The following is a 98,228-nucleotide window of genomic DNA, read 5'->3' on the forward strand; positions in this document are numbered from 1 at the left end:
CGAAACCGCTGAAGACCGCGCGCCAGTCCACCCGGCGCCCGCCCACATGCAGGCGTCCGAGGACCTCCGCCAGGGCGCGGGCCTCCGGCCTCCCCTCCTCGACGGCCGAGGGGGCGTCCCGCGCGGCCAGCCTGGCGCCGCGGGGCCCGAGTTCGAGTACCTCCCCGGGCGCCGCAGGGTCGGCTGCCTCGTCCTCACGTCCCAACCAGTGCTCAGGGCAGGCCAGTTCCGCCGACTCGACGACCCTGCCCGAAGCGGAGACGAGCGGGATACGTGGCGCCCGGTACTCGAGGCCCGCCAGCACCCGGAGCAGCTCGTCCCGGCCGCCCCCTGCCGCCGCGCGCCCGCACGCCGCCACGAGCGCGACGGCCCCGTCCAGGTCGAGCGCTCCTGCCGCGTGCGCCGCGGCCACGGCGGACGAAACCGAGTCGGAGATCCGATCGGGGTGCAGCCCCCATGCCTCCAGCAGCCGGAACATCGCCGTCTGGACGGCGAAGAGGGCGGGCCGTCCGAACTCGGGCCGCGCGAGCAGCGCGGGCTCCTCCCAGACGACCTCGCGGAGCGGGCGGGCGAGATGGGCGTCGAGCCGCTCCACGATCCCGTCGAGTGCCTCGGCGTACACCCGGTGGGCCCGGTACACACCGCGACCGACGAGGGGCGGACCGCCTTCCGCCGTGAAGCGGAAGCCGAGGGGGCCGCCGGAGCCCCTCCCCTCGGCCGAGCCGGGTGCCTCTTCGCCGCGCGCCAACGCGGCCAGCCCGTCGAGCAGTTCCTCCCGCGTACCGACCGGGAAGGCGGCGCGGTGGGCAAAGGCCGTACGCGTGGTGGCGAGGGCGCCGACGAGGTCGGCCCACTCCTCGGCGGCGGCCTCGGCATGGTGGCGCAGCCTGCGTGCCTGCTCCCGCAGCCCCTGCGGGGAGGTCGCCGAAAGCACGCAGGGCAAGGGAGGCGGCACCGGGCGCGGCACGGGCGGCGGCGTACCGTCGCCGTCCTCGTCCCGCGGCGCTTGTTCGACGATGACGTGGGCATGGGTGCCGCCTGCGCCGAGCGCCGAGACGCCGATCCGCCGCGGGGCGCCCGTGCTCGGCCAGGGCGCCGCCTCGGTGAGGGGACGCACCGTGTCGGGCAAGTCGCCTTCCCACGACGCCGCTTGGCGGTCACCGCCCGAGCGGGGCAGTACGCGATGCCGCAGCGCGAGCACCGCCTTGATCACTCCCGCCACCCCGGCCGCCGCCGAGGTGTGCCCGATGCTCGTCCCGACCGTGCCGATCCGCAGCGGCCGTTCCGAGGAGCGGCCCGCGCCGTACACCTCTCCCAGCGCGTGCGGCTCCTCCCGGCCGCCGTACGTGTCGACCGCGTCGACCTCGGGGCCCGCGAGCCGGGCCTGCTCCAACGCACGGGCGAGGACGCGTTGTTGGGCCTCGCCCCTGCCGACGGCGCTGCCCAGGAGGACGCCGAGCACGGGGCGTCCGGCGCGTACGGCGTCCGGCAGCCGCTCCAGCAGCAGCACGCCGGCTCCCTCGGCCGAGGGCTCCTGCCCGACGCCCGTGCCGTCGAAGAGCGTGATGCCGGCCGCGAGCGCCAACGAGCATTCGCCCTGCCGCAGCGACTGCGCCGCCGTGTGCAGCGCCACGAGTGAGGAGGAGTCGCCCGTGTCCAACGTGGCGGCCGGGCCGGCGAATCCGAAGGCGGCGGCCAGTCCGCCGGCCGGCTCCGTGCTCCCGGCGCCGCCGCGCTCGTGCGTCCGGCCGACGAAGACGCCGGTGGGCGCGTCGAGTTGGGCGGCGGGGAGGACTCCGCCGTCCTCCAACGCCTCCCAGGCGAGCTGCCGAAGGACGAGCAGGTGCCGGTCGGCGGCTTCGGCCTCCTGCGGTGGGAGGCCGAGGAGGTCCGGGTCGCAGGAGTCGTCGACGAGGCGGGCCGCGCCGTCTCCCCCGCCGGCAGTCGCACGGGCGCCGGCGTCCGCGCCGGAGGCCAGGAGGTCCCACAGCTCGTCGGGGCTGCGCACCCCGCCCGGAAGACGGCAGGCCATCCCCACGAGGGCGATCCGGTGGTCCGCGTCCGCCGGCCCGGGTGCGGGTGCGGGTGCGGCCAGCGGTGCCCGTTCCGGCTCGGGGAGCAGGGCCGCGAGGGAGCGGCTCACCTCGGTCGGTGTCCGTTGGTCGAAGACGAAGGCAGCCGGCAGGCGCAGGCCCGTCCCGGCCGTCAACCGGTTGCGGAGCTCCGTGGAGTTGAGCGAGCCGAGCCCCAGTTCCTGGAAGGTGCGGTCCGCGTCCACCGCCTCCGCCGAGTCGTGGCCCAGCACCTCGGCGGCCGCGGCACGCACCGTGCCGAGCAGCACTCCTTCCCGCTCGGCCGCGCCCAGGGCAGCGAGGCGCTCGGCGAGGGGCTGTTCGACGGTGGCGGAGGGCGCCGGCCGTGCGGGAGGCGGAGCCAGGTCGCGCAGGAGGTGCGGCAGCCCGCCGGCAGCCGCCTGGGCGCGCAGTGCACCGAGGTCGAGGCGTACGGGCAGCGGGGCGGGTTCGTCCGACCCCGCGGACGCATCGAAGAGGCTGAGCCCTTCGCGTTCGGTGAGCGGGGGAAACCCCGCCTGCGCCATCCTGTCCCGCGTGTCCGCTGCGAGCTCGCCCGCCATGCCGCCGACCGGCTCCCACGGGCCCCAGGCGAGGGAGACGGCGGGCAGTCCTTCGGCCCTGCGCTGCCGGGCGAGCGCGTCGAGGAAGGCGTTGGCCGCGGCGTAGTTGGCCTGACCCATACCGCCGAGCACCCCGGAGACCGAGGAGAAGAGCACGAAGGCGGAGAGGTCGCGGTCCTTCGTCTCCTCGTGGAAGACCACGGCGGCGTCGGCCTTGGGCCGCAGTACGGTGTCCAGCCGCTTGGGGGTCATGGCGGTGAACGCACCGTCGTCGAGGACTCCGGCGGCGTGGACGACGGCGGTCAACGGGTGCGCGTCCGGGACGGCGTCGAGCACTTCCCGTACCGCGCGACGGTCGGCGACGTCGCAGGCGGCCCAGGTGACCTCGGCGCCGGACGCCTCCAGTTCGGCCTCCAACTCGGCCGCGCCCGGGGCCTGTCGGCCCCGGCGGCCGACGAGCACCAGGTGGCGCACGCCGCGGGCGGCCACCAAGTGGTGGGCGAGCAGGCGCCCCAGGCCGCCGGTCGCGCCGGAGACGAGGACCGTGCCCTCCGTCCCCGCGAGGCCGTCGGGGGCCGCGCCCGGGGAGGCGCGTACGAGGCGGGGTCGGAGCACGCTGCCGGCGCGGAGCGCCAACTCCGGTTCACCGGTGGCGAGGGCCGCGGGGAGCGCGGCGAGGGGGTTCGCCTCGGGGGCGCTCTCCACGTCGACGAGGCAGAACCGGCCCGGGTGCTCCGAGTGGGCCGAGCTGATCAGTCCCCGTACCGCCGCGTGCACGGGGTCGGGGGCCGTGCCGTCGGTGCCGGCGGCGCCGGTGGTGAGCAGAACGAGGCGTGCCTGCGCGAAGCGCTCGTCGGCGAGCCACCGCTGGGCGAGGTCGAGCGCCCAGCCCGTGGCGGAGCGCACCGCCTCGGCGGCGTCCGCGAGCGGCGCCGCGGAGGGCGGGCACGGCGCGACGACCACCTGCCGGTCCGCGCTGAGCGAGGCGAGCTCCGCCGCCGTCTCGACGTCCGCGCCGCACGCGCGGAGGGCGGCGGCCTCGGGGGAGGTGGCGGAGCCGAGCACGGCCCAGCGCTCCCTCGGTTCCTCGCCGAACGCCTCCGGGGACGGTGTCCACTCGACGCGGTAGAGCGGCGGCGCGCCCTCACCCGCTGCGGCGTCGGGAAGCGGGCGGAGCACGAGCGAGTCGATCCGGGCCACGGGGGAGCCCTCGGTGTCCTGCGCTTCCACGCGCACGCCGCCGCCGTCTGCCGTCAACCGCACGCGCAGCACGGTCCGCCGGGGGGTGTGCACCGTCACGCCGCGCCAGGAGAAGGGCACGCGGGGCGCGTTGGGCTCCTGGCCGTCGGCGAGCCCGGGCAACCCGAGCGCGAGCGGGTGGAGGGCCGCGTCGAGCAGCACCGGGTGTATCAGGAAGCCTTCCGCCGGCTGGTCCGACTCCACCTCGGCGAAGAGCGCGTCACCGTGCCGCCGCAGCTTCCGGATGCCTCGGAACGCGGGGCCGTACCGGAGTCCGGCCTGCGCCATCCGCTCGTGCACCTCGGCGGGGTCGAGATCCTCGCCCTCCGACGGCCAGGTCCACGGTGCGGACGGCTCGGCGGCGGAGGTGAGGACGCCGGTGGCGTGCCGCGTCCACGTCGTGCCCACGGGCCGCGGGTGCGCCGCTTCCGGCGGGCTCGGCGCGTCCTCCGGTGCCGAGTGGACGGAGAGCGTGCGGGTGCCGTGCTCGTCGAGCGGCCCGACGGTCACCTGGAGGCGCACGCCGCCGTGTTCGGGCAGGAGCAGCGGGGCTTCCAGAGTCAGCTCGTCGAGCGTCCCGCATCCCGCGGCTTCGCCGGCCCGCAGGGCGCACTCCACGAACGCGGTCCCCGGCAGGAGCACCTTCCCCGCCACCACGTGGTCGGCGAGCCACGGATGGGTGCGCAGCGAGAGGCGTCCGGTGTGCAGCAGGCCGCCCTCCGCGAGCGGGACCGCGGCGTCGAGCAGGTCGGCGTGCCGCTCGGGTCGGGGGGCCGGGGCTTCCTGCGTCGCCCAGAACGGCTCGCGTTGGAAGGCGTACGTGGGGAGTTCGCTCGTCCGCGCGCCGGTGTCGGCGAAGTACGCCCGCCAGTCGGGCGCGCAGCCGCGGACGTACGCCTCGGCGAGCGCGGTGGTGAAGGCGTGCGCGCTCTTCCCCGTGTTCGGCACGGTGCGGACGACGAGGCCGTCGGGGAGGTCGGGAGCGGCATCCAGACGCGCGGCGAGCCGGTCCCCCGGACCCAGCGCGAGCAGCGCGGTGACGTCCTGCTGGAGTAGGGGGAGCACGGTGCCGGGCGTCGCGTACCGGAGCCGGCCGCCCGCGGGCCGCTCCCCCGCCGCCGCCCGCAGCGCCTCCCCGCGCGGCAGTTCGCCCGTGACGCAGGCGGCGGCCGGCGCCGCGCGCTCGTCCTCGGCGAGGACGGCCGCGGGCCGCACACCGCATGCACGCCACAGCGCGGCGAGGGAGATGCCGAGGGCGCACAGCAACGGGCCGGCGACGTCGGCGCGTTCGGGCCGCGGGGCGGAGGGCCGCCCGCGCAGCACCTCGGTGAGGGACCAGTCGACGAGCCCGGCCAGTGCCTCGTCGCAGGCGTCGATCTCCGCCCGGAACACGGGGGCCGCATCGAGCAGCTCCCCGGCGGTGCGGGCGCAGAGCCGGGCGTCCTCGGTGGAGGCGAAGGAGCCGGGGAGTACGAAGGCCGCCCGGCCGCCGCCCGGGGTCGATCCGGTGACGGTGCCGGCCGCCGGGGTCTCCCCTGCCAACGCGGCGAGCTGCGCGAGCAGTTCGCCGCGGTCGGTGCCGACTGCCACGGCGCGGTGCGCGAAGGCGGTGCGCGTGGTCGCGAGCGAGTACGCGGTGTCCAGCGGATGGAGCTCCGGGTGCCGGGTCAGCCAGTCGTGGAGCCGGAGGGCCTGGGTGCGCAGAGCCTGTGCGGTGCGGCCGGAGACCACCCAGGGGAGGGCGCCGCCCGGCGGGCGCGTGCCGTCCGCAGCCGCGGCCGGGGCGCGGTCGGCGGCGTCGGGCTCTTCGAGGACGACGTGCGCGTTGGTGCCGCTCACCCCGAACGCGGAGACGGCGGCGCGGCGCGGCTCCTCGCCCGCCGTCCAGTCGGTGTTGCCCGTGAGCAGCCGCACCCCGCTCCCCTGCCAGTCCACGTGCGGGGTGGGCCGGTCCACGTGGAGGGTCGCGGGAAGCGTTTCGTGCCGCATCGCCATGACCATCTTGATGATGCCGGCGACTCCGGCCGCCGCCTGGCTGTGGCCGAAGTTCGACTTGATCGAGCCCAGTCGGAGCGGGTTCTCCGGCGTGCGGTGCGATCCGTAAGCCGCCAGGAGGGCCTGCGCCTCGACGGGGTCGCCGAGCCGGGTCCCGGTGCCGTGCGCCTCCACCGCGTCGACCTGCCGAGGGGTGAGGCCGGCGTCGCGGAGCGCCTCGCCGATGACGCGCTGCTGGGCCGGGCCGCTCGGTGCGGTGAGCCCGTTGCTCGCGCCGTCCTGGTTGACCGCGCTGCCCCGTACCACGGCGAGCACGCGGTGCCCGTTGCGCCGCGCGTCGCTGAGCCGCTCCACGACGAGGGCGCCGACGCCCTCGGCCCACCCGGTGCCGTCGGCCGCCTCGGCGAAGGACTTGCACCGGCCGTCGGGTGCCAGCCCCCGTTGGCGGCTGAACGCGACGAACGTCTCGGGCGTCGCCATGACCGTGGCACCGCCGGCGAGGGCGAGCGAGCACTCGCCCCTCCGCAGCGCGTGCACCGCCAGGTGCAACCCCACGAGCGAGGACGAGCACGCCGTGTCCACCGCGAGCGCGGGCCCCTCCAGGCCGAGTTGGTACGCGATCCGGCCGGCCACCACGCTTCCGGCTGCCGAACTGCCCGCGTAGTCGTGGTACATCATCCCGACGAAGACACCGGTACGGCTGCCGCGCAGCGCGCGCGGATCGATGCCGGCGCGCTCGACGGCCTCCCAGGCCGTCTCCAGGAAGAGCCGCTGCTGCGGGTCGGCGGCCACCGCCTCGCGCGGGGAGATCGACCAGAAGTCGGCGTCGAACCAGGCGGCCTCGTGGAGGAATCCGCCCTCCTCGGTGGTGGCGGTCCCCGGGTGGTCGGGGTCGGGGTGGTAGAGGTGCTCCAGGTCCCAGCCCCGGTCGAGGGGGAAGCCGGAGACGGCGTCGGTCCCCGTGGAGACCAGCTCCCACAGCTCCTCGGGCGAGGCGGCTCCGCCCGGGTAGCGGCATCCCATGCCGACGATGGCGATCGGCTCCCGCAACCGGTCCTCGGCGTGCGCGAGTGCGCCGCGGGTGCGCTGTAGTTCGGCGGTGACCCGCTTGAGGTAGTCGCGGAGCCTGTCCTCGGTGTGCATGGGTTCTCGTCGCTCCTCGGGCATCGTGGGGTCGGCTCCTTCGGTCCGGGCCGTACGGCGGGTCGGGGCCTGCCCTAGGCGTCGCCCAACTGACCGTCGAGGTAGGCGAAGAGTTCGTCGTCGCTCTTCGCGTCGAACCGGTCCAGCTCGGCCGCGGGCCCGCCGACGGACGGGGAGTCCGCGGGTGAGGCGAGCAACTCCGCGGCGTCCCGCAGCCGTTGGGCGGCCCTGGCCCGCTCCGCCGAGTCGCCCACGGTCCCGGCGAGTTCGGTGAGTCGGTCGACGAGGGCGAGGACGTCCGTGTCCGTGTCCTCGGCCAACTCGCCCAGGAGGTAGGTGGCGAGCTCTCCCGGAGTCGGGTGGTCGAAGGTGAGCGTGGAGGGCAGCCGCAGCCCGGTCGCGGTCGCCATGCGGTTGCGGAACTCGACGGCGCTCAGCGAGTCGAAGCCCAACTCGGCGAACGGGCGGTCCGGTTCGACGGCGCCCGGCCCCGGGTAGCCGAGCACGCCTGCGGCCTCGTCGCGCACCGCCAGCAGTACGGCGGCGTCCCGCTCGGCCGCCGGCAGCGACGCGAGTCGGTCCCGCAGCCCGTCCGCCGCCGGTTCGGCCGGGCGGCGCGGCCGGCGTACCAGGCTCCGCAGCGGGGGCGGTAGCGAAGCCGCGCCCGAGGAGGAGCGGGCGAGCGCGGCGGTGTCGAGGAGGAGCGGTATCGGATCGGGTACGGGCGCGCCGACTGCCAGGTCGAGCAGGCGCAAGCCGTGGTCGGGCGAGAGCGGCAGGATGCCCGCCCGCTCCATGCGGCTGCTGCCCGCCGCGTCCAGCTCGCCGCCCATCCCGACGGCCTCCTCTGTGCCTCGCCAACGGCCCCAGGCGAGCGAGGTCGCCGGCAGGCCGAGAGCCCTGCGGTGGTGTGCCAGGCCGTCCAAGAAGGCGTTGGCCGCCGCGTAGTTGGCCTGCCCCGGGCCGCCGAGCACGCCGGCGGCCGACGAGAAGAGCACGAAGGCGTCGAGCTGCGCGTGCCGGGTGAGTTCGTGCAGGTGGCGGGCTGCGTCGGCCTTCGGGCGGAGCACCGCGTCGAGGCGCTCGGGCGTCAGGTCGCCCACGAGTCCGTCGTCGAGCACCCCGGCCGCATGGACCACCGCGGCGAGCGGATGCGCGTCGGGCACCTGCGCGAGCAGGGCGGCGAGCGCCGCCCGGTCGGAGACATCGCAGGACGCGGTGGTGACCCGGGCGCCGAGCGCGGTCAGCTCCGCCTCCCACTCGGCGGCCCCCGGCGCCGACGGCCCGCGCCTGCTCGCCAACAGCAGGTGCCGGACGCCGTGTTCGGCGACGAGATGGCGGGCGACGAGCCGTCCCAGCGCCCCCGAGGCACCGGTGATCAATACGGTGCCGGTCGTCGGCCACCGGAAAGCGCGCGCCCCCGCGGGCAGTGCAGCGCGCGCCATCCGCGGCACCCGCACGCCGCCCCGCACGAGCGCGAGCTGCGGTTCGTCGGCGTGGGAGAACACTTCCGCGAGGGCCGGCAGGGACTCGGGCGCTCCGTCGACGTCGACGAGCACGAACCGGCCGGGGTGCTCGGCCTGCGCGGAGCGCACCAGGCCCCACACCGCGGCCTGATCCGGATCGACCCCACCCTCCCCGGCCTCGGCTGCGACGGCGCCGCGCGTGACGAACACCAGGCGGGCCGAGGCCGGCCGGCTCTCCGCCACCCACGCCCGCACCAGTGCCAGGGCCCGATGGACGGCCGAGCGCCCGTCGCCGGGGAGGAGTTGGGCGAGAACCGTCCCGCCGCCCGGCTGCGGAAGGTCGGCGTACGGGCCGTCCACCGCGCCGAGTTCGGTGGCGAGGCCGAGGACGTCGGGACCGAGCAGGGCAACCCGGCCGTCCGCCGCGGTGGGCGGCTCCGCGGCTGTCGGGCACTCGGTCCAGTCGAGCCGGTAGAGCCCGTCGGGCGCCGTCTCCCCTGCCGCGGGCGCCGGGCGCAGGGCGAGGGAGTCGACGGATGCGACGGGCGTGCCCGCACCGTCGGTGAGCCGCAGCGAGACGGTGTCCCGACCGACCGACCGCATACGGACCCGGACCGGGCCGCCGTCGAAGGCGCCGTCCCGGAGGCTGACGCCGCTCCAGGCGAAGGGGAGGTGGGCGCTGCCGGGCTCCGTGAGGAAGCCGCCGAGAGCCACCGGGTGCAACGCGGCGTCCAGCAGCGCCGGGTGGAGCCCGAAGCCGGGGGCCTCGGCGGCGCCCTCGGGCAGCTCGACCTCCGCACACAGCTCCGCACCGTCCCGCCACACGGCACGCACTCCGCGGAATGCGTGCCCGTACGCCATGCCGGCCTCCGCCAACCGCCCGTACAGCCCGTCCACTTCGACACGCTCCACCCCCTCGGGCGGCCACGGGGCGGTGGCGGCAGGCTCCTTGGCGACGTCCTCGGCGAGCTCCGCGGAGGCGTGGTGCGAGTAGGGCCCGCCCGCGGCCTCCTCGCCCCGCCGCGCGTGGACGGTGGCCGGGCGCCGGCCCGCGGCGTCCGGTGGTTCGACCGTGATGCTCAGCCGGACGTGCCCCTCCGCGGGGAGCGGCAGCGGGGCCGCGAGCGTCAGCTCGGCCACGCGGGGGCAGCCGAGCCGCGCGCCGGCCTGCGCGAGCAGTCCGGCGAAGGCGGTGCCCGGCAGCAGCACCGTGCCCGCGACCTCGTGCCCGGCTGCCCAACGGTGCTCGGCCATGTCGAGTACGGCGGTGAAGAGGCGCCCGCCGTCAGGGAGTTCGACGCCGGGCCCGAGCAACCCGTCCCGTGCGCCGGGCGCACCGCCGCGGGGACCCGGGTCGGGGGTGATCCAGCAGCGGGTGGGCTCGAAGGGGTAACCGGGGAGCGAGATCCGCCCCGGCCCCGGCCCCTCGTACAGCGGTCCGAAGTCGACGTCGGCGCCGACGACCCAGGCGCGGGCGAGCGCTTCCAGGTCGCGTCGTGCCACGGCGGCGCCGAGTTCGTCCGGCGCGGGGTGCGGGGCCGAGCGGTCCCGCCGCCCGTGGTGGACGCCGGGCGCCGGAGCGCCGTCGAGGTGGGCGCGGAGGCGCTCGGCGAGCTGGGCGGGGCCGGGGGCGAGCACGGCCAACCGCTGGTCCATGGCGTCGCGTCCCTGTTGGAGGGTGAACGCCAACGAGTCGGCGTCGAGGGCGGGTTCGTCCGGCCGGCCGCCGGGCTCGGAGAGGCGGCAGGCGAGCGAGGCGAGTGTCGTCTCGCCGTCGACGAGGTGGGGCGGCATCTCACGGCCCAGCTCCGCCTCCAGGCGCTGCCGGAACATGGCGAGTTCCGGGTAGCCGAGGCCGAGTTCGGCGAACGGTTCGTCCGGGGAGGCGGCCGCCACGCCGCCCGGCAGGTCCCGCAGGACGCGGGCGAGCAGCTCGCCCAACTCGCCCACGTGGGAGGGTGCCGCCTGCGGGCGGCGGTCGAGGAAGTCGGCCATGCGGCGCGCCAGGGTACGCAGGCGGTCCTCGTTCTTCGCGGAGAGGACGTACAGGCGCTCCCCGTCCGCCGGAGCGCGTCGCCGCTCCGGCGGTGCCGGCGGCTCCTCCAGGATGAGGAAGGCGTTGGCGCCGCCGGCGCCGAAGGAGCTGACGCCCGCCCGCAGCGGCGCACCCTCCTGCCAGGGGCGCCACTCGGCGCGCTCGCGCTGTACGCGGAAGGGCGAACCCTCCCAGTCAATCCCCGGGTTGAGCCGCTCGGCGTGGAGCGAGGGCACCAGCTCCCGGTGGCGGAGTTGGAGGACGACCTTGGTGACGGCGGCGATGCCGGCTGCGGACTCCAGATGGCCCACGTTGGACTTCACCGAGCCGACGGGTACGCGCCCCGCGCGCTCCCCCGAACCCAAGTGCGCGAACGCCTTTTCCAAGCCGGCGACTTCGATCGGGTCGCCGAGCGAGGTGCCCGTGCCGTGCGCCTCGATGTAGCCGAGCGTCGCCGGATCGGTGCCCGAGCGCCGGAAGGCGTCGACCATGAGCTTCGCCTGGGCCTGCGGGTCGGGCACCGAGAAACCGCCTGTCCGCCCGCCGTGGTTGAGGGAGCGGCCGCGGACGAGGCCGTACACCTGGTCGCCGTCGCACCGCGCGTCGCGCAGGCGCCGCAGCAGCACGGCGCCCACCCCCTCGCCCGGCACGTAGCCGTCGCCGCCGGCGCCGAAGCTGCGGCAGCGCCCGTCCGACGAGAGGAACGAAGACTGGCCCAGCAGCCGGTATTTGTCCGGGTGCACGGTGAGGTTGACGCCGCCTGCCACGGCGGCCTCGCACTCGTCCCGCAGGATGCTCTCGCACGCCTGGTGGATCGCGGTGAGCGAGGACGAGCACATGGTGTCCAGCGCGATGCTCGGTCCGTGGAGACCGAAGAAGTACGAGGCCCGGTTGGCGATGGCGGCGTGGAAGGACGAGGGAACGGGTCCCGGCGGCTCGTCCGGCCCGCGCACGCCGTAGAGCTGGTACTGGCTGTACATCACGCCCACGTAGACGCCGACGTGGCGTCCCTTCCACCGCTCGGGGGCGTGTCCCGAGTCCTCGAAGGTGTGCCAGACGGTCTGGAGGAACAGCCGCTCCTGCGGGTCGAGCAGCGCGGCCTCGTTGGGCGAGACGTGGAAGAGGAGCGGGTCGAACTCGTCGATGCCGTCGAGGAATCCGCCGCGCGCTTCCGGTGCTCCCTCGGCCCACCGTCCGGCGGGGACGGTGCCGACGCAGTCGCGTCCGTCGCGGAGGTTCTCCCAGAAGCGGTCGAGGTCCTCGGCCATCGGGTAGCGGCCGCTGATGCCGACGATGGCGATCGTGTCGTCGTCCCCGGGATCGCCGTCGTCCGCGCGACCGGGCTCCGGTGCGCGGTCGACGGCCTTCACCGCGGGCGGGCCCGGCTCGCGGTCGGGCGCCGCGTCCTCAACTTCCGCGTCCGGCAGCCCGATCGACGCCGTGATCTCCGCGCGCCGGCCGACGAGAGGCATGACGCGGCCCGCCGTTCCGGCGAGCGCGGTCAGCAGGATCTCCGCTGCCGTCGCGTCCTCCAGCGGCTCCATCCCGAGTGCGCGCAGGCCGTCGAGCGCGGACTCGTCCAGCCGCATCCCCGCGTTGCGCCAGGCGGGCCAGGCGATCGACACCGTGTGCCCGGAGCGCTCGGACGCGGCGACGCGTTCCGCGCGGTCGCACGCGAAGGCGTCGAGGAAGGCGTTGGCGCACGCGTAGTCGGTCTGGCCCGCGCTGCCCCAACTCGCCGCGGTCGAGGAGCAGACGACGAAGAAGTCCAACGGCTCACTGCGCGTCGCGGCGTCCAGGTGCGAAGTGCCTGCCACCTTGGCCGCGAAGACGGCCTCGGCGTCGGCCGCGGTCTTGCCGTCCACCATTCCGTCCCGCAGGACGCCCGCCGCGTGCACGACGCCGTCCACGCGGCCGAAGCGGCGCCGGGCGGCGGAGACCAGCGCGTCGACGTCCTCGGCCCGCGAGACGTCGGCGGGCCGGTAGAGCACCTCGGCGCCCGCGTCCGACAGTTCGTCGAGCAGGCGCTGCTGCACGTCGCCGAGCGGGGAGCGGCCGCAGAGCACGAGCCGTGCCGCGTACCGCTCGGCGAGGAACCTGGCGAGGATCGTGCCCGCGCCGCCGAGGCCGCCGGTGACGAGGTAGACGCCGCGCTCGCGGGGCGCAGCCGTCGGCACCCGCGGGCGCGCGGCGGCGGTCGGCAGGTGGCGCGGCACCAGCCGGCGACCCCCGTCGATCCGCACCTGGGTGTACTCGTCCTCGGCGCGCGCCTCGGCTTCGATCCACTCGGCCGAGCGCGCGACGGGCTCCGGCAGCGCGAGCAACTTCGCCCGGAAGCCGGGGTGTTCGCGTCGGAGGCTCTTGAACATCGCGGCCAGCGCCGCCAGCGGCGCGGTCTCGGTGCCGTCGGGAGCGTGCAGGCAGTAGACGAGGCGCACCTCGCGTCTGCCGGGCAGCCGCACCAGGGCCGCCGCGCAGTGCAGAAGCGCCGTGAACTCCGCCGGCAGCGCCCGGCGTTGCGCCTCACGCTCGACGGTCGCGGCGGCCGGGCACCAGACGATCTCGGTCGGCAGTGCCTCGTGTGCAGCGAGCCGCGCGAAGAGGCGCTGCCAGTGGGCAGGTGAGGAGGGATCGAGCCGGAACTCCGCGCCGTCCTCGGCGAATTCGGCGCCGAAAGCCACCCTGGCGGCCCCGCCGGACGGTGCGGCGAGGCCACCGTCCGGGTCGACGAGCAGCCGCCGGGCGGCCGGGGCCTCGCGCCGAGGCGGCGCCTCCTCCCAGACGTCGGCCACGTACACGACGTCCTGGTCCGGCTCGCGTCCGTCCGCGGTGCCGGGCGCCTGGGCGCCCTCCGGTGGGCGGTCCGGGAGCGGTGCGGACGGGGCCGCCCCGCGCTCGTCGAGGTGTGCGGCGAGGCCGGCGACGGTGTTGTACTCGAAGAGGAGCGTGGGGTACAGCTCCGTGCCGAGGACGGACTCCAGCTCCTTGACGAGCGCGAGCAATGCGGTCGATTCCAGGCCCAGTTCGTAGAAACCGCGCTCCTGGTCGACCGCGCCGGCGGCGACGCCGAGCCGCGGCGCGAGCAGGGAGGCGATCAGCTCGCGCAGCGCCTGGACGCCTCCTGCACGCGCCGGGGCGGCGTCCGGCTCGGGGGTGGTGAGGACGGGGGCCGTGGCCGGTTCGGCGGGGCTCGGCGCCTCCGCTTCCACGAGGCGGGTGAGGGAGTCGACCTGCCGTACCCGCTTGGACGTCAGGCCGTGCAGCCACATCACACGCGAGCCGTCGGGCGCGTAGAAGTCCAGGTCGCAGACGTTGAGATCGGCCTCGTGCCCTTCGTACCTGGGAGGCGTGGCACGGACCAGGTTGTCGTGGCCGAGGGGACCGCGAGCGCGGAAGGAAGCGATGTGCAGGGGGATGTAGGGCTTGCGTTCGCCGGCGGCGAGCTCGCCGAACCGGTCCGTGTACGCCTCGGCGAAGTGCGAGGGGAGCAGGGTGGCGGCGTCGAGGCAGGCCGGGTGGAGGTGGAAGTAGCCCAGGTAGGTGGCCGCCTCGGGGCTGGGACGCAGCTCGGCGAGCAACTCGCCCTCTGCGACACGGAGTTCTCCGCGCCCCCGCATGAAGTCGCCGTGCGCGATGCCGGCTTGGCGCACGGTCCGGTACAGCTCCGCCATGTCCACCGTGCGGTCGGCGCGGCGGCGGAGCGCTTCCAGGTCGAGGGTGTCCGAAGGGAACGGCTCCCCCAGGTGGAGTTCGCAGGCGAGGACATCGAACGGCGTACCGCGTCCGCCCTCGTGCGGCAGCGGGACGGCCCGGACGGCGATCCGGTGGTGGTCCTCCCGGGCGACGAACCGGAACTCCAGCTCGGTGTCGAACCGTGCACCGGCGGCGACCGCCTGCTGGAAGAGGATGTGCCGCAGTTCGGCCGTCTCGGTCTCCACACCGCTGGACAGCAGGATGCGGTAGACGAGGTCGAGGAAGGAGACACCGGGCAGGATGCTGGTGCCGTGCACCGTGTGGTCTCGCATCACCGGATCGGTGGCACGTACCACCACGGTGCACTTCAGACCGTCGAGCGGCTGTGGTGTGTGGCTCAAGTCTCGCCCCTAGAAGCGCAGTTCGAGGAATGGAGTGGGTTGCCCGCCGGGTGTTCCGGCCGCCGGGAACCAGTACCTGGAGCGCCGGTAGCGGGGCGGCTCCAGCGGGGCCCTGGGAGCGGGGCGGCCGGCGAGCAGCGCGGGGTCGGGCTCGCTCACGAGCAGGTGCGCATTGGTGCCGCCGAAGCCGAACGAGCTCACGCCGGCCCGGCGCGTACCGCCCCTCGCCCGCCACTCCGCGAGCCGGCGGACGGGGAAGAACGGCGATGTGTCGAACCGGAAGCGGGGGTTGGTCCGCTCGCAGTGCAGGGTGGGCGGAAGCTGACCGTGCCGGAGCGAGAGCACGACCTTGATCAGCCCGGCGATGCCGGACGCGCTCAGCAGGTGCCCCACGTTGGTCTTGACGCTGCCCACTCCGCAGAAGCCTGCCTCGTCGGTCGTCTCCCGGAAGACGTCGGTCAGCGCCCGCAGCTCCATGGGGTCGCCGATCATGGTCCCGGTGCCGTGCGCCTCGACGTACGAGACCTCCCGCGCACTCAACCCCGCGGCGCGCAGCGCGTCGGAGATCACCTCGCGCTGCGCCTCGGGGTTGGGCGTGGTGATGCCCATCGTGCGGCCGTCGTTGTTGACCGCGCTGCCGTCGATGACGGCCTGCACCGGGTCACCGTCGCGTACGGCGTCCTCCAGCCGCTTGAGCAGCAGCATCCCCGCGCCCTCGCCGAGCACGATGCCGTCGGCCCGCTCGTCGAACGTCCGGCAGCGACCGGTGGGCGACAGCGCGCGGCCCTCGCTCATGCCGACGAACGGGACCTGGTCGAGGAGGATTTCGACGCCGCCGGCGAGCGCCGTCTCGCACTCGCCCGCGCGCAGGCTCTGCGCCGCCAGGTGGACGCTCAGCAGCGAGGACGAGCACGCCGAGTCGACGACCATGGCGGGGCCGCGCACGTTGAGGAAGTGGGAGACCTGGGCGGCGATGAAGTTCTGCGCCATGCCGCTGATGCTTCCGCCCGAACCGGCATGGTGCGAGCCGAAGTTGGACGTCCGGGACCCGGCGAACACCCCGATCCGCCGGCCCGCCACCTTCTCGTGGTCGATACCGGCATCGTGCAGGCACTCCACCGCGACCTCCAGGAACTGCCGCACCAGCGGATCGACCAGCGGCGCCTCCTCCTCCGAGATGCGGAAGAAGGCCGGGTCGAACTCCTCGATGTCCGGGAGGAATCCGCCCCACTTGCTGATGCTGCGACCCGGCTCCTCGTGTTCCGCGTAGTAGCGGTCGACGTCCCAGCGCGAGCGGGGCACCTCGGTCACGGAGTCGGTGCCGGTAGCGAGGTTCCGCCAGAACGTCTCGTGGTCGGGCGCGCCGGGGAAGTGACAGGCGAGGCCGATCACGGCGATCTTTCCCGAACCGGGGGAGTGCGCCGGAGCATGCGGGGCGGTGTACGCGGCGGTGTGCGGGGCGGCGTGCGCGTCCGCGGTGGGGGTGTCGGAGGGACGTGCCGGTGCCCCCGGATCGGGCTGCTCGACCGTGACGCCCAAGTCCCGCAGGTGCGCGGCGAGTCGAGCCAGAGTGGGATGCTCCAGGAAGGCGGAGGGCTCCACGGTGACGCCCAACTCCCGCTCCACGCCCACCAGCAACTGGGCGATCATGATCGAGTCGACGCCGAGGTCGGCGAACTGCGTCTCGGCGCCCACCTGGCTCTCCGCCAACCGGAGCTGCGCGGCGAAGACACCGGCCAGCCGGGAGAGCAGCGCATCCTCCTCACCGGGAGCGCCGACGGGGCCGGCCGCCGGTCCTGTTGCGGCGAGCTGTGCCGGCGGCTGGGCGGCGGGTTGGGTACCGGCCGGGGGCGGCAGCTTCAACCACCCCTCGGGACCGCTCGCTTCGGAGCCGACCGCGCACGGCATCAGCACCGGGCGGTCAGGCACCGCGAGAGCCCGGCGCAGCAGGCCGAGCCCCGCCTCGGTGGAGAGTGTCTCCAGGCCCAGCTCCCGGTACGCGCCGGTCGTCACCTCGGGCATGCCCATCGAGCGCCAGCTCGGCCACTGCAAGGAGCGGTAGCAGCCGCGGCCGACCGCGGCCTGGTACTCGGCGAACCGGTCGAGGAAGGAGTTGGCGAGGGCGTAGTCGCTGATCCCCGCGCCCAGCACCGGAATCTCTCCGGAGACCGAGGAGCAGAGCACGAAGAAGCGCAGCGGGTCGTCGGCGAGCGCGGCGCTCAACTCCCTCACCCCGGCGACCTTGGGCGCGAGGACCGTCCGCATGTCGGCGACGCGCTTGCCGACGAACGCCGGATCGGCGTTGCGGCCGAGCCCCGCGCAGTGCACGACCCCGGCTATCGGACCGTACTCGGCCCGCACCGCCTCCAGCGCCGGGCGCAGCCACTCGCCGTCGTCCAACGGGCCGCTCAGCACCCGCACTTCGACGCCGGGACGCTCCAGCGCCAGCAGCCCGCGCACCCGCTCGACCAGCGAGGGGTCGGTGTCGGGCGCGGAGCAGAGCTCCTCCCAACGCTCCCGCTCCGGCAGCGCCCGCCGCCCCATGAGCACCAGCCGGTCGGCTCCGTGCGCGATCAACTCCGCGGCGACGGTGCGGCCCAGGGCCCCTGTCCCGCCCGTGATCACGACCGGCGCGCCGCCGAGTCCCTCTCGCCAGTCCGCGCCGGCCGGCCCGTCGGGCACCGGCTCCAGCACCGGCAGGTTGCGTACGCCCCGGCGTACGCAGACCTCGGCATCGACGGGGTCCGCCGCGAGTTCGCGGGCGAGGACCGCGCGCAGCCGCTCCGGGGTGAGCGCCGCACCGTCCACGTCCACGGTCCGTGCCCGCACTCCCCGGTACTCGGCGGGCACCGTGCGGACGAGCCCGGCGAACGCGGCGCCGCGCAGGGTGGGCCGCTCGGCTCCGTGGGTGACGAGGCCGCGGGTGAGGTGGAGGTAGCACAGGCCCGTCCGCCGGAAGCGGGCGAGGAGCTCCTGGAGGAGGACGATCCGGGCCCAGCTCTCCGGCGCCTCGTCGCTCGCCTCCTCGACGGTGTCGACGAGGTCGAAGACGGCGTCCACCGGCCTCCCGGCGAGGACACGCGCGGCGATGCGGCTGCCCGCCTCGGGGTCGGCGTCCTCCTCTTCGCTCAGCACGACGAGCGACGCCTCGGCACCGAACGCCTCGCGTGCCAGGCGCTCACCGGCGGGGTCCACGAGCACCAGGACCGACTCCGCGTCGCGGGCGTCGACCGGCTCCGCGCTCGCTTCCTCGGCGCGCCAGACCTTCGCCAACACCTGCTCCGAGGGCGCCGGTTCCACCGCCCGCGGCGGGTCGGCGGTGCCGGCGCCGCCGAGCCAGTACCGCTCGGGCGCGAACGGGTAGGTCGGCAGCGACACCGTCCGCGCGGGCGTCCCAGGTCCCTGGGACCAGTCGATCTCCACGCCGGAGACCCAGAGTTCGGCGAGGCGTTCGGCGCGCCGCTCCCGGAGCATCCGCCGCACGTACTCGATGCCCTCACGCTCGGCCGTCCACGTGTGCCCGGACGCCGAGCCCTCCACCGTGCCGAGACTCGCCCCCGCGACCTCGGCCACCGAGCCCGAGGCGGCGAACGCGCCCAGCGCGTCCCGCAGTTGGTTCGTGTCCTCCGCGACGACGGCGAGCCTCGCCGCCATCGGGGTCCGGCCGGTCCGGCTCGTACGGGCCAACGCCGCGAGGGGAGCCGTCGGTTCGCGGTCGAGGAAGGAGGCCGTCTCGGCGGCGTACGCGCGCAGCCGTTCGGTGTTCCTCGCGGAGAGCACGAAGAGGTGCGGCCCCTCCGACCCGTCCTCCTCCGACTCGGGCTGTGCGGGTGCCTCTTCGAGTACGACATGGGCGTTGACGCCGCCGAACCCGAAGGAGCTCACACCGGCGCGGCGCACCAGCGCGGCACCGTCGGCCGAGCGGGGCTGCCAGTCCCGAGCCGCCAGGACGGGGGCGAGGGTGGTGCCGTCGACCTGGACGAGCGGGTTGAGCTCCTCGACGTGCAGAGTGGCGGGCAGCCGCCTGTTGCGCATCGCGAGCAGTACCTTGACGACGCCGGCGACCCCGGCCGCCGGCTCCAGGTGCCCGATGTTGCTCTTGACGGTGCCGAGCCCTACCTCGGCCGCGTAGCCGGTTCCCCCGGCGTCCCCCGAGAGGCGCCGCCACGCCTGCCGGACGGCGTCCACCTCGATCGGGTCCCCCAACTCGGTCCCGGTGCCGTGCATTTCGACGTACGAGACGGTCTCGACGGGCACCGCGGCGTCCCGGTACGCGGCCACCAGCAGGTCGGCCTGCGCGTCCGGGTTGGGCGCGGTGAGGGAGGTGGCGTGGCCGCCGTGGTTGACCGCGCTCCCCCGGATCACACCGTGCACGCGGTCCCCGTCGGCGAGGGCGCGGGAGAGCGGTTTGAGGAGGAGGGCGGCGACGCCCTCGCCCTTGACGTAGCCGTCGGCACGGCTGTCCAGCGTCTTGCAGCGGCCGTCCGGCGCGAGGACGCCGAGCTGGTGCGCGCTCACGGTGGTCTCGGGGGAAAGGACGAGGCTCACTCCCCCGGCCAGGGCGAGTTCGCTCTCGCCGGAGCGGAGCGAGCGGACGGCCCGGTGCAGGGCGACCAGTGAGCTGGAGCAGGCGGTGTCGATCGACTCGCTCGGGCCGCGCAGGTCGAGCAGGTAGGAGAGCCGGTTGGCGAGCATGGTGCGGGCGAGCCCGGCCCCGGCGTAGGCGTTGGGCTCCCCGGAGCCGAGGACCATCGACTCGTAGTCGGTGAACTGCGTGCCGACGAAGACGCACACCGGGCGTCCGGCGAGCGAGTCGGGGCGGCAGCCGGCGTCCTCCAGTGCCTTCCAGGACTCCTCGAGGAAGAGCCGGTGCTGCGGGTCCATCACCTCGGCCTCAAGCGGGGAGATCTTGAAGAACAGCGGGTCGAAGCGGTCCACGTCCGAGAGGAAGCCGCCCCAGCGCGGGGTGCCGGGGAAGCGCTCGGCCAACTTCCGCCAGTCCCAACGGCCGGGCGGTACCTCCTCGATGAGGTCGCGGCCCTCGTCGAGGTGGGTCCAGAAGGCGTCGAGATCGGGCGAGCCGGGGAAGCGCCCGCTCATCCCGATCACTGCGATCGGCTCCTCGGCCGTGCTCCCGCGCTCGAACGGCGACGCTTCCGCGGAGCGGCGCGCGGGCGTGGCGGCGGCCCGTCCGGGCGCCGGCTCCTCGGCTGCCGGGGCGTGCACGGTGCGCAGTTCGTCCGCGTGGTCGGCCACGAGGCGGTCGCCGAGCTTGCCTATCGTGTTGGCGGCGAAGAGAGCGGTGGTCGGGAGATCGATGCCGTAGCGCTCGTCGAGCCGTTGCGACAGCGCCTTGATACCGAACGAGTCGAGTCCGTACTCACCGAAAGCCGCGTCGGTCTCCAGCGCCGCGGGCGGCACTTCGAGCAGTTCGGTGAGAACGCGCCGCAGTTCCTCGACGACCGCTGCCCGCAGCGCCGCACCGGCCGGCTCCGCGTCCACGGCGGCCGGCTCCGCGTCCGCACCGGCCGGCTCCGGCACCCGCTCGCCCGAGGACCCCGCGCGCCGGGTGCCGGCCTCGGAGGCACGCACATGTGCGCGTACGCGTTCCGGGGCGCCGGGGACCACGAGAAGGCGCCCGGTCTCGGCGCCGAGCGCCAACTCCAGTACACGCTCGGCCTCTTCGGTCTCCAGGAAGCGGAAGCCGGTCGAGGCGAAGTAGCGCTTCTCGTCGTCGGGGTCGACGTGCATCCCGCCGTCCCGCCACATCGGCCAGTCGACGGCCACCGTCCGTCCCAGGCGCAGCCCCGCCGCGCGGGACGCCTCGCGTGCCTCGGCGAAGCCGTCGAGGTAGCGCGCGCCGAAGGCGTAGTCGACGAGGCCGAAGTCGCCCAAGTGGCCCGAGGACGAGGAGTACAGGACGAAGACATCGAGCGGTTGGTCACCGGTTGCCTCGTCGAGCACGCGGGTGCCGTCGATCCTGGGCCGCAGTTGGGCGCGCAGCTCGGTGAGGTCCTTCTCGGGGAGCGGTCGCCCGCTGACGGTGCCCGCCAGGTGGAAGACGCCGTTGAGCGTTCCCCACTCGGAGACGACGGCCTCGACCACCTCCGCCATCCGCACGGCGTCGGCGACGTCCGCCTGGTAGTACGCGACCTCGGCACCGAGGTCGCGCAGTTCGTCGAGTCGGGCCCGGCCCGCGTCGTCGAGCGGGGAGCGTCCGAGCAGGGCCAGCCTCCCGCGCTGCCCGGCTGCGAGGGAACGCGCGAGAAGCTGCCCGAGACCGCCCATGCCGCCGGTGATCAGATAGACGCCGTGCTCCCTGAGCACCGGCCCGGCTCCCGTGCCCCACTCCGCCGCCCGCCGCTCGCGCTGGTGCTGGGTACGGCGGACGGTCCCCTCGTACCGGACGACGGCCGCATCCAGCCGGTCCGCGGTGAGTTCGGCCCGCAGCGCGCTCTCCTCGCAGGGGCCGGCGAAGCGGATCGCGGAGAACTCCGTGCCCGGGGCGATGGCGGCGAGCGAGCCGGCGAAGCCGGCCCACGCCTCGGCGAGCGCCGGGTCCTCGTGCGCGCCGGTGGCGACCTGGACCCGTTCGAGCGCCGCGGCGTCGACCGAGGTGACGGCCTTGAGCAGGAGGAAGAGCGGTTCGGGACCGTAGCGGGAGCGGTGCCCCGCGCCGTCGGGCGAGAACGCGCGGAGGTGGACGATGCGGCCGACCCTCCGCCCGCGCGCGCTCAGCGCCGCGACCAGACTGGCGTACCCCTCCGGGCGGTCGGGGTGGAGCTCGTACGTGTCCTCGCCGAGTTCGGCGAAGGCGGGGCCCGGACGCACCGCCACGGTGGTCCCCGGCAGATGGGGCACGGGGGCGCCGTCCTCCGAGAGAACGAGTGTGGTGCCGTCGAAGGGCGTGGCAGCGGGGGGCGGGCTCGGTGCCTGCCGCCACTCGGTCTCGAAGAGCAGAAGATCGTCGGGGACGGCCTCGGCGGCGGGAGGCGCGTCCCCGACCGCGGGCTCCCTCGCCGTGAACCAGTGGCGCTCCTCGGCGAACGGGTAGGTGGGCAGCGAGCGGCGGCCCGGCACCGTGCGGTAGAGCCCCGGCCAGTCGACGGTCGCGCCGCGCACCCATGCGGCGGCAACGGCGTGCAAGTCCGCCTCCCCGTCAGGGAGTTGCGGCGGCGTGCTCCCGCGTTCGACACGGCCCGCCAGCACCCCGTCGCCGCGGCCCGCCAGCCAGTCGCGCAGCCGGCTGCGGATCTCCTCGCCGTCGCGGGCGACCAGCGCGAGCCGCTCGGCGAGCGCGGGCCGTCCGACCTGGAGGGTGTAGGCGGTGCGCACCGGATCGCTCGCCCATGCGCCGGGGACGGACCGGCCGGCGGACGAGGCGGGCGCGGAGACGAAGGACTGCGCGTACGCGAGCAGGCGTTCGGGGTCCCTCGCCGAGAGAGCGAAGACCACCGACTCGGGCTCGGCCGCCGGTTCGGCGCCCGCGTACTCTTCCAGCACCACGTGGGCGTTCACTCCTCCGTAGCCGAACGAACTGATTCCGAGACGGCGGGGCAGCTCCCGCCCTTCCGCGTCCCGCCGGTCGGTCCACGGCCGGCTGTCGAAGGGCACGTGGAACGGCGAACCCTCCAGCCGCAGATAGCCGTTGAGCTCCCGTACGTTCGCGTTTCCCGGGACGCGCCGGTGGCGGATTGCCAGCAGGCCGCGCAGGAGCGCGGCGATCCCGGCGGCCGGCTCCAGGTGGCCGATCGCGTTCTTGAGCGCGGTGAGCGCGCAGTGCGGCTCCTGCGGCGCCGGGTGGCCCCAGTGCTCGTAGAGCCTGTCGAACGCCTGCCGCAGGCCGTTCACTTCGGCCGGGTCGCCGATGACGGTCCCGGTGCCGTGTGCCTCCACGTAGCCGATGGTGCGCGGGTCGACCGCGGCCTTCAGGTGCGCGTCGACGATGACGTCGGCCTGCGCCCCGGGGTTGGGCGCGGTGAGCGAGTTGGCCCGCCCTCCGTGGTTGACGGCGGTGCCCCGCACCACGGCGTGGATCGGGTTGCCCGCCGCCAGCGCGTCGCTGAGGCGCTTGAGCACCACGGCTCCCACACCCTCGCCGCGCACGTATCCGCTCGCCGCCCTGTCGAACGCACGGCCCACGCCGTCCTCGCTGAGCATCCCCGCCTGCTCCAGGGCTGCGAAGCCCGTCGGCGAGAGCATCAGGCTGACGCCGCCCGCGATCACCGTCCCGCAGTGCCCGCCCTCCAACGCCTCGACGGCGCGGTGGAGCGCCACCAGCGAGCTGGAGCACGCGGTGTCGACCGGTTCGCTGGGGCCGCGCAGATCGAGGTGGTAGGAGATGCGGTTGACGAGCATCGAGGGGGTGAGACCGGTCGAGGCGTAGGCGTCGACCGGCACGCCTGAACGCCGGATCAGATCCGCGTACTCGGCGGCGCCCGCGCCCACGAACAGGCCGGTGCGCGTGCCGGCCAGCTCCCCCGGGTCGATCCCCGCGTCCTCGATCGCACTCCACACGGTGCGCAGCAGCAGCCGCTGCCGGGGGTCCATCCACGCGGCCTCGCGGGGCGAGATGCCGAAGAAGAGCGGGTCGAAGCCGTCGACGTCCGGCATGAAGCCGCCGCGGTGGACGCGGCTGCGGTCGGGGGACTCGGACGGGTCGCCGTACGCGGCGCGCCAGTCCCAACGGTCGGCCGGGACTTCGGAGACGAGGTCGCCGCCGCTCTCCAGGTTGGACCAAAAAGCTTCCAGGTCGGGGGAGTCGGGCATGACGCCTGCCATGCCGACGACCACTACGGGGTCGGAGTCCGGCGAGGGCGCTCGGGCGGTCGGCGCGTCCCTCCCCGCCGGGTTGCGGTCGGGGGTCGGTTCGGAACCGGCCGGCAGTTGCGGCCCTGAGGCCGGCTCCTGGTCCCGGCCCGTCTCGTGCTCGGCCGCCCGGCGCAGTTCGTCCCCGTGCTCCCGGCACAGCAGGGCGGAGAGGGCGGCGGGGGTCGTCGCGTCGAGGAACGTGTCCGGGGTGAGCGACAGTCCGTAGGCGGCGTTCAGCCGGTCGGCGAGGCGGACGAGGCTGAGGGAGTCCAATCCGTGTGCGTGGAAGCTGAGTCGGGGGTCGAGTTCGGACGGCGGGTAGCCGGTCAGGTCGGAGAGCAGGCTCAGCACCCGCTCCTCGACACGGGACGGGTCCGCAGCGTCCGGTGCCTTCCGGTCGTCCGCCGCCTCGGCGGAGGCGCCCGCCGTGGGCGGGACGGGCGCGGCGACCGGAGGCACCTGCCCGGCATCGGCGTGCGCCCCCGGCAGCCAGCAGCTCTCGCGCGCGAAGGGGTAGGAGGGGAGCGAGATCGGCACCGGCCGGGAGGGGTAGAGCGCGTCCCAGTCGAACTCCGTGCCCGCCAACCAGCGCTGTGCGAGGGCTTCCAGGGCCGCGGCGTCGGCCGCCTCGCCGACCGGTTGGGGTTCCGAGGGCCGCAGCCGGCTCTGCGAGTCGGGGGTGCCGAGCAGCACGCCACCGTCGTCGCCCGCGGCGAAGCGTCCGAGCGCGGCGCTCAGTTGCGCCGCGTCGGAGGCGACCACCGCCAGCCGCTCCGCCATCGGCTCGCGGCCCGCCTGGAGCGTCCAGGCCACCCTGTCGAGGTCGAGCGCCTCGCCGGGCGGTGCCTCCGGCCGGGGTCCGCCGGCGAGCACCTCGGCGACCTGCCGCAGGGTGAGGAGTTCGTGCAGGTCGCCGGGGCCGAGCCGGTCCGGGTCGAGGCCGTGGCGCTCCGCGACGCGGCGCACCAGGTCCAGCACCGCGATCAGGTCGAGGCCGAGTTCGACGAGCGGTTCCTCCGGCCTGGCGCCGGCCCCGGCGAGGTCGGCGAGGTCGGCGGCGAGCCTCGCGGCGAGGCCGGGCGCCTCGGCGCCGCCCGTGCCGCGGTCCAGCAACCGGCGCAGGTCGGCGGCGACTTCACGCAACCTGTCCCGGGTGCGGGCCGACAGGACGAAGAGCCTCGGCCGTTCCTCGCTGCGTCGCGGAGCCGGCGCCGCGTACTCCTCCAGGACGAGGTGCGCGTTGGACCCCCCGGCGCCGAAGGCGCTGACCCCGGCCCGCAGCGGCGCCCCGTCCCGCCGCCAGGCGGCGCGCTCCCGCTGGACGCGGAACGGCACGCTCTCCCAGTCGATACGGGGGTTGAGCTGCTCGGCGTGGAGGGAGGGCGCCAGTTCCCCGTGCCGCATCTGGAGCAGCACCTTGGTGACGGCCGCGACGCCCGCAGCGGACTCCAGATGGCCGACGGACGACTTCAGCGAACCGAGCGCGACATCGGGGGCGTCTGTACCCCTTTCACCCAAACCCCGTACCAGGCCGGCCATTTCGGCGGGGTCGCCGAGCGCGGTGCCCGTACCGTGCGCCTCGACGTACGAGACCGTGTCCGGATCGATCCGCGCACGGTGCACCGCCTGCGAGATGAGTTCGCCCTGCGCCACCGGGTTGGGTACGGCGTAACCGCTCGTCCTGCCGCCGTGGTTGAGGGCGCTGCCGCGGATCACCGCGTGGATGCGGTCGCCGTCCCGCTCGGCGTGTGCCAGCGGCTTCAGCAGCAGGGCGCCCACCCCCTCGCCTGGGACCATGCCGTCGCCGCCCGCGCCGAAGCTGCGGCAGCGCCCGTCGCTCGAGGTGAACCCTCCGACGGCGAGCTGGTCGTACTTGCGCGGATGTACGGCGAGGTTGACGCCGCCCGCGAGCGCGTACTCGGCGTCCCCGAGCATCAACGCACCGCAGGCGAGGTGGATCGCGCTCAGCGAGGACGAGCACATGCTGTCCACGGCGAGGCTGGGACCCCGCAGGCCGAGGAGGTAGGAGACGCGGTTGGCTATCGAGGCGTAGCCCATGCCGCCGGCCACGCCCTCCTCGTTCTCGTAGAGCTGGTAGTGGCCGTACATCACGCCGACGTAGGTGGCGACCCTGGCGTCGTGCAGCCGGGCTCGCGGGTAGCCGGCGTCCTCCAGGGTGTGCCATGCCGTCTGGAGGAAGAGCCGCTCCTGCGGGTCGGTGACCTCAGCTTCCTTGCGGGACATCTGGAAGAAGCGCGGGTCGAACTCGTCGATGCCGTCGAGGAATCCGCCCCACCGGCTGACCGCGGCACCGCCCGCGGCGGTGTGCCGCCGCCAGTCCCAGCGCTCCGGCGGGACTTCGCGCACGCAGTCCAGGCCGGCGCTGAGGTTCTCCCAGAACGCGTCGAGGTTCCGGGCTCCCGGGTAGCGCCCGGCCATCCCGATGACGGCGATCGGCTGCCACGCGTCCTCCGGCACCTCCGCCGGCGCACCGCCGTACGCGGTCTCCGGTGCGCGCCGCGGCTCGGGGCTCGTCCCCGAGTTGCTCGCGGCGGGGCGCTCCTCGGCGGCTTCGGGTTCGGGCAGGAGCGCCGTGCGCAGCGCCTCCGCGTGGTGCTCGAGGAAGTAATCGACGAGTTGGCCGATCGTCGGGTACTCGAAGAGGAGCGTGGCCGGCAGCGAGGTACCGGTCTCGGGTGCCAGCTCGTCGGCGATCCGCGGAGTGGTCAGTGAGTCGACGCCGAAGTTCTCGAACGTCTCGTCGTGGAAGAGCCGTTCGTCGGCGATGTGGAGGATGTCCCTGAAGGGCCGCCGCACGTACTCCTCGACGGCCGCACGCAGCGCGCCGCCGCCTCCACCGACCGCGGCAGGCGCCGCCTCGGCCCGCGTCGCCCCGGCCGACGCAGCCGGGCTCGCGGCGGGCTCGGGGGCCGCCGGCAGCTTTCGCCGCGCCGCCTCGGCGACCACGACGCACTGGCTCTCCCCCTCGTCCGCAGGCAGTACCCGGCTGCCCGCGAACCCGGCGGCGGCGAGCGCTTCCTGCCAGCCGGTGCCCGACAGCAGCGGCGAGCCCGGGAGCCGCAGGTGTGCGTCCTTGTTCAGCCACCAGCCGTCGAGGAGCCCGAAGGTGAGGGTGGTGGTCAGGACGTTGCTGCTCGCCTCGTTGAGGACGAGCCAGCCGCCTGGCCGCAGCAGGGTGCCCACGTGCCCCAGGGTGGCGAGCAGGTCCTCGGTGGCGTGCAGCACGTTGGCCGCGACGACCACGTCGAAACCCGCCTCGGCGAGACCCTGCTCCCGCGGGTCGCGGCCGGCGTCCAGCGTCGCGAACTCCACGAAGGGGTACCGCTCGGCGAAGCGTTCCCTGCCGTGCTGGAGGAACGCCATGGACAGGTCCGTGTAGACGTAGCGCACCGGCGAGCCCGCCTCGGCAAGTACGGGCAGTACGGCGGCGGTTGTGCCACCGGTGCCCGCACCGACCTCCAGCACGGTGAGCGGCTCCCCCGTGTCCCCGGCCCGCTCGGCGAGGTACCGGCCGACGGCGGAGGCGACGAGCTCGTTGGCCCGGTCGACGACCGGGCTGCCCCGGTAGGCACCCTCCACGAGCGCGGTGGAACCGCCGGGGAAGAGCACGTCGGTGGCACGGACCTCGCCCCGCATGACGCGGAACAGGTGGTGCATGCAGGGCCCGAGCAGCCGCTCGAAGCCTTCCAACGCCTCGGTCCGCGAGCAGAGTTCGACCAGCTCCTGCTCCGGGTCGCCGGTGGCCGGGAGCGCGCCGGTCACCAGCAGGCCGCCCTCGTCCCGCAGCCGCCCGCGCTCGGTGAGCGCCCGCACCAGCTCGGCGAAGAGGCGCCTGCGCGCGGGGACGACACGGAGCCGCGCCGCCAACTCCGCCTCCGTCCACCGCTCTTCCGGGGCGCCGAAGACGCCTTCGTCGCGGAAGAGGAGCCGGAGCCAGTCGAGCATGATGCGGTCCAGCCGCTCGGCGACCTCCCCGGCGAGGAGCGGCGGGACGGGCGGCACGGCGGCGGCTCCGTCGAGGAGCGCGAGGCCGGTCCCGCCGGCCGTACCGGTGAAGTCGACCCCGGCGGCGGTGAGTACGTCCCTGCTGGCCTTGGTGACGAGCACCTGCCGGTGCTCCTGCGCGAGCACCTGATCGACCGCCGCGCTCCCTTCGGCGGGGTCGAGCGAGAAGATGCCGCTGCGCGCGAGCCGCTGCCGGTAGTGGTCCTGCGCCACGGCGCCGACCGTGCCCCAGAAGCCCCAGTTGATCACCCGGACCGCCGTGTCGAGGCGGTCCTGCAGAAAGTGCGCGAAAGCGTCCTCGAACGAGCTCCCCGCCGCGTAGTTGCCCTGTCCCGCGCTCCCCGACAGCGCGACCGCCGAGGAGAAGAAGAGCACGAAGTCGGGTCGGTGCGACCGGAGGGCGGCGAGCAGCGCCACGCTGACCCTGGTCTTCGCCTCCAGCGCCGCCCTGAAGGTCGCCTCGTCCATGTTCGCCGTGCTCCTGTCGCGCAGCACGATGGTGGAGTGGACGACGCCGTGCAGCGCACCGTGGTCACGAGTGATCTCCTCGACGACGCGCTCCAGTTCGGCCGCGTCGCCCGCGTCGGCCCTCGCGTACCGCACCCGGTCGCCGTCCGGGTCGATCCGCCGCAGCCGTGCCCTGCGCTCCTCGTCCAGGGCGCTCCGGCCGACGAGCACGACCTTCGCCTCGAACTCGCGCACCAGCCACTCGGTCATCTCCAGACCGATACCGCCGGCGCCGCCGAGGAGCAGGTAGACGCCGTGGCGTCGTATCCGACCCGGCGCCACGGGAGTTGCGGCCAGCGGTTCGAGCTTCCTGCCGTGGACGGCTCCGTCGCGCACGACGAGCGGCCCCTGTGCCCCGACCGCGGTCCCCGCGGCCACCAGGCGCTCCAGCATCGCCGCCCTCGCGCGGGGCTCCTCGGTTGCGGTGCAGTCGAGGAGCGACACCTGCCAGTTGGCGCACTCCTGGGCGAGGGACTGCGCAAGTCCGTGCAGGCTGCCCGCAAAGGGGTTGCGCGCGGGCCCGCCGGCCACGTCGCAGACGTCCTCCGTCACCACCACCAGCCGGAGGGGACGCGCCGATCCCCCGCTCGCCAGCAGCGACTTCGCCAGCCCGAACAGGGCCAGTACCCCGCGCTGCTGGCTCTCCTCGAGGTCGGCCGCGTCGTCGTGGCGCACACCCGCGCGAGCGGAGCCCGCCACGAAGTACACGGTCTCCGGAGGGGCTTGGCCGTCGAGCGAGGCGAGCCGCTCGACCGGGGTCAGCACGGGGCCGTCCGACCGCGCGGCCAACTCCTCGGCGAGCGGCAGCGTTCCGGCGTCGTGCACGATCCAGGCGCTCCCGCCCCTCGCGGTTCCCTGGGCGGGCACCCGGAGCGGCCTCCAGCGCGGGACGAAGAGCAGCCCGTCGAGCAGGTCGCTGCCGTCGTACCTGGCGGGTTCGGCGGGGGGCGCCGCCTCGGTGGCGTCGAAGGCAGGTCGCAGTGCGAGGGCATGCAGCCGCACGCAGGTCCTGCCTTCCTCGTCGAGCAGGGACACGTCGTAGCGGTCGGGGCCCGTGGCACGGATGTGGGCCCAGCCGTCGACGGCTGGGCGGTGGATCTCCACGGCCTCCACCGCGTACGGCACCATCGGCCGGCCCGACTCGCGGTCGCGGAGCACGGCGAAGGCGTGCAGGGCGCCGTCGAGCAGCGCCGGGTCGAGCACGTATCCGGCGTGCGCGTGCAGGGGGGCGGCGAGCCGGGCGAGGGCCTCGCCCTCCCCCGCCGCCGCCCATTCCACACCGCGCAGCGTCGGCCCGTAGACGAGTCCGGCCGCGGCGAACTCCTCGTAGAGTCGGTCGCCTTCGAACCGCCGGAGGCAGCGCCGCTCGATCTCCTCGATCGAGAGCGGCTCCTCCTCGGCGCCCGCGGGGAGCGGCTCGGCCGTTCCCTGCGCCAGCACCGCAGCGGCGTCGTCGGCGGCATCGGCGTCCCGCAGGGTGAAGGCGAGCGCTTCCCCCGACGTCCGCAGCGAGAGGTGCGCCGCGCGCTCGCGGCCCTGGACGGTCAGGGGCCTGAGCCAGCGGACCCCGCGCAGCACGAGGCGTTCGGGGAGTCCCGCCTCCCGCGCGGCAGCGCGCGCCAACTCCAGTACGGCGACGCCCGGCAGCAGCGGGACGCCGGCCACGCGGTGGTCGTCGATCACGGGGTGCGCCTCGGTGAACCGGGCGGCGAAGGTGACGGTGCCGTCCAGGCTCGCGGCGGCGTCGACTCCGTCCAGCCAGGGGTGCTCGGTGCCGTGCGGTGCGCCCGCGCCCGGGGTCGCCCCGTTCGGCGGGGGCGCGAGGGTGTCCCCCTCCGTGATCCAGCAGCGCAACTCCTCGAAGGGGTAGCCGGGGAGCGGCACCCGCCCGGGCGCCGTGCGATGCAGCCGCTCCCAGCGCGGCGCTCCGCCCCTGACCCACAGCGCGGCGAGGGCTTCCGCGTCGCGGCGCTCGACCGCCTGCTCCACCTCGTCCCGAGAGACCCGGGCGGCACGGTCCCGCGATCCGCTGCGCACGCTGTCCCGCCGGGCGCCGGACGGGAGCGGACGGTCCGCGGCGCAGGCCGTCAACGCGGCGAGCAGCTCCTCGGTCGACGAGGCGACGACGGCCAGACGCTCGTCGAGCGCCTCCCTGCCCACCTGGAGGGTGTAGGCGACGGCGGCGGGGTCGTGGTGGGCGTCCGTGTCGAGGAACTCGGCGAACCGGCGCGCGAGTTCGCGCAGCCGCTCCGGCGTCTTCGCCGAGAAGGGGAAGACCTGCGGCCCGCCAGGGGCTTCAGCGCCCGCGGGCGCGGCGGCCGACGGGTGCTCCTCGACGACCAGGTGCGCGTTGGACCCGCCGGCGCCGAAGGAGCTGATCCCGGCGCGGAGCGGGCTGCCCTCGGCGGGGAGCCACGGCGCGGACTCGCGCTGCACGTAGAACGGCGAACCCGCCCAGTCGATATTGGCGTTGAGGGTCTCGGAGTGGAGCGAGGGGACCAGGGTCCGGTGCTTCATCTGGAGCAGCACCTTGCAGAGGGCCGCCATGCCGGCCGCCGACTCCAGATGCCCGACGTTGGACTTCACCGAGCCGATCGGCACGCTTCCCGGCGCGAGTCCGGCCGTGTCGAAGGCGACGCCCAGCCCGCGGATCTCCACCGGGTCACCGAGCGCGGTGCCGGTGCCGTGCGCCTCCACGTAGGAGAGGGAGGACGGGTCGACGCCGGCGTCCTCGACCGCGCGGCCGATGAGCTCGCCCTGGGCCACCGGGTTGGGCACGGTGAAGCCGTTGGTACGGCCGCCGTGGTTGAGGGCGCTGCCGAGCACCGTGGCGTAGACGTGGTCGCCGTCGCGCAGCGCGCTGCTCAGCGGCTTGAGGAGGACGGCGCCGACGCCCTCGCCCGGTACGTAGCCGTCTCCTCCGTCGCCGAAGCTCCGGCACAGGCCGTCGCTCGACGTGAACCGGCCCTGCCCGAGGAAGCGGTACTTGTAGGGGTGCACATGGAGGTTGACGCCGCCGGCGAGGGCGACCTCCGCGTCCCCCGACCGCAGGTCGCGGAGGGCGAGGTGGATGGCGCTCAGCGCCGAGGAGCACATCGAGTCGAGAGTGAGGCTCGGTCCGCTGAAGCCCATCGTGTAGGAGACGCGGTTGGCGATCGACGCGTAGGACGAGGCGGCGATGCGTCCGTCGTCGCCCTCGTAGAGCTGGTACAGGCCGTACATCGCGCCGACGTAGACCCCGACGCGTGCGGAGCGCAGGGCGGCCCTCGCGTAGCCGGCGTCTTCGAGGGTGTGCCAGGCCGTCTGGAGGAAGAGCCGCTCCTGCGGGTCGATGATCTCGGCCTCGCTCGGGGAGATGCCGAAGAACAGCGGGTCGAACCGGTCGATGCCGTCGAGGAAGCTTCCCCATCTGCTCTGCCGGGCGGCCCGGTCGGCCTCGGTGGCGTTCTCGTACTCCCGCCAGTCCCAGCGCTCCGGGGGGATCTCGGTGATGAGGTTCCGTCCTGCGCTGAGGTTCTTCCAGAAGCCCGCCAGGTCGTCGGAGCCGGCGAAACGGGCGCTGACGCCGACGATCGCGATCGGCTCCGCCGCGCCCGTCGAGCGCCCGCGGGGTTCCTCCGGGACGGGCACGGGCGCGGGTTCGGTCTCGGGCAGCTCGGAACGGTGCGCGTCGGCCGGTTCGTCGGAGGCCAGCGCCGCCAAGCGCTCGCCGTGCCGCTGGGCGAAGTACCCGGCGAGCGAGCGCAGGTCCTGGTACTCGAAGAAGAGCGTCTTCGGCAGGGGGCCGAAGTCCTCCTCCAGCTTGCTGTTGAGGTCCATGATCAGGATCGAGTCGATGCCGTACGCCTCGAAAGCGGTCCCCGGCTCGATCTCGTCGGCCGGCATCTCGAAGACGTCGGCGAGGACCCTGCTCAAGTGGCTTTCGGCCAACTCCCCCGGCGTACGCCCCTGGCCGCCCGGTCCCCGCTGAGCTGCCTTCCGAGCGAGCCGGCGGTGGGACGCCGCTTCGAGGAGTTCGCCGATGCGCTCGCCGTGGCCCGCTGCGATGAGCACGCGGCTGCCCTCGGCGGGCGGATGGTCGAATGCGGCGTCGAAGGCGGCGAGCCCCTCGTCCGTTGCGATCGGCCGCAGCCCCTTCTCCGCCGTCACACGGTCCTGCGTGGAGCGGTCCACGCCCATGCTCATTCCGCCCTCTTCCCACAGCGACCACAGCAGGGAGAGCGACCGCCCGGAGCGCCGGCCGGCACGGCGCAACTCCTCGCGCCGGTCGGCGAAGAAGTCGAGGAAGCGGTTGGCGTAGGCGTAGTCGGCCTGGCCCGGGGAGCCGGCCGCACCGGAGACGGAGGAGAAAGCGACGAAGAAGTCGAGGGGGAGTTCGGCGGTGGCACGGTCCAGCGCGACGGTCCCCGACACCTTCGCCGCCACCACCTCCGCCATCTCCGCCGGGCTTTTGCGCACCAGGTAGCCGTCCCGGACGACGCCGGCGAGGTGCAGCACCCCGTGCAGCTCCCCGAACTCCGCGCCGATCCACTCGGCGAGCGCCTCGGCCGCACCGGGCTCGCCCAGGTCGGCCCGACGGTAGACGGCGTCGACGCCCTCCTCGCGCAGTCGGGCGAGGTGGTGCGCGGCATGCTCGTCGAGCGGCGAGCGGCCGGTGAGCACGAAGCGCACGCGGTGCCGGGCGGCCAGGTGGCGCACGAGGATGCGCCCGAGCCCACCGAGCCCGCCCGTGACGAGGTAGGTGCCGCCCTCGCGCAGCGCGGGGCCCGCTCCTTCGGAGGGGAAACCGTCGAGCCGCCGCCAGCGCGCGGTGCGGCGCTCGCCGTCACGGTGGGCGACGGCGAAGGCGTGGTGCGCCGCCGCGACCTCGGCGGCGACCAGGCGGGCCAACTCCTCGGTGGGGGCGGGCGGCACCGCGACCGTGGACATCAGGAAGCCGGGCTGTTCGTTGGCGATCGTCCTCGCCAGGCCGTCGAGCGCGGCGCTCCGCACGGCGTCGAGGCCGCCGGCCGCCTCGTACACGTAGAGCAGCCGCACCGGCTCCTCGAACCTCGCACGCGACCAGGCGCGGAAGACTCCGGCGAGGGTCAGCAGCGGCCGGTCGAGCGGTCCCTCGTCCCCGAAGGCGGCGGCGTCCCAGACGATCGTCGTCGGCGCGCGTCCTTGCTCCTTCAGCCTGCCGAAGAGCTCGGCCCAGTCCTCCTCCTCGTCCCACCGCAGGCGCCAGCCGCCGTCCTGCTCCGCCGTCAGCCCACTGCCGGGCCGTACGGCCTCGACGGTTCCGGGCACCAGCCGTGCGCCCAGCCCGGAGTCGGCGCCGACGACGAGCACGGCACCGTCCGCCTGCCGCGCCTCGCCCGGCGGCGAGGACTGCCACACCTCCTCGAAGGCGACCGTGCCGCTCGGCGCTTCCCGCTCGACGGGGCGCAGTGCGTGGACGCCGCCGACCTTGCGGGTGGCGAGGCCCCGCAGGCGCAGTGCGACCCGGCCGGTGTCGTCGGTGAGGGTGAGGTCGTGCCCTGCCGTCGCCGAGGAGCCGGCGGCGCGTACGGCGTGGACGTAGCCGCGTGTCGGCAGCGGGCGTACGAGCTCCAACGAAGCGAGCGAGAAGGGCAGTTGACGCTCGGTGGTGGCCTCGGGCGCGGGCGAGGACCACAGTGCGGCCTGCAGCATGCCGTCGAGGAGCGAGGGGTGCAGGGTGAACTGCTCGTGGGGAAGGCCGACGGCCTCCGGCACTTCGAGTCTCGCCAGCGCCTCGTTCTCGCCGCACACCAGGGAGCGCAACGGGCGGAAGCTCGGCCCGTACCCCCCGCCGAGCCGGTCGAAGAGCGCGTAGCACTCGTCGCCCGCGACCGTGCGCGAGCAGCGGGCGCGGACCTCGGCGAGGTCGAGCAGCTCCTCCCCGGCGAATACGCCCTCGCCGAACCCGATCCGGCCGAGGGAGCAGACCTCGCCCTCGTCACCGTGGCCCACCTCGTAGGAGACCCCGTCGGGCGAGGCGGTGAGGCGCAACCGGACGCGCACGGGCTCGTCGGTGACGGTGATGGGCCGCGCCCACAGCACGTCGGTGAGGGTCCGTACCGGGCCGCGCCCGGTGCGCGCCGCGGTCGCCGCCGCCAGCTCCAGCGCTGCGACCGCGGGCAGCAGGCGGACCTCGCCGATCGCATGGTCCCGCAGGAAGAACTCGTCCCCCGTCAACGTGACGGAGAACTCCTGCCCTTCGGCGTCCACCGCCTCGGCGAGCAGCGGGTGCGGGGCCGGACCGACGGCCGGACGCGGTGCCGGCTCGGCCACCCAGTACTCCCGGGTGGCGGCGGGCGGCACCGGCAAGGAGAGCCGGGCGGGCCGCGGTCGGGGGTACAGACGGCGCCAGTCCACGGTGGCACCGGCCACCCAGAGCCGCGCCAGCTCCTCGGGGCCGCCGCTCGCCGCGGGGCCGTCTGCGCCGGGTGCTGCGCTGCCGCGCGCCAGTCCGTGCGCGCCCTCCGGGTCGGCCGCGAACGTGCCCAGCCGCTCGGCGAGTTCGTCGAGCGAGGAGACGACGAGCGCGAGCCGTTCGCCGAGCTCCTGCCGCCCCGCCCACAGGGTGTGGGCACAGCGCGCCAGGGTGTCGGTTTCGGTGCCGTGCTCCTCGTCGGCGCGGCGCGCCGCCCACCGGGCCAGGCGGTCCGCGTACCGGGTGAGCTGCCCGCTCCCCGAAGTGGACAGCACCACGAGGTGCCGCTGCGAAGAGACGTTCTGCCTGTCAGCCATCTACCGTTCCTCTGCCTCTTCGAGGAGTACGTGCACGTTGCTCCCGCCCATGCCGAACGAGCTGACACCCGCTCGTCTCGGCTGGGGCTCTCCGTCCGCTCCGCCTGCCGGTTCCCAGGCCGCGGTCTCCCGCTGGAGGCGGAAGGGGCTGCCGTCGAGTTCGAGCATGGGGTTGGGGTTGTCGAGGTGGACGAGCCCCGGGAGGGTGCGGTGCCGCATCGCCAGCAGCACCTTCACCACGCCCGCCACCCCCGCGCTCGCCTCCAGGTGCCCGATGTTGGTCTTCACGGAGCCGAGCGCGACGCCCGCGGGCTCGGGCGCCGGGCCCCAGCGGTCCGCCAGCCGCGCGAAGCCGTCCTTCAGCCCCTCCACCTCGATGGGGTCGCCGAGCTCCGTGCCCGTTCCGTGCGCCTCGATGTAGCCGACGGAGGCCGGGGGGACCGCCGCCGCCTCGTGGGCACGCACCAGCACGTCGCTCTGTGCGCGGGGGTTGGGGACGGTGAGCGAATGGGTGCGGCCGCCGTGGTTCTCCGCCGAACCGATGAGGACGCCGTGCACCGGGTCCCCATCGGCCCGCGCCCGGTCGAGCAGCTTCAGCATGAGCAGCACGACGCCTTCGCCCCGCCCGTATCCGTCGGCGCGCGCGTCGAAGGTCTTGCACCTGCCGTCGGGGCTGAGCATCCCCGCCCGGCGAAGGCCGAGGAAGCCGTACGGCGAGAGCAGCAGGTTGGCGCCGCCGGCGAGTGCCGCCTCGCATTCGCCGAGTTGGAGGGCGCGGGCGGCGCGGTGGAGGGCGACGAGCGAGCTGGAGCAGGCGGTGTCGTAGATGGCGCTCTGCCCGGTGAGGTTGAAGAGGTGGGAGATCCGGTTGGCGGCGACGGAGGCGACGTTGCCGAGCAGGAAGTGGTCGTCCGACGCGGCCTCGTGCCCGAGCAGGCTGAAGTAGTCGGCGCCCGTGAGGCCGACGAAGACGCCGGTCGCGGTGCCGGAGAACTCCTCCGGCGCGAGGCCGGTGTCCTGCATCGCCTCGTGTGCGGCGTGCAGCAACAGACGCTGCTGCGGGTCCATTTGGGCGGCCTCCCGCGGGGAGACGCGGAAGAGCGGGGCCTCGAACCCGGCCACGTCCGGTACGAACGCGCCCTGGAACGCCTGGGGATCGCCGCCGCCGTGGCGGTCGAAGAGCGCGCGCGCGAAACCGCGCTCCTGCGGGTACGGCGTCACGAGGTCGCGCCCCGCGGCGAGGTGCGACCAGAACTCCTCCAGCGTCTCGGACCGCGGCAACCGCGCGCCGATACCCGTGATCGCCACCGGCGGGTAGCCGTTGGCAGCCCCGAGCTCCGCCGGGCGGACGGGCGCGGCGCTCTCGCGGACCGTGGCCCTCCCGGCGGTCGCGGGCGCCGCGGGCTCCGTCGACGCGCCGTAACGGGCGGCGAGTTGCTCGGGGAACCGGTCGAGGAGATGCTCGGCGAGCGCCTCGACCGTGGGATGCCCGTAGAAGACCGTCGGCGCCACCGCCAGGTCCAACCGGTCGCGGAGTACGGCGCTGAGCCGGGTGAAGCGGATCGAGTCGAAACCGAAGTCGCCCAGCGGGCGCCGCGGGGAGACCTCCTCTGCGGGGAGCTGCGCCAACTCGGCGACCCAGCCGAGTAGTTCCTCGGCGAGCGGGCCCGACAAGGCCGTGTGCGCGGGCGGTTGCGCGGTGTCGTCGTCCGCGGCGGGGTGCTCGGCGCCGACGGGATGCCCGTACGTGCGCGCGATCTCGTCGAGCCCGAGACGCTCCAGCGGCCCGGTGTCGACCTTCGCGTTCGGCGTCTGCGGGAAGTCCCTGAGGAAGACCAGGCGGGCGGGGACCATGTAACCGGGCAGCCACGCCGCCGACTCCTCCAGGATGCGGGTGGCGGCCCCCGCGTCCGCCGTCGCCGGTACGCGCACGAAGCCGACGAGCGCCGAGTGGCCCGGCGTGTCCTCGCGCAGCAGCACCCGCGCCTCCTCCACGAGGTCGCTGCGGCTCAACGCGGCCTCGATCTCGCCTGGTTCGATGCGGTAGCCGCGGAGTTTGACCTGCCGGTCGAGGCGGCCGAGGATTTCCAGGCTGCCGTCGGGCAGGTGCCGCCCGGCGTCCCCGGTCCTGAAGAGTCGCCCGGGTTCGCCGAGGAAGGCGCCGTCGGGGAACTTCTCCGCCGTCAGTTCGGGCCTGCCGTGGTAGCCGAGGGCGACCCCGTGCCCGGCGATGTGCACCTCGCCGGTGACGCCGAAGGGGACCGGCCTCCGCTCTTCGTCGAGAACGTGGATGCGGGTGTTGGCGACGGGGGTGCCGACACCGGTGGAGCGGTGCGGCAGCACTCGGGCGACGGAGGACCAGATCGTCGTCTCGGTCGGTCCGTACATGTTCCAGACCTCGTCGGCCCGGTTGAGCAGCTTCTCCGCGAGCGCGGGCGGCAGCGCCTCGCCACCGCAGAGGATCTTCCCCAGAAGCCGCCCCGTCCAGCCGGCCGCGAGCAGCATCTGCCACGTTGCAGGGGTCGCCTGCACCAGCGTCGGCGCGGAGCTCTCCAACCGCTCCCTGAGCGCGAACCCATCCTGGACGACCTCGCTCGGGGCGATCTCGACGGTGGCTCCGCAGGTGAGCGGCAGCAGCAGTTCGAGCCCCGCGATGTCGAAGCCGACGGTGGTGACGGCGAGCAGCCGGTCCCCCTCGGCGCACCCCGGCCGCTCCCGCATCGAGGCGAGGAAGTTGGCGAGGTTGCCGTGGCTGATCCGCACCCCCTTCGGCACGCCGGTGGAGCCCGAGGTGTAGAGCACGTAAGCCGTGCGGTCGTTGAAGCCGCCGGGGGCGGGGTCCACCGGGTCGAGGCGGGGCGCCGCCGCGTCGTTCCAGTCGACGTCGTCGAGGAGCAGCACCTCGACCGCGGCCGAGGGGAGCGCGGGTGCGCACGCCGTGTCGGCGACGAGGGCGGTGAGCCCGGCGTCCGAGGCGATGAACTCCAGGCGCTCCGCGGGAAACTGCGCGTCGAGGGGCACATAGGCACCGCCGGCGCAGCCCACCGCCAGCAAGGTGACGACCAGTTCGGCCCGGCGGTCGGCCAACACACCGACGAGCGCCCCGTCCCGCACCCCGCGCTCGCGCAGCACGGCGGCGAGGAGGCGGACCCGGTCGGCGAGTTGGCGGTAGCTCAGGCTCTGCTCCGCATCCACCAACGCCGTGGACTCCGGGGTGCGTTCGGCCTGCGCGAGGACGAGCTCGGCGGCCGTCGCATGGCAGGGGTACTCGGCCTCGGTGGAGTTCACCTCGCGCAGGAGCTGCCGCTCGCGCGGGTCGGCGAGTTCGACGGCGCCGAGCACGCCCTCGGTGTCCTGGGCCATCCGCGCGAGGAGTGCGCGGTAGTGCTCGGCGAAGCGCTCGACGGTGGACCGCTCGAAGCGGGCGGGGTCGTACTTGGCGTACACCAGCGCCCCGCCGCCGTCGCGGACCACGACCTCCAGGACGAGGTCCGACTCGCCTTCCTGCGTGAAGTCCAGGGCGTCCTCGATGAGCGTCTGGCCCGCCGCCATGTCCAGGTCCCTGCCGACGCCCTGCTGCAGGTAGAAGCCGATGTCGAACTCGGCCCGGCCCCCGCCCTCCCGCCGCAGGTCGCCGACGACCTCGGCGAACGGGTACCGGCTGTGGTCCTCGGCGTCGAGCAGCTCCTCGTGCACCGCGGTGCACAGTTCGCGGACCGTCATCCGCGGGGTGCAGGCGGTGCGGAGCACCACGGGGTTGATCAGGTACCCGACGGTGCGGTCGAACCGCTGCTCGTGGCGGCCGTCGGTCGGGACCGTCACGCAGATGTCGTCCGCGCCGCTGTAGCGGTGGAGCAGCCAGACGAAGGCGGCGTGGGCCACCGTGAACGGCGTCAGCCGCAGCCGCCTCGCCGCCTCGCGGACCGCCTCCCATTCGGGGCGGGCGAGTCCCAACTGCACGCTCGCTCCCGGCGGTCGCGACGGCTGCGTCCCGTGGCGGTCGGCGAGCCGGTCGAGGACGGCTCCGCTCGACGCGCCCCGCAGCCTGCGCGTCCAGTACGCCTTGTCCTCCGCCGCCTCGGGACCGGCGAGCAGCTCCCGCTGCCGCCGTACGAACACGCTGTAGGGGACGGACGGTTCGGGACGCACCGGGTCGCCACCCGTCGCACGGCTCTCGTACTCGGCGACGAGTGCGCGCAGCAGCAGGTGGCTGGAGACGCCGTCGGTGACGAGGTGGTGGAAGACGAGCAGCAGCACCGGCCCCGACCACGGTCCGCGGACGAAGTAGGCACGGTGGAGCGGGTCGTGCTCCACGTCGAACGGCGTGTGGATGAGCCGCCGCACCCGCTCCCGCGCCTCGCCCTCGGTGAGATGGGCGAAGTCCAATTCGGCGAGTGTGCACGGGCGGTCGGTGACGACCTGTTCCGGTCCTCCCTCCCCCGCCACGACTTTGATCCGCAGGGCGGGGTGCTGCCGTACCACCGCCGCCAGCGCACGCCGCAGGACGACCGGGTCGGCATCCGGCCGCAGCCGCAGGGCGAGCGGGAGGTTGTACGCGGTCGAGCCGGGGGCGTCCTGCTGGATCGCCCACAGCGCTGCCTGGCCGCGGCTGAGCGGGTACCGCGCCTCGGCCTGCTCGTCGAACGGGTGCGGCTCGGCTCCGTTCTGGGGGGAAGGCTCGAGTGCCGGCACCCCGGGCGCTCCGGACGGTGCGGGTGTTCGGGGCTCCAACAGGCCGCGCAGCAGCGGCAGGGCGCGGTCCTCCGCGAGCGCGCCCGTCGCGACCGCCTGGAGGAGGTCCCTCAACTCATCGCCCATCCGGGCCGCTCCTTCCCAACCGCGTGACCGCGTCCTCGACTCCCAACCGCCCGGAAGAGAGCAGTTGGAGGACCGAGCCGATGCCGCCCTCCTGCTCCTCGGCCGCCCCCGCGGGACGGTCGAGCCGGTCGGGGAACTTCTCCCGCAGGCTGCGGGAGAAGTCGGCGATGCTGCCCTCGGGGGAGAAGAACCTCGCGGGGACGCTGATGCCGTACCGGGCGCCGAGCGCCCTGGAAAGCCGACGCAGCCCGAGGGAGTCGACGCCGTAGTCCGCGAGGTCCCGAGCGACGTCGAGCGCCGCGGCGTCGATGCCCAGGTGCTTGCCGAGCAGTTCGGCGATGACCTGTTCCAACGGCGCGTCGGGGGTTGCCCCGTTCCGCTCGACGGCCGCAGATGGGGGCAACGGCGCGGCGGGGGTCGGTTCCGGGAGGGTCGGCTCCGTCGGCGGCGCGCCGGTCGCCTCCGTGTCCGCCGAGCTCGCCGCTTCGTCGCCGTACTCCCCGTGCGCTCCGTACTCGCCGTACCCCTCGAACTGCTCACCCGGCCTGAGCCAGTACCGCTCCCTGGCGAAGGGATAGGTGGGGAGCGAAAGGCGCCGCGGCGCGCCGCCGGGCCACAGCAGCTCCCAGTCGACGGGGGCGCCGGCAGCCCAAAGGCGGGCGAGCTTCTCCCACTTGCCGCCCTCGACGACGAGCCGCAGGTACGCGCGGCCCTCCTCTCCCTCCAGCAGCAGCGCGGAGTCCGCGCCGGAGAGGCGGACGTCGCCGCTGACGAGCTTCGGCACGGCGCTCTCGCCGCCCGTCCAGGCGAGGAGCTTGCCCCGCAGCTCGTCCAGTCCCTCGGCAACCACCGCCAGTCGCACGTCCATCGGGTCCCTGCCGGCTTGCAGGGTGCGCGCCACGGCGGCCGGAGTCGCGTGTGCCGGCGGCCCGTCGAGCCACTCCGCGAGCCGGGTGGCGTAGGCGCGCAGCCGCTCCTCGTCCGCCGCCGAGAGGACGAAGACGTGGGCACGCGCGTCCGGCTTCCGTTCGCTGGCGTCCCTGAACTCCTCGACGAGCACGTGCGCGTTGACGCCGCCGAGGCCGAAGGAGCTGACCCCTCCGCGCCGTGGCGCCTCGCCCCCCGCAGGGTCCGGCGGCCTGTGCCACTCCTGCCGCTCGCGGAGGAGGTGGAAGGGGCTGCCGGCGAGCTTGAGGTGCGGGTTGACCTCCTCGAGGTGCAGGTTCTTCGGCAGCACGCCGTGCTCCATCGCCAGCAGCGTCTTCAGCAGCCCGGCGAGCCCCGCGCCGGCCTCCAGGTGACCGACGTTGCTCTTGACCGCGCCCAACGCGCAGTGCGCCTCGGGCGGTTCACTCACGCCCCACTCGCGGTACAGCTCTTCGAACGCCGCCCTGAGGCCGTCGATCTCCACCGGGTCGCCGAGCGAGGTACCGGTGCCGTGCGTCTCGACGAAGGTGACCGTGCGCGGGTCCACGCCGGCCTGCCGGTACGCCTTGAGGACCGCGGCGGCCTGGGCCTGCGGGCTGGGCGCGGTGAGGGAGTTGCCGCGCCCGCCGTGGTTGACGGCGCTCCCGCGGATGACGCCGTGGATGACGTCCCCGTCGGCCACCGCAGCCGAGAGCCGCTTGAGCAGCACCATGCCCACGCCCTCGGACCTCACGTAGCCGTCGGCCCGGGCGTCGAAGGTCTTGCACCGGCCGTCCCCTGTGCTGAGCATCCCCGCGTGCCCGGTGTCCACGTGCAGCGTGGGCGAGGCGACGACGTTGACCCCGCCCGCGAGGGCGGCGACGCACTCGCCCCGCCTGATCATCCAGACGGCGCGGTCCACCGCAACGAGCGAGGAGGAGCAGGCGGTGTCGACGGCCTCGCTCGGCCCGTGCAGGTCGAGGAGGTAGGACACCCGGTTGGCCATGATCGCGTGCGAGCGGCCGACCGAGTTGTAGCCGTCGAGCGGTGTGCCGAGCGCGTGCTGGAGCTCGAAGTAGTCGTAGGAGCTGGCTCCCACGAAGACCCCCGTCGCGGTCCTCGCGAGGGCGCTCGGCGCGATGCCGGCGTCCTCGATGCATCCCCACACCGCTTCCAGCACCAACCGGTGCTGCGGGTCCATCGCCTCGGCCTCGGTCGGGGATATCCCGAAGAAGAGCGGGTCGAACTCGTCGACGCGGCGCATGAATCCGCCCCACTTGACGAGGGTGCGGAACTCGCCGGGTTCCGGGTCGCCGTAGAGGCCCCGCCAGTCCCAGCGGTCGCCCGGCACCTCGGTGACGAGGTCGTCGCCGTCCGCCAGGTGCGCCCAGAATTCCGCCAAGTCGTCGGAGCCAGGCAGCTTCCCCGCCATGCCGACCACGGCGACCGCGTCCTCCTCGTCGTCGAGGGGAACGGCGGGCGGTGGCCCCGCTGACGGCACCTGCGCCGGGCGGGGTGCGGGCTCGCGGGGTGCGGGCTCGGTCGGAGGTGCCTGGCCTGCGTAGTGGGCCCGCAGACGCTCCGGGTGGCTGTCTGCCGTCTTCTCGACGAGGTCGAGGGTGGTGGAGACGCCGAAGAAGAAGGCGGGCGTCACCTCCAGGCCGAAAAACTCGTTGAAGGATTGGCTCAGTCGCGTGTAGGCGATCGAGTCGAAGCCGAAGCGCACCAGTTCGGCGCCGGGCGAGAGCGCGTCCCGGGGCACCTTCGCCGCCTCGCAGACCAACTGGTGCACGTCCGTGAGGAGAGCGGCGCGCAGGTCCGTCTCTGCGCTCCGGCCGCGGTCCGTTGCGGCAGGCGGCTCGGGTTGCTGCGCCGCCGCTTTCTTCCGCACGCCGATCTCCGCGAGAAACCGTTCAGTTCCACCGACCACAGCCACCTGCACCTCTTCGCTGCCGAGCACTTCGGTCAGAGCGCGCAGACCCGCCCGAGGCGGGATCGGCGCCACCCCCGCTTCCCGCAGCCGCTCCCCGTGGGACTCGGCGAGGCGGGACGTCTCCCATGCGCCCCAGTCCACGACGCGTACGGGGTAGGGCAGTCGGGCATCGAGGGCGTGCGCGCAGGCGTCCTGGAACGCACAGCCGGCCGCGTACCCGCTCTGCCCCGGGTTGCCGAGGAAGGACTGCACCGAGGAGAAGAGCAGCAGGAAGTCCAGCGGCTCCGCACCGAAGACCTCGGCGACGGCGGCCGTGGTCGCCGTCTTGGACCGCAGACCCGCACGGAAGCGGTCCTCGCTCACGGAGTGGAGCGCGCCGTCCCGCAGCACGTTGGCCGCGTGCACCACGCCGTTGACCGGTCCGAACCGCTCGGCCACGGTCTCCGCGGCCCGCCGCAGTTGCGCGGGATCGCTCGCGTCGGCGCGCACGTAGACGGCGTGGGTCCCGTCCGGGTCGACCTCCGCGAGGCGCTCCTTGAGCCGCTCGTCCAGGGGCGACCTGCCGAGGAGGCCGACCCGCGCCCCGTACTCCGCGACGAGATGCGCCGCGAGGTCCGAACCGATGTCGCCGGCGCCGCCGAGGATCAGGTAGACGCCGCCGGGACGCAGCCTCTCCTCGCGCCGCCCGGCGGGCAGTTCGGGCGCGGGATGCAACACGGGCCGGTAGCACCGGCCTTGGCGTACGGCGAGGCGGGCGTCCGGCAGCCCGGTCGCGCCGAGCACCAGCTCGGCGGCGGCCGCCGGATCGCGGGCGACCTCCTCGAAGGCGAGGTCGAGGAGGGCGATGCGCCAGGACGGGCACTCGCGCCCCAGCGACCTGGCGAAGCCCCACAACTCGGCGCCGCTCGGCGTACGGACGGGGCTGCCGTCGACCGTGCAGGCGTCGGTGGTCACCACGGTCATGTCGGTGCCGGCCGACGCCGGCCGCGCCAGGAGCCCGCGGACCAACCCGAACAGGGCGAGGACCCCGGTCTCCTCCTGTGCGTCCAGCGAGCCGAGGTGCCCGGCGCCGGGCCGTCCGACCCCGGCGAGGAAGTGGACGGCGGCCGGTGCGGCCTGCGCCGCGGCGCCGAGGTCGTGCGGGCGGTCGGGCCTGATGCGGACGACGGTGCGGTCGGAGAGCCGCTCGGCCAACGTGTCGGCGAGCGCGGCCGCGTCCTCGGTGTGGACGAGCCACACCGGGCCCACCGCGTCCCGCGGGCCGTCGGGCAGCGGAACCTCCTCCCAACCCGGCACGTAGAGCAGGTCGTCGGCCGGTTCCGCGCTCCGCTCGGTGTCCGCCGCATCCCTCCCCGGAACCGGTGCCCCGAACCAGCAGCGCACCTCCTCGAAGGGATAGGTAGGCAAGGACAGCAGCCGGGCCCGCGAGCCGTCGCGCAGCTCCGCGAAGTCCACGGCACCGCCGCCGACCCAGCGCGCGGCAGCCGCCCGACTGCCGCGCGCCTGCCGCGCCGCGCCACCGCTCCCGGCAGGGCCGGTGAACAGCCCGGGGGCGTCCGCACCGCGTGCGTGGGCCGCGAGCGCGGAGGTGAGCTCGGCGGGGTCCGAGGTCACCACGGCCAGCCGGAACTCCATGGCGTCCCTGCCCACTTGGAGGGTGTACGCAAGATCGGCCCACCTCTCGCTGAGGGCGGCGGCCGGCCAGCCCGTCACCTCCGCCTCCAACGCGGCGGCGTAGGCACGCAGTGCGCTCGGAGTCCGCGCGGAGAGGACGAACACCTGCTCGTCCGGGGCCGGTCGGCGCTCCCCTCCGACGGCCGGCGGGACGGCCTCCTCCAGCACCACGTGCGCGTTGACACCGCCGTAGCCGAAGGAGCTGACCCCGGCCCGCAGCGGAAGCTCCCGCCCCCGCTCGTCGCGCCGGCGCTGCCACGGGGTCGCCCCCGTGACGAGTCGGAACGGGCTGCCCTCCAACCGCAGGTACGGGTTGGCCTGCCGCAGGTGGAGGGAGGGCGGCAGCACGCCGTGTTCCATCGCCAGCAGCATCTTGAGGACGCCGGCGATGCCCGCGGCCGACTCCAGGTGGCCGATGTTGGTCTTCACCGCGCCCAGCGCGATACGCCCGTCCTCGGGCACGGCCTCGCCCCGGTCGGCGAAGAGCCGCGCGAACGCGCTCTTCAACGCGTCGATCTCGACCGGGTCGCCGAGTTGCGTCCCCGTACCGTGCGTCTCCACGCAACCGACGGAGGCCGGGTCGACACCGGCGCGGCGATACGCCTGCACGAGCATCTCGGCCTGACCCACGGGGTTGGGTGCCGTCAGCGACCGCGCCCGGCCTCCGTGGCTCACGGCGCCGCCGCGCAGCCAGCCGCGGACCCGGTGGCCGCCCGCCTCCGCCCTGCTCCGGCTCATCAGGACGACGAGCCCCACGCCCTCGCCGCGTACGAACCCGTCGGCCCCGCTGTCGAAGGTCCGGCACCGCCCCCGTGGGCTCAACATCCCGGTGCGCTCGAGGAGTTCGTAGTTCCGCGGGGAGAGGAGCAGGTTGACGCCGCCCGCGACGGCGACGGAGCTGCTGCCGTTTCGTATCGCCTCGGCAGCCCGGTGCAGGGCCACCAAGGAGCTGGAGCACCCGGTGTTCACCGGCTCGCTGGGGCCGCGCAGGTCGAGACAGTACGAGATGCGGTTGGCGAGGATCGAGTGGGTGTTGGCCGTCGCCGCGTAGGCGTCGGCCGGCACGCCGGCCGCCGTCTGCAACTCCTCGTAGTCGTGGGAGCCCGCACCGACGAAGAGCGCGGTGTCCGAGCCGGCGAGCGTGCCCGGAGCGATGCCGGCGTCCTCCAGGCCCGTCCAGACCGTCTGAAGGAAGAGCCGCTGCTGCGGGTCCATCCCCTCGGCCTCGCGCGGCGAGATCCCGAAGAAGAGTGGATCGAACAGGTCGACGTCCTCGATGAACGCGCCCCTCCGGTCGGGCGATCGCAGCGCTTCCCGGTCCGGGGGAACCTCTGTGACGAGATCGTCGCCGGCCTCCAGACGCCGCCAGAACGCCTCCGGATCGGCACCGCCCGGCAGCCTCCCTGCCATACCCACGATGGCGACGGGCTCGTCCGCACCGGATGCCGCCGCGGGCGCGGCAGGCGCGGGTTCCGGCGGTGTGTGCGGGAGCCCGCCGTCCGGCCGGTCCGGCTCCCCGGTCACCTCCGACTCCCCACCGGGGCCCGCCGGTCGGGTGCCGCCGTACCTTTCGCGCAGCAGGACGGGGTGGTCCGCGACGAGCTTGTCGACGAGCGCGCGCAAGCTCGGCGTCTCGTAGAAGACGGTCGGACTGAGGTCGAACCCGAACTCCTCGTTGAGCCGCCGGGCCAGCAGGCTGTAACTCACCGAGTCGAAGCCGAAGGCGCCGAGGTCCTGCTCGGTGTCGAGGTCCTCGACGGCGGTCCCGGACGCGTCGGAGGTGAGCCTGAGCAGGTCGCCCTGGACGTCGGCGCGCAGCGACCCGTCGTCGGGCACCTCCGCGGCCGCCGCCCGTACGGGCTCGATCGGGGGAGCCGCCGGAGGCGCCTCGGCCGAGGCGCCGCGCTGGGCGACGAGCACGTGCTGGAAGTTCTCCGACGTCCGGCGGGCGTCCGGCAGCGCGGCGAAGCCCTCGAAGCCGCACAGGGCGGCTGCGTCCCGCCAGCCTGCCGCATCGAGCAGCGGGGAGCCGGGCAACCGGCGTGCCGGGTCGTCGTGCTGCCACCAGCCGTCGAGCAGCCCGTAGACGACGGTGGACTGCACGGTCACGGAGGTGAGTTCGTTGAGGAAGAGCATGCCGCCCGGGCGCAGGGCCGTCCTGGTGTGGGCGAGGGTGCGGTGGATGTCGCGGGTCGCGTGCAGCACGTTCGCCGCGACCACGAAGTCGTAGGAGCCGGGTGCGAAGCCCTGCGCCTCGGGCTCCCGGTCGATGTCGAGCCGCTTGAACCGCAGAAAGGGGTGGGCGGAACCGTATGCGCGCCTGCCGTGTTCGAGGAACGCCGCCGACAGGTCGGTGTACGTGTACTCCAACCGCTCGCCGTACGGGGCCAGTTGCCGCAGCAGGCCGGCCGTGGTGCCGCCGGTCCCGGAGCCGATCTCCAGTATCCTGACCCGCTCCTCGCTCCCCGCCGTGGAGAGCCGCTCCCGCACGGCGGAGAGCAGGCAGCGCTCCAACGCGTCGTTGTAGACGTCGCTGATCGGATTGCCCTTGTAGAGGCCCTCCATGAGGGAGGTGCCCGAGCCGGGGAAGAGCAGGTCGGTGGCGAGTACCTCGCCGCGCAGCAGTTCGGGGTAGCGGTGCAGGCACATCGAGAGCAGCCGTACGAAGACGGCGAGGTCGGCCCGTTCGTCGGCGAGCGCGTCCAGCCGCGCCGCATGGTCCTCTTCGCGGCAGCGGACGAGCGCCCCGGGTGCGGGGGCGTAGCGTCCGGCCATGGCACGGAGGAGTCCGGCCTCATGGAGGATGTCGAGCACCTTCGCCAACAGCCGCTCGTAGCGGGGCACGACGCCGATCCGGCCGGCGATCGTCGCCGCGTCCGCCGCGTCCTCCGGCCCGTGCCAGGCGCCCATCCCGTCGAGGAGCCGCAGCAGCCAGCCGACGGCGGCCTCGGTCATCCGGGCGTCGAGCGCGTGGAATGCGGCGATCGACGCCGCGCCCGCCTCGTCCGGTACGAAGCTCTCCGCCATGCCGTCCGGGTCGGCGGCCGCCTCCCGGTCCGCGGACGGGGACGGGGAGGGGGAGGGGGACGCCAAGTTCAGCCGCCGCAGCAGCCGTTCCTCCGCCGGGAGCGCCAGCACCTGCGGCTGGTCGCCGGCGAGGGCGCGCAGCAGGGTCCGCCATCCCTCGCGCGGAGCGATCGAGCGGAACCCGGCGTCGAGGAGCCGCCTCCCCTCGGCCTCGCCGGCGACCGCGCCGACCGTGCCCCAATAGCCCCAGTCGATCGCGCGAACGGGGAAGGGCGTGTGCGCGTCCAGGGCGTGGGCGTAGGAGTCCTGGAACGTGGACCCGGCGGCGTAGTGGGCGAGCCCGGGATCGCCGAGGAAGGCCTGCGCGGAGGAGAACAGCGCCAGGAAGTCGAGGGGTTCGTCCCGGAAGACCTCGGCGAGGGCGACCGTCGCCCGGGACTTGGCGGCCAACCCCGCCAGCATGTCGGAATCCGCCAGGTTGCGGACGAGGCCGCCGGTGTTCACCAGGGCAGCCTGGATCACGCCGTGCACCTCTCCGAACCGCTCGCGCACCCGGGCGAGGACGTCGCGAAGCTCCGCCTCCTGCGCGGCGTCCGCCTGGAAGTAGGCGAGATGCGCACCGTCCGGATCGGCCGCGGCGATCCGCCGTTCGCGCTCCTCGTCGAGCGGACTCCGCCCGACGAGCGCGACCCGAGCGGCATGCTCGCCGGCGAGGAACCCCGCGATCCGCGCACCGATGCCGCCGGCGCCGCCGATGATCACGTAGGTGCCGCCTGTGCGTATCCCACCGTCCGCCGGCGCGGGGAGGGTGACGGCGCGCAGCGTCTGCTCGTACCTGACGCCCCCGCGGTACGCCACCCGCGCGCCGCGCGCGGGCGGTTCCGCGAGAAGGCGGTCGGCCACGTCTCCCCAGGACGCGCCTCCGCTGCCAGCGAGGTCGACGACGGGTACCGACCACTGCGGGTGCTCGCTCTCCAACACCCGCGCCATGCCGGCGAGGCCCCCGGCGCCCGGGTTGGTGACCGGCGAACCCGCCACCGGCCACACGTCGTTGGTGACGATCGTCCAGCGGAGCGGGCCCGCGCCGGCGAGCGGGACGGCCAACCGGGCGGCGGTACGGAAGAGCGCCCGCACTCCCGCCTCCTCGGCGCGCTCCAGCGCGGACAGCGCCTCCGTCGCCGTACCGTCGTGGAGACCGCCGAGGAAGTGGACGGTGCTGAGCTCGGCCAACTCCTCGCGCAGCACGGCAGGTCCCTGCGGGTCGGCGGCGTCGACCAGCCAGTGGCCCTCACCGATCCGCTCGGTGCGGCCGGCCAGTTCGGCCCGCACCACGCGCTGGTGCGGGTGACGCCGGGCGAGCGCCTCGGCGAGGCCACGGGCGGCTGCCGCGTACACGATGAGCACCGACCCGGTGGAGCCACCCGACGCGGCGGGGGCGGCAGCCGGCTCCCAGACGGGCGCGTAGGTGAACTCGGGGCCCGAGGGAGCCTCGGGCTCGGCCGGGGACGGCTCGGGGCTCTCGCTCCCGACCCAGCAACGGCGCCTGGTGAAGGGGTACAAGGGCAGCGCGACCCTCCTCGGCGCGCTCCCGCGCCACAACTCCCGCCACTCCACCGGTACGCCGGTCACCCAGAGCCGGGCGAGCGCGGCGAGGTCGCGGCGGGCCAGGGCTTCCCGTACGGCGCCTTCGTCGGCGTTCCCCGCCTTCGCTCCGGGGGCCACGGAGCCGCGGTGCACGCGCCCGTCGGTGCCGTGGGCCGTGAAATCCCGCAGCACCTCCCGCAGTTCCCCCACATCGGAGACGACCACGGCCAGGCGTTCCGGCATGGCCTCCCGCCCCGTCTGCGCGGTGTGGGCGAGCTCGGCGAGGGAGGGTCCAGCACTCGCGTCGGCGCCGTCCGGCCGGGCGGTGGCGGAGAGGTGCTCGGCGATCTGCGCCAGGGTGGAGTCGAGGGCGAGGCGGGGCGCGGGACGGGAGTCGGGCAGCCGCTCGGCGAGCTGCTGCTCGAAGCGGCGCAGGTCGGCCGTGTCCAGCCCCCACTCGTCAAGCGCGGCCCCGGCACCCGGCGTCTCTCCCGTCAGGCCGGACAACTCGGTTGCGATCCGCAGCAGTTCGGCGTCGCCCGGAGCCCCGGCGCCCCAAAGGACGGGAGAGCGCCGCGCGTCGAGGAACTCCACGTACCGCTCGGCGAGCTGCCGCAGGTTCTCCTCCTTCTTCGCCGACAGCACGACGAGTTGCGGCGTCCCCGCGTCCTCGTGCGCCGGCATCTCGGGCGCCTCCTCGAGGACCACGTGGCCATTGGCTCCGCCCGCTCCGAAGGCGCTCACCCCTGCGCGCCTGGGGACCGGCCTCCCCTCCGGCGCGACGCTCCGCGCCCAGGGCGCCGCGGCCTGCTGCACCCGGAACGGCGCCGTGTCCCAGTCGACGGCCGGGTTGACCTCCTCCGCGTGGAGGGAGGGCGCCAGGGTCCGGTGCCGCATCTGCAACAGCACCTTGGTCAGGCCGGCGATCCCGGCGGCCGGTTCGAGGTGGCCCAGGTTCGACTTCACCGAGCCGATCGGCACCGCTTCCCGGCCGGCTTCCCTCGCTCCGAAGACCCGTTCGAGCGCGGCCATCTCGATCGGATCGCCGAGCGCCGTCCCCGTCCCGTGGGCCTCCAGGTAGCCGATCGTGGCGGGGTCGACGCCGGAGCGCTCCAGTGCGGACCGGAGGAGACCGGTCTGCGCGTCGGGGCGCGGTACGAAGAAACCTCCCGACCTCCCGCCGTGGTTGACGGCGCTTCCCTTGACGACGCCGTGCACCGGATCACCGTCGGCGAGCGCCCGCTCAAGGGGCTTGAGCAGCACGGCGCCCACGCCCTCGCCCGGCACGTAGCCGTCCCCTCCCGAGCCGAAGCTGCGGCAGCGCCCGTCGCCGGAGAGGAAGCCTGCCTGGCTGAGGTAGAGGTACTTGTACGGGTGCGCCGCGACGTTGACGCCGCCGGCGAACGCGAGCTCGCACTCCCCCGCGAGCAGGCTCTGGCAGGCGAGGTGGAGCGCCACGAGCGAAGAGGAGCACATCGTGTCGACGGCGAGGCTGGGACCCGTGAAGTCGAAGAAGTAGGAGACCCGGTTCGCCACCGACGAGGAGAAGGAGCCCGGCAGCACGGGCAGCCGCTCGGGCGCCTCCAGACCCAGCATCTGGTACTGGTTGAACATCACGCCCGCGAAGACGCCGACCCGCGAACCGGCCATCCCCTCGCGGGTGCAGCCGGCGTCCTCCATGGTGTGCCAGACCGTCTCCAGGAAGAGCCGTTCCTGCGGATCCATCCCCTCGGCCTCGCGCGGTGTGACCTGGAAGAAGTGCGGGTCGAAGCGGTCGGCGTCGTCGAGGAAGCCGCCCCACTTGCTGACCGAGCGCCCCGGGGCGTGCGGCTCCGGGTGGTAGAAGTCCCGCTGCGCCCAGCGCTCTTGGGGAACCTCGCGGACGCAGTCGCGGCCGGCCGCGAGGTTCCGCCACAGCTCGTCCACGTCGCGGGCGCCCGGGTAGCGGCCCGCGAGGCCGATGACGGCGATGTCGCGGCTCATGTGCTGCGGCCCGTCGGCAGGTCGGGGCGCAGCCACCGCGCCTGCCCGCGGAGCCGGTCGGGGCGAGGACTCGTCGGCCGCGGCGAGCGGCAGGTCGAAGGGCGCCCCCGGGACCGTCGCGTCCAAGGAGCGCAGGATGCGCGGACGTTCCCCGTGGAAGAGCACCAACTCGGCCTCTTCGCGGCCGAGTCCGGCACGGAACGCTGCGGCTCCCGGCTCGGCGGTGAGCGGCGACTGGCCGTGCCTGCCGAAGTAGGCGTCGGTCGACTCGTCCGTACGCATACCGCCGCCGTCCCAGAGCGGCCACCCGAACGCGAGGCTGCTGCCCGGGCGTCCGGCGGCGTCGCGTGCACGCGCGTACGCGTTCACGAAGGCGTTGGCGACCGCGTAGTCGGACTGCCCCGCGTTGCCCACGGTCCCGGTGACGGAGGAGAACAGCGCGAAGAAGTCGAGCAGTTCGCCCCTTGTGGCCTCGTCGAGGTGGCAGGCACCGCGCACCTTGGGCGCCAGGACCTCGCGCACCTGCGACGCCTCCTTGTGGCGCACGAGCGCGTCCCGCAGCGTGCCCGCCGCGTGGATGACGCCGTTGACCTCCCCGTACCGGGCACGAGCCTCGCGCACCACCCGGGCCACGTCCCCCGCGTCCGCAGCGTCCGCCCTCAGGTAGCCGACCTCGGCGCCGTACCGCTCTTCGAGCGCGCGCAGCTCGGCGCGGGCCTCCCCGTCGAGCTCGGAGCGGCCGAAGAGGACGAGCCGGGCCCGGGCCTCACGGGCGAGCAGCGCGGCGAAGAACCGGCCGAGCACGCCGTTCCCCCCGCTGATCAGGTACACCCCGCGGTCCCGCAGCGAGGACCCGGGCGCGCCGCTGAACGGCACCTCCCGGTAGCGGCGTACGTACCGCCGGCCGTCCCGGTAGCGCACCCACGCCGGCGCCCCCGGCGTCAACTCGCGCCGCAGCAGCGCGGAAAGCGCCCCGGCGCCGAGCGGCGACCTCCCGAACATCTCGACGACGGCGCAGCTCACCCCCGGCTGCTCGATACGGATCGTCCGCGCCGCACCGGTGAGCGCGGCGGGCACCGTCGCCGCCGACTCGTCCCCTGGCGAGGCGAGATGGAGCAGCGGAAGCTCGATCGGCGCCGGGAGTTCGAGCAGCGCGCGGGCGAGCGCCAGCAGCGAGACGGCGTCGGATTCGACGGCCTCCGGCAGGCCGGCACTCGGCTCGCGGCCCAAGTGGACCACGGCGTCGGGGAGTTGCCCTCTGCGCGCCAGGTCGTCGAGGAGGAGTCGGTACTCCTCCAGCGAGCCGGGGCGTGCCACCACCGTCTCCGGTCGATACGGGAGTCGGCGTGCCGCCTCCTCCAAGTGCGCCGTCGTCCCGGAGGGCTCGCCGACGAGCAGGAGTCGGCGAACCGGCCGCTCCGGGGCGGCCTCCGGCTCGGGCTCCGGGCTCCACGTCCCGGTGAGGCAGAGCGTCTCGGCGGCGGCCGGTCGGGGCTCATCGGCCGGTGCGGGTACGTCCGCAGGCCGTGTCGCCTCCGGTGGCACCAGATCGGCGAGGTAGGCGGCGACGCTCTCCACCGTGGTGTGCTCGAAGAGCAGCGTCGGGTAGAGGTCGATCGACCAGCGCTGTTCCAACGCCCTGACGAGGCTGAGCAGTTGCGCTGAGTCCAGACCCAACTCGTAGAAGCCGCGATCGGTTTCGATGCTCTCGGCGTCCTGCCCGAGGAGCGCCCCTACGGCGTCGAGCACCCCTCGTCTGAGAGCGTCCCCGTCACCGGGGCGCTCCGGCGTGGGCGCCGGTCGCCGGTCGGCCAGGGACTCTTCGGCGTGCTCCCGCGTCCCGCCCAGGGTGAGCCGGGTGATCAGCTCGCGTGACCTGATCCGCTTCAGGACGAGCTTCTCGAACCTGGCCAGCAGGGAGCCCTCCGCGTCGACGAGGTCGATGTCGACCTGGAGGACGTCGTTCCCCTCCCCCGCCGGCTCCCGCAGCCTGAGCCGCACCCCGCAGGCGGCGCCGAGGGAACCCGTGGCCCGGAACGCGCCGATGTGGAAGGGGATCAGGGGCCGAGGGTCCTCCTCCTCACCGGAGTACGCCAGCGCGTACGTCTGCATCGTCGCGGCGTCGAGCAGCGCAGGGTGGAGCAGGAAGTCTTCGCCGCTCTCCGCCGCTTCCTCGCCCAGCGCGATCTCGGCGGACATCCCGTGCGCCGTGTGCCGGAAGGTGCCCGCACAGGTCATGAAGGAGCGGTGCCTGATGTCCGCCGCGGCCCCCAGCTCGTACACGCGCTCCACGTCGGTGAACTGCCCCGTCCCGACGGGCTCGACGGCAAGCTGCGGGACCGGCAGGTCCACATGGAGTTCGGCCTCCATGTGCGACGTCCACTCCTCCTCGGCCGGCCGCCCGTGCGGCAGCTTCCTGCTGCGGGCCCGTACCCGGCGCCAAGTGCGCCCCGGCTCGATCTCCACCTCGATCTCGCGGTCGCACTCCGCGTCGGTGACCACGGGTTCGACGAAGAGGACGTTGCGCAGCCCGACGCGGTCCAGCGCGAAACCCCGCTCGTCGAGCAGCCGGTAGGCGAAGTCCAGGAACGTGACTCCGGGCAGAGTGCGGACGCCGTGCACCCGGTGGTCGTCCACGAGGGGGTTGTCGCTGGTGAGGGTCGCTCGGCAGCGGAGGACTCGGTGCGCTTCCACGGCGTTCTCTTCCTGGTCGTCCACGGTCAACCGGTAGGCGGGAAGGTCAATTCGAGGCGGGCCGACCGGTGTCGGCCGCGTGCCGCTCCCCGGCGGGCGGGGTCAGGTCCTGCCGGCCGGGACTTCCGCTGCGGCCAGAACGGCTGCCGTCGGTAGACGGGAGGGGGCAACGGCTGCCGGTGGTCGGCCACGGGGGCCGTGTCCGGGGCACGGCGCAGGATCAGGTGCGCGTTGGTGCCTCCGAACCCGAACGAGCTGACCGCCGCCCGCTCCAACACCGCATCCCGGCGCTCGGTGACCGGATAGAAGGGCGAGTCGGAGAAGGCGAACCTCGGGTTCGGCCTGGCGCAGTTGAGCGTGGGCGGGAGCTGCTGGTGCCGCAGCGCGAGCACGGTCTTGATCACTCCGGCCACGCCTGCGGCGCTCAGCAGATGGCCGATGTTCGTCTTCACGCTCCCGACCCCGCAGAACTCCGTGTCGGCGGTACGGCGCCGGAAGGCGGTGGTGAGCGCCTGGAGTTCGATCGGGTCGCCGACCATGGTGCCGGTACCGTGCGCCTCGACATGGCCGATGGTGCGCGGATCGATGCCGCCGCGCTCCAGGGCGGCGTGGATCAGCTCCGTCTGGGCACGTGCGCTGGGTGTGGTGTAGCCCATGGTGTGCCCGTCGTTGTTGACCGCGCCCGCCTCGATGACGGCGAGCACCCGGTCGCCGTCCCGCTCCGCCTCGTCCAGTCGCTTCAGGAGCAGCATCCCCGCGCCCTCGCCCGGTACGAACCCGTCGGCCGCCTCGTCGAAGGTGTGGCACCTTCCCGTGGGGGACAGCGCCTTCCCCTCGCTCAGCAGCAGGTAGGGGTCCTCGTCCAGGAGCAGGTCGACGCCGCCGGCGAGCGCCAGCTCGCTCTCCCCCGCGGCGAGGCTCTGACAGGCGAGGTGCACCGTGACCAGCGAGGAGGAGCAGGCGCTGTCCACCACGAGGTTCGGCCCCGACAGATCGAAGAAGTGCGACAGGTGCGCCGCGATGAAGTTCTGCCCGAGCCCGACGATCGCCTCCCTGGGCAACGGCCGAAGATGCTCGCGGTAGTTGGCGGCACGGGTGCCCAGATAGACGCCGACGCCGCGCCCCTTGAGCCCGTCCTCGCGGTACCCCGCATCGCGCAGGCACTCGGCGCTCACCTCCAGCGCCTTGCGGGCCAGCGGGTCGAGGTGGCGGGCGGTGCGCTCGTCGAAGCCGAAGTACCCGGGGTCGAAGAGCGCGGCGTCCTCGATGAACCCGCCCCACTTGCTGACGCTTCTACCGGGGCCGCCGTCGGGGGAGTAGAACGCGCCCACGTCCCAGCGGTCCGGCGGGACTTCGGCGATCCGGCTGCGCCCCTCGACGAGGTTCCGCCAGTAGGCGTCCGTTCCCGCGGCGCCGGGGAACCGGCACGCCATACCGATCACGGCGACCGGCACGGGCCCGGTCGGGGCCGCCGCACAGGGTGCGCCCGCGGTGAGGGGCGTGGGGGCGGTGCTCTCGGCCGAGGCACCCGGCGATGTCGCGGCGCGCGGTCCCGGGTCGCCGCCGCTGCTCAACTGCCGTACGGCAGCGGGCGACCGCTCGGCGAGCGCCGCCGCCAGCCCGGCGGGCGTGGGGTTCTCCTGGACGAGCACCGGGTCGACCGGCTCCCCCAGCACCCCCTCCAACTCCTTCACCAGTTCGGCGAGGAGCAGCGAGTCGAGACCGAGATCGGCAAGGGAAGCGGTGTCGGCCAGCTCCTCCGCCGGCACCCGGAGCGTGCGCGCCAGGACCTCCGTCACCCAGGGCGGCGCCGTCCCGGCACCGTCCACCGAGGCGCCGGACTCGGCCGGGGCGGAGGCGTCTCCCTGCTCCGCAGGCGAGACGACGGCAACCGGCGCCTCCCGCAAGGTTGACGGCGGCACCGCGACGTCGCCCCGGTACGGCAGCACCACCCGGTGCCCCGCCACGGCGAGCGCACCGTCGAGCAGTTCGAGCGCCTCGGCACCGTCGAGCCCGGCGAAGCCCAGGTTGACGGCCGCCTCTCCGCGCCCCTCGCCGAGGCCGGTGCCCTCCCACACGGGCCACTGGAGAGAACGCGTCGTCCAGCCGGTACCCGCACCGTCGGCGTGCGCGAGAGCGAAGTCGTCGAGGAAGGCGTTGGCCGCCGCGTAGTCGCCGTAGGCGGCGGCGAGCCGGGGAACGGCGGCGGAGACCGAGGAGAAGAGGACGAGCAGGCCGGGCGGCTGCCCGGAGAGCGCCTCCCACAACGTGCGCACGCCCCTCACCTTGGGGTCGAGGATGCGCTGGATGCCCTCCGGTGTCTTCGCCAGCAGCGAGCGCGCGTCGTCCATCGCTCCGGCGCAGTGGAAGACGGCGGAGAGCGCCCCGTGCCGTTGCCGTGCCGCCTCCAACAGCCGTGCGAGGGACGCGGCGTCGCTGAGCGCGTGCGTACGCACCTCGACGGAGGCACCGCGCTCCGTCAGTTCGAGGAGGGCGCGCAGCCGCGCGGCGAGCTTCGGCTCGGTACGCGGATTCGCCGCCTGCTCGGCCCACTTCGCGCGCGCCGGCAGCCGACTCCGTCCGATGAGCAGCAGGTGGGGCGCGCCCCGCCGGTGCAGTTCGGCGGCGAGGCGCAGACCGATGGCGCCCGTACCGCCGGTGATCACCACGGTCCCCGCCGCCGCCTCGTCGAGGGGGCTCGGCCGGGCGGCCGCGGCAGCTCGCTCGGACGGTCCCAGGGCACGCAGCGCGGCGTACTCGCGGCGGCCCGCACGATGGCGGACCCGGGTCTGCCGGTCGTCCCGCGCGAGTTCGTCGGCGACGAGCGGGGCCAGCGCCTCCGGCTCGTCGGGGCCGAAGTCCACGTCGACCGTGCGGCTCCGCACGGTGCGGAACTCACCGGAGAGCATCCGGTACAGCCCCGCCGCCTCAGCGGCGAGGGGGCCGCGGACCACGTGCAGGCACGTCAGCGAGGGCATCCGGTGGCGCGCCAGCACCTCCTGGAGCAACCGCACCCGCCGCCGCAGCACCGGGGCCGCGTCGCCCGGCCTCTCCTGCGGCCACCAGTCGGCGAGGTCGACGAGCCCGGCGAGCTGCTCGCCCTCCGGCAGCAGCGCGTCCAACACCGGTGGACGCGCGGCGAGTTCGGCGGCGCGCACCACGATGCCGCGGCGCCCGTCGCGCTCGGAGCCGAACAGCGCGCAACCAGCCTGCTCCGACTCCTCGTTGACGAGCACCAGGTAGTTGCCGGGAGCGGCCTCTCCGCGCTGCCCGCCGTCGGCCGTCCAGCTCTCGACGAGGAACTCAGGCTGCCCGCCTGCCGCTTCGTCCTCCCGCGCGGCTGCCGGCGCCGCGGCCCAGTGCTGCTCGCGGCGGAAGGGGTAGGTCGGCAGCGGCACCCGCCTGCGCCGGTACGCGCCGCCCCCGGCTCCCTCCTCCCAGTCGGGCTCTCCGCCTGCCACCCAGCGTCGCGCCCGCTCCCCGGCTGCCGACGTACGGCCAGAACCCAGCACGCCCGATTCGTCCCGCTCACCGGCGAGATGACCGCGAAGGGCGCTCACCACCTCCTCGGGCGTCGACGCCACCACCGCGAGCCGCTCCTCCATCGCCGCGCGCCCCACCTGGAGCGTGTAGGCGATGTCGGCGAGCGGCCCGCGGTCCTCCTCGGCGAGGAATTCCAGGAGCCCGCCGACGGCCTCTTCGAGCGCGTCGGGGGTCCTCGCCGAGAGCGGCAGCACGTGGGGGCCGGCCGGCGCTGTCGCCCCGTCCGGCTCCGCCGCGTCCCGGTACTCCTCCAGCACCACGTGCGCGTTGGTCCCGCCCATGCCGAACGAGCTGACCCCCGCCAGGCGAGGCGCCGTCGCCCCGTCGGAACCGACCGCCCGCCGCCACGGCGCACGCTCGCGCTGGACGCGGAACGGCGAACCCTCCAGGTCTATCCGGTGGTTGAGGGCGCTGAAGTGCGCGGTGGCGGGGAGCTCACCGTGGCGCATCGCCAACATGACCTTGATCATCCCGGCGATCCCCGCCGCCGCCTCCAGGTGCCCGATGTTGGTCTTCACCGACCCCAGCCCGCAGTACGGAGCCTCCGGCTGCGGCTGCCCCCGATCGAGGCGGAGCCGGCGGAAGGCGTCGACGAGCCCGGACACCTCGATCGGGTCCCCGAGCACCGTCCCCGTACCGTGCGCCTCCAGGTAGCCCACGGTCGCCGGGTCCACGCCTGCCTGCTCGTACGCCTGCCGCACGAGTGCCGACTGCGCCTCCGGGTTCGGTGCGGTGAGCGACTGGGCGTCGCCACCGTGGTTGGTGGCCACGCTCTTGACGACCGCGAGAATCCGGTCACCGTCCGCACGCGCCCGCCCGAGCGGCTTGAGCACCAGCGCGCACACGCCCTCGCCCCGCGCATAACCGTCCGCACCGGCGTCGAAGGTCCGGCAGCGGCCCTCGTCGCTGAGCACCCCGGCTCGCGCGTACGCCTCGTACTGCCCCGGATCGCAGATGACGTTCACCCCGCCGACGAGCGCCTGTTCGCAACTGCCGTCGCGCAGCGCCCGTACGGCCTGGTCCACGGCGACCAGCGAGGAGGAGCAGAGGGTGTCGACCGCGACGCTCGGGCCGTGGAAGCCGAAGGCGTGCGAGACCCGGCCTGCGACGATCGACGGCGAGGTGGCCACGCTGCGGTGCGGCTCGGCACCCGCTCGGGTCTCCCGCAGCACCGCCGCGTAATCGTTGTGGCACACCCCGGCGAAGACTCCGGTGCGGGTACCGCGCAGGCGCGTCACGTCGTGCCCGGCGTCCTCGAACGCCTCCCAGGCGACCTCCAGGAAGAGCCGCTGCTGAGGGTCGATCAGAGCCGCCTCACGTCGGGAGACCCGGAAGAAGGCGTGGTCGAAGCGCCTGATGTCGCGGAGGAAGCCGCCCCGTGCCGGAGGTTGCTCGCCGGCGTGCCAGTCCCAACGGTCGGCGGGTATCTCGCTGAGGACGTCGCGCTCTTCGCAGAGGACCCGCCACAGCTCACCGACCGAGTCGGCGCCGGGGAAGCGCCCGGCCATCCCCACGACGGCGATCTCCTCGTCCCTCCCGGAAGCGCGCCGCTCCGGGAGGGGCGCCGCGGGTTTCGGCGTCGCGGCCGGCTCCTGTGCAACCGTGCGCGCGAGGTCGGCGAGGGTGAAGCTCAGGAACAGCCTGCTGGGGTCGACCTCCGTGCCCAGTACGGAGGTCGCGCGGGACGCGAAGGCGGAGAGGGCGAAGCTGTCGAGCCCGAGCAGGCGCAGGTCGGTGCCGTCCCCGAGCTCCTCCGCAGGAACGTCGAGGACCTGCGCCATCACGGGACGCAGCCGCGGCAGCAGCGCGGCCGGGTCGGGTCTCGGGCCCTCCACCGGTGCCGGCGCGGGCGGTTCGACGGATGCCGGGCGCTCGGCGAACTGCTTTGTCGTACGGATACGGGCCAGGGGCGTGCCGTCGCGCTCGCGGAGGAGGGTCGAGGCCAGGTGTGCGGTGTCCCCGTCGAAGTCGCAGGCATCGAGCCGGTAGACGACCGTGTCGTCGGGCCCGCAGTTGCCGAGGTAGTACACGTCGCGGGAGACGGTCGAGGCGGCGCTCGACCAGTCGCCTGCGGGCCCGCGGCCGGCCGCGCGCAGATCGAGCCGCTCGCAGTGGTCGTTGATGTGCGGGTAGGAGGCGAAGTAGAGCAGTCCTGCCGCGTTGAGGTCGTGGTACGGGTTGAGTTCGTAGCGCAGGCCGCCTTCCCCGCCCGACTCGGGACCTGACCTGCTGACTTCGTGGAACTCGCGCTGGAAACGCAGGAGTTGCTCATCGACCGCTCCGGTGACGCCGCCGGTTGCAGGCGGGGCCACGGGCGTCAGCGAGCCCTCCGCACCACGCTTCACCAGGACGGTCATCAGGCGCGCGGTCAACCGGCGCCCGTCCGAGAGGAGTTGGACGTCGGACGTGAAGGTGTGCTCGTCGATCCGGCTCAACTCGCCCGTCAACGCCACCTCGTCGCCCTCCGCGAAGACGCTCAGAGGCTGCTCGCTCTCGAGCCTGACCCGCACGAAGACGGGAAGCACCCGGTCCCCCGCCGGGTCCCTCAACTCCTCGACCGGGACCCCGAAGTGCTCCGAGAGCAGTTGCCAGTGGAGGTCGCCCGCCTCCTTGAACAGCCAGTTCTCCGAGAGACCGCCCACCGCCAGGTGTGGAAGCGCCAAGCGAACTTCTCTCGGTTCCACGCTGCCCCCTCGTACACCCCATGCCCCCGATCGGAACAGCGCGCCCCGGCCCGCTCTCCGCGTCGACATTCGATCAGAGGCATACAGCTCTCCAACACCCCTAGCCTTCGCGGCCGACTAGGGGACGTATAGGGGCCAACACCCGCCTCATCCAGGGCTGTTGGCGCAGCCTCACCCCAGGACGGAGCCGTCCAGCAGCCACGCGCCGACGCACGCCGGACGGAACGGCACGGCCAGCGCCCCCACGACACCGGGCACCGGTTCCAGGTGCACGACGTGCCACTCCGGCTCGGCCGGGAACTCCGCGCTCCGAGGGAGCGCCACGCCGGGGTCGTCGCCCTCCAACTCCACCTCGAACGCGCTCAGCGGGATGGACAGCCCGCGACCGATCGCCTTCACCACCGCCTCCTTCCGCGTCCACCCACGGAAGAAGGCGTCCGCCCGGCGGGCCGGCGGCAGTGCCTCCAGCACCCGCCGTTCGGCAGGGTGGAAGTAGCCTGCGACCCCTACCGCGTCGGCACCCTCCCGTACGGTCTCGACGTCGACCCCTAGCGGCCGGCGCCCCAGCCCCACCAGGGCGAGCTCCCCGCAGTGCGACAGGTTGAACTCCAGCCCCGCGGACTCGGCGCGGCCTGCCAACCGCGGCTTGCCGTGACCGCCCGTACGGAAGGCGAGCTCGCGCTCCGGCGTCCCCGAGTACCGGGCGAGCACCCGGCGCAGAAAGACATGGCTGATCACGTACTGCCTTCTGTGCCGGTCGAAGACGAACGCGTCGGCCCGCTCCTGCTCGACCGGCGAGAGCGCTTCGTACAGAGCACCCGGATCGTCGGCCCAGGATTCCAGGGAGATCGCCCACAGGTGCACAGAGAAGGGGTCGACAAAACTTTCCCCGACATTTGTGGTTCTCACCCAGGACAGCGGTCCGCACCGATAATTCATCGACATATACAGCCTCTCCCCCACCATGCACCGACCGCCCCGATCGACACAGAAAGCGCCGCACCGCGCACCACCGTCGGCATTACTGCTCGTCCGCAACGGTCTGCCCGCAGGACGTCACCACGGCACCCTCCACGGACTCGGTGCGTCACCGCGTGCCCCGTCGTCGAAAGAATCCGCCGCCCGGCACCGACATGTTGACCGGCGGAAAATCTACGCACCGTTCCGCTTTTCTTCGTGCATCCGAAAGAACAACAGCCAGTAAAAACCGCCGCGCCCACGCGGAGAGGCCGGAGGACGGCCACCGGGGGTGCGCCCCGCGGCGCACGGAGTCGGCGGCAGCGGCCCGGCCTGCGGATGCGCCCCACGCCCACGCGGCGTACCCCGGCGTGCGCCCCATGGCGCGGACCTGCCACGTCGGCCGCAGCCCGCCGCCCGTCCGACGTGCTCGCAGGCTGGGCACGGGACACCGGGACGCCGAAACAACCGCCCCCGTGAGAAGTTTCTCCCCATAGTCCCGATACGTTCCATCCCCCCGGAATATACCTATGGCTGTGCGGGACTTGACGTTGCTACGCTACCAAGCGGGAGGACTACGGACTGCTTGGCCACGCAAGCCGAGGACACGGCCGGACACCCTCCTCAGAGCGAAAAGGGGGATTCGCCAGTGCTCGTCGACCGCGATCTCGAAGTATCCCAGCTTATGGAGATGCTGACGGACAGCACCAGAGGAAAAGGCACACTCGCTGTTGTGCGCGGCGGAACGGCCACTGGAAAGACCGAATTACTCCACACTCTCTGCGAGCACGCGACGGGGAAAGGGTTCCGGGTTCTCAACGCCATCGCAAGCACGATGGAGCACTCATTCCCCTTCGCTCTCATCGAGCAGCTTTTCCCGGGGACGGCGAAAACCGCCGAGGAGGACCGCACGTCCGTAGGAGAAGCGGCGAAGGCCGACCTCTCCCCCGACGTGGGCAGTGACGTGCGGGTACCGCCGCAGTCGCTCCGGTTCGTGCACAGCGCGGCCCAGGCCCTCACCGAGGAGGGGCCGCTGCTCCTCGCAGTCGACGACGTCCAGCACGGGGACGCCGCTTCCCTCCAGTGCCTGCTCTACCTGGTACGCCGCCTGCGGACCATGCCGATAGCGCTGGTGGCCACCGAGACCCCGCACAGCGCCAGAAACCAGGCCCTGCTGGGCGAGTTGCAGTACCACCCGCACGGCAGGCGGCTGCGGTTGGCGCCCCTCACCCGCTCCGGTGCCGGCCGCCTCCTCTCCGAGGCGCTCGGCGCCGAGGCCGCCGAGCGCCTCCGCGACCCGTTCCTCGACGTCAGCGGCGGCAACCCGCTGCTGCTGCACGCCCTCATCCGGGACAGCACCAGCCAGGCGGGCACCGAGCCGGAGAGCTGCGAGCTCGTCGTCTCTGACGCTTTCGAGCAGGCGGCACTCGCCTGCGTACACCGGAGCGGTCCGGAGTACGTCCGCGTCGCGCGCGGCCTCGCCGTGCTGGACGGGCACGGCGGTACCGCCCTTCTCGCCGACCTCCTGCACATCGATCCGCAGACAGCCGAGCGGACAGTCGACGGCCTGGAGGAAGCGGGCCTGCTCGACGGCGCCCGCTTTCGGCACCCCGCGCTGCGCAGCGCCGTACTCAGCAGCATCCCGGCCCTCGACCACGCGGCGCTGCAACAACGGGCGACACGACTGCTCCACGAAGAGGGCGCACCCTGCGCGATCGTCGCGGCGCAGCTCCTGGAGTGCGGCCCCCTCGGAGAGGAATGGGAGGCCCCGCTGCTGCGGTCGGCCGCCGAGCAGCACCTCGCCGACGGCGAGATCGCTCCGGCGGTGCGCTGCCTCCAACTCGCCGGGCGCTCGACCACCGACGAGGCCCAGGCGCTCGCCTGCAAGTTCGAAGTGGCCCGCCTCAACTGGCAGTTCGACCCCAAGTCCGTGACGCGCCAGATGCAGGAACTCACCGAGCCCGCACAGCGCGGCCTGCTGCGACCGACTACGGCACTCGACCTGATCCGGAGCCTGCTCTGGCACGGGATGGAGGACGAAGCCGTCAAGATCACCGGCGGCGGGGTCCCGGAGTCGGGGGACGATCCGCGGTTCGCCGATCGGCTGCATGCCACCTGGCTGAGCCTGGCGTCGACGTACCCCGGCGCGCTGAGCAGGATGGGCGGACCGCTCAGCCCCCGGATGCCGGACGAACCGTGCCAGGTACCGGAGACGGAATCCTCCCACCTGATCGCGGAACGCGCCCTCCACTCCGCGCTCACCAGCGGGGACGCCGAGGACGTCGCCGCCGCAGCCGAACAGGGGCTTCCCTATGTGCACCCGGGCCGGAGCGGCTTGGAGCCGGCCCTTGCCGCCCTGCACGCACTCGTCTACGTCGATCGGCTCGACCTCGCCGACTCCTGGTGCGACCAGTTGCTCAACCAGTCGCCCCAGCACCGGCCGCCTGCGCACGAGGCCGTGCTGCTGGCGACCAAGGCCCTCGTCCTGCTCCGCACCGGCAACCTGCCGTCGGCCAGGGACAACGCGTACGCAGCGCTGTCCCGTTTCCCTGCGGAGGGCTGGGGCACGGGGCTCGCGCTGCCGCTTGCCGTCCTGGTCGAAGCCCATGCCTGCATCGGTGAACACGAGGCGGCGGCGGAGCTGTTGAGCCGTCCGCTTCCCGACAACACCCCGCAGACCAGGTTCGGGATGCAGTACCAGTACGCGCGCGGCTACCACCACCTCGTGCGGCAGCAGTACCAGGCAGCGCTGGCGTGCTTCGTCTCGTGCGGTGAGCAACTCCAGACGTGGTGCCTGGACTCGCCGGGGTTCCTCCCATGGCGCAGCGGCGCAGCCGAAGCCTGGCTGGGTCTGCACGAACCCGCACCCGCGGTGCGCCTCCTCAACGAACAGATCGAACTCTCCGAACCGCGCCACCCCAGGGCCGCCGGAGCCGCCCTCCGCTGCCTCGCCGCCACCCGCCCTCCGAGCCACCGAACCGCCCTTCTGGAGCGGGCGTTGGAGAGGTCCCAGGCCGGCGGCGACAGCTACAACACGGTGCGCATCCTCGTCGACCTCGGCCGGTCCCAGCAGGAGCTCGGCATGGGCACCGCGGCGCGGCAGGTGGTCCGCAGGGCGTGGCGGCTGGCGCAGGAGTGCGGCGCGCAGGAGCTGGCGCGAGCGCTGCGACCGGCCTTTCCTTACGGCGGGAGGGAGAAGCGCATCCACGAGTCGCTCACCGAAGCGGAGCGACGCGTCGCCTCGCTCGCCGCGCGGGGGCACACGAACCGGGAGGTGGCGGCGAAGCTCTTCGTCACGGTGAGCACCGTCGAGCAGCATCTCACGAAGGTGTACCGGAAGTTCCGGATCAAGCACCGCAACCAGCTTCCGGCGAGCCTGACCTTCGACGGGGCGATGGAGAAGGTGTGAGCCGCGCGCTGCTCAGCCTCCACAGGCTGCCGAGACGGCTTTCACCACCGCGGGGAGGTTCGATTCGATGAAGAAGTGACCGCCGGGGTAGACGTGCATGTCGAACGCGCCGGTCGTGTGCCGCCTCCACGCCCCCGCATCGTCGACGGGCGTCTCCGGGTCGGCGTCGCCCACGAGTGCCGTGATCGGACAGGCCACCCGCGCGTCGGGCGAGCCTTGGTAGGAGCCCGCCACCATGTAGTCGGCGCGGAGAGCCGGCAGGAAGAACCGCAGCAGCTCCGGGTCCTCCAACAGCCGGGTATCCGTGCCCTCCAAGCGCCGCATCGACGACTTGATCTCCTCGTCGGAGGCCGGCCCGGGCTCCCCGGACCCCGGCCTGGGCAGAGACGGCGCACGCCGCGCCGAGACGACGAGCGCACTCGGGGCGGCGGCCCCCGAGTCCTCCAGGATGCGGGCGAGTTCGAAGGCGACCGCCCCTCCCATGCTGTGCCCGAAGAGCACCACCGGCCGGTCGCGGGCTCCCAACGCACCGGCCACACCGGCGGCCAACTCTTCGACGCTGCGGGCCGGCGGCTCCCAGCGCCGGTCCTGTCGCCCGGGGTACTGCACGGCCAGCATCTCCACCGACGGAGCGAGTTCCTGCGAGAGGGAAAAGTACGAACCAGCAGAACCCCCGGCGTGCGGAAGGCACACCAAGCTGACGGCGCTCTCCCGCGCCGTGTGGAAACGCCGTATCCACAACTCGTCGTCCCTCGCGGTCACGGGAGAGCCCCCTCCTGTCGCGTGATCCCTGACGGCCGCCCACAGCTTCCCCCAATGGCCCCGCCGCCGACACCCCTAACCGTCTCCGGCCGCAGGGGTGGCCGCCCAGCGCCGTGTCCGACGCCCACCCCCAACCCCCACACTCGCGTCCCGCGGCCGGTGCCCACGGCATCGCCAGAACTCCGGTCCCCCTGCGTCACGCACCGCTCGCGCCCGGTCCGACGCAACGGGCCAACGGCGGGCCGAACGATCAGGCCCGCCTGCCCGCTCGAGACTCGAGCCCGCCCGGGGACGGGCCCCGTTCACGAGTGAACGCGAGGCCCCGCCACCTCCACCTCCGAAACGTCACCGGTCGCACCGGCGCCGGCACCCGTGCCGGCACCCGACTCCGCACCTTCGCCCATGCCGGGCCCCGCATCCGAGCCGGAATCTGTACCCACGCCCGCCTCCCGCGACAGCCGCACCAGCACCAGCACGAGGACCCCGCCCAGTGCAGCCGCAAGGGCCGACAGCAGAAACACCCGGTCGAGCCCCGCGGCGAACGCCTGGTGCACCAACTGGCGGGCGGCATCCCGGTGTTGCTCGGGCGCCGCCTCAATCAGGCGCTGCGCCTGCCCGGCGGCCAGGGCCGAGGCGCCCTGGCCGGCATCCGGGACCGCGCCGGACCCGGCGAGCGCGGCGGCGGCGCGGCTGGTGAAGGCGGCGCCGAGGGCCGCGATGGCCAAGGTCATCCCGAGCTGGCGGAACGTGTTGACTGCGCCGCCCGCCATACCGGCACGCCGCGGGGACACCGTCGAGGTCGCGGCCGAAACGAGCACCGGCGTCGCCAGGCCGACCCCGATCCCGGCGACCACAAGGCCGGCGGCGAGCGAGGCCCGCCCCGCGTCGGCCGTCATCCCCGCGCGCAGCAGCAGCATGCCCGCCGCGACGAACAACAGCCCGACGCCGATGGGCAGGCGCGGCGCAAGCCGCTGGATACGGCGGCCCGCGACCGCGGCCACCACGAACGAGGCCCCGGCCATCGGCGTCAGAGCGAGGCCCGCAGCCACGGGGCCGAGGCCCAGGACGGACTGGAGCCACAGGGAAACCAGCACGAGGCAGCCGAAAGCCCCGCCCTGCAGGAGCAGCGCACCGCTCATCAGCGCGGCGAACGACGGACGGCGCAGCACCGCCAGGTCCAGCATCGGGGTGCCCCCGCGCCGCGCGGTGCGGTGCTCGACCATGACGAACGCGACCAGCGCGACGACGGTCACAGTGAAGGCAGCCAGCGTCTCGGCCGAGGCCCAGCCCGCCTCGCCGCCCCGTATGAGGCCGTAGGTGAGGCTTCCGGCGACGACGGTGAAGGCCACGGCGCCGGGTACGTCGATACGGCCCCGGCCCTCCTGTCGCCCGGACGACTCGGCAAGGGCGGCCCGGTCCCGGCCAATCACACGCTGCGTCATCGCGATGGCGATGGCGGCGACCGGCAGGTTGACCCAGAAGATCATCGGCCAGCTCATGTGTTCCGTTAGCAGGCCGCCGAGAAGCGGTCCGGCCGCCGCGGCGGCGCCGTTGACCGCGCCCCATACGCCGAAGGCGGTGCCACGGTCGCGCCCCGCGTATGAGGCGAGGAGCAGCGCGGGAGCCGTGGCGAACATGGCGGCTCCGCCGACGCCTTGTGCCACCCGGGCGGCTACCAGCACCTCGACGGTTGGCGCGAGGCCGCACAGGAGGGAAGCGAGACCGAACAGACCTAGCCCGTAGACGTACAGCCGCCGGTGACCGAAACGGTCCGCCAGGGCACCGGAGGCGAGGAGCAGAGCTGCGAGGGCCAGGGCGTACGCGTCGACCACCCACTGGAGCGAGGTGAAGGACGCATCGAGATCGTCGGCCATGCTGGGCAGTGCCACGTTCACGATGGTCACGTCCACCAGCAGCATGAAGGCGCCCAGGCAGACCGCCGTCAGGGGCCACCACTTGCGCATGTCGGATTCTCCGTTCGGTCGGATCGAGCGATGTGCGTCGGGGACGGGACGCGGGCCTGAACGCCCGGCGTCGCCAATGTTCTCCGCGACGAAGTCTCCGGGAAGCTCAGGCGAATACATAAGCCAGAGCACATTCCGTGCGCGCATCCGACAGCATGGATGCCATGAAGACATATCTCGACACCCAGGGAGACTCCGGCCGCGACCTGTCGGACGAGGAGATGGCGCTGACGCACGCGCTTCAGATCAACGGAAGAGCCTCGTTCCGGGAGATCGGCGATGTGCTCGGGGTGTCCGACCAGACCGCCGCACGCCGCTGGTCCCGGTTGCGCTCGGCCGGCAGGCTCAGGGTTCTCGGCCTGACCAATCCCTCACGGCTGGGAGAGGTCCGCTGGATCGTCCGGGTACGGTGCACGCCGGACGCCGCGGCCTCCCTCGGGCAGGCGCTGGCCCGGCGTACGGACACCACCTGGGTCAATCTCAGCTCTGGCGGCACCGAGCTCACCTGCTGCGTACGGTCCCCCGCGCAGGGACGCGGGAAGCCGCTGCTCCTGGAGAAGCTGCCGCGTACGCCGCAGGTGGTGGACGTGACGGCGCACTGCCTCCTGCACGTCTTCTTCGGCCATGATCTCGGTCCGATCAACAAGTCGGGACCGCTGACGGCCGCGCAGACCGCAGCACTCGCCCCGCCCGTCATTGGTCCGCAGGGGCGGGCCAAGGACGGCACCGAGCCGGTAACGCTGACCGACGCCGACCGGCACCTCCTCGACCTGCTGGCCCGGGACGGCAGAGCGGCGCCCGGCGAACTGGCCACGGCGACAGGGCTGTCGGTGTCGACCGTGCGCCGCCGCATCGCCGAACTCCGCGCCGCCGGCGCCCTGTACTTCGACATCGAGTACCACCCGGACGTGCTGCACCGGAGCTTCCGCTCCGCGCTGTGGCTGGAGATCGACCCGTCCCGGTTCGCGGAGGCGGGCGCCGCTCTGGCCGCGCACCCCGAAGTGTCGTTCGCCGGCGCCGTCACCGGCACGACCAACCTCTACACCTCCGTGGGAACTCCCACAGCCGAGCTGTTCTACCGCTACCTCACCGAGAAGGTGGCAGCCCTCCCCGGCCTGCGCCACACGGCGACGGCCCCCACCCACCGCACTCTGAAGGGTCCGGGCCCCTACCTCCAGGCCGGAGCCTGAACCGCATCTCCGGGCCGGAGCCTGAGTCGCCCACCGCATGGGCTCCAACCGCCCGCCTGCAAAGCACCGCGCACAGGAGCCGCACACACGAAAGAGGGCCTCGTACGGCCGAAGCCGTACGGGCCCTCTTCCCGTCGAAGCGCACAGAGCGCCGAGACGGAACGCGCTAGTCGTGCAAGGTCACTTGTTGATCTTGGTGACCTGACCCGCGCCCACGGTGCGACCACCCTCGCGGATGGTGAACCGCAGGCCCTCCTCCATGGCGACCGGCTGGATGAGCTGGACGGACATGGTGGCGTTGTCACCGGGCATGACCATCTCGGTGCCCTCGGGGAGGGTCACCACACCGGTCACGTCGGTGGTGCGGAAGTAGAACTGCGGCCGGTAGTTGTTGAAGAACGGGGTGTGCCTGCCGCCCTCGTCCTTCGACAGGATGTAGGCCGTCGCCTCGAACTCGGTGTGCGGGGTGACCGAGCCCGGCTTGATGATGACCTGGCCGCGCTCGACGTCCTCGCGCTTGATGCCGCGGAGCAGGAGGCCGACGTTCTCACCGGCCTGGCCCTCGTCGAGCAGCTTGCGGAACATCTCGATACCGGTGACCGTCGTCGAGGTCTTGTTTTCCTTGATACCGATGATGTCGACGCTCTCGTTCACCTTCAGCGAGCCGCGCTCGATACGACCGGTGACGACGGTGCCGCGACCGGTGATCGTGAAGACGTCCTCGATCGGCATCAGGAACGGCTTGTCGGTGTCACGCTCCGGCGCCGGGATGGAGTTGTCGACGGCGTCCATCAGCTTGAGGATGCCGTCGGCCGCGTCCTTGTCACCCTCGAGAGCCTTGAGGGCCGAGACCTTGACGACCGGCAGCTCGTCGCCCGGGTACTCGTACTCGGAGAGCAGCTCACGGACCTCGAGCTCGACGAGCTCCATGATCTCCTCGTCGTCCACCATGTCGGCCTTGTTCAGGGCGACGACGATGTACGGCACGTTGGACTGACGCGCCAGGAGCACGTGCTCCTTGGTCTGCGGCATCGGGCCGTCGGTGGCGGCGACCACGAGGATGGCACCGTCCATCTGGGCAGCACCGGTGATCATGTTCTTGATGTAGTCCGCGTGACCCGGGCAGTCGACGTGGGCGTAGTGACGGTTCTCCGTCTGGTACTCGACGTGCGCAATGGAGATCGTGATACCGCGCTGGCGCTCTTCCGGCGCCTTGTCGATGTTCTCGAACGCCGAAGCCTGGTTGAGGTCGGGGTACGCGTCGTGCAGCACCTTGGTAATCGCCGCGGTAAGAGTGGTCTTGCCGTGGTCGATGTGACCGATGGTGCCGATGTTGACGTGCGGCTTAGTCCGCTCGAACTTCGCCTTCGCCACTGGGGTCCTCCTGTGGACTGGTGCTGTACACCCCCCACACTCTGCGGAGGGGTTCAGGTGGTCTTTCGAAGCGGTCAGGACCCCGATGGGGACGCCCATGACCGATTCGCTCTGGTGGGCCGGCGCCGGGACGCCGGCACACCACGACGGGCGTGATGTGCCGGAGTGCCCCGAATGCCTTGCTCCAGCCTAAAGGGTGAGCAACAGGTGCTACTCGCCCTTGGCCTTCGCGATGATCTCCTCGGCGACGCTCTTCGGAACCTCGGCGTAGGAGTCGAACTGCATGGTGTAACTCGCGCGACCTGAGGTCTTGCTACGCAGGTCACCGACGTAACCGAACATCTCGGAGAGCGGGACGAGGCTCTTGACGAGCTTCGCCACACCCCGGTCCTCCATCGCCGAGACCTGGCCGCGGCGGGAGTTGATGTCACCGATCACATCGCCCATGTACTCCTCGGGCGTGGTGACGTCGACCGCCATCATCGGCTCGAGGATGGCCGGGCTGGCCCTCCGCGCGGCCTCCTTGAACGCCATCGAACCGGCGATCTTGAAGGCCATCTCCGAGGAGTCGACATCGTGGTACTGACCGTCCTGCAGCGTCACGCGGACGCCGGTGAGCGGGTACCCGGCGAGCACGCCGAACTCCATGGCGTCCTGGCAGCCGGCGTCCACGGACGGGATGTACTCCCGCGGGATGCGGCCACCGGTCACCTGGTTGACGAACTCGTAGCCGTCGCCCTCGAGCGGCTCGACGTCGATCTGCACCTTCGCGAACTGACCGGAGCCACCGGTCTGCTTCTTGTGGGTGTAGTCGACGTTCTCGACCTTCTTGCGAAGCGTCTCGCGGTAGGCCACCTGCGGCTTACCGACGTTCGCCTCGACCTTGAACTCCCGCTTCATGCGGTCGACAAGGACGTCGAGGTGGAGCTCGCCCATACCGGAGATGATGGTCTGGCCGGTGTCCTCGTCGGTCTTGACCTGGAAGGACGGGTCCTCCTCGGCCAGCCGCTGGATCGCGACGCCCAGCTTCTCCTGGTCGCCCTTGGACTTCGGCTCGATCGCGACCTCGATGACCGGGGCCGGGAACTCCATCGACTCCAGGATCACCGGGTTCGACGAATCGCAGAGGGTCTCACCCGTGGTGGTCTGCTTGAGACCCATGACGGCGACGATGTCGCCGGCACCCACCGATTCGATCTCCTCACGCTTGTTCGCGTGCATCCGGTAGATCTTGCCGATGCGCTCCTTCTTGCCCTTCACCGCGTTCATCACCTGCGTACCGGTGACCAGCCGCCCGGAGTAGACGCGGATGAAGGTGAGCTTGCCGAGGTGCGGGTCGCTCGCGATCTTGAAGGCGAGCGCCGACATCGGCTCGCTCTCCGACGGCCTGCGGACGAGGACCTCTTCGGAGTCCTTCACCGAGTGGCCCTCGATCGCCTCGACGTCCATCGGCGACGGGAGGTACCGCGCGATCGCGTCGAGCAGCGGCTGAACGCCCTTGTTCTTGAAGGCGGTTCCGCAGAAGACGGGCGTGACCGTCGTCGTGCCCTCGGCCCCCGTGGAGGCGAGGGTGACCCGGCGGATCGCCGCGCGGAGCTGCTCCTCGGTGGGCTCCTGGCCCTCGAGGTAGAGCTCCATCATCTCCTCGTCGTTCTCCGCGACGGCTTCGAGGAGCTTGCCCCGCCACTCGTCGGCGGCCTCGACGTGCGTGTCCGGGATGTCGACGGTGTCGTACATCTCGCCCAGCTTCGCGTCGGGCGACCAGACCAGGGCCTTCATGGAGACCAGGTCGATGACGCCCCGGAAGTCCGACTCGGTGCCGATCGGGAGCTGCATGACCAGCGGCACCGCGCCGAGGCGGTTGACGATCATGTCGACGCAGCGGTGGAACTCGGCGCCGGTGCGGTCGAGCTTGTTGACGAAGCAGATGCGCGGGACGCCGTAGCGGTCCGCCTGCTGCCAGACGGTCTCCGACTGCGGCTCGACGCCGGCCACACCGTCGAACACCGTCACCGCACCGTCGAGCACACGGAGCGCGCGCTCCACCTCGACGGTGAAGTCGACGTGCCCCGGGGTGTCGATGATGTTGATGGTGTAGTCGACATCGTTGAGCGGCCAGTGCGCGGTCGTCGCGGCAGACGTGATCGTGATGCCGCGCTCCTGCTCCTGGGCCATCCAGTCCATCGTGGCAGCGCCGTCGTGGACTTCACCGATCTTGTAGCTGCGACCGGTGTAGAAGAGGATCCGCTCGGTGGTGGTCGTCTTGCCCGCGTCGATGTGGGCCATGATCCCGATGTTGCGGACCTTGGCCAGGTCAAGTGAAGTGGTAGCCATGAGGCTTCAGTCTTCTCTCGGTCTCGATGGGGTCTGCGACTACCAGCGGTAGTGCGCGAAGGCCTTGTTGGACTCGGCCATCTTGTGGGTGTCCTCGCGCTTCTTCACGGCTGCGCCGAGGCCGTTGGAGGCGTCGAGCAGCTCGTTCATCAGACGCTCGGTCATGGTCTTCTCGCGCCGGGCGCGGGAGTAGCCCACGATCCAGCGCAGCGCCAGCGTCGACGACCGACCGGGGCGGACCTCGATCGGCACCTGGTAGGTGGCGCCACCGACACGGCGGGAGCGGACCTCCAGGGTCGGCTTCACGTTCTCCAGCGCACGCTTGAGCGTGATCACCGGGTCGTTGCCGGTCTTGTCGCGCAGCCCCTCCATGGCGCCGTAGACGATGCGCTCGGCGGTGGAGCGCTTGCCGTTGAGCAGCACCTTGTTGATGAGGGAGGTCACCAGAGGAGAACCGTAGACCGGGTCGATGATGACCGGTCGCTTCGGGGCGGGGCCCTTACGAGGCATTCTTACTTCTCCTTCTTGGCGCCGTAGCGGCTGCGAGCCTGCTTGCGGTTCTTGACGCCCTGCGTGTCGAGGGAGCCGCGGATGATCTTGTAACGAACACCCGGCAGGTCCTTCACGCGGCCACCACGCACGAGCACGATCGAGTGCTCCTGGAGGTTGTGGCCCTCACCCGGAATGTAGGCAGTGACCTCGATCCCACTGGTGAGTCGCACACGAGCGACCTTGCGCAGGGCCGAGTTCGGCTTCTTCGGGGTGGTCGTGAACACACGCGTGCAGACGCCGCGGCGCTGGGGGGAACCCTCCAGTGCGGGCGTCGTGTTCTTCTCGACCTTGTCCTGCCGGCCCTTGCGGACCAGCTGCTGGATCGTAGGCACCGTTTCTCCGGTTTCTGTGTGCCAGTCTCGGTAAAGCTAACCTGGGCCACCATCCCGACCCACGAAGTCGGGCGTGTCGAAGATCGCAGGCTCCCGTCTTACGACGGGGAACTCCTCTGGGATGAGAAGCGTGCAGATCCCGGTGTCACCGGCTACGCGGATCGACTACCGCCGAGCGGCAGATGCACAAGCGCAGGGGACACCCCAGGCACAAGGTCTGATCGTACCTAGCACGCTCTCGAGGGTCAAAACAGATGCCTGAGACCCATAACTCATTGAGCGCCGACGCCCCGCCAGGTCCCGCCTCGGAAGGCACAGCCCCGACAACGCCCGTGGGCGGTCCCCCTCACCGGGTGACCGCCCACGGGCGCTTGTGCGGAGCCGAGGCTCAGGCGTTGTAGGGACCGTAGTCGTAGTCCTCCAGCGGAACCGCCTGTCCCGAGCCGGTGCCGAAGGGCGAGTAGTCGATGTCGTCGTAGCCGACGGCCGAGTACATCGCGGCCTTCGCCTCCTCGGTGGGCTCGACCCGGATGTTGCGGTAGCGGGAGAGGCCCGTACCGGCCGGGATGAGCTTACCGATGATGACGTTCTCCTTGAGGCCGATGAGCGAGTCCGACTTGGCGTTGATCGCCGCGTCGGTGAGGACCCTCGTCGTCTCCTGGAAGGACGCCGCGGACAGCCACGACTCGGTGGCGAGCGAGGCCTTGGTGATGCCCATCAACTGCGGACGGCCGGAGGCCGGGTGACCGCCCTCTGCCACCACGCGGCGGTTCTCGCCCTCGAACTTGGTCCGCTCGACGAGCTCGCCCGGGAGCAGCTCGGCGTCGCCGGACTCGATGATCGTCACGCGGCGGAGCATCTGCCGGATGATGATCTCGATGTGCTTGTCGTGGATCGAGACGCCCTGCGAGTTGTAGACCTTCTGGACCTCGCCCACGAGGTGCACCTGCACGGCCCGCTGGCCGAGGATGCGGAGCACGTCGTGCGGGTTCTCCGTACCGACGGTGAGCTTCTGGCCCACCGCGACGTGGTCCCCGTCGCCGACCGTCAGACGGGCGCGCTTGGAGACCGCGTACGAGGTCTCGTCCGACCCGTCGTCCGGCGTGACGACGACCTTCTTGGTCTTCTCCGTCTCCTCGATCCGCGCCCGGCCGGCCGACTCGGAGATCGGCGCGACGCCCTTCGGGGTACGGGCCTCGAAGAGCTCGACCACACGCGGCAGACCCTGCGTGATGTCGTCGCCCGCCACACCACCGGTGTGGAAGGTACGCATCGTGAGCTGGGTGCCGGGCTCACCGATCGACTGGGCGGCGATGATGCCGACGGCCTCGCCGATGTCGACGAGCTTGCCCGTCGCCAGCGAACGGCCGTAGCACATCGCGCAGGTGCCGACGGCGGACTCGCAGGTGAGGATCGAGCGGGTCTTGACCGTCTCGATGCCGTGCCGCACCAGCTCGTCGATGAGGACGTCGCCCAGGTCCGTACCGGCCGGGGCCAGCACCTTCCCGTCGACGACGATCTCCTCGGCGAGGCACCGCGCGTACACGCTCGTCTCGACGTCCTCCGCCTTGCGGAGCACACCGTCGGTGCCCCGGGAGGCGATCGACAGCTTGAGGCCGCGCTCGGTGCCGCAGTCCTCCTCGCGGATGATCACGTCCTGCGAGACGTCGACGAGACGACGCGTCAGGTACCCGGAGTCGGCGGTACGCAGCGCGGTGTCGGCGAGGCCCTTGCGGGCACCGTGCGTGGAGATGAAGTACTCCAGCACGGAGAGGCCCTCGCGGAACGACGCCTTGATGGGACGCGGGATCGTCTCGTTCTTGGCGTTGGAGACGAGACCGCGCATGCCCGCGATCTGCCGCATCTGCATCATGTTCCCTCGGGCGCCCGAGTCCACCATCATGAAGATCGGGTTCGTCTTCGGGAAGTTCTCGTTCATCGCCTCGGAGACCTCGTTGGTCGCCTTGGTCCAGATGGCGATGAGCTCCTGCGTGCGCTCGTCCTTGGTGATCAGGCCGCGCTCGTACTGCTTCTGGACCTTCTCGTCCTGCTTCTCGTAACCCTCGATGATCTCGCTCTTCGCCTCGGGGAGGACGACGTCGGAGATCGCGATGGTGACGCCGGAGCGGGTCGCCCAGAAGTAACCGGCCGACTTGAGGTTGTCCAGGGCAGCGGCGACGACGACCTTCGGGTACCGCTCGGCGAGGTCGTTGACGATCTGCGAGAGCTGCCTCTTCCCGACGGTGTACTCGACGTACGGGTACTCCTCCGGCAGCAGCTCGTTGAAGAGCGCCCGACCCAGCGTCGTGCGGAGCCGGAAGCTGTCTCCGGGCTGCCACTCGGGCTCGCCCTCCTCCGGCGCCGGCGGTGTCCAGCCGAGCGGCGGGGTCGTGCCCGCGGGGAAGCGGATGTCGACCTTCGCCTGGAGGGAGAGCTCCCCCGCGTCGAACGCCATGATCGCTTCGGCGGTGCTGTTGAACGACCGCTCGTCGCCCATGGTCGTGCGCTGCTCCTCGTCGGTGGTGAGGAAGAACAGGCCCAGGACCATGTCCTGCGTCGGCATGGTGACGGGACGGCCGTCGGCCGGCTTGAGGATGTTGTTCGAGGAGAGCATCAGGATGCGCGCCTCGGCCTGCGCCTCCGCGGAGAGCGGCAGGTGGACGGCCATCTGGTCACCGTCGAAGTCCGCGTTGAACGCGGTGCAGACGAGCGGGTGGATCTGAATGGCCTTGCCCTCGACGAGCTGCGGCTCGAACGCCTGGATGCCGAGGCGGTGCAGGGTCGGTGCACGGTTGAGCAGCACCGGGTGCTCCGCGATGACCTCTTCCAGGACGTCGTAGACGACCGTGCGGCCGCGCTCGACCATCCTCTTCGCCGACTTGATGTTCTGCGCGTGGTTGAGATCCACCAGGCGCTTCATCACGAACGGCTTGAAGAGCTCCAGCGCCATCGCCTTCGGCAGGCCGCACTGGTGCAGCTTGAGCTGCGGGCCGACGACGATCACCGAACGCGCGGAGTAGTCGACGCGCTTACCGAGCAGGTTCTGCCGGAAGCGGCCCTGCTTGCCCTTGAGCATGTCGGAGAGCGACTTCAGCGGACGGTTGCCGGGGCCCGTCACCGGACGGCCGCGGCGGCCGTTGTCGAAGAGCGCGTCGACGGCCTCCTGGAGCATCCGCTTCTCGTTGTTGACGATGATCTCGGGCGCACCGAGGTCGAGCAGGCGCTTCAGGCGGTTGTTGCGGTTGATGACACGGCGGTAGAGGTCGTTCAGGTCCGACGTGGCGAAGCGGCCGCCGTCGAGCTGGACCATCGGACGCAGGTCCGGCGGGATCACCGGGACGCAGTCGAGCACCATGCCCTTGGGGCTGTTGCTCGTCTGCAGGAAGGCGGAGACGACCTTGAGGCGCTTCAGCGCACGGGTCTTCTTCTGGCCTTTGCCGGTGCGGATGACCTCGCGCAGCCGCTCGGCCTCCTCGTCGAGGTCGAAGGTCTCCAGCCGCTTCTGCAGCGCGGCGGCACCCATCGAACCGTCGAAGTAGGTGCCGAAGCGGTCGCGCAGCTCGCGGTAGAGCAGCTCGTCGCCCTCGAGGTCCTGGACCTTGAGGTTCTTGAAGCGGTTCCACACCTCGTCGAGGCGGTCGATCTCGCGCTGCGCGCGGTCGCGGATCTGCTTCATCTCGCGCTCGGCGCCCTCGCGCACCTTGCGGCGCACGTCGGCCTTGGCGCCCTCGGCCTCCAGCTCGGCGAGGTCGCTCTCCTGCTTCTTGGCACGGGCCTCGAGGTCCGCGTCGCGGCGCTGCTCGATCTGCTGACGCTCGACGCCGACGTGCGCCTCCAAGGAGGGCAGGTCGCGCGTACGGCGCTCCTCGTCGACGTACGTGATCATGTACGCCGCGAAGTAGATGACCTTCTCCAGGTCCTTCGGCGCCAGGTCGAGGAGGTATCCCAGGCGCGAGGGCACGCCCTTGAAGTACCAGATGTGGGTCACGGGTGCGGCCAGCTCGATGTGGCCCATCCGCTCACGGCGCACCTTGGCGCGGGTCACCTCGACACCGCACCGCTCACAGATGATCCCCTTGAAGCGGACGCGCTTGTACTTGCCGCAGTAGCACTCCCAGTCCCGGGTGGGGCCGAAGATCTTCTCGCAGAAGAGGCCGTCCTTCTCGGGCTTCAGGGTGCGGTAGTTGATGGTCTCGGGCTTCTTGACCTCGCCGTGCGACCACTGACGGATGTCGTCAGCAGTGGCAAGGCCGATTCGCAGTTCGTCGAAGAAGTTGACGTCGAGCACTCTCGTCAATCCCTCTCAGGTTGGTGGCCCACTCGCCGTGGCGAGTTCGGGCGCTTCGATGGTCTGAACGGGGTCCGGGCGGGACTGCCGCCCAGGCCCCCTAGGGGCCGAGGGGGAAGGCCGGGCTCCCTGGCAGGGAGCCCGGCGACCCGTCAGACCTCTTCGACGCTGCTCGGCTCCCGCCGGGACAGGTCGATTCCGAGTTCCTCCGCCGCGCGGAAGACGTCCTCGTCGGTGTCGCGCATCTCGATCGACATACCGTCGGAGGACAGCACCTCGACGTTGAGGCAGAGCGACTGCATCTCCTTGATGAGCACCTTGAAGGACTCGGGGATACCCGGCTCGGGGATGTTCTCGCCCTTGACGATGGCCTCGTAGACCTTCACACGTCCGGTGACGTCGTCGGACTTGATGGTGAGCAGCTCCTGCAGCGCGTACGCGGCGCCGTACGCCTCCAGGGCCCACACCTCCATCTCACCGAAGCGCTGGCCACCGAACTGCGCCTTACCGCCCAGCGGCTGCTGGGTGATCATCGAGTACGGACCGGTCGAGCGGGCGTGCAGCTTGTCGTCGACCAGGTGGTGCAGCTTGAGGATGTACATGTAGCCGACGGAGATCGGGTCCGGGAACGGCTCGCCGGAACGGCCGTCGAAGAGCCGTGCCTTGCCGGACGACTGGACCATGCGCTCCCCGTCGCGGTTGGGGACCGTCGAGTCGAAGAGGCCGCCGATCTCGTCCTGCCGGGCGCCGTCGAAGACCGGGGTCGCGACGTTGGTACCCGGGTCGACGTCGTCGGCGCCGATCGCCTTCAGCCGCTCCATCCACTCCTCGGAGCCCTCGACCTTCCAGCCCTGCGAGGCGAGCCACCCGAGGTGGACCTCGAGGACCTGCCCCGGGTTCATCCGCGAGGGGACGCCGAGCGGGTTGAGGATGACGTCGACGGGGGTGCCGTCCTCGAGGAACGGCATGTCCTCGACGGGCAGGATCTTCGAGATGACGCCCTTGTTGCCGTGCCGTCCCGCGAGCTTGTCACCGTCGGTGATCTTGCGCTTCTGCGCGACGTAGACCCGCACCAACTGGTTGACGCCGGGCGGGAGTTCGTCGCCCTCCTCGCGGTCGAAGACGCGGACGCCGATGACCTTGCCGGTCTCGCCGTGCGGCACCTTGAGGGAGGTGTCGCGCACCTCGCGGGCCTTCTCGCCGAAGATCGCGCGGAGCAGGCGCTCCTCGGGGGTCAGCTCGGTCTCACCCTTCGGGGTGACCTTGCCGACGAGGATGTCGCCCGCCTCGACCTCGGCGCCGATCCGGATGATGCCGCGCTCGTCGAGGTCGGCGAGGACCTCTTCGGAGACGTTCGGGATGTCCCGGGTGATCTCTTCGGGGCCGAGCTTGGTGTCCCGGGCGTCGACCTCGTGCTCCTCGATGTGGATCGAGGAGAGGACGTCGTCCTGGACGAGCCGCTGGCTGAGGATGATCGCGTCCTCGTAGTTGTAGCCCTCCCACGGCATGAAGGCGACGAGGAGGTTCTTGCCGAGCGCCATCTCGCCCTCGTCGGTGGAGGGGCCGTCCGCGAGGACCTGGCCGACCACGACGCGGGCACCCTCGTCCACGAGCACCTTCTGGTTGAAGGAGGTGCCCTGGTTGGAGCGGGTGAACTTGGCGATCCGGTAGGTGGTGTACGTGCCGTCGTCGTTGGCCACGGTGACGTAGTCGGCCGAGACCTCCTGGACGACACCCTCCTTCTCGGCCTTGATGACGTCGCCGGCGTCGACCGCGCAGCGGTACTCCATGCCGGTGCCGACGAGCGGGGACTCCGCCTTGATCAGCGGGACCGCCTGCCGCATCATGTTCGAGCCCATGAGGGCGCGGTTGGCGTCGTCGTGCTCGAGGAACGGGATCATGGCCGTCGCCACGGACACCATCTGCCGCGGCGAGACGTCCATGTAGTCCACGTCGTCGCCCGGGATGAGGTCGACCTCGCCGCCGCGGCGACGGACCAGCACTCGCTCCTCGGCGAACCGCTGCTCGTCGTTGAGGGGTGCGTTCGCCTGCGCGATGACGAAGCGGTCCTCCTCGTCGGCGGTGAGGTAGTGGACCTCGTCCGTGACGAAGCCGTCCACGACCTTGCGGTACGGCGTCTCCACGAAGCCGAAGGCGTTGACCCGGCCGTAGGAGGCGAGCGAACCGATGAGGCCGATGTTCGGGCCTTCCGGCGTCTCGATCGGGCACATCCGGCCGTAGTGCGACGGGTGCACGTCACGGACCTCGAAGCCGGCCCGCTCACGGCTCAGACCGCCGGGGCCGAGCGCGTTGAGACGGCGCTTGTGGGTGAGGCCGGAGATCGGGTTCGTCTGGTCCATGAACTGGGAGAGCTGGCTGGTGCCGAAGAACTCCTTGATGGAGGCGACGACCGGCCGGATGTTGATCAGCGTCTGCGGCGTGATCGCCTCGACGTCCTGCGTCGTCATCCGCTCGCGGACCACTCGCTCCATGCGCGCGAGCCCGGTGCGCACCTGGTTCTGGATCAGCTCGCCGACGTTGCGCAGGCGGCGGTTGCCGAAGTGGTCGATGTCGTCGGTCTCGATGACGATCTCGTCGCCCTCGGCCGAGGTGGTCTCGGTCTCGCCCGCGTGCAGCTTCACCAGGTACTTGATCGTGGCGATGATGTCCGCCGTGGTGAGCACACCGGAGTCCAGCGGCTCCTGGCCACCGAGCTTCTTGTTGATCTTGTACCGGCCGACCTTGGCGAGGTCGTAGCGCTTCGGGTTGAAGTAGAGGTTCTCCAGCAGCGTCTGCGCGGCCTCACGCGTCGGGGGTTCGCCCGGACGCAGCTTGCGGTAGATGTCGAGGAGCGCGTCGTCCTGACCCTGGGTGTGGTCCTTCTCCAGGGTCGCGCGCATCGACTCGTACTGGCCGAACTCCTCGAGGATCTGCTCGTTCGTCCACCCGAGCGCCTTGAGCAGCACGGTCACGGACTGCTTGCGCTTCCGGTCGATGCGCACACCGACCATGTCGCGCTTGTCGACCTCCATCTCCAGCCAGGCACCCCGGGACGGGATGATCTTGGCGGAGTAGATGTCCTTGTCGGACGTCTTGTCGATGGAGCTGTCGAAGTAGGCACCGGGCGACCGCACGAGCTGCGTGACGACGACGCGCTCGGTGCCGTTGATGACGAAGGTGCCCTTGTCGGTCATGAGCGGGAAGTCGCCCATGAAGACCGTCTGGGACTTGATCTCACCGGTCTCGTTGTTGGTGAACTCGGCGGTGACGAAGAGCGGCGCGGCGTAGGTGAAGTCGCGCTCCTTGCACTCGTCGATGGAGTTCTTCGGGGGCTCGAAGCGGTGGTCGCGGAACGTCAGCGACATCGACCCGGAGAAGTCCTCGATCGGGGAGATCTCCTCGAAGATCTCCTCCAGACCGGACTTGGTGGGGACGTCCTGTCCGCTGTCCAGCGCGGCCTCGACGCGACCCTTCCACGCGTCGTTGCCGAGGAGCCAGTCGAAGCTCTCGGTCTGGAGCGCGAGGAGGTTGGGGACCTCAAGGGGTTCCCTGATCTTTGCAAAAGAGATGCGCAGCGGGGCGGTGCTGGCGCCGTTGTTCGAGTTGGCAGTCGAGGCAGTGCGCGAGGCGGCCAAGAGGGGGTCCTTCCGAGGGCTCGGACTCTCTACACGCATACCTGTGCCCCTGGTGACGGGCAGGGAGCAGCTATATGGCAGCGCAAAGGGTCAGTGTAGCCACAAGGCCCACTGATGTCCAGAGCAGATTTCCGGGCCCCCCGCGGGGCCCCGGTCTTCGCCTCCGACAGGTGGCAATCGCTCCTCCGGGAGGGGTTCTTCTCTTCGTTTCTGCTTGCTGGGTGCTGCTGCCGTACTGCTACCGCTCCGGCGGCCTCGGTTCGCCGGGGCGGATGTGCTTGCCGCAACACTTCCCGCTCCATCCTCGATCCATGCATCCGATCGACGATCGATGTGCGGTGCTCGGGAACGGCGGTGGGTGCGACGTTGCGTCCAGAGAATTGCGCGCTGCGTGCCCGTACGTCAAGGCCCCCTGGTCCAGCGATGATCACCCTACCCCGCGCGGGACGAGGTTCATCGCAACCAGCGACAGCACGACGAAGGGCGACCACCCTTCCGGGTGATCGCCCTGGTCTGGTGACCAATCGCACGCCAGCGCGGGCGAAAGGTCACCGAAGTGCCGGGAGAAACCTGGTCACTTGACCTCGACGGAGGCGCCGGCGCCCTCGAGGGCCTCCTTGGCCTTGTCGGCGGCGTCCTTGGCGACCTTCTCCAGGACCGGCTTCGGGGTGTTGTCGACCAGCTCCTTGGCCTCCTTGAGACCGAGCGAGGTCAGCTCACGCACGACCTTGATGACCTGGATCTTCTTGTCGCCCGCGCCGGCGAGGACGACGTCGAACTCGTCCTGCTCGGCCTCGGCGTCGGCAGCGCCCTCGCCGCCGGCGGCCGGGGCGGCGACAACGGCGGCGGCCGGGGCGGCGGCCTCGACGTCGAACTTCTCCTCGAACGCCTTCACGAACTCGGAGAGCTCGATGAGGGTCATGTCGCTGAACTGCTCGAGCAGCTCGTCCTGGCTGAGCTTCGCCATGGTGGCGGTCCTTCCACTAATTCGGCTGGTGCCGGATGAACATTTCGGCGGGCTTACGGGCCCGCTGCGACCGGGTACGCGGGGCGAGCCCCTGGTTACTCGGCCTCGGCGGGAGCCGGAGTATCGGCACCGCCCTGCTCGTCGACCTTGCTGCGAAGGGCGTCCGCGGTGCGCACGAACTTCGTCAGCGGGGCCTCGAAGGTCGCCGCGGCCTTGGCCATGGACGCCTTCATGCCGCCGGCCAGCTTGGAGAGCAGCACCTCGCGGGACTCGACGTCCGCGAGCTTCTTGAGGTCGTCGGCGCTGTACTGCGCACCGTCGACGATGCCGCCCTTGATGACCAGGGCAGGGTTGGTCTTGGCGAAGTCACGGAGACCCTTGGCTGCCTCGACCGGGTCACCGGTCACGAAGGCGACAGCCGACGAGCCGACGAAGAACTCGTCGAGCTCAGTGATCCCGGCCTCGTTGGCCGCAATCTTGGTCAGCGTGTTCTTCACCACACGGTACTGAGTGTTGTCACCGAGAGAACGGCGCAGCTCCTGGAGCTGTGCCACGGAGAGTCCGGTGTACGCGGTGACCACGGTGGCGCTGGAGTTCCGGAACTTGTCCGTCATCTCAGCGACAGCGTCGATCTTGTCGGGTGCGACCTGGTCCCTCGCCATGAGCCTCGGCCTCCTTCCGGGTGATGAGGACCGCTCGGAAGGGGCTCAGACACAACAAGCGCCCCAGCACAGGTGCATGGGGCGTCGGGCTCGACCTCGGACGCGGGGCGCCCCGGGAGCTTTCTTCCTCAATCACCTGCGCGGGCCGCCCGCGGTGTGCGGGTCCTTCGGCCACCGCACCCCACGATGAGTGCGACAGCGACCAGCGGTCTTTGGCTTCGGCCCGAGATTACGCGAGCCGGGTGCGAAGCGGCAAATCCGCCCCCTGTCGCACCGGAGGTCGGCTCCAAAAGCCTTTGGAGCAAGGCGCATTGGCCTTGCGGAACGAAGCGGGGCCCGCACGCGCGTACGCGCGTGCGGGCCCCTGCGAGCGGCGCCGCGGCACCCGAAGGCGCCGCGGCGGGCGTCGGTTCAGACCGCGGCCGGGTCCTCCTCGGTGAGGAGGTTGCGGGTGCGGTTGGGGTCGACCGGGACGCCGGGGCCCATGGTCGTGGTGATCGTCGCCTTGCGGATGTAACGGCCCTTGGCCGCCGCCGGCTTCAGGCGGGTGACCTCCTCCAGCGCTGCGGCGTAGTTCTCGACGAGCTGGTCGTCGGAGAAGGACGCCTTGCCCACGATGAAGTGGAGGTTGGAGTGCTTGTCGACGCGGAACTCGATCTTGCCGCCCTTGATCTCGGTGACGGCCTTGGCGACGTCGGGAGTGACGGTGCCGGTCTTCGGGTTCGGCATCAGGCCACGCGGACCGAGCACGCGGCCGAGGCGGCCGACCTTGCCCATGAGGTCCGGGGTGGCGACGACGGCGTCGAAGTCGAGGCGGCCGCCCGCGACCTCCTCGATGAGTTCGTCGGAGCCGACGATGTCGGCGCCCGCAGCCTCCGCGGCCGCAGCACGGTCACCGGTCGCGAAGACCAGGACCCGGGCCGTCTTGCCGGTGCCGTGCGGCAGGTTCACGGTGCCGCGGACCATCTGGTCGGCCTTGCGCGGGTCGACGCCCAGGCGCAGGGCGACCTCGACGGTCGCGTCGAACTTCTTGGTGGAGGTCTCCCTGGCGAGCCGGACGGCCTCGAGCGGCGCGTACTGACGCGACTTGTCGACCTTGGCGTCCGCCTCGCGGAGGTTCTTGCTGCGCTTCACTACTGCTCCTGACAGTTGCACCGTGCGTGGGCGCACGGCGGGGATGGAGTCGTGGTGCGGGCCAGCGCCCGGCCCTTCCACGGCGGGGCGCCCGAGGGCGCTCCGACTTATGGCTGGTTCAGCCCTCGACGGTGACGCCCATGGAGCGCGCGGTGCCGGCGATGATCTTCTCGGCGGCGTCCATGTTGTTGGCGTTGAGGTCGGGCATCTTGGTGGTGGCGATCTCGCGCACCTGGTCGCGGGTGATCTTCGCGATCTTGGTGGTGTGCGGGGTGCCGGAGCCCTTTTCGACGCCTGCGGCACGCAGGATCATCTTCGCGGCCGGCGGGGTCTTGGTGATGAAGTCGAACGAGCGGTCCTCGTAGACCGTGATCTCGACCGGGATCACCCAGCCACGCTGCGACTCGGTCGCGGCGTTGTAAGCCTTGCAGAACTCCATGATGTTGACGCCGTGCTGACCCAGCGCCGGGCCGACAGGCGGGGCCGGGTTGGCGGCACCGGCCTGGATCTGGAGCTTGATGAGCCCCGCGACCTTCTTCTTCTTGGGAGGCATGCTCTCTCCGGGTCCTAGTGAGAGGTGATTCACCGCCGCCCTTCATACGGACGGAGGCATACTGCGCAACGATAGCCGCTACCGCGCCCGACTCTGAAACCGGCTGGTCATCACGGACCCCGGCTCCTGTGCTCCTCCCCGGCCCCCGACTCACACGTCCGTTCGCCGCCGCTGTCTTCGGGTGATCCTCCGATGACGCCGAAGGCGCGCATGGCGCACAGTGGAGCGGTTCGACGGAGGCTGGGAGAGGAGCGACCGATGGTGTCCGACCCCGTGGCACGCAGGCAGGCTGCTGTGCGGGAAGCGGTGCGGCTGAGGCTCGTCGGGCCGGAGGCCCCCGTCCTCGGCCTCCTCGACGTGGACGGAATCCGGGCTTCCGTACAGGAGTTGCGGTCGGCGTTCGACGGCCCCGGCACGGTGCTGCACACCTTCGCCGTGAAGGCCGCCTCGCTGGCCCCGGTGCTGGAGCTGCTGCACCAGGAGGGCGTGGGGTGCGAGGTCGCGAGCCCCGGGGAGCTGGCGCTGGCGCGCGCCGCCGGGGTGCCTCCGGAGCGGATCGTCTTCGACTCCCCCGCGAAGACGGTCGCCGAACTGCGCGAGGCGCTCACCACGGGCGTCGCCGTCAACGCGGACAACCCCCAGGAGCTGAGGCGCCTCGACCGGCTCGTCGCCGAGCGGGAGCGCGCCGGACTGCCGCCGGGTGCCCCGCTCGGAGTGCGCGTGAACACGCAGGTCGGCAGCGGCTCGATCGACGCGATGAGCACGGCGACGCGGACGTCGAAGTTCGGCGTGGCCCTGCGCGACGAGGGCGCCGAGGAGTGGCTCGTCCGCAGCTACCTGGAGCGGCCGTGGCTGACCCGGCTCCACACGCACAGCGGTTCGCAGGGCGTTCCACTCGAAGTGATGACGGCCTCTGCTCGGGTGCTCTACGAGCTCGCCGAGCGGATCAACCGGGAGGCAGGGCGTCGGCAGGTGGACACGCTCGACATCGGTGGCGGGCTGCCCGTCAACTTCGCGAGCGACGAGACCGATCCCTCCTTCGCCACCTACGCGAAGCGGCTGCGCGACGAGGTGCCCGGGCTCCTCGACGGGGAGTACACGCTGGTCACCGAGTTCGGACGGGCGCTGCTCGCGAAGCAAGGATTCATCGTGGCCATGGTCGAGTACACCAAGGACGCCGGCGGACGCCGGATCGCCGTGGGTCACGCCGGTGCACAGGTGGCGACGCGGACCGCCTTCGCGCCCGAGTCCTGGCCGCTGCGCGTCGGCGCCTTCGACGCGGCGGGCGAGCCCAAGGCCGCGGCCGAGCTCGTCCAGGACGTGGCGGGGCCGTGCTGCTTCGCCGGGGACCTGGTCGCACGCGGGGCGCGACTGCCCGAACTCGAACCGGGGGACATCGTGGCGCTCTACGACACGGGGGCGTACTACTTCTCGACGCCCTTCCAGTACAACAGCCTTCCCCGGCCCGCCGTCCATGCCTTCCGGCAGCACGCCGGGGGCGTCCGGTTCTCGCTCGTGCGCCCTGCGCAGCGCCTGGAGGAGGTGCTCGCGGAGAGCGGTGTGCAGCACCTCGGCGCCCTGCTCGACGACGCCGACCCGGTCTGAGCCCGTCAACTGCCGAATACAGCGTTGAAGTTGGGAACAGACGAAGGAGCCCCCGCCGCTGCGGCGGGGGCTCCTTCGCTCGTTCTCGGCCGGTGCGGCCTCAGTTCTTCTGGATCTGGTCGAAGCTGAGCTCGACCGGGGTCTCACGACCGAAGATCTCGACGAGGCCCTTGACCTTCTTGGAGTCGGCGTTGATCTCGTTGATCGTCGCCTGGAGGGTGGCGAAGGGACCGTCGGTGACGGTGACGGAGTCGCCGACCTCGAAGTCGAGGACCTGCACCTCGACCTTGCGTCCGCCCTCCGAGGGCTTGCCCTCCTCGGCGGCCACGGCCTTCGTGGCCTTCTCCTCCGCCTCGGGGGCGAGCATCTTGACGATCTCGTCGAGGGTGAGGGGGTAGGGGTCGTAGGCGTTGCCGACGAAGCCCGTGACGCCCGGGGTGTTCCGGACGACGCCCCAGGACTCGTTGGTGAGGTCCATGCGGACGAGGACGTAGCCGGGGAGCTTGTTCTGCCGGACGGTGCGGCGGTCGCCGTTCTTGATCTGGACGACCTCCTCCTGCGGCACCTCGGCCTGGAAGATGTAGTCCTCGACGTTGAGGGAGACCGCGCGCTGCATGAGGTTGGTCTTCACGCGGTTCTCGTAGCCCGCGTAGGTGTGGATGACGTACCACTCGCCGGGGAGGAACCGCAGTTCGTCGCGGAGTTGGGCGATCGGGTCGACCTGCTCCTCGGCGGCCTCGGCCTCCTCGGCGACCTCCTCCGCCTCGCCCTCGGCGGCGTCGGCGGCCTCCTCGGCCGGCTCCGTGTCGGGCTCCTGCTGCTCGGCCTCGGCAGCCGCCGTTTCGGCGTCCTCAGCGGCGAGCGCGTCGGCCGCCAGCTTGACCCCGTCGCCCTCAGCCTCGTCGGTGCGGGGCGCGGTGTCGGCGCCCTCGGAGGGCTCGACGGCGTCGTTCAGGTTGGGGTCAGACACTGTGGCTTCTTCCTGGCTTCAAAGGGTCGTACATACGGAAAGGACCGCCAGCGGCGGTCTCCCGCTGGAGGTCAGCCGAAGACGCGCTTAACGACTTCGGTAAGCCCATAGTCAAGCACGAACACGAAGGCGATGATGATGACCACGAAAATGATCACGACCGTGGTGTACGTGGAGAGTTGCTGCCGCGTCGGCCAGACGACCTTGCGCAGCTCGGCCACGATCTGCCGGTAGAAGAGCGCGAGGCGGCCGAACGGGCCCCTCTTCCCCCGCCGTCCGCCACGACGCGGCTTCTTGCCGCCGCCGTCCGACGACCCTCCGGGCTCGGGGACCTCGGTGGTGTCCGTGATCTCCGTCACTCGTCCTCACCTGATCCGGGTCGTTGCCCTGCGGCGTCCGGCCCGGCCGCACGGCGGTGCATTTCAGTACGTACGCAAGCACACACACCAAGGCACCGATGTGTGGAGCAGGGCCGGAGGGACTCGAACCCCCAACCGCTGGTTTTGGAGACCAGTGCTCTTCCAATTGAGCTACGACCCTTTGCGGTTCCCCAACTTACCGTACCCGCGCGGTCGCTTGGAGTGCTTCTGCGCTCCGGGCTCTTCCACGGTCACGGCTGCCGATGAGGACCAACGAGGTGAGAGTGTACGTGTTCTGCGTCCCGGCGTCGAACAGCTCCCTTGCGCCCCGCTCGGCGCTGCCGTCCCGCCCTCGGCCCCGTGGTGCGCACGGCCGTCGCCGTCCACAGCCCGAGTGCCGGCTGTCACCGGGGTCTGGGAGCATGCCTACATGACCGCAGCCACTCCTTCCGCTACTCCCCCGGCACAGCCCCCGACCGACCGGCGGATCTCCGCCCGCGTCGGGGCGATCTCCGAGTCGGCGACGCTCGCCGTCGACGCGAAGGCCAAGGCACTCAAGGCGGCCGGTCGCCCGGTGATCGGGTTCGGCGCCGGCGAACCGGACTTCCCCACGCCCGACTACATCGTCGAGGCAGCCGTCGCCGCCGCGCGCGAACCGCGGTTCCACCGCTACACCCCGGCGGGCGGTCTCCCCGAACTCAAGTCCGCCATCGCGGAGAAGACGCTCCGGGACTCCGGCTACCGCGTCGAGCCGTCGCAGATCCTCGTCACCAACGGTGGCAAGCAGGCGATCTACCAGGCATTCGCCACCCTCCTCGACGAGGGCGACGAGGTGATCGTCCCCGCTCCGTACTGGACCACCTACCCCGAGTCGATCCGCCTCGCGGGCGGCGTCCCGGTGGAGGTGACGGCCGACGAGACCACCGGATACCGCGTCTCCGTCGAGCAGTTGGAAGCGGCGCGCACCGCGCGGACGAAGGTCGTCCTCTTCGTCTCGCCCTCCAATCCGACCGGCGCCGTCTACCCGCGCGAGCAGGTCGAGGCGATCGGCACGTGGGCGGCGCAGCACGGGCTCTGGGTCCTCACCGACGAGATCTACGAGCACCTCGTCTACGGCGACGCCGAATTCACCTCCCTTCCCGTCGCCGTGCCCGAGATCGCAGACCGCTGCGTCGTCGTCAACGGCGTGGCGAAGACCTACGCCATGACCGGCTGGCGGGTGGGCTGGATCATCGGCCCGCAGGACGTCGTGAAGGCGGCGACGAACCTCCAGTCGCACGCCACCTCCAACGTCAGCAACGTCTCGCAGGCCGCGGCGCTCGCCGCCGTCTCCGGCGGGCTCGACGCGGTCGCGGAGATGCGTACGGCCTTCGACAGGCGCCGCCGGACGATCGTGCGGATGCTCAACGAGATCGACGGCGTGCTCTGCCCGGAGCCCGAAGGCGCCTTCTACGCCTACCCCTCCGTCAAGGCGCTGCTCGGCAAGGAGATCCGCGGCCGGCGCCCCGCCACCTCGGTCGAACTCGCCGCGCTGATCCTGGAGGAGGCCGAGGTCGCGGTCGTCCCCGGCGAGGCGTTCGGCACGCCCGGGTACCTCCGCCTCTCCTACGCGCTCGGCGACGAGGACCTCGCCGAGGGCGTCTCGCGCCTCCAGCAGCTCCTCGCCGAGGCGCGCGACTGAGCCGACCCGAACTCCCGCGAGCGGCCCCGGAGTTCCGGGGCCGCTCGCGTTTTCGGAAGGTCCCCCGGCCGGGAACCGGCTACCGGTCGAGGCCGCGGATGCGGCAGGATCTTGGGATGTTGCAGTCTTCAGGAGAGCGCCCCCCGCAGGCGCGCGACCGCCAGGAGCCCCGGCACGGCGCGGACCCGGGGCAGACCCGGGCGAGCGTCGACGGCCGCGACGTGCACACCCTGCCCAAGGCCCATCTGCATCTGCACTTCACGGGCTCGATGCGCCCCTCGACGCTCCTGGAGCTCGCGGACAAGTACGGCGTACGGCTGCCGTCGGCGCTGAGCGGCGGCGAACCCCCGAAGCTCCGCGCCACCGACGAGCGCGGCTGGTTCCGTTTCCAACGCCTCTACGACATCGCGCGCTCGTGCCTGCGCAGCCCCGAGGACATCCAGCGCCTGGTCCGCGAGGCGGCCGAGGAGGATGTGCGCGACGGTTCGGAGTGGCTGGAGATCCAGGTCGACCCGACGTCGTACGCGCCCTTCCTCGGCGGGCTCACCCCGGCACTGGAGATCATCCTCGACGCGCTCGACCGCGCCTCCCGCGAGACGGGCCTGGGGATGCGGCTCCTCGTCGCGGCCAACAGGATGAAGCACCCGCTCGACGCGCGGACCCTCGCGAGGCTCGCCGTCCGCTACCGCGACCGCGGAATCGTCGGCTTCGGCCTCGCCAACGACGAACGCCGGGGATTCGCAAGGGACTTCGACCGCGCATTCGCCATCGCGAGGGAAGGCGGCCTGATCGCGGCTCCGCACGGTGGGGAGCTCTCCGGGCCGCGCAGCGTCCGCGACTGCCTCGACGACCTGCGCGCCGGCCGCGTCGGCCACGGTGTCCGCGCCGCCGAAGACCCGCGCGTACTCGGGCAGTTGGCCGAGCAGGGTGTCACCTGCGAGGTGTGCCCCGCGTCCAACGTGGCCCTCGGGGTCTACGAGAACGACCGCTCCGTCCCGCTGCGCCGCCTGTGGGACGCCGGCGTGCCGATGGCGCTCGGCGCCGACGACCCGCTTCTCTTCGGCTCACGGCTCGCCGCCCAGTACACGCTGGCGCGCACCGCGCACGGGTTCACCGACATCGAACTCGCCGAGCTCGCACGGCAGTCGGTGCGCGGCGCGGTGATGCCCTCCGACGTGCGGCAGCGGACGCTGGCACGGATCGACGACTGGCTGACGGTGCCGCCCGGCGGCGGCGCGGGCTGACGGGACGGGGGTGTCCAAGGAGCGGGCTCGTCGGGCGGCTGGCGCTTGGCGGGCGTCAGCCGGGGCGGGGTGGTTCGTACGTCGCCCTGGCAGTGATGCGGCAGACGGGTGGTGTCGCCGTTCCGGGCTGCCGCCCGCTCGCGGCTGCGAGCACACGACCGGCTCCCTCACGCCGGGAGCGAGCCGTCCCTGCCGGACGACGGGTCCGCTGGTGAACCGGCGTTGTCATGACGGAGGTTGGCAGGGCATCGGGCAGCACGCCGGTGTTCCGCGCGATGGCGATCGCCGCTCCGGCCTCACCGCTCACGATGTCCGCGCCAACTGCGCTGAAGCCCTTCGTTCACCGGTGGCTCAACCTCCGCACAAGCGCACGGTGTTGAGGTGCCCCGGCGGGTTCATCCAGTCGTGGGAACCTCTCGCACGCCGCGGTGGCACGCCCGTCCACGAGCGCCGTCTACAGGGCTCGCCCGCTCGGACGACGTCCGAAGGTGCGGCGTACGACGGGCGGGGCCCGGCGCCGGTCCGCGCTACAGCGAGCAGCCCACTGTCACCGGCTCGTTGACGAGGGTCACCCCGAAGGCGTCGAAGACGCCGGCGCGCACCTCGCGGGCGAGGGAGAGGAGGTCTGCGGTGGTGGCCTCACCGCGGTTGGTGAGGGCGAGGGTGTGCTTCGTGGAGATGCGGGCGGGCCCGGTGCCGTAGCCCTTGGTGAACCCGGCCTTGTCGATCAGCCAGGCAGCGGAGGTCTTGGTGCCTCCCTCGCCGGCCGGAAAGGCGGGGGGCTCGACGCCGGCACCGAGGCGTGCGCCGGCGCGAGCGCGGAAGGCGGCGAACTCGGCGTCGTCGAGGACCGGGTTGGTGAAGAACGAGCCGGCCGACCAGGTGTCGTGGTCCGTCGCGTCGAGGACCATGCCCTTGCCCGCGCGGAGCGCGAGGACGGTCTCCCGTGCGCGCTCCACCGGCACGCGCTCCCCCGCGCCGACGCCCAGAACGCGTGCCGTCTCGGCGTACTTCAGCGGCGCGGAGAGCCCGCCCGCGTCCTCCAGTCGGAACCGGACGCGGAGCACCGTAAAGCGGTCGGGTTCGGCCTTGAAGCGGCTCCAGCGGTATCCGAAGCCACACTCCTCGTTCGGGACGGTGACGGTCTCGCCACCGATCCGGTCGTACGCGATCACCTCGGTGAGCGTGCTGGAAACCTCCTGGCCGTAGGCGCCCACGTTCTGCACCGGAGTGGCACCCGCCGAACCCGGGATGCCGGCGAGGCACTCGACGCCGGCGAGCCCCGCCTCCACGGTCCGCGCGACCGCCTCCGACCAGTTCTCACCGGCGGCGAGTTCGAGATCGGTGCCGTCGAGCACACACCCGCGGGTCGCGATCCGCAGCACCGTCCCGGCGAAGCCCTCGTCCGCGATGACCAGGTTGCTGCCGCCCGCCACGATCAGCAGCGGGGTGCCGCTCGCGTCGGCCTCGCGCACAGCGGCGACGACCTGCTCGTCCGTCTCGGCGGTGACCAGCCGTGCGGCCGGGCCGCCCAGTCGGAGGGTGGTCAGCGGAGCGAGCGGGGCACCGTACTCGGTGCGCGGCTGCGGGGCTTCGGTGGTGTCGAGTTCCTGCACGGTGCCAAGCGTACGAGGTCCGCGCCGCGCGCCCGGCGCCGTCCCGCGGCGCCGGGCGCCGGGTGCGGTCACGCCAGGCGGACGACGGCGCGGGACATCCCGAGCACCTTCTGCCCCGCGCTCGTCGCGGTGAGGTCGACGCGGACCGTGCGCGCGTCGTCGTCGAGCTTCGCCGCAACCTTGGCGGAGACCTCGATCTCGGCGCCCTTGCCGTCGTCGGGCACGACGACGGGCTTGGTGAACCGCACCCCGTAGTCGACGAGGGCGCCCGGGTCCCCCGTCCAGTCGGTGACGACCCGGGCCGCCTCGGCCATGGTGAACATGCCGTGCGCGATGACGTCCGGGAGGTCGACCTCCTTGGCGAACCGCTCGTTCCAGTGGATCGGGTTGAAGTCGCCCGAGGCGCCCGCGTAACGGACGAGGGTCTCCCTCGTCACGGGGAAGCGCTGGGCCGGCAGTTCGGTGCCGACCTCGACGTCGGCGTACGCGATCCTCGCGCCCATGCGGCTCACTTCCCTTCTGCCGAGTCGGACTCGGGGCCCCTGACGACGACCTTGGTGACGGCGGTCACCACGGGCTCGCCCGCGCTGTCGTACACGTCCCCGCGGATGTCGAGGATGTCGTTCCCGGACATGGACTTGATCGAGTCGATCGTCGAGGTGACCGAGAGGCGATCGCCCGCGAGCACCGGCCGGTGGTAGTGGAACTTCTGGTCGCCGTGGACGACCCGTCCGTAGTCGAGCTGGAGCGTCGGGTCCTGGAGCGCCTGCCCCGCCTCCCGGAACGTCAGCGAGAAGACGAAGGTGGGCGGCGCGATCACGTCCGCGTACCCGAGAGCCCGCGCGACCTCCGGGTCGGTGTAGGCCGGATTGGCGTCCCCGATCGCCTCGGCGAACTCCCGGATCTTCTCCCTGCCGACCTCGTACGTACGCCCCGGCGGATAGCTCCGCCCCTCGAAGGACTTGTCGAGCGCCATCGGCGCCACCTCCTGCTGCTTCGGTGCCTCGCGCCTCGTCTGCTCGACGGGGGGGGGTTGCTGCGGCGCCGCGGGATGCACCACCGCCGCCCCCGCGTGCGCGGGGAGCAGCATACCTATGGGGGTGGCTAGGGCGGTGTGCAGGGAGCACTCGCGAAGTCCCCGCGAATGGGGGGGAGAAACGGCCCGGAGCCGTTGAGGCGGGCGTGATCAGGGGAGCAGCCCCGCCACGGGCAGATGCCGGTTGGCGCCCTGGGACCATCCCCGCATGCGCGGGGAGCAGGCATAGCGGTCGCAGTGCTTTCCGCATCGGGACCATCCCGCACGCGCGGGAGCAGCCCGACATCTTGTAATCGGTCACCAGGAGCCCGGGATCATCCCCGCACGCGCGGGGAGCAGATGTCCTCGATGAAGTCCGCTTCGAGGTGGTAGGGACCATCCCCGCACGCGCGGGGAGCAGATCGCGGCGACTTCCTGGGCGCGATTCTCGGAGGGACCATCCCCGCACGCGCGGGGAGCAGTCAGTAGCGATGCGGCCGAACCCGATCAGTTCGGGACCATCCCCGCACGCGCGGGGAGCAGTCCTCGGTGGACTCGCTGTGCGCCGGCCGCTTGGGACCATCCCCGCACGCGCGGGGAGCAGATCGGGTCGTCGCTGTGGATGAGGTGGCCCGAGGGACCATCCCCGCACGCGCGGGGAGCAGGCTCGTTGACCTGCACGTTTCTCAGCGGCCGACCCCCACTGAAGCAACTTGTCCCGAGCGTGACAAATCGGACACCGTCACGGCAGCCAAGCGCACACACGACAAAGCCGCCCCCTGACGACACAGGGAGCGGCCTCGCGGAAGAACTTCCGGCCCTCGGAACGCGGACGTCAGCGCGTCTCGCGGTGGACGGTGTGACGGTTGTCCCTGGGGCAGTACTTCTTCATCTCGATCCGGTCGGGGTTGTTCCGACGGTTCTTCTTGGTGATGTAGTTCCGCTCCTTGCACTCCACGCAGGCCAGCGTGATCTTCGGGCGGACGTCTGTGGCAGCCACGTTGAGTGCTCCTTGACAAACGGATGGACAAACGCAGAAATAGTAGCCGATCGGAGGACCGACCCTGCAATCGGCTACTGTCGGTGAAGTAGCGGTGACCGGACTTGAACCGGTGACACAGCGATTATGAGCCGCTTGCTCTACCGACTGAGCTACACCGCCACGATGCGGCGGCCTCCACCGACGGCAGAGGACCAGTCACATCAGAGCCCCAAAACGGAATCGAACCGTTGACCTTCTCCTTACCATGGAGACGCTCTGCCGACTGAGCTATTGGGGCGAGCGGGGAAGACATTACACGCCTCGCAGCCAAAGGTGAAATCCGTACCGGCCCCCTGAACCCTCCCACGCCGCGCACCCGCGACCGCCCCCAACTGCCGTTCCGGGAGGCCGAGCCGGGCCGCACGCCGCCTCCGCCGCAGTCCGCAGAGCTGCGAGGGGCGGCGTCCCCACCGCACCACAGCGGTACGACTATTCGGTCGTTCCCCGCCGCGCTCTCCCCTGCGCCCTACGCTCGATCCGCGCGCCGCCCGCCCGGGGCGCCCCGGGCCAAGTGACCTCCGCGCCCCTGGGAGACCGATGACCGAGAGTGAGCCGCAGGAGCCGTCAGAGCCAGAGCGCGAGCCCGGCCGCGGCGAACCCGAACGCGAGTCGCGCGAAGGACCCCGCACTCCCCCGCTCGTCCTGCGCGGGGCGCGTCTCGCCGACGGCCGCACCGTCGACGTCCGCGTCGCGGGCGGCCGTATCGAGGCGGTCGGCACGGCCGGCAGCCTCGCCGTCGGGTACGGCAGGCGCGGGGCCGCGCTCGTCGACCTCGCCGGCTACCTGCTCCTCCCCGCACCCGCCGAGCCCCACGCGCACTACGACTCCGCGCTCACCGCCGACCAGGCCCCGCCCGCGGAGGACCGTCCGGCCGGCCCGCCGTCGTACGAGCCGGAGGACGTGCAGCGCCGCACCACCCAGGCCGCGCTCCTCCAACTCGGCCAGGGTGCCACCGCGTCGCGCACCCACGTGCGCATCGGGGACGTCGCCGGACTCTCGGGGCTGGAAGCGGTGCTGCAGGCGAGACGCTCGCTGCGTGGGCTCATCGATCTCAGCGCCGTCGCGGTGCCGCGGCTGCTCACGGGGGCCGCGGGTGCCGAGGGGCTGGCGATGCTGCGGGACGCGGTGAAGATGGGGGCCACCGCCGTCGGCGGCTGCCCCGACCTCGACCCCGATCCCGCCGGGTACGTGGAGGCGGTCCTGACGGTCGCCGCCGAGCACGGCTGCCCCGTCGACCTGCACACCGAGGGCGACGACCCGGCGCGGCTCACCCGTCTCGCCGCGGCGGCCGGCGGGTTCCGGCCCGCGGTGAGCATCGGGCCGTGCGGCGGCCTCGCCCGGCAGCCGCACCGGACCGCCGTCCGCTGCGCCGAGCAGCTCGCGGCGGCCGGCGTCACCGTCGTCTGCCTGCCGCAGGGGAGTTGCTCCGCCGTGGAGCGGTCCTCGCCCGAACTCCCCTCGCGGGCCGCGCCGATGAGCGTGCTGACGCGGGCCGGCGTCTCCGTCGCCGCGGGGAGCGGGGCGCTGCGCGACGCGTCGAACCGGGTGGGGAGGGGCGATCCGCTGGAGGCCGCGTACCTCCTCGCCTCGCACGGTGAGGCGCCTCCGCACGCCGCGTACGAGGCGGTGAGCGGTGCGGCCAGGGCTGTGATGGGGCTGCCTGAGGTGCGCGTCGAGGCCGGCTTCCCCGCCGATCTGCTCGCGGTGCGGGGGGACGAGCTCGCGGGTGCGCTGTCGCTCGCGTACAGCAGGGTGGTGGTGCACCGGGGGCGGGTCGTGGCGCGGACCAGCGCGGTGCGGGAGTTCTGCGACTTCGCCACGGCCGCCGAGTTGGGGCTGCCGCGGCAGTCCCAGGGCTGAGGGGCAGCGGGTAGGAAGGAGACCGCGCGCGAGCGGACTCGTCGGCGTACGGTCGGGGACATGCGCACTGTGATCGCTGGAGGACACGGAAAGATCGCCCTTCGACTGGAGCGGCTGCTCGCCGGACGGGGCGACCGGGCGGCGGGCATCGTCCGACGCTCCGCGCAGGCGAGCGACCTGCTCGCCGCCGGAGCCGAACCCGTCGTCTGCGACCTGGAGTCCGCAAGCGTCGACGACGTGGCGAAGCACCTGGAGGACGCCGACGCCGCCGTCTTCGCCGCCGGCGCCGGACCCGGCAGCGGCGTCGCCCGCAAGGAGAGCGTCGACCGGGCCGCCGCGGCGCTCTTCGCCGACGCCGCCGAACGCGCCGGGGTGAGCAGGTTCCTCGTCGTCTCCAGCATGGGAGCCGACTCCTCCGTGGATGCCGAGCACCCGCCCCCGGGCATGGAGCCGGTCTTCGCGGCCTACCTCCGCGCCAAGGGCCAGGCGGAGGAGGACATCCGCGCACGCCCCGACCTCGCCTGGACGATCCTGCGCCCCGGCCGCCTCACCGACGACCCGGGCACCGGACGCGTCACCCTCGCCCCCTCGACAGGCCGCGCCGAGGTCACCAGGGACGACGTGGCGGCCGTGCTCCTCGCGCTCCTCGACGAGCCGCGGGCGGCCGGCGAGACGCTGGAGCTGATCGGCGGGGAGACGCCGATCCAGGAAGCGGTGGAGTCGATCGCCGGGCGCTGAGCACGGCGGCCGGCGTACGCACGAAGAGCGGGTCCCGCTCCTTTCCTACGACGCCGGCTGCCGCACCGGCTCGGGGAGGACCTCTGCCACGTCGCCCGGCGCGACGGCGGCGTCGACCTCGCCGCGGCAGACCGAGAGAAGGGCGTCGGACGCCCAGTGCCCCGCGACGCCGGAGCGCGCGGAGAGGTACTCGGCGATGCGTTCCGGTGCCCAGGCGTGCGACTCCCGCAGCCCGGAGGCGAGTTGGTGGAGGTAGAGCGCCGAGGGCGCGGTGCAGGTGACGTCGTTCCTGCACCAGGGCGCGGTGAAGGTGAGGACCGGCCGGCCGTCGAGCGACCCGGCGCAGACGAGCGTCTCGTACGGGCCCGGTCCCGTCTCCAGCCTGCCCGCGGCGAGGACCGCGTCGAGGTCGAGGTCGGCACCCGGGTCGCGGTGCATCTCCTGGGCGGCGATGTCCGAGAACTGCTCGACGCTGACTAGGTGGGCCCGCGCTGCGGCGATGCCCTCGGCGGCCGGGTCGTAGAAGGCGACGCCGCCGGTCCACACCGGGGACTCGCCCGCGAAGTAGACGTCACCGGGGAGCGCGACGGCCGTGGACTCCAGCGGGTCGCGGGGGTCGCGGCATCCCGGGTAGGTGCGCCCGGTGCCGGGCGGGCAGCCGCCGGCGAGGTAGTAACGCAGGCGGGAGAGGTGCAGGTTGGAGCCGAACGACGCGTACCAGACGTACCGCGGCGCAGCACTCTGCCCCTGCAACGGGGAAAGCTGCCGGGGCTCGGTCACGTTGACTCCGCGTGGGGTCGGGGTGGGCCGTCTGTCGGGCGGGTGCTCGGGGCACTGAAGTCCGATCCGTCGAAAGCGTAACTTTTCGGGCCTTCCATGCGGAGGTCGAGGGGCCGTGAGATAGGCCTCAACGGGTGAATGACGTCGATCACGCCCGGTCGACGGCGGGGAGCGCACTCGTTGCGTCGTCGCGAAGTGACGCCCCGCAGCGCGCCGTTGAGTGTTCGCTCCGGGCCGAAGCGCCGGCGCCCTCGTCGGCGCAGGGACAGCATCCCCGTATGGCGCCGCTCCTCGTTCTCGTGCACAGCCCGCTCGTCGGGCCGACCACCTGGCACCCCGTCGCCGAACGCCTCAGGACCGCGGGGCACGAGGTCCGGGTCCCGTCGCTGCTCGACGTCGGCTCCGGCGAGCCGCCGTACTGGCCGCGCGCGGTGGACGCCGTACGGGAGAGCCTCGCCGGGGTGCCGGACGACGCCCCCGTCGCGCTGGCGGCGCACAGCAACGCGGGGCTGCTGGTCCCCGCGATCCGCGCGGGCATCGCCCAGCCCGTGGCGCACTCGCTCTTCGTCGACGCCACGCTGCCGGCGACCGCGGGTCCGAGCCCCGCGCTCCCGCCGGAGCTGCTGGAGGCGCTCCGCCCGATGGCCGTCGACGGGGTGCTGCCCCGCTGGACCGACTGGTGGCCGGAGGACGACGTCGCCGCCATGCTCCCGGACCCCGAGCTGCGCCGGGCGATCGTCGAGGAGCAACCCGCCCTGCCTCTCGCCTACTTCGAGCAGTGTTTGCCCGTGCCTCGTGGGTGGGGGGACGGGGCCTGTTCTTACCTGCAGTTCAGTCCGCCTTACGACGGTGAGGCGGCGGATGCCCGGGATCGGGGATGGAAGGTGGAGCGGCTGCCCGGGACGCATTTGCAGCAGGTTGTCGACGCGGGGGAGACGGTGCGGTGGGTTGTGCGGATGGTGGGGGGCGGGTGAGGGGCGTTCGGGGCTTGGGGTCAGTGCTCCGGGGGCGCCGGGGCTCTGAGTGGGGGCGCCTCTGCGTCGGCGCGCCTGCGGTCGTGTACGGGGGCGCTCGGCTCGGGCGCCCGTGTCGTGGTCCGTCGTCGCCGGGCGGCTCGGTGCATCCGCGCTGAGGCTGGGCGGCGTCATGGCTCGGCGTCTGCATCGCTCGGCAGCGGGTGACCGTGCGGTACGGGTCCGGTGGGCGGTCACGCGGCGTGGGACTCATGACGGTGCCCGGGTGAGCGCGGTGTGCACAACATGCCTTCCCTGAAGGCAAGTTGAGAGGACGCCGGATGTCCCTGCATGCGTGGGGAGCCGGACGTCGTCAACGAGCTGGCCCTTGTCCATGGGGACCAATGCCGCGTGTGCGGGGGGCAGCAGAAGATTCCGACGAGCACGTTGCCGGCGCTGGGTCCATCGCCGCGTGCGCGGGGAGCAGCCCTCGTCCTGCCCCCGGAACTTCGGCTTGTGGGGTCCATCCCCGCGCATGCGGGGAGCAGGTCCTTCCGGATGGCGCCGAAGAGGGTCCCCTCGGGTCCATCCCCGCGCATGCGGGGAGCAGCCCGGCCGGACCCGATGGCCCGGCCGGAGGACGGGTCCATCCCCGCGCACGCGGGGAGCAGTCCAGGTCGCCCAACGTTTTGATGCGGCGGG

34 protein-coding genes, 3 tRNA genes and 1 CRISPR repeat array (1 of these 38 running past the window's edge) are annotated in these 98,228 nt (G+C 72.7%); of the genes, 8 read left to right on the top strand and 29 right to left on the bottom strand.

The window, feature by feature from the left end; genetic code table 11:
• The 7 genes from F603_RS0116405 to F603_RS0116435 all read right to left on the bottom strand — a co-directional run.
• On the bottom strand, positions 1-7,036 hold the 5' portion of the coding sequence (locus F603_RS0116405; RefSeq protein WP_245600798.1) for a type I polyketide synthase. Its footprint begins 797 nt before the window's first position; 7,036 of the gene's 7,833 nt are visible here — the first part of the coding sequence; the start codon lies at positions 7,034-7,036; its stop codon lies off the left edge, out of view.
• A 50-nt stretch (positions 7,037-7,086) separates the two neighbouring features.
• Positions 7,087-14,538 (bottom strand): SDR family NAD(P)-dependent oxidoreductase, encoded by a 7,452-nt coding sequence (locus tag F603_RS0116410; protein ID WP_019547080.1) that lies wholly within the window; start codon positions 14,536-14,538, stop codon positions 7,087-7,089.
• Positions 14,539-14,616: 78 nt separating this feature from the next.
• Positions 14,617-34,704 (bottom strand): SDR family NAD(P)-dependent oxidoreductase, encoded by a 20,088-nt coding sequence (locus F603_RS0116415; protein ID WP_019547081.1) that lies wholly within the window; start codon positions 34,702-34,704, stop codon positions 14,617-14,619.
• Entirely contained in the window at positions 34,705-39,522 is a 4,818-nt protein-coding gene (locus F603_RS0116420) for a non-ribosomal peptide synthetase (protein WP_019547082.1), read from the bottom strand. It lies immediately after the preceding gene.
• On the bottom strand, positions 39,512-53,353 hold the full coding sequence (locus F603_RS0116425; RefSeq protein WP_019547083.1) for an SDR family NAD(P)-dependent oxidoreductase: 13,842 nt from the start codon (positions 53,351-53,353) through the stop codon (positions 39,512-39,514). Before F603_RS0116425 ends, F603_RS0116420 begins: the two co-directional genes overlap by 11 nt.
• A complete protein-coding gene (locus tag F603_RS0116430) occupies positions 53,350-59,529 on the bottom strand; it encodes a beta-ketoacyl synthase N-terminal-like domain-containing protein (protein WP_026328472.1) in 6,180 nt (2,059 codons plus the stop codon). Before F603_RS0116430 ends, F603_RS0116425 begins: the two co-directional genes overlap by 4 nt.
• A 192-nt stretch (positions 59,530-59,721) precedes the next feature.
• Positions 59,722-60,459, bottom strand: a complete 738-nt coding sequence (locus tag F603_RS0116435) for a 4'-phosphopantetheinyl transferase family protein (RefSeq protein WP_245600800.1) — start codon at positions 60,457-60,459, stop codon at positions 59,722-59,724.
• A 697-nt stretch (positions 60,460-61,156) separates the two neighbouring features.
• Here F603_RS0116435 and F603_RS0116440 point away from each other — a divergent pair.
• Positions 61,157-63,916 (top strand): helix-turn-helix transcriptional regulator, encoded by a 2,760-nt coding sequence (locus F603_RS0116440; RefSeq protein WP_281168894.1) that lies wholly within the window; start codon positions 61,157-61,159, stop codon positions 63,914-63,916.
• Positions 63,917-63,928: 12 nt separating this feature from the next.
• Here the strand turns inward: F603_RS0116440 and F603_RS0116445 are convergent, their stop codons facing one another.
• Together F603_RS0116445 and F603_RS0116450 are read right to left on the bottom strand one after the other, a co-directional pair.
• Complete coding sequence (locus tag F603_RS0116445; protein ID WP_019547087.1) at positions 63,929-64,678, bottom strand: thioesterase II family protein; 750 nt, start codon at positions 64,676-64,678, stop codon at positions 63,929-63,931.
• 302 nt (positions 64,679-64,980) lie between these two features.
• On the bottom strand, positions 64,981-66,642 hold the full coding sequence (locus F603_RS0116450; RefSeq protein WP_019547088.1) for an MFS transporter: 1,662 nt from the start codon (positions 66,640-66,642) through the stop codon (positions 64,981-64,983).
• A gap of 164 nt (positions 66,643-66,806) precedes the next feature.
• Between F603_RS0116450 and F603_RS0116455 the strand changes: the two genes are divergently transcribed.
• On the top strand, positions 66,807-67,832 hold the full coding sequence (locus F603_RS0116455) for an Lrp/AsnC family transcriptional regulator (protein WP_019547089.1): 1,026 nt from the start codon (positions 66,807-66,809) through the stop codon (positions 67,830-67,832).
• Between the two features lie 180 nt (positions 67,833-68,012).
• Here F603_RS0116455 and tuf read toward each other — a convergent pair whose 3' ends face one another.
• The 10 genes from tuf to rplK form a co-directional block, all read right to left on the bottom strand.
• A complete protein-coding gene (tuf, locus tag F603_RS0116460) occupies positions 68,013-69,206 on the bottom strand; it encodes an elongation factor Tu (protein WP_019547090.1) in 1,194 nt (397 codons plus the stop codon).
• Between the two features lie 210 nt (positions 69,207-69,416).
• Complete coding sequence (gene fusA, locus F603_RS0116465; RefSeq protein ID WP_019547091.1) at positions 69,417-71,540, bottom strand: elongation factor G; 2,124 nt, start codon at positions 71,538-71,540, stop codon at positions 69,417-69,419.
• A gap of 39 nt (positions 71,541-71,579) precedes the next feature.
• On the bottom strand, positions 71,580-72,050 hold the full coding sequence (gene rpsG / locus F603_RS0116470) for a 30S ribosomal protein S7 (protein ID WP_016909651.1): 471 nt from the start codon (positions 72,048-72,050) through the stop codon (positions 71,580-71,582).
• A 2-nt stretch (positions 72,051-72,052) separates the two neighbouring features.
• Complete coding sequence (rpsL, locus tag F603_RS0116475; RefSeq protein ID WP_016909650.1) at positions 72,053-72,424, bottom strand: 30S ribosomal protein S12; 372 nt, start codon at positions 72,422-72,424, stop codon at positions 72,053-72,055.
• Positions 72,425-72,812: 388 nt separating this feature from the next.
• Positions 72,813-76,712, bottom strand: coding sequence for a DNA-directed RNA polymerase subunit beta' (locus tag F603_RS0116480; protein WP_019547092.1), 3,900 nt, complete (start codon positions 76,710-76,712; stop codon positions 72,813-72,815).
• A gap of 152 nt (positions 76,713-76,864) precedes the next feature.
• Positions 76,865-80,347 (bottom strand): DNA-directed RNA polymerase subunit beta, encoded by a 3,483-nt coding sequence (gene rpoB, locus F603_RS0116485; protein WP_019547093.1) that lies wholly within the window; start codon positions 80,345-80,347, stop codon positions 76,865-76,867.
• A 574-nt stretch (positions 80,348-80,921) separates the two neighbouring features.
• The gene (gene rplL, locus F603_RS0116490; protein WP_016909647.1) at positions 80,922-81,314 is read right to left on the bottom strand and encodes a 50S ribosomal protein L7/L12; all 393 of its coding nucleotides are present in this window, start codon (positions 81,312-81,314) and stop codon (positions 80,922-80,924) included.
• A gap of 95 nt (positions 81,315-81,409) precedes the next feature.
• Complete coding sequence (gene rplJ / locus F603_RS0116495) at positions 81,410-81,976, bottom strand: 50S ribosomal protein L10 (protein WP_016909646.1); 567 nt, start codon at positions 81,974-81,976, stop codon at positions 81,410-81,412.
• Positions 81,977-82,387: 411 nt separating this feature from the next.
• Positions 82,388-83,110, bottom strand: coding sequence for a 50S ribosomal protein L1 (rplA, locus tag F603_RS0116500; RefSeq protein WP_019547094.1), 723 nt, complete (start codon positions 83,108-83,110; stop codon positions 82,388-82,390).
• Between the two features lie 118 nt (positions 83,111-83,228).
• The gene (rplK, locus tag F603_RS0116505; protein WP_016909644.1) at positions 83,229-83,663 is read right to left on the bottom strand and encodes a 50S ribosomal protein L11; all 435 of its coding nucleotides are present in this window, start codon (positions 83,661-83,663) and stop codon (positions 83,229-83,231) included.
• A gap of 258 nt (positions 83,664-83,921) precedes the next feature.
• Between rplK and F603_RS0116510 the strand changes: the two genes are divergently transcribed.
• The gene (locus F603_RS0116510; protein WP_019547095.1) at positions 83,922-85,268 is read left to right on the top strand and encodes a type III PLP-dependent enzyme domain-containing protein; all 1,347 of its coding nucleotides are present in this window, start codon (positions 83,922-83,924) and stop codon (positions 85,266-85,268) included.
• A gap of 100 nt (positions 85,269-85,368) precedes the next feature.
• Here the strand turns inward: F603_RS0116510 and nusG are convergent, their stop codons facing one another.
• The 3 genes from nusG to F603_RS0116525 form a co-directional block, all read right to left on the bottom strand.
• Positions 85,369-86,238, bottom strand: a complete 870-nt coding sequence (gene nusG / locus F603_RS0116515) for a transcription termination/antitermination protein NusG (protein WP_019547096.1) — start codon at positions 86,236-86,238, stop codon at positions 85,369-85,371.
• Positions 86,239-86,309: 71 nt separating this feature from the next.
• Entirely contained in the window at positions 86,310-86,588 is a 279-nt protein-coding gene (gene secE, locus F603_RS0116520; RefSeq protein ID WP_245600810.1) for a preprotein translocase subunit SecE, read from the bottom strand.
• Positions 86,589-86,705: 117 nt separating this feature from the next.
• A tRNA-Trp gene (locus F603_RS0116525) sits at positions 86,706-86,778 on the bottom strand.
• Between the two features lie 249 nt (positions 86,779-87,027).
• Here F603_RS0116525 and F603_RS0116530 point away from each other — a divergent pair.
• Positions 87,028-88,278, top strand: a complete 1,251-nt coding sequence (locus tag F603_RS0116530) for a pyridoxal phosphate-dependent aminotransferase (RefSeq protein WP_019547098.1) — start codon at positions 87,028-87,030, stop codon at positions 88,276-88,278.
• 116 nt (positions 88,279-88,394) lie between these two features.
• The gene (locus tag F603_RS0116535; RefSeq protein ID WP_019547099.1) at positions 88,395-89,522 is read left to right on the top strand and encodes an adenosine deaminase; all 1,128 of its coding nucleotides are present in this window, start codon (positions 88,395-88,397) and stop codon (positions 89,520-89,522) included.
• Between the two features lie 527 nt (positions 89,523-90,049).
• On the opposite strand, the gene F603_RS0116540 is transcribed toward F603_RS0116535, so the two are convergent.
• The 6 genes from F603_RS0116540 to F603_RS0116565 all read right to left on the bottom strand — a co-directional run bounded on the left by F603_RS0116540 (position 90,050) and on the right by F603_RS0116565 (position 93,433).
• Positions 90,050-91,138, bottom strand: a complete 1,089-nt coding sequence (locus tag F603_RS0116540) for a UDP-N-acetylmuramate dehydrogenase (protein WP_019547100.1) — start codon at positions 91,136-91,138, stop codon at positions 90,050-90,052.
• Positions 91,139-91,206: 68 nt separating this feature from the next.
• Positions 91,207-91,641 carry a MaoC family dehydratase gene (locus F603_RS0116545; RefSeq protein ID WP_019547101.1) on the bottom strand — a complete coding sequence of 145 codons (435 nt, stop codon included), beginning with the start codon at positions 91,639-91,641 and terminating at the stop codon, positions 91,207-91,209.
• Between the two features lie 5 nt (positions 91,642-91,646).
• Positions 91,647-92,114, bottom strand: a complete 468-nt coding sequence (locus tag F603_RS0116550) for a MaoC family dehydratase N-terminal domain-containing protein (RefSeq protein WP_026328475.1) — start codon at positions 92,112-92,114, stop codon at positions 91,647-91,649.
• 370 nt (positions 92,115-92,484) lie between these two features.
• A CRISPR array of direct repeats spans positions 92,485-92,818; the repeat unit is 29 nt; unit sequence GGGACCATCCCCGCACGCGCGGGGAGCAG.
• 170 nt (positions 92,819-92,988) lie between these two features.
• Positions 92,989-93,153, bottom strand: coding sequence for a 50S ribosomal protein L33 (gene rpmG / locus F603_RS0116555; protein WP_019547103.1), 165 nt, complete (start codon positions 93,151-93,153; stop codon positions 92,989-92,991).
• 89 nt (positions 93,154-93,242) lie between these two features.
• Positions 93,243-93,315 (bottom strand) — tRNA-Met (locus F603_RS0116560).
• 45 nt (positions 93,316-93,360) lie between these two features.
• Positions 93,361-93,433 (bottom strand) — tRNA-Thr (locus F603_RS0116565).
• A 299-nt stretch (positions 93,434-93,732) separates the two neighbouring features.
• Here F603_RS0116565 and F603_RS0116570 point away from each other — a divergent pair.
• Together F603_RS0116570 and F603_RS0116575 are read left to right on the top strand one after the other, a co-directional pair.
• Positions 93,733-95,055 (top strand): amidohydrolase family protein, encoded by a 1,323-nt coding sequence (locus tag F603_RS0116570; protein ID WP_019547104.1) that lies wholly within the window; start codon positions 93,733-93,735, stop codon positions 95,053-95,055.
• A gap of 60 nt (positions 95,056-95,115) precedes the next feature.
• Positions 95,116-95,793: an NAD(P)H-binding protein gene (locus tag F603_RS0116575; protein ID WP_019547105.1), complete on the top strand. Its 678-nt coding sequence runs from the start codon at positions 95,116-95,118 to the stop codon at positions 95,791-95,793.
• A gap of 45 nt (positions 95,794-95,838) precedes the next feature.
• On the opposite strand, the gene F603_RS0116580 is transcribed toward F603_RS0116575, so the two are convergent.
• Positions 95,839-96,573 (bottom strand): hypothetical protein, encoded by a 735-nt coding sequence (locus F603_RS0116580; RefSeq protein WP_019547106.1) that lies wholly within the window; start codon positions 96,571-96,573, stop codon positions 95,839-95,841.
• A gap of 278 nt (positions 96,574-96,851) precedes the next feature.
• Between F603_RS0116580 and F603_RS0116585 the strand changes: the two genes are divergently transcribed.
• Positions 96,852-97,547 (top strand): lipase family protein, encoded by a 696-nt coding sequence (locus F603_RS0116585; RefSeq protein ID WP_019547107.1) that lies wholly within the window; start codon positions 96,852-96,854, stop codon positions 97,545-97,547.
• Positions 97,548-98,228 lie beyond the last annotated feature (681 nt).

The sequence above is a fragment of the Streptomyces sulphureus DSM 40104 genome (assembly GCF_000381025.1).
Taxonomy (GTDB): Bacteria; Actinomycetota; Actinomycetes; order Streptomycetales; family Streptomycetaceae; genus Streptomyces; species Streptomyces sulphureus.

What these genes read in the sequence shown, in the direction of transcription:
- F603_RS0116410 (WP_019547080.1), bottom strand. Translation starts at nt 14,538, where the DNA reads ATGCGAGACCACACGGTGCACGGCACCAGCATCCTGCCCGGTGTCTCC.
- F603_RS0116415 (WP_019547081.1), bottom strand. Translation starts at nt 34,704, where the DNA reads ATGGCTGACAGGCAGAACGTCTCTTCGCAGCGGCACCTCGTGGTGCTG.
- F603_RS0116420 (WP_019547082.1), bottom strand. Translation starts at nt 39,522, where the DNA reads ATGGGCGATGAGTTGAGGGACCTCCTCCAGGCGGTCGCGACGGGCGCG.
- F603_RS0116450 (WP_019547088.1), bottom strand. Translation starts at nt 66,642, where the DNA reads ATGCGCAAGTGGTGGCCCCTGACGGCGGTCTGCCTGGGCGCCTTCATG.
- F603_RS0116455 (WP_019547089.1), top strand. Translation starts at nt 66,807, where the DNA reads ATGAAGACATATCTCGACACCCAGGGAGACTCCGGCCGCGACCTGTCG.
- fusA (WP_019547091.1), bottom strand. Translation starts at nt 71,540, where the DNA reads ATGGCTACCACTTCACTTGACCTGGCCAAGGTCCGCAACATCGGGATC.
- rpsG (WP_016909651.1), bottom strand. Translation starts at nt 72,050, where the DNA reads ATGCCTCGTAAGGGCCCCGCCCCGAAGCGACCGGTCATCATCGACCCG.
- rplL (WP_016909647.1), bottom strand. Translation starts at nt 81,314, where the DNA reads ATGGCGAAGCTCAGCCAGGACGAGCTGCTCGAGCAGTTCAGCGACATG.
- rplJ (WP_016909646.1), bottom strand. Translation starts at nt 81,976, where the DNA reads ATGGCGAGGGACCAGGTCGCACCCGACAAGATCGACGCTGTCGCTGAG.
- rplK (WP_016909644.1), bottom strand. Translation starts at nt 83,663, where the DNA reads ATGCCTCCCAAGAAGAAGAAGGTCGCGGGGCTCATCAAGCTCCAGATC.
- F603_RS0116510 (WP_019547095.1), top strand. Translation starts at nt 83,922, where the DNA reads ATGGTGTCCGACCCCGTGGCACGCAGGCAGGCTGCTGTGCGGGAAGCG.
- F603_RS0116530 (WP_019547098.1), top strand. Translation starts at nt 87,028, where the DNA reads ATGACCGCAGCCACTCCTTCCGCTACTCCCCCGGCACAGCCCCCGACC.
- F603_RS0116535 (WP_019547099.1), top strand. Translation starts at nt 88,395, where the DNA reads ATGTTGCAGTCTTCAGGAGAGCGCCCCCCGCAGGCGCGCGACCGCCAG.
- F603_RS0116545 (WP_019547101.1), bottom strand. Translation starts at nt 91,641, where the DNA reads ATGGGCGCGAGGATCGCGTACGCCGACGTCGAGGTCGGCACCGAACTG.
- F603_RS0116550 (WP_026328475.1), bottom strand. Translation starts at nt 92,114, where the DNA reads ATGGCGCTCGACAAGTCCTTCGAGGGGCGGAGCTATCCGCCGGGGCGT.
- F603_RS0116570 (WP_019547104.1), top strand. Translation starts at nt 93,733, where the DNA reads ATGACCGAGAGTGAGCCGCAGGAGCCGTCAGAGCCAGAGCGCGAGCCC.
- F603_RS0116575 (WP_019547105.1), top strand. Translation starts at nt 95,116, where the DNA reads ATGCGCACTGTGATCGCTGGAGGACACGGAAAGATCGCCCTTCGACTG.
- F603_RS0116585 (WP_019547107.1), top strand. Translation starts at nt 96,852, where the DNA reads ATGGCGCCGCTCCTCGTTCTCGTGCACAGCCCGCTCGTCGGGCCGACC.